Annotated in this window: 104 protein-coding genes, 2 tRNA genes and 7 pseudogenes (2 of these 113 only partly in view); 43 read left to right on the top strand and 70 right to left on the bottom strand. The window is 39.1% G+C overall.

Annotated features, from left to right (window positions below; translation table 11 throughout):
* Positions 1-874, top strand: the 3' end of a protein-coding gene (gene rho / locus PREBIDRAFT_RS07980; RefSeq protein ID WP_004335640.1) for a transcription termination factor Rho. The gene continues 1,100 nt to the left of window position 1, outside the view; only the last 874 of its 1,974 coding nucleotides appear in the window; the start codon falls outside the window, past its left edge; it ends in the stop codon at positions 872-874.
* A 175-nt stretch (positions 875-1,049) separates the two neighbouring features.
* Here rho and ahpF read toward each other — a convergent pair whose 3' ends face one another.
* The 3 genes from ahpF to PREBIDRAFT_RS07965 all read right to left on the bottom strand — a co-directional run bounded on the left by ahpF (position 1,050) and on the right by PREBIDRAFT_RS07965 (position 4,010).
* A complete protein-coding gene (gene ahpF / locus PREBIDRAFT_RS07975; protein WP_004335639.1) occupies positions 1,050-2,612 on the bottom strand; it encodes an alkyl hydroperoxide reductase subunit F in 1,563 nt (520 codons plus the stop codon).
* A 143-nt stretch (positions 2,613-2,755) separates the two neighbouring features.
* Positions 2,756-3,322, bottom strand: a complete 567-nt coding sequence (gene ahpC, locus PREBIDRAFT_RS07970; RefSeq protein WP_004335638.1) for an alkyl hydroperoxide reductase subunit C — start codon at positions 3,320-3,322, stop codon at positions 2,756-2,758.
* Positions 3,323-3,371: 49 nt separating this feature from the next.
* On the bottom strand, positions 3,372-4,010 hold the full coding sequence (locus tag PREBIDRAFT_RS07965) for a superoxide dismutase (RefSeq protein ID WP_316904548.1): 639 nt from the start codon (positions 4,008-4,010) through the stop codon (positions 3,372-3,374).
* Between the two features lie 254 nt (positions 4,011-4,264).
* On the opposite strand from PREBIDRAFT_RS07965, the gene PREBIDRAFT_RS07960 reads away from it, so the two are divergent.
* Positions 4,265-5,191 carry a hydrogen peroxide-inducible genes activator gene (locus PREBIDRAFT_RS07960; protein WP_004335636.1) on the top strand — a complete coding sequence of 309 codons (927 nt, stop codon included), beginning with the start codon at positions 4,265-4,267 and terminating at the stop codon, positions 5,189-5,191.
* Positions 5,192-5,612: 421 nt separating this feature from the next.
* On the opposite strand, the gene PREBIDRAFT_RS07955 is transcribed toward PREBIDRAFT_RS07960, so the two are convergent.
* From PREBIDRAFT_RS07955 to nusB, 5 genes are all read right to left on the bottom strand, one after another.
* Positions 5,613-6,059, bottom strand: a complete 447-nt coding sequence (locus PREBIDRAFT_RS07955) for a DUF5606 family protein (RefSeq protein ID WP_004335635.1) — start codon at positions 6,057-6,059, stop codon at positions 5,613-5,615.
* Between the two features lie 38 nt (positions 6,060-6,097).
* Entirely contained in the window at positions 6,098-6,658 is a 561-nt protein-coding gene (gene coaE / locus PREBIDRAFT_RS07950) for a dephospho-CoA kinase (RefSeq protein ID WP_004335634.1), read from the bottom strand.
* Entirely contained in the window at positions 6,655-7,665 is a 1,011-nt protein-coding gene (locus PREBIDRAFT_RS07945; RefSeq protein WP_004339640.1) for a CdaR family protein, read from the bottom strand. The genes coaE and PREBIDRAFT_RS07945 overlap by 4 nt, the downstream gene beginning before the upstream one ends.
* 44 nt (positions 7,666-7,709) lie before the next feature.
* Complete coding sequence (gene yajC, locus PREBIDRAFT_RS07940) at positions 7,710-8,033, bottom strand: preprotein translocase subunit YajC (protein ID WP_004335630.1); 324 nt, start codon at positions 8,031-8,033, stop codon at positions 7,710-7,712.
* Between the two features lie 63 nt (positions 8,034-8,096).
* Positions 8,097-9,110 (bottom strand): transcription antitermination factor NusB, encoded by a 1,014-nt coding sequence (gene nusB / locus PREBIDRAFT_RS07935; RefSeq protein WP_004335628.1) that lies wholly within the window; start codon positions 9,108-9,110, stop codon positions 8,097-8,099.
* Between the two features lie 257 nt (positions 9,111-9,367).
* Here nusB and PREBIDRAFT_RS07930 point away from each other — a divergent pair, with 257 nt between their 5' ends.
* The 18 genes from PREBIDRAFT_RS07930 (at position 9,368) to PREBIDRAFT_RS07850 (ending at position 27,138) form a co-directional block, all read left to right on the top strand.
* On the top strand, positions 9,368-9,961 hold the full coding sequence (locus PREBIDRAFT_RS07930) for a 50S ribosomal protein L25/general stress protein Ctc (protein ID WP_004335625.1): 594 nt from the start codon (positions 9,368-9,370) through the stop codon (positions 9,959-9,961).
* A 32-nt stretch (positions 9,962-9,993) separates the two neighbouring features.
* Entirely contained in the window at positions 9,994-10,566 is a 573-nt protein-coding gene (gene pth / locus PREBIDRAFT_RS07925) for an aminoacyl-tRNA hydrolase (RefSeq protein ID WP_004335623.1), read from the top strand.
* A gap of 1 nt (position 10,567) precedes the next feature.
* A complete protein-coding gene (locus PREBIDRAFT_RS07920) occupies positions 10,568-10,987 on the top strand; it encodes an RNA-binding S4 domain-containing protein (RefSeq protein ID WP_004335621.1) in 420 nt (139 codons plus the stop codon).
* Positions 10,988-10,990: 3 nt separating this feature from the next.
* Entirely contained in the window at positions 10,991-12,037 is a 1,047-nt protein-coding gene (aroB, locus tag PREBIDRAFT_RS07915; RefSeq protein WP_004339636.1) for a 3-dehydroquinate synthase, read from the top strand.
* 72 nt (positions 12,038-12,109) lie between these two features.
* Positions 12,110-12,316, top strand: a complete 207-nt coding sequence (locus tag PREBIDRAFT_RS11465) for a hypothetical protein (protein WP_155114381.1) — start codon at positions 12,110-12,112, stop codon at positions 12,314-12,316.
* A 491-nt stretch (positions 12,317-12,807) separates the two neighbouring features.
* Positions 12,808-13,086: a citrate lyase acyl carrier protein gene (gene citD / locus PREBIDRAFT_RS07910; protein ID WP_004335614.1), complete on the top strand. Its 279-nt coding sequence runs from the start codon at positions 12,808-12,810 to the stop codon at positions 13,084-13,086.
* 31 nt (positions 13,087-13,117) lie between these two features.
* Positions 13,118-14,008 (top strand): citrate (pro-3S)-lyase subunit beta, encoded by an 891-nt coding sequence (gene citE / locus PREBIDRAFT_RS07905; protein ID WP_004335611.1) that lies wholly within the window; start codon positions 13,118-13,120, stop codon positions 14,006-14,008.
* Positions 14,005-15,546 carry a citrate lyase subunit alpha gene (gene citF / locus PREBIDRAFT_RS07900; protein WP_004335609.1) on the top strand — a complete coding sequence of 514 codons (1,542 nt, stop codon included), beginning with the start codon at positions 14,005-14,007 and terminating at the stop codon, positions 15,544-15,546. Before citE ends, citF begins: the two co-directional genes overlap by 4 nt.
* 18 nt (positions 15,547-15,564) lie before the next feature.
* Positions 15,565-16,083: a citrate lyase holo-[acyl-carrier protein] synthase gene (gene citX / locus PREBIDRAFT_RS07895; RefSeq protein WP_004335607.1), complete on the top strand. Its 519-nt coding sequence runs from the start codon at positions 15,565-15,567 to the stop codon at positions 16,081-16,083.
* Positions 16,067-17,923: a triphosphoribosyl-dephospho-CoA synthase gene (locus PREBIDRAFT_RS07890; RefSeq protein WP_004335605.1), complete on the top strand. Its 1,857-nt coding sequence runs from the start codon at positions 16,067-16,069 to the stop codon at positions 17,921-17,923. Before citX ends, PREBIDRAFT_RS07890 begins: the two co-directional genes overlap by 17 nt.
* A 35-nt stretch (positions 17,924-17,958) precedes the next feature.
* Positions 17,959-20,211: a hydratase gene (locus PREBIDRAFT_RS07885; protein WP_004335603.1), complete on the top strand. Its 2,253-nt coding sequence runs from the start codon at positions 17,959-17,961 to the stop codon at positions 20,209-20,211.
* 36 nt (positions 20,212-20,247) lie between these two features.
* A complete protein-coding gene (locus PREBIDRAFT_RS07880) occupies positions 20,248-21,459 on the top strand; it encodes an NADP-dependent isocitrate dehydrogenase (protein ID WP_004335601.1) in 1,212 nt (403 codons plus the stop codon).
* Between the two features lie 733 nt (positions 21,460-22,192).
* The gene (locus PREBIDRAFT_RS07875; protein ID WP_004339630.1) at positions 22,193-22,534 is read left to right on the top strand and encodes a helix-turn-helix domain-containing protein; all 342 of its coding nucleotides are present in this window, start codon (positions 22,193-22,195) and stop codon (positions 22,532-22,534) included.
* Positions 22,534-22,914 (top strand): hypothetical protein, encoded by a 381-nt coding sequence (locus tag PREBIDRAFT_RS07870; RefSeq protein ID WP_004335599.1) that lies wholly within the window; start codon positions 22,534-22,536, stop codon positions 22,912-22,914. The genes PREBIDRAFT_RS07875 and PREBIDRAFT_RS07870 overlap by 1 nt, the downstream gene beginning before the upstream one ends.
* Positions 22,911-24,971 carry a bifunctional DNA primase/helicase gene (locus tag PREBIDRAFT_RS07865; RefSeq protein ID WP_004335597.1) on the top strand — a complete coding sequence of 687 codons (2,061 nt, stop codon included), beginning with the start codon at positions 22,911-22,913 and terminating at the stop codon, positions 24,969-24,971. The genes PREBIDRAFT_RS07870 and PREBIDRAFT_RS07865 overlap by 4 nt, the downstream gene beginning before the upstream one ends.
* The gene (locus tag PREBIDRAFT_RS07860; RefSeq protein WP_004339626.1) at positions 24,959-25,267 is read left to right on the top strand and encodes a helix-turn-helix domain-containing protein; all 309 of its coding nucleotides are present in this window, start codon (positions 24,959-24,961) and stop codon (positions 25,265-25,267) included. Before PREBIDRAFT_RS07865 ends, PREBIDRAFT_RS07860 begins: the two co-directional genes overlap by 13 nt.
* Positions 25,268-25,363: 96 nt before the next feature.
* The gene (locus PREBIDRAFT_RS07855; protein WP_004335594.1) at positions 25,364-26,074 is read left to right on the top strand and encodes a DUF6577 family protein; all 711 of its coding nucleotides are present in this window, start codon (positions 25,364-25,366) and stop codon (positions 26,072-26,074) included.
* Complete coding sequence (locus PREBIDRAFT_RS07850) at positions 26,071-27,138, top strand: nucleotidyl transferase AbiEii/AbiGii toxin family protein (protein ID WP_004335591.1); 1,068 nt, start codon at positions 26,071-26,073, stop codon at positions 27,136-27,138. Before PREBIDRAFT_RS07855 ends, PREBIDRAFT_RS07850 begins: the two co-directional genes overlap by 4 nt.
* Before the next feature lie 320 nt (positions 27,139-27,458).
* On the opposite strand, the pseudogene PREBIDRAFT_RS11890 reads toward PREBIDRAFT_RS07850, so the two are convergent.
* Positions 27,459-27,632 (bottom strand): annotated as a pseudogene (locus PREBIDRAFT_RS11890) (helix-turn-helix domain-containing protein); the annotation flags it as partial.
* A 610-nt stretch (positions 27,633-28,242) separates the two neighbouring features.
* Between PREBIDRAFT_RS11890 and PREBIDRAFT_RS07845 the strand changes: the two are divergent.
* Positions 28,243-29,334 (top strand): AAA family ATPase, encoded by a 1,092-nt coding sequence (locus PREBIDRAFT_RS07845; protein WP_004335589.1) that lies wholly within the window; start codon positions 28,243-28,245, stop codon positions 29,332-29,334.
* Positions 29,335-29,340: 6 nt separating this feature from the next.
* Complete coding sequence (locus PREBIDRAFT_RS07840; protein WP_004335587.1) at positions 29,341-31,653, top strand: S8 family peptidase; 2,313 nt, start codon at positions 29,341-29,343, stop codon at positions 31,651-31,653.
* A 179-nt stretch (positions 31,654-31,832) separates the two neighbouring features.
* Here the strand turns inward: PREBIDRAFT_RS07840 and PREBIDRAFT_RS07835 are convergent, their stop codons facing one another.
* Complete coding sequence (locus PREBIDRAFT_RS07835) at positions 31,833-32,813, bottom strand: IS982 family transposase (protein WP_036875539.1); 981 nt, start codon at positions 32,811-32,813, stop codon at positions 31,833-31,835.
* A 39-nt stretch (positions 32,814-32,852) separates the two neighbouring features.
* Between PREBIDRAFT_RS07835 and PREBIDRAFT_RS07830 the strand changes: the two genes are divergently transcribed.
* Positions 32,853-33,746 carry an exonuclease domain-containing protein gene (locus PREBIDRAFT_RS07830; RefSeq protein WP_004337239.1) on the top strand — a complete coding sequence of 298 codons (894 nt, stop codon included), beginning with the start codon at positions 32,853-32,855 and terminating at the stop codon, positions 33,744-33,746.
* A gap of 65 nt (positions 33,747-33,811) precedes the next feature.
* Here PREBIDRAFT_RS07830 and PREBIDRAFT_RS07825 read toward each other — a convergent pair.
* From PREBIDRAFT_RS07825 to PREBIDRAFT_RS07800, 6 genes and pseudogenes are all read right to left on the bottom strand, one after another.
* Positions 33,812-35,317 (bottom strand): annotated as a pseudogene (locus tag PREBIDRAFT_RS07825) (TraG family conjugative transposon ATPase); the annotation flags it as partial.
* Positions 35,314-35,649 (bottom strand): DUF4133 domain-containing protein, encoded by a 336-nt coding sequence (locus tag PREBIDRAFT_RS07820; RefSeq protein ID WP_004337243.1) that lies wholly within the window; start codon positions 35,647-35,649, stop codon positions 35,314-35,316. The pseudogene PREBIDRAFT_RS07825 and the gene PREBIDRAFT_RS07820, both read right to left, overlap by 4 nt.
* A 4-nt stretch (positions 35,650-35,653) precedes the next feature.
* Positions 35,654-35,953: a DUF4134 domain-containing protein gene (locus tag PREBIDRAFT_RS07815; protein WP_004337244.1), complete on the bottom strand. Its 300-nt coding sequence runs from the start codon at positions 35,951-35,953 to the stop codon at positions 35,654-35,656.
* 133 nt (positions 35,954-36,086) lie between these two features.
* Positions 36,087-36,857 (bottom strand): hypothetical protein, encoded by a 771-nt coding sequence (locus PREBIDRAFT_RS07810; protein ID WP_004339618.1) that lies wholly within the window; start codon positions 36,855-36,857, stop codon positions 36,087-36,089.
* The gene (locus tag PREBIDRAFT_RS07805; RefSeq protein WP_004337247.1) at positions 36,854-37,381 is read right to left on the bottom strand and encodes a DUF3408 domain-containing protein; all 528 of its coding nucleotides are present in this window, start codon (positions 37,379-37,381) and stop codon (positions 36,854-36,856) included. Before PREBIDRAFT_RS07805 ends, PREBIDRAFT_RS07810 begins: the two co-directional genes overlap by 4 nt.
* Positions 37,368-38,171 carry a division plane positioning ATPase MipZ gene (locus tag PREBIDRAFT_RS07800; protein ID WP_004337248.1) on the bottom strand — a complete coding sequence of 268 codons (804 nt, stop codon included), beginning with the start codon at positions 38,169-38,171 and terminating at the stop codon, positions 37,368-37,370. Before PREBIDRAFT_RS07800 ends, PREBIDRAFT_RS07805 begins: the two co-directional genes overlap by 14 nt.
* Before the next feature lie 590 nt (positions 38,172-38,761).
* Between PREBIDRAFT_RS07800 and PREBIDRAFT_RS07795 the strand changes: the two genes are divergently transcribed.
* The 4 genes and pseudogenes from PREBIDRAFT_RS07795 to PREBIDRAFT_RS07780 form a co-directional block, all read left to right on the top strand.
* Positions 38,762-39,142, top strand: a complete 381-nt coding sequence (locus tag PREBIDRAFT_RS07795) for a plasmid mobilization protein (RefSeq protein ID WP_004337249.1) — start codon at positions 38,762-38,764, stop codon at positions 39,140-39,142.
* Positions 39,139-39,294: pseudogene (locus PREBIDRAFT_RS07790) on the top strand (relaxase); the annotation flags it as partial. The gene PREBIDRAFT_RS07795 and the pseudogene PREBIDRAFT_RS07790, both read left to right, overlap by 4 nt.
* 104 nt (positions 39,295-39,398) lie before the next feature.
* Positions 39,399-40,955, top strand: a complete 1,557-nt coding sequence (locus tag PREBIDRAFT_RS07785; RefSeq protein WP_004339611.1) for an IS1634 family transposase — start codon at positions 39,399-39,401, stop codon at positions 40,953-40,955.
* A 9-nt stretch (positions 40,956-40,964) separates the two neighbouring features.
* Positions 40,965-41,321 (top strand): annotated as a pseudogene (locus tag PREBIDRAFT_RS07780) (glycoside hydrolase family protein); the annotation flags it as partial.
* A 189-nt stretch (positions 41,322-41,510) separates the two neighbouring features.
* On the opposite strand, the gene PREBIDRAFT_RS07775 reads toward PREBIDRAFT_RS07780, so the two are convergent.
* The 15 genes and pseudogenes from PREBIDRAFT_RS07775 to PREBIDRAFT_RS07705 form a co-directional block, all read right to left on the bottom strand.
* The gene (locus PREBIDRAFT_RS07775) at positions 41,511-43,931 is read right to left on the bottom strand and encodes an AAA family ATPase (RefSeq protein WP_004338076.1); all 2,421 of its coding nucleotides are present in this window, start codon (positions 43,929-43,931) and stop codon (positions 41,511-41,513) included.
* A 173-nt stretch (positions 43,932-44,104) separates the two neighbouring features.
* Positions 44,105-44,320, bottom strand: a complete 216-nt coding sequence (locus PREBIDRAFT_RS07770) for a hypothetical protein (protein ID WP_004338075.1) — start codon at positions 44,318-44,320, stop codon at positions 44,105-44,107.
* 11 nt (positions 44,321-44,331) lie between these two features.
* A complete protein-coding gene (locus PREBIDRAFT_RS07765; RefSeq protein ID WP_004338074.1) occupies positions 44,332-44,586 on the bottom strand; it encodes a hypothetical protein in 255 nt (84 codons plus the stop codon).
* 27 nt (positions 44,587-44,613) lie between these two features.
* Positions 44,614-45,888, bottom strand: coding sequence for a PcfJ domain-containing protein (locus PREBIDRAFT_RS07760; protein WP_004339607.1), 1,275 nt, complete (start codon positions 45,886-45,888; stop codon positions 44,614-44,616).
* Positions 45,889-45,892: 4 nt separating this feature from the next.
* Positions 45,893-46,312, bottom strand: coding sequence for a PcfK-like family protein (locus PREBIDRAFT_RS07755; protein WP_004338072.1), 420 nt, complete (start codon positions 46,310-46,312; stop codon positions 45,893-45,895).
* 22 nt (positions 46,313-46,334) lie between these two features.
* A complete protein-coding gene (locus PREBIDRAFT_RS07750; RefSeq protein WP_004338071.1) occupies positions 46,335-46,766 on the bottom strand; it encodes a hypothetical protein in 432 nt (143 codons plus the stop codon).
* A 353-nt stretch (positions 46,767-47,119) separates the two neighbouring features.
* Positions 47,120-47,539, bottom strand: coding sequence for a hypothetical protein (locus PREBIDRAFT_RS07745; RefSeq protein ID WP_004339603.1), 420 nt, complete (start codon positions 47,537-47,539; stop codon positions 47,120-47,122).
* 140 nt (positions 47,540-47,679) lie between these two features.
* Complete coding sequence (locus PREBIDRAFT_RS07740) at positions 47,680-48,144, bottom strand: DUF1896 domain-containing protein (protein ID WP_004338067.1); 465 nt, start codon at positions 48,142-48,144, stop codon at positions 47,680-47,682.
* Positions 48,145-48,182: 38 nt separating this feature from the next.
* Positions 48,183-48,266: pseudogene (locus PREBIDRAFT_RS11885) on the bottom strand (tyrosine-type recombinase/integrase); the annotation flags it as partial.
* A 112-nt stretch (positions 48,267-48,378) separates the two neighbouring features.
* Positions 48,379-50,187, bottom strand: coding sequence for a reverse transcriptase/maturase family protein (locus PREBIDRAFT_RS07735; RefSeq protein WP_004339602.1), 1,809 nt, complete (start codon positions 50,185-50,187; stop codon positions 48,379-48,381).
* A 567-nt stretch (positions 50,188-50,754) separates the two neighbouring features.
* Positions 50,755-50,955, bottom strand: a pseudogene (locus tag PREBIDRAFT_RS07730) (tyrosine-type recombinase/integrase); the annotation flags it as partial.
* A 77-nt stretch (positions 50,956-51,032) separates the two neighbouring features.
* Positions 51,033-52,457 (bottom strand): IS66 family transposase, encoded by a 1,425-nt coding sequence (tnpC, locus tag PREBIDRAFT_RS07725; RefSeq protein ID WP_244864321.1) that lies wholly within the window; start codon positions 52,455-52,457, stop codon positions 51,033-51,035.
* Positions 52,458-52,670: 213 nt separating this feature from the next.
* Positions 52,671-53,015 carry an IS66 family insertion sequence element accessory protein TnpB gene (gene tnpB / locus PREBIDRAFT_RS11165; protein ID WP_004339067.1) on the bottom strand — a complete coding sequence of 115 codons (345 nt, stop codon included), beginning with the start codon at positions 53,013-53,015 and terminating at the stop codon, positions 52,671-52,673.
* A gap of 49 nt (positions 53,016-53,064) precedes the next feature.
* Positions 53,065-54,030 (bottom strand): annotated as a pseudogene (locus PREBIDRAFT_RS07715) (phage integrase SAM-like domain-containing protein); the annotation flags it as partial.
* A gap of 312 nt (positions 54,031-54,342) precedes the next feature.
* A tRNA-Ile gene (locus PREBIDRAFT_RS07705) sits at positions 54,343-54,416 on the bottom strand.
* A 172-nt stretch (positions 54,417-54,588) separates the two neighbouring features.
* On the opposite strand from PREBIDRAFT_RS07705, the gene PREBIDRAFT_RS07700 reads away from it, so the two are divergent.
* The 4 genes from PREBIDRAFT_RS07700 (at position 54,589) to PREBIDRAFT_RS07685 (ending at position 59,815) form a co-directional block, all read left to right on the top strand.
* Positions 54,589-55,212 (top strand): HAD family hydrolase, encoded by a 624-nt coding sequence (locus PREBIDRAFT_RS07700; RefSeq protein WP_004339599.1) that lies wholly within the window; start codon positions 54,589-54,591, stop codon positions 55,210-55,212.
* Positions 55,213-55,225: 13 nt separating this feature from the next.
* Positions 55,226-56,182 carry a bifunctional riboflavin kinase/FAD synthetase gene (locus PREBIDRAFT_RS07695; RefSeq protein ID WP_004338634.1) on the top strand — a complete coding sequence of 319 codons (957 nt, stop codon included), beginning with the start codon at positions 55,226-55,228 and terminating at the stop codon, positions 56,180-56,182.
* Between the two features lie 71 nt (positions 56,183-56,253).
* Positions 56,254-57,087, top strand: coding sequence for a CPBP family intramembrane glutamic endopeptidase (locus tag PREBIDRAFT_RS07690; RefSeq protein ID WP_004338635.1), 834 nt, complete (start codon positions 56,254-56,256; stop codon positions 57,085-57,087).
* 31 nt (positions 57,088-57,118) lie between these two features.
* Positions 57,119-59,815, top strand: coding sequence for a calcium-translocating P-type ATPase, PMCA-type (locus PREBIDRAFT_RS07685; protein WP_004338636.1), 2,697 nt, complete (start codon positions 57,119-57,121; stop codon positions 59,813-59,815).
* 137 nt (positions 59,816-59,952) lie between these two features.
* On the opposite strand, the gene PREBIDRAFT_RS07680 is transcribed toward PREBIDRAFT_RS07685, so the two are convergent.
* From PREBIDRAFT_RS07680 to PREBIDRAFT_RS07540, 29 genes are all read right to left on the bottom strand, one after another.
* Positions 59,953-60,960: an AMP-binding protein gene (locus tag PREBIDRAFT_RS07680; protein WP_004339597.1), complete on the bottom strand. Its 1,008-nt coding sequence runs from the start codon at positions 60,958-60,960 to the stop codon at positions 59,953-59,955.
* Between the two features lie 86 nt (positions 60,961-61,046).
* Positions 61,047-62,087 (bottom strand): o-succinylbenzoate synthase, encoded by a 1,041-nt coding sequence (locus PREBIDRAFT_RS07675; protein ID WP_004338638.1) that lies wholly within the window; start codon positions 62,085-62,087, stop codon positions 61,047-61,049.
* 74 nt (positions 62,088-62,161) lie between these two features.
* The gene (gene menB, locus PREBIDRAFT_RS07670; RefSeq protein WP_004338639.1) at positions 62,162-62,989 is read right to left on the bottom strand and encodes a 1,4-dihydroxy-2-naphthoyl-CoA synthase; all 828 of its coding nucleotides are present in this window, start codon (positions 62,987-62,989) and stop codon (positions 62,162-62,164) included.
* 77 nt (positions 62,990-63,066) lie between these two features.
* On the bottom strand, positions 63,067-64,740 hold the full coding sequence (menD, locus tag PREBIDRAFT_RS07665) for a 2-succinyl-5-enolpyruvyl-6-hydroxy-3-cyclohexene-1-carboxylic-acid synthase (protein WP_004338640.1): 1,674 nt from the start codon (positions 64,738-64,740) through the stop codon (positions 63,067-63,069).
* A gap of 17 nt (positions 64,741-64,757) precedes the next feature.
* Complete coding sequence (locus PREBIDRAFT_RS07660) at positions 64,758-65,810, bottom strand: isochorismate synthase (RefSeq protein WP_004339595.1); 1,053 nt, start codon at positions 65,808-65,810, stop codon at positions 64,758-64,760.
* A 31-nt stretch (positions 65,811-65,841) separates the two neighbouring features.
* The gene (locus tag PREBIDRAFT_RS07655) at positions 65,842-66,258 is read right to left on the bottom strand and encodes a PaaI family thioesterase (protein WP_004338642.1); all 417 of its coding nucleotides are present in this window, start codon (positions 66,256-66,258) and stop codon (positions 65,842-65,844) included.
* Between the two features lie 238 nt (positions 66,259-66,496).
* Positions 66,497-67,609 (bottom strand): nucleotidyltransferase family protein, encoded by a 1,113-nt coding sequence (locus PREBIDRAFT_RS07650; protein ID WP_004338643.1) that lies wholly within the window; start codon positions 67,607-67,609, stop codon positions 66,497-66,499.
* Positions 67,596-68,267, bottom strand: coding sequence for a NeuD/PglB/VioB family sugar acetyltransferase (locus PREBIDRAFT_RS07645; RefSeq protein WP_004338644.1), 672 nt, complete (start codon positions 68,265-68,267; stop codon positions 67,596-67,598). The genes PREBIDRAFT_RS07650 and PREBIDRAFT_RS07645 overlap by 14 nt, the downstream gene beginning before the upstream one ends.
* A complete protein-coding gene (locus PREBIDRAFT_RS07640) occupies positions 68,267-68,875 on the bottom strand; it encodes a sugar transferase (protein WP_004338645.1) in 609 nt (202 codons plus the stop codon). The genes PREBIDRAFT_RS07645 and PREBIDRAFT_RS07640 overlap by 1 nt, the downstream gene beginning before the upstream one ends.
* A gap of 1 nt (position 68,876) precedes the next feature.
* Entirely contained in the window at positions 68,877-70,025 is a 1,149-nt protein-coding gene (locus tag PREBIDRAFT_RS07635) for a glycosyltransferase family 4 protein (RefSeq protein WP_004339593.1), read from the bottom strand.
* 403 nt (positions 70,026-70,428) lie between these two features.
* A complete protein-coding gene (locus PREBIDRAFT_RS07630; protein ID WP_004339591.1) occupies positions 70,429-70,824 on the bottom strand; it encodes a GxxExxY protein in 396 nt (131 codons plus the stop codon).
* A gap of 702 nt (positions 70,825-71,526) precedes the next feature.
* Entirely contained in the window at positions 71,527-72,597 is a 1,071-nt protein-coding gene (locus tag PREBIDRAFT_RS07625) for a glycosyltransferase (RefSeq protein ID WP_004338078.1), read from the bottom strand.
* 1 nt (position 72,598) lies between these two features.
* On the bottom strand, positions 72,599-73,642 hold the full coding sequence (locus PREBIDRAFT_RS07620; RefSeq protein WP_004338079.1) for a glycosyltransferase: 1,044 nt from the start codon (positions 73,640-73,642) through the stop codon (positions 72,599-72,601).
* Between the two features lie 2 nt (positions 73,643-73,644).
* Positions 73,645-74,574, bottom strand: a complete 930-nt coding sequence (locus tag PREBIDRAFT_RS07615) for a glycosyltransferase family 2 protein (RefSeq protein ID WP_004338080.1) — start codon at positions 74,572-74,574, stop codon at positions 73,645-73,647.
* Positions 74,571-75,719, bottom strand: a complete 1,149-nt coding sequence (locus PREBIDRAFT_RS07610) for an EpsG family protein (protein ID WP_004338081.1) — start codon at positions 75,717-75,719, stop codon at positions 74,571-74,573. The genes PREBIDRAFT_RS07615 and PREBIDRAFT_RS07610 overlap by 4 nt, the downstream gene beginning before the upstream one ends.
* An 82-nt stretch (positions 75,720-75,801) precedes the next feature.
* Complete coding sequence (locus tag PREBIDRAFT_RS07605; protein WP_004338082.1) at positions 75,802-76,782, bottom strand: glycosyltransferase family 2 protein; 981 nt, start codon at positions 76,780-76,782, stop codon at positions 75,802-75,804.
* Between the two features lies 1 nt (position 76,783).
* Positions 76,784-77,623 carry a glycosyltransferase family 2 protein gene (locus tag PREBIDRAFT_RS07600; RefSeq protein ID WP_004338083.1) on the bottom strand — a complete coding sequence of 280 codons (840 nt, stop codon included), beginning with the start codon at positions 77,621-77,623 and terminating at the stop codon, positions 76,784-76,786.
* A gap of 16 nt (positions 77,624-77,639) precedes the next feature.
* The gene (locus PREBIDRAFT_RS07595; protein ID WP_004338084.1) at positions 77,640-78,710 is read right to left on the bottom strand and encodes a glycosyltransferase family 4 protein; all 1,071 of its coding nucleotides are present in this window, start codon (positions 78,708-78,710) and stop codon (positions 77,640-77,642) included.
* Positions 78,692-79,654 (bottom strand): glycosyltransferase family 2 protein, encoded by a 963-nt coding sequence (locus PREBIDRAFT_RS07590; protein WP_004338085.1) that lies wholly within the window; start codon positions 79,652-79,654, stop codon positions 78,692-78,694. The genes PREBIDRAFT_RS07595 and PREBIDRAFT_RS07590 overlap by 19 nt, the downstream gene beginning before the upstream one ends.
* Positions 79,633-80,709, bottom strand: coding sequence for an acyltransferase family protein (locus tag PREBIDRAFT_RS07585; RefSeq protein ID WP_004338086.1), 1,077 nt, complete (start codon positions 80,707-80,709; stop codon positions 79,633-79,635). Before PREBIDRAFT_RS07585 ends, PREBIDRAFT_RS07590 begins: the two co-directional genes overlap by 22 nt.
* Complete coding sequence (locus tag PREBIDRAFT_RS07580; RefSeq protein WP_004339587.1) at positions 80,690-81,952, bottom strand: hypothetical protein; 1,263 nt, start codon at positions 81,950-81,952, stop codon at positions 80,690-80,692. Before PREBIDRAFT_RS07580 ends, PREBIDRAFT_RS07585 begins: the two co-directional genes overlap by 20 nt.
* Positions 81,949-83,385, bottom strand: coding sequence for a lipopolysaccharide biosynthesis protein (locus PREBIDRAFT_RS07575; protein WP_004338088.1), 1,437 nt, complete (start codon positions 83,383-83,385; stop codon positions 81,949-81,951). The genes PREBIDRAFT_RS07580 and PREBIDRAFT_RS07575 overlap by 4 nt, the downstream gene beginning before the upstream one ends.
* A 165-nt stretch (positions 83,386-83,550) precedes the next feature.
* On the bottom strand, positions 83,551-84,801 hold the full coding sequence (locus PREBIDRAFT_RS07570; RefSeq protein ID WP_238295908.1) for a polysaccharide pyruvyl transferase family protein: 1,251 nt from the start codon (positions 84,799-84,801) through the stop codon (positions 83,551-83,553).
* 44 nt (positions 84,802-84,845) lie between these two features.
* Positions 84,846-85,277, bottom strand: a complete 432-nt coding sequence (locus PREBIDRAFT_RS07565) for a GNAT family N-acetyltransferase (RefSeq protein WP_004338090.1) — start codon at positions 85,275-85,277, stop codon at positions 84,846-84,848.
* Positions 85,278-85,313: 36 nt separating this feature from the next.
* Positions 85,314-86,519: an ATP-grasp domain-containing protein gene (locus PREBIDRAFT_RS07560; RefSeq protein ID WP_004338091.1), complete on the bottom strand. Its 1,206-nt coding sequence runs from the start codon at positions 86,517-86,519 to the stop codon at positions 85,314-85,316.
* A gap of 6 nt (positions 86,520-86,525) precedes the next feature.
* Positions 86,526-86,945, bottom strand: a complete 420-nt coding sequence (locus PREBIDRAFT_RS07555) for a hypothetical protein (RefSeq protein WP_004338093.1) — start codon at positions 86,943-86,945, stop codon at positions 86,526-86,528.
* Positions 86,932-88,221, bottom strand: a complete 1,290-nt coding sequence (locus tag PREBIDRAFT_RS07550) for an AAA family ATPase (RefSeq protein ID WP_004338096.1) — start codon at positions 88,219-88,221, stop codon at positions 86,932-86,934. Before PREBIDRAFT_RS07550 ends, PREBIDRAFT_RS07555 begins: the two co-directional genes overlap by 14 nt.
* A gap of 19 nt (positions 88,222-88,240) precedes the next feature.
* Positions 88,241-89,350: a DegT/DnrJ/EryC1/StrS family aminotransferase gene (locus PREBIDRAFT_RS07545; RefSeq protein WP_004338097.1), complete on the bottom strand. Its 1,110-nt coding sequence runs from the start codon at positions 89,348-89,350 to the stop codon at positions 88,241-88,243.
* 30 nt (positions 89,351-89,380) lie between these two features.
* Positions 89,381-90,403 (bottom strand): acyltransferase family protein, encoded by a 1,023-nt coding sequence (locus PREBIDRAFT_RS07540; protein ID WP_238295909.1) that lies wholly within the window; start codon positions 90,401-90,403, stop codon positions 89,381-89,383.
* A gap of 259 nt (positions 90,404-90,662) precedes the next feature.
* Here PREBIDRAFT_RS07540 and PREBIDRAFT_RS11460 point away from each other — a divergent pair, with 259 nt between their 5' ends.
* Positions 90,663-90,851: a hypothetical protein gene (locus tag PREBIDRAFT_RS11460; RefSeq protein ID WP_155114406.1), complete on the top strand. Its 189-nt coding sequence runs from the start codon at positions 90,663-90,665 to the stop codon at positions 90,849-90,851.
* Between the two features lie 11 nt (positions 90,852-90,862).
* On the opposite strand, the gene PREBIDRAFT_RS07535 is transcribed toward PREBIDRAFT_RS11460, so the two are convergent.
* The gene (locus PREBIDRAFT_RS07535; protein ID WP_004338101.1) at positions 90,863-91,852 is read right to left on the bottom strand and encodes an acyltransferase family protein; all 990 of its coding nucleotides are present in this window, start codon (positions 91,850-91,852) and stop codon (positions 90,863-90,865) included.
* A gap of 1,357 nt (positions 91,853-93,209) precedes the next feature.
* On the opposite strand from PREBIDRAFT_RS07535, the gene lysS reads away from it, so the two are divergent.
* The 4 genes from lysS (at position 93,210) to PREBIDRAFT_RS07515 (ending at position 98,699) form a co-directional block, all read left to right on the top strand.
* Positions 93,210-94,937, top strand: coding sequence for a lysine--tRNA ligase (lysS, locus tag PREBIDRAFT_RS07530; RefSeq protein WP_004337084.1), 1,728 nt, complete (start codon positions 93,210-93,212; stop codon positions 94,935-94,937).
* 251 nt (positions 94,938-95,188) lie between these two features.
* Entirely contained in the window at positions 95,189-96,259 is a 1,071-nt protein-coding gene (locus PREBIDRAFT_RS07525; RefSeq protein WP_004337085.1) for an NAD(P)H-dependent glycerol-3-phosphate dehydrogenase, read from the top strand.
* Positions 96,260-96,265: 6 nt separating this feature from the next.
* Positions 96,266-97,624, top strand: coding sequence for a glucose-6-phosphate isomerase (locus PREBIDRAFT_RS07520; protein ID WP_004337086.1), 1,359 nt, complete (start codon positions 96,266-96,268; stop codon positions 97,622-97,624).
* A 364-nt stretch (positions 97,625-97,988) separates the two neighbouring features.
* Positions 97,989-98,699: an HAD family hydrolase gene (locus PREBIDRAFT_RS07515; protein ID WP_004337087.1), complete on the top strand. Its 711-nt coding sequence runs from the start codon at positions 97,989-97,991 to the stop codon at positions 98,697-98,699.
* 90 nt (positions 98,700-98,789) lie between these two features.
* Here PREBIDRAFT_RS07515 and PREBIDRAFT_RS07510 read toward each other — a convergent pair whose 3' ends face one another.
* Positions 98,790-100,244 (bottom strand): aminoacyl-histidine dipeptidase, encoded by a 1,455-nt coding sequence (locus PREBIDRAFT_RS07510; RefSeq protein ID WP_004337088.1) that lies wholly within the window; start codon positions 100,242-100,244, stop codon positions 98,790-98,792.
* A 33-nt stretch (positions 100,245-100,277) separates the two neighbouring features.
* Complete coding sequence (locus tag PREBIDRAFT_RS07505; RefSeq protein ID WP_004339583.1) at positions 100,278-101,273, bottom strand: lysylphosphatidylglycerol synthase transmembrane domain-containing protein; 996 nt, start codon at positions 101,271-101,273, stop codon at positions 100,278-100,280.
* 77 nt (positions 101,274-101,350) lie between these two features.
* Here PREBIDRAFT_RS07505 and rsmA point away from each other — a divergent pair, with 77 nt between their 5' ends.
* The 4 genes from rsmA to rsgA all read left to right on the top strand — a co-directional run bounded on the left by rsmA (position 101,351) and on the right by rsgA (position 104,300).
* Entirely contained in the window at positions 101,351-102,154 is an 804-nt protein-coding gene (rsmA, locus tag PREBIDRAFT_RS07500; RefSeq protein ID WP_004337090.1) for a 16S rRNA (adenine(1518)-N(6)/adenine(1519)-N(6))-dimethyltransferase RsmA, read from the top strand.
* 2 nt (positions 102,155-102,156) lie between these two features.
* Positions 102,157-102,633: a GAF domain-containing protein gene (locus PREBIDRAFT_RS07495; protein WP_004337091.1), complete on the top strand. Its 477-nt coding sequence runs from the start codon at positions 102,157-102,159 to the stop codon at positions 102,631-102,633.
* Positions 102,634-102,713: 80 nt separating this feature from the next.
* Entirely contained in the window at positions 102,714-103,274 is a 561-nt protein-coding gene (gene frr / locus PREBIDRAFT_RS07490; RefSeq protein ID WP_004337092.1) for a ribosome recycling factor, read from the top strand.
* 81 nt (positions 103,275-103,355) lie between these two features.
* Complete coding sequence (gene rsgA, locus PREBIDRAFT_RS07485) at positions 103,356-104,300, top strand: ribosome small subunit-dependent GTPase A (RefSeq protein ID WP_004337093.1); 945 nt, start codon at positions 103,356-103,358, stop codon at positions 104,298-104,300.
* Positions 104,301-104,481: 181 nt separating this feature from the next.
* Here rsgA and PREBIDRAFT_RS07480 read toward each other — a convergent pair whose 3' ends face one another.
* Both PREBIDRAFT_RS07480 and PREBIDRAFT_RS07475 read right to left on the bottom strand, forming a co-directional pair.
* Positions 104,482-106,239, bottom strand: coding sequence for a DUF349 domain-containing protein (locus PREBIDRAFT_RS07480; RefSeq protein WP_004337094.1), 1,758 nt, complete (start codon positions 106,237-106,239; stop codon positions 104,482-104,484).
* Between the two features lie 163 nt (positions 106,240-106,402).
* Positions 106,403-107,329, bottom strand: coding sequence for a magnesium transporter CorA family protein (locus PREBIDRAFT_RS07475; RefSeq protein ID WP_004337095.1), 927 nt, complete (start codon positions 107,327-107,329; stop codon positions 106,403-106,405).
* Between the two features lie 266 nt (positions 107,330-107,595).
* Here PREBIDRAFT_RS07475 and PREBIDRAFT_RS07470 point away from each other — a divergent pair, with 266 nt between their 5' ends.
* Positions 107,596-109,329 (top strand): glycoside hydrolase family 25 protein, encoded by a 1,734-nt coding sequence (locus PREBIDRAFT_RS07470; protein WP_004337096.1) that lies wholly within the window; start codon positions 107,596-107,598, stop codon positions 109,327-109,329.
* A gap of 132 nt (positions 109,330-109,461) precedes the next feature.
* Here PREBIDRAFT_RS07470 and mnmA read toward each other — a convergent pair whose 3' ends face one another.
* From mnmA to PREBIDRAFT_RS07445, 5 genes are all read right to left on the bottom strand, one after another.
* Positions 109,462-110,622 carry a tRNA 2-thiouridine(34) synthase MnmA gene (mnmA, locus tag PREBIDRAFT_RS07465; protein WP_004337097.1) on the bottom strand — a complete coding sequence of 387 codons (1,161 nt, stop codon included), beginning with the start codon at positions 110,620-110,622 and terminating at the stop codon, positions 109,462-109,464.
* The gene (locus PREBIDRAFT_RS07460) at positions 110,619-111,551 is read right to left on the bottom strand and encodes a YitT family protein (RefSeq protein WP_004337098.1); all 933 of its coding nucleotides are present in this window, start codon (positions 111,549-111,551) and stop codon (positions 110,619-110,621) included. The genes mnmA and PREBIDRAFT_RS07460 overlap by 4 nt, the downstream gene beginning before the upstream one ends.
* Before the next feature lie 926 nt (positions 111,552-112,477).
* A complete protein-coding gene (locus PREBIDRAFT_RS07455; RefSeq protein ID WP_004339579.1) occupies positions 112,478-112,909 on the bottom strand; it encodes a DoxX family protein in 432 nt (143 codons plus the stop codon).
* A 379-nt stretch (positions 112,910-113,288) separates the two neighbouring features.
* Complete coding sequence (locus PREBIDRAFT_RS07450; RefSeq protein ID WP_004337100.1) at positions 113,289-113,672, bottom strand: rhodanese-like domain-containing protein; 384 nt, start codon at positions 113,670-113,672, stop codon at positions 113,289-113,291.
* A gap of 80 nt (positions 113,673-113,752) precedes the next feature.
* Positions 113,753-113,823: transfer RNA gene (locus tag PREBIDRAFT_RS07445), tRNA-Gln, on the bottom strand.
* A 214-nt stretch (positions 113,824-114,037) separates the two neighbouring features.
* On the opposite strand from PREBIDRAFT_RS07445, the gene rsfS reads away from it, so the two are divergent.
* Both rsfS and ftsH read left to right on the top strand, forming a co-directional pair.
* Positions 114,038-114,397, top strand: coding sequence for a ribosome silencing factor (gene rsfS / locus PREBIDRAFT_RS07440; RefSeq protein ID WP_004337101.1), 360 nt, complete (start codon positions 114,038-114,040; stop codon positions 114,395-114,397).
* 51 nt (positions 114,398-114,448) lie between these two features.
* Positions 114,449-115,343, top strand: partial view of an ATP-dependent zinc metalloprotease FtsH gene (gene ftsH, locus PREBIDRAFT_RS07435; RefSeq protein WP_004337102.1) — the 5' portion only. It continues 1,229 nt past the right edge of the window; only the first 895 of its 2,124 coding nucleotides appear in the window; the start codon lies at positions 114,449-114,451; the stop codon falls past the right edge of the window.

The raw sequence follows: 115,343 nt of genomic DNA, 5'->3' as shown, positions 1-115,343 counted from the left end.
ACGCGATCGTATTCCTTTCGAGCATCTTACACCACTCTTCCCTGAAGAAAAGTTTAATTTGAATGGAAAGCCAAATGTTATGAATATGTCAACACGTATTGTCGACTTATTCTCACCAATTGGTAAGGGACAGCGTGCGCTGATCGTTGCACAGCCTAAGACGGGTAAGACCATTCTTATGAAAGATATTGCTAATGCTATTGCAGCAAATCATCCAGAAGCTTATCTTATGATGTTGCTAATTGATGAGCGTCCAGAGGAAGTTACCGATATGGCTCGCACAGTGAATGCAGAAGTAATAGCTTCTACCTTTGACGAACCAGCCGAACGTCATGTAAAGATTGCGGGATTGGTGCTAGAGAAAGCAAAGCGTATGGTAGAATGTGGTCATGATGTGGTTATCTTCCTTGACTCTATCACTCGTCTTGCACGTGCGTATAACACAGTTGCCCCAGCATCTGGTAAGGTGCTTACTGGTGGTGTTGATGCAAATGCACTTCAGAAGCCAAAGCGTTTCTTCGGTGCAGCCCGTAATATTGAAGGTGGTGGATCATTAACCATTATTGCTACCGCTTTGATTGATACAGGTTCAAAGATGGATGAGGTAATCTTTGAAGAGTTTAAGGGTACAGGTAATATGGAACTTCAGCTTGATCGTAACCTTTCTAATAAGCGTATCTTCCCAGCTGTTAATCTTGTGGCTTCAAGTACTCGTCGCGATGACTTGCTACAAGACAAAACAACACTCGATCGTATGTGGATCCTTCGTAAAAATATTGCCGATATGACAGCACTTGAGGCTATGAACTCGCTTCACGATCTTATGCGCCGCACTAAGGACAATGAAGAATTCCTTTTATCAATGAATGGATAAAGCTATACCGATTTTATTAGCTTTTTATCATATAAACAATGCCAACAAGAAATCAAATCTTGTTGGCATTATTTTTTTTAAACGAGCTATAGCACCATCACTATTAGCATACTAAACTCTTTTTGCTCATATCTCAATATGTATCCTTGCTTATACTAGCAAAAATGGTAGATGTTTATCCTATAATTCCACGTAGGCGATCATCGAAAGCAGATAGGGCTGCTTTTGCTCCTTCCCCCATTGCGATCACAATCTGCTTGTAAGGCACATTGGTAACATCACCAGCAGCATATACTCCATGAATATTTGTTCGACAAAACTCATCTACCTTTATTTCATGGCGTGGGGTAAGCTCTAACTGATCTTTGAAGGGATTGCTGTTAGCAGCAAGACCTATCTGAACGAATACACCATCGAAAGCATATTCTTTTTCTTCTTCTGTGATACGATCCTTTACTTTTAAGGCTGTGAGTTTGCTTCCATCGCCTAATACTTCTGTAGTTTGGGCATTGGTATAAATATCTATGTTTATTATGTTGTGTGCCTTTTCTTGTAAAACATTATCGGCACGGAGTGTGTCGCCAAACTCGAATACTGTAACATGATTACAGATACCAGCGAGGTCGATAGCCGCTTCCATACCAGAATTTCCACCACCAATAACAGCAACATTCTTACCTTTATAAAATGGTCCATCACAGTGTTGACAGAAATGGATACCATGACCAATGTATTTTGCTTCATTCTTAACACCCAAATTACGCCATGCTGCACCCGTAGCAATAACAACTGCTGGTGCTTTAAATACTTCGCCACCTTTTACAACGATTTCTTTTTGGACGTCCTTGAGTTGAACATCGGTAATTTTACGGTGTTCGAACAAGTCGATATCATAAGTATTAAGATGTTTCTTTAAATCAGCAGCTAGTAGAGTTCCACTTGTTTCTGGAACAGAAATTAAGTTTTGAATACTTGTTGTATCATTTACCTGTCCACCAATGCGTTCTGCTATTACAGCTACCTTCAAACCTTTACGAGCAGTGTAAATAGCTGCAGCAGTACCAGCAGGACCACCACCTATAATAAGGGTGTCATATTCTCGTTCTATGGGTTCTACAGAATAATCTTCTTCACTTCCTACTTTATCTTCAAGCTTTTGAAGCAACATACCTAAGTCTCCACGCCCGATGTGGATAGCATCTTCTCCTAGATATACAGCAGGTACGCCTTGAATATTATGTTCGGCTACTTCCTTTTGAAATAATCCACCATCTACCATTTCATGTGAGATATTGGGATTGATAAGCGTCATCAAGTTGAGTGCCTGCACCACATCAGGACAATTTGTACATGTGAGTGATACATAAGTTCTCAAAGTAATTTTACCTTTCAAAGCTTTAATCCGTTGCTGAATAGTTTCATCAGGGAAGTTTTTACCTTGTCCGTCAGCGTTGAGAACAGCAAGGAGTAAAGAGGTAAATTCGTGTCCGTTAGGAATACCACGAAAACTAATACCAGTAGCAATATCGCCTTTGTATAAGGTAAAGTGGAGGTTTGCTCCAGCTTGTTCGGTATACTCAACTGATAATTGATCGGAGGTAGAAGCGAAGTCGTTTAAGAACGTTTTTAACTCTTGTTTTTTCTCATCATTTGTATCTACCGTAGCCTTAAACGTTATCTTCGATTTTAAAGAGGCAAAGATCTCCCTCACTTGTTTTAATATATTCTGGTCTAGCATGATTGTCCTTTCAAAAAATATGATTAGTTTTTGTTCGTCCTATTATGAAGTGATAAGAGCTTTAAGCAATGATTTTTCTTTCGTTTTAAGAAAGCATTGCATAAAGCTCTTTTCATATCTATAAAGTTTTAGTATAGCTTTTATTAGAGCTTACCTACTAAGTCAATACTTGGTGTCAATGTTTCTGCACCCTCGTTCCACTTAGCTGGGCAAACTTCTCCTGGATGAGCAGCAACAAATTGTGCTGCCTTTATTTTACGAACTAGTTCATCTGCATTACGTCCTACACTGTTGTCTTGAACTTCCATCAGCTTGATCAATCCTTCTGGATCTACAACAAATGTTCCACGATAAGCCACTCCCTCATCTTCCTTGAACACACCAAACCCTTTTGCCAATACAGCCAATGGATCGGCAAGCATAGTATATTTAATTTGCTTGATACGGTCAGAAGCATCAAACCATGCCTTGTGTACGAAATGAGTATCACAGCTTACAGAGAACACCTCTACACCCATCTTCTGAAGTTCTTCATACTTCTCTGAAAGATCGACTAGCTCTGTAGGACATACAAAAGTAAAGTCGGCTGGATAGAAGAAAAATACAGCCCATTTTCCTTTTATATCTTCATTAGAAACTGTTTTGAACTCACCATTTTGAAAAGCCTGAACTTTAAATTCAGGAGCTTGTGCGTTGATTACTGATTGCATAATTTTATTCCTTTATTTACTTTTATAAATGTTGTTTACTATATCTCTTTTACTTTAATCTTGCTTCCACAGTATTCCAATTTATAATCTGCCAAATAGCCGAGAGATGATCGGTACGCTTATTTTGATAATCCAAATAGTAAGCATGCTCCCAAACATCTATTCCTAAAATAGGATTTAGCCCTCTACGCAAAGGATTTCCACCATTAGCCTCTTGTGTTATAACAAGCTTACCATCTTTATCTTGAGATAGCCATGCCCAACCTGATCCAAAAATGGTACTAGCAGCCTTTGTAAATTGTAATTTAAAAGCCTCAAAGCTACCAAAGTTTTTATCAATGAGTTTTGCTAATTTGCCAGATGGCATATTATCCATCATAGGAGCTTGAAACTGTGTGAAATAGAGTATGTGGTTAAGCGTTTGCCCTGCGTTATTATACATAACACCTTCAGGTACACTCTTTACAAGCTCTTCTATGCTTTTACCTTCAAAATCTGTACCTTTTATTAATTTGTTAATCGTATTGACATAGCCCTGAAGATGCTTACCATAATGAAAATTAATAGTTTGCTCACTAATAACAGGTTCTAATGCATTTGGGGCGTATGGCAGTTTAGGCATTTCTATAGCCTTACCCATCATATATTGCTTTACCTGTGGAACCTCTGCATTATTCAAAGCACTCATCGGTGCTTGCAAACTCATTGCGAGGAGAATATTAGTTACTAGCATATTATTTATATTTTATATGTTGTTATTTGATGATGCAAAGTTAATAAAAGAGAGATAGCAAAATGAATGATTTTATTTATCAAGCAATAGACATTATCTATTATGTTATCTATCTTATTGATAATTAGAGCATAAAGCAATAAAATATTTTTTATGCGAATGTGTATATTTTATTTCTTAACTTTGCATTTTAGGAAAAAAGTAAGACAATGACACTACAACAACTAGAATATGTAATGGCAGTATATCGCCATAAACACTTTGCAAAGGCTGCCGAATATTGTAAAGTAACCCAACCCACATTGAGTTCGATGATCCAAAAACTGGAAGATGAACTTGGGGTGAAGATCTTTGACCGAAGAAGGCAACCCATTCAGCCCACTCCCATTGGGCAAATCATCATTGAGCGTGCATGGAATGTGCTAGTACGTGTAAAGCGGTTGAAAGAAGTAGTAGAAGAGGAAAAACATTCTTTTGCTGGTACCTTTCATCTTGCCGTATTACCAACGATTGCTCCTTATCTCATTCCTCGCTTCCTCCCTGCGTTAATGAACGATTACCCTAATATGGATATTCGTGTAACAGAACTTAAAACCGATGATATGCGAAGGGCTATTGTACGTGGAGAGGTCGATGCAGGAATATTGGCAAATATTGACGGATTAGGAGATTTTGAAAAGCGACATCTTTATTATGAGAAATTCTATGTATATGTAGCAAAGAATGATGAGCTATTTAACAGAGAAGCTATACGCACTGTTGATTTAAAGGGTGAATATCTTTGGTTGTTAGATGAGGGACATTGCTTCCGCGATCAGTTAGTGAAGTTCTGCTCACTAAAGTCGGCTATACATAGCAAGCGGACTTATAACCTTGGAAGTATCGAAACCTTTATGCGTATAGTAGAGAGTGGAAAGGGTGTTACTTTTATCCCAGAATTAGCCATTCCGCAACTTACAGATAAACAAACTGAACTTGTACGCCCTTTTGCTTATCCTATACCTTCGCGTGAGATTATTATGCTAACGGGCAAAAATTTTATTCGTAATCGCTTGCTCAACTTTCTTGTTACTTCTATTCAAGATGCGTTGCCAAAGGAAATGATCAAGTTAGGAAAAGAGCAAAAAGGGGTATAGCTCCTAAATGTACGTTGAAACAAAAGCCTAGTGGTGAAATATCAATTTTATTGCTGTCATCGAAAAGCGATGCTAAACATATAAGCCTAGATGCTGTAAGTACAACTTAGCTGTATAGCAAATAAATGCCTAATAAAAATAGAAAAGTAAACTATTTTTACTTATATCAATGTAGCAAATGAACAAATGAAAAGACACTGTATATAACTGACTAACAACAACTTAAAGTAGCAAAACAAAAAGGTCATCTTTTACCTCGCAAAAGATGACCTTTTTAACTACAAAAGCTTACCTTTTACCATGTAAAAGATAACCTATTACAAGGCAAAAGCTTAGCTTTTATTTTTGTGTTAAATATTTTCTAAATTCAAATAACTAATGATTGAATTTAAAGAACCTTACATCAAGTCCTAACAAAACATTATTCTTGCTCCTGACGATCTTGGATATGGTCGCCCTCTGTAGGCTGCATCTCCTCTTCAAAATCGGTAACACCTGCTTGAATCAAGATATTATACCACTGTATTAACTTCTTAATATCGCTGTTATGCACACGGTCGCGATCGAAAGTTGGCAATACTTCTGCAAAATAAGCTTGCAACTCCTTGGCAGAAGCCTTACGCCAATTGAGAGAGCTTACCTTACCTTCTTCTTTATCACGCACCTTTGCTAAAACCTCACCCAATGGCACATCCTCACTATCGGTGAACATTGCTATATCTGCAAGGCTTGTTACACGGTCAGTTGCAAACACAGGTTGGCGCTTGTTAGTACCGTCAAGTGCTTCTACAATAAGATTATTATTACCACGGCTTACAAGCTTGTAAAGACCAGGTTTACCAGAGATTGAAAGAATTGTCTGTAACATTTTCTCTTAATTTGTTTTATTATTAACTTATTTATTGTCTATTTTAGCGTTGCAAGCAATGTTGTTACCTGCTCTTCAAGATCACTCACGCCATCATTGATGATATTATAATCACTACGTGCTATCACCTGGCTCTGAGGTAATTGTTTTGCAATCCATGCGTGTGCTTTTTCCTCTGAAAGGTGATCACGCTGCATTATCCTTGCTATTCTAATCTCATCAGGGGCAGTAACACACACTACCTTATCTAACTGTATTCGTTTGTCGAAACCACTATCAAAAAGAATAGCACTCTCTATCCATTCATACCCCGACTGTTCAAAGTCGTATGCCACTGCTGGATGAACAATGTTATTGATGGCATCGGTGTGTTGGGCATCAGCAAGTAGGTATTGAGCTAAAACTCCTTTTTGCAAAACTCCACCTACAAAGATCGCTTTTCCAACGAGTCGGCTTAATTGTTGCTGAAGCTCTAGCGAGGTATGTATAAGGCGTTTAGCATGTGCATCACTATCATACACTGCTATACCATGCTGAGCTAGAAGCCTGCACACATAAGATTTTCCACTACCTATTCCACCCGTTATTGCTACCCTCATCGCTGCTCAATGACATAGTCTACAGCCGTCGTTGCAAGCTGCACATTGTGAATATCGACAGGTCTTGCAGCAATATATATCCGGCATTTGTCCGACTTTCCGCCTATGAGTTTGCTATAATCGGCTACTACCTTAAAACCTGTAGGCAACAACTCCTTTGTCTCGTTGTTTCTTGGCATTGAGCGCAAGCGGAAAGCAGCAACGATAAAGTTGACATTCACCTTACTTGGGAAAGTTCTTAACACCTTATCATCAGGTATATTAATAGCTTCAATAGGCACCGACACCGTTTCTTCTGTAAGCACATCAGGAATAAGCTTCATCTTCACTGTGCTAGGAATACACTTTGCGTGTGCTATCTTACGCAAGTTTACCTCCAGTTCCCTAGTATCGGTAATGTTAGTAATATGTAACTTCTCTGTATATACCCATTGGATACTATCCAATGTAGCCTTATCGGCATACACTGTAACCACTTCTGGATAGAAACGAGCATGGGCAAGATTATAATTCCCATTAGGAGCTATACTACCTAACAACCTTACAGGCACACGCTTATGTTGCCCCAAATTATAAGCAAAACTAAGATTGCTCATCTTTGTGGACACTATTCTTGTACTCTTATTTAGTTGAAACTGGAGTTGACGCTGAATATCAATCGACGAAATAACACCATACCCTTTCTCGTTATTGTACATTCGAAAGCTCACCAGCACTGGTTTAAATTCTTTTGTAAACTTATATGCCACAATGACAAAGCCCTTGTCGCGCACTGTAAAGCGAACTATAGAGTCGGGATCTTCTGTAATAACGACATTTTTAGGAATATCTATTAACTTCACCTTCGCCGTAAGTTCATATTCATACGTTTCATTCAAGGTCATCATCAACCAAAACCCACCACTTAAAGCTAGGAAGAACAAAAAAATCAGAAACTCCTTGCTGAATATTTTCAACAAGAAGTTCCTGATTGTATCTAATGTGAACATCGACCGAATAAATGTCATTACTTTACCACCTTATTATTAATAGGTGAAAATATGTTTTTTAATTATTTCTGAGCTTGTGCTTGAGATGCTTTTACATCAGCAAATACATAGCCCTTATCTACTGTGATCACAACCCCACGAGCAATCTCTATATCAATCTTACCTGTAGTAAGATCAATTCTTTTCACTGTGCCATAGATACCACCACCTGTAACAACAGAGTCGCCTTCCTTCAATGCGTTTTGAAAAGCACGTATTTCCTTTTGCTTCTTCTGTTGTGGACGAATCATAAAGAAATACATAATTACAAAGATGGCAACCATCATTAAAATCATAGGAAAGCCACCACTTTGTGCTTGACCTGCCAATAAAAGTTCTGTATTCATTGCTTATATTATATTATTATCTTAGTTATGAATTAAATTTCTATAAATTTGTTGCTAAAGCTCTTATTCACTCTCTTCAGGTCCTTCTACAGATGGATGAGAGTTACGCTTGTCTGTATGTCCCTTAATAAATCTGCGCTGACGAGGTTCTGGAATTGGCTTTAGCACCTTACCTGTTTCTACTAAATGGCGGGCAATACTGTCAAGCATTCCGTTAATATAACCACCACTACGAGGAGTGCTATATAACTTAGCAAGATTTACATACTCATTAATAGAAACACTAATAGGAATATTAGGGAAGTTGACAATCTCTGCTATAGCAATCTGCATAATAACAACATCCATGTAAGCAAGGCGCGAGAAATCCCAATTATGACTTGCTTCACTCATGTATTGTTGATAGGTCTCTGCATTCATAATTGTAGAACGGAAAAGATCAATAGCAAACTGACGATCTGCTATATCTTTAAACTCTGGTAATAGCTCTTGATCGGCACCATTAGCAGGGTCGAAACGTTTAATGGTTTTTACAACAAAGGTATCCACCACTTCCTTATCATCATTCCAATAAAGACTTTTATCTTCTAATGCAGCATCAAGCAGATCATTATTTTCTATAATAGAGCGATAAAGCTTGCGCCATAACTCACGATCGGCTTCATAAGTATCATCTTCACTTGCTATGTACTCGTTATAGACTTCGCTATTCTCTATACAATCACAAATTCTACGCACCACCTCAATATCATCACCCCAATGATAAGTTTGATTTGCTAAAAAAGCGTTCAACTGCTTATTCTCTTCTAACTGTAAAGCAAACTTGTTGTTTACAAAGCGCTCTGATGGCATTTGTAAGCCTTCACGCTCTGCTCGTTTACGCAAAATTTCGATGCGATGGCGTTCCTCTTCTGTAATCGCAACTATCAATCCCAAAAGAAAATTGTATAGATCATAAGCTTTTGAAAGACTTAATAGCAACTCTTTCTCTGCTGCATCCATATTGCGGTTACCATTCTGATAGTATCCATAGGTCAACTGAACAACCTTAATTCGAATTAATTCTCTGTTAATCATCTCGCGATTTACTTGTGTTTCTTTCAATATTTAATCAATGCAAATGTAGGAAAATTCCCACGCATGTACAAGTAAAAGATGCTATTTTCTATATTTTTCACCAATAAGTTGCTATATTTCCTAAAAAAGCAGTAACTTTGCAATGCTTTTTGCAAATTGAGAACAGAGAGGGCTGCATAATGCACGCCCAATTCTCGACAAGCATCTCAGTGTGTGATGGCGAATTAACATTCATATTAATTTAGAGTAACACAATTATGAAAGAAATTAAGTTGTCAGGTCAGAAGCGTAACGACCTTGGAAAGAAAGCTTCACGTTTAATGCGTAAGGAAGGTTTAGTACCATGTAACCTTTACGGTGAGAAGAAGGAAAACGGTATTCCTGTAGCATTATCATTCGCTTCTCCTATGTCAGAGCTTCGCAAGCTTGTTTACACTCCAAACATCTATGGTGTAGAACTAACAATTGATGGCGAGAAGCACTTGGCTATTATGAAAGATTTACAGTTCCACCCAACAACAGACGCTCTTTTGCACGTAGACTTCTATGAAGTAACCGAAGAAAAAGAAATTATTATGGGCGTTCCTGTTAAGCTTGCTGGTCTTGCACAAGGTGTTCGTGATGGTGGTCGTATGAATATGTCTATCCGCAAGATTAATGTAAAGGCTCCTTTCAACAAGATCCCTGAATTTCTAAGTATAGATGTTACTGCATTACAGCTTGGTAAGGCTATCAAGGTTGGTCAGTTGAGCTTCGAAGGTCTTGAGCTAGTAACTCCTAAGGAAGTAGTAGTTTGCTCTATTAAGGCTACACGTAATTCACGTACTGCTGCCGCAGCTGAGGCTGAATAATTAAGAATTTTATAAATATTAGTTCAACGACATTGGATAAATATTTAATTTGTGGTCTTGGTAACCCTGGTAACGAATACGAGGGTACTAGACATAACACAGGATTTATGGTATTGGACGCTTTAGCTAAAGCGTCCAATATTGTTTTTGAGGATAAGCGTTATGGCTTTGTCGCAGAGTTTACACTAAAGGGTAGAAAGATTATTCTTTTAAAGCCTACTACCTTTATGAACCTTTCGGGCAACGCTGTACGCTATTGGCTCAACAAGGAAAACATTGAACAAAGTAGGTTGCTTGTAATATCAGACGATGTGGCTCTTCCTCTTGGTGCTTTTCGCTTGAAAGGAAATGGATCAAATGGAGGACATAATGGTTTGGGAAACATTCAGCAACTTATTGGTCAAAACTATGCCCGACTACGAATGGGAGTAGGAAACAATTACCCTAGAGGTGGACAAGTGGATTGGGTCTTAGGGCATTATACTGACGAAGACATGAAGGAATTGCAACCTTCTATTGATTTAGCAGGTGAAATTATTAAAAGTTTTGTACTTGCAGGTCTTGACATCACGATGAATCAATATAATAAATTAGGTAAGAAATAACATGAGCGACATAGCACGAATAGATAAATGGCTTTGGGCTGCACGTATATTTAAAACGCGATCCTTAGCTTCTAATGCTTGTAAGAATGGACGTGTCAGTGTGGGTGGCATCAATCGCAAGCCTTCACACAATGTAAAAGTGGGTGATGTGGTAAGCGTTAAGAAATCACCTATTACGTATTCGTTTAAAGTTCTCAAAACCATTGAACAGCGTGTCGGAGCTAAATTCATACCAGAAGTTTACGAAAATGTTACCGAAGCTAAGCAATACGAACTGTTAGAAATGAGCCGTATTAGTGGCTTTGTAGATAGGGCAAGAGGCTCTGGACGTCCTACAAAGAAAGATCGCCGTGCTATGGATGCTTTCATTGATCCAACCGACTTTAATTTTGATGACGATGAAATGTTTGATGAAGAATAAATGATGAAACAACGCATAATAAGCTCCAAAAACTTCCAAACCGATTTGGCTATCGCTATCGCAGAATGTGAACATGATAAGACTTTTATCTTAGTAGATGAGCATACCAAAGAACTATGCTTACCACTTATTAAGAGTTTTCATGGCTTGAAGAAAGCAGATGTCATTACACTCAAAGCATCTGATTTGCATAAAGACCTTAACTCTCTTTCACATGTTTGGACTGCTTTACAAGCGTATGGAGCTACTCGTCATTCGTTGTTGATCAACCTTGGAGGGGGAATGATAACAGATCTTGGAGGCTTTGCTGCTTCCACTTTCAAACGTGGCATCAACTTTATCAATATCCCCACTACCCTACTTGCTATGGTAGATGCTAGTGTAGGCGGAAAGACAGGTATTAACTTTGGAGGTTTAAAAAATGAAATCGGTGTATTCAACGATTCAAGTTTTGTTATATTGAATACACAATGGTTGAAAACTTTAGACACTGAAAACATTCGAAGCGGGTATGCAGAGATGTTGAAGCATGGACTCATTGCCAATGAAACGATGTGGGCTGACCTTATCAACTTTGACCTCGCAAATCCTAATCTTGATCAATTAGATCCAATGTTAGCCAAGAGCGTTGAAATAAAAGAGAATATTGTAGAACAAGATCCTAAAGAAAAAAATATTCGCAAAGCCCTAAACCTTGGGCATACCTTTGGGCATGCTTTCGAAACTTGGGCAATGCACCGCACCCCTATCCTGCATGGATATGCTGTAGCTTATGGGCTCATCTCTGAACTTTTCATTGCAGCCACAAAGAGGGGCTTCCCTACAGATAAACTACGACAAACTGTTCGTTTCATTCGTGAATACTATGGTGTGCTTCCTATTACCTGCGACGATTATCTTGAACTCATTGAATACATGCACCACGATAAAAAGAATCGCAACAATGAAATCAATGTAACGCTTCTTACAGAAATAGGAAATATCCACATTGACCAAATTATTACAGAGGAAGAAGTTAAAGAAGCACTTGATTTTTTTAGAGAAGGGTAAATAGGAAATACCCCGATCTGTTTTAGATATTTTCCTATCAACACTTAGGAAAATCACCTTTTTCATACTGTTTTGTTTCATGTATATTTGCATAAGATAGGTTGCTCACAAAGAGAATACGAAAGAGTATATAATATCAACTATCGCTATCTTCGCAGCGTTGACTCGCGCAAAGCAAGATACAATGAAAGAGAATGGAAACATCGCAATAAAGGATGGAAACGCCATCACGACAACGGACGCCACTTAGGACACTATAAATATCACGGCAGATGGTAAAAGAATATTCGTCCCCCCCCCTTAGTGTTGCACTCAATATATCGTTCCAAATCCCTAGCAAAAACCTATCTTTGCTGGGGATTTTTCTATATAATTTCTTTGAGCATTAAATACTTTGCTCACATATTTAATAAAGTGCTAGCTGCACAGAATCTTTTTTTTAACGAAAATAAACAGTCTGGCGTGTAAAAAAGTGCATATAATTTCTTTGTGTGAAATATTATATTTACTTTTGAAACGCAATTGGCTCACAAGTGCGATCAAAAGGGAATCCATTCGTATTAAGAGCGACAAAGCTGGAAACCTACTATCATCGCAAGTTCTTCAAAACACTCCTTCAACTAGGTGTAGAAAGAAGACGCTTTGAAAATTAATTTAGGATACATGACAGTTAAAAGATAGCCACGCATAATCGGGGTGTTATTACTGTTCTTGTATACCACTATGATAATAATAACTAAGTAAATCTATTAATATAATTGTATCTAACTATGGAATTGGAAAAAGCGTATGCTGGAACGATGGAGTCTGGCGACATCTTCATCCAGATTTCGCCCTCCGAAGCTGAAGGGTTGCAAATCATTCTTGAAAGTTCCGTTGAATATCAGTTTGGCGGACAAATCAAGAAAGTAATCGGAGAAACATTAACTGGGTTAGGCATCGAAAATGCTATTGTGAAAGCTGTTGATAAAGGAGCTTTGGACTGTACCATTCGTGCCCGTGTAACTACCGCTGCAGTTCGTGCTACAGGCAAAGATGTATGGGCATAACCCTTATTACTAACATTTCATTATTAACCCTATGGAAAGATTAAGAAGAACGATGATGTTCATACCAGGCAACAATCCTAGTATGATGCAGGATGCTTATATTTACCACCCCGATTCTATCATGCTCGACCTTGAGGATTCGGTAACAATGGCAGAAAAAGATGCTGCCCGTATGTTGGTACACAATGCGCTAAAAACCATCGACTATGGAAATATAGAACGAGTAGTACGCATCAATCCCCTAAACACTCCTTATGGTAAGAAAGATGTTGAAGCCGTAGTGAAAGGTGGTGTAGATGTAATCCGAATGCCAAAGACCGAAACTGCCGATGAGGTGCGTGAAGTAGAGGCAGAAATAGAACGTGTGGAGAAAGAACTCGGTTGCGTAGGAAGAACTCAGATTATGGCTGCCATTGAGAGTGCCTTAGGTATTGTAAATGCTTACGATATTGCTACTGCATCTAAGAGAATGATGGGCATTGCATTAGGTGCTGAAGATTACAGTGCTAACCTCAAAACACAACGTACCAAAGAAGGAACAGAACTTCAACTAGCTCGCGAAACTATCGTGGTGGCTGCAAGAGCTGCTGGCATTGATGCACTTGACACTGTATTCTCTAATCTGAATGATATGGAAGCATTCCGCAATGAAGTAGAACTCATCAAGCGTATGGGCTTCGATGGAAAATCCATTATCAATCCACGTCAGATTGAGATTATCAATGAGGTTTTCGCACCAAAGGAGAAAGATATTGAGAAAGCTCGTACCATTCTCGCTGCCATTAAAGAGGCTGCCGAGAAAGGAAGTGGTGTAATCGCAGTAAACGGCAAGATGGTTGACCGTCCTGTAGTAATCAGAGCACAGCGTACCATCGATCTTGCCATCGCATCGGGTATCTTAACAAAGGAGGACATACAATGAACAACATACAGGAAAGAGCAGCTATGATAAAAGAGCAGGCTGCTAAATTAAATAAGAAAGTATATAATGATAATACTGCTCTGTCCAAAGCGATAGCCCCCAAAATGGATATGCAGAAGACTTGTAGCAAATTGGTTACATTGGAAGAAGCTATCCGCAAATCGGGGTTGAAAGACGGTATGACAATTTCTTTCCATCATCATTTCCGCGCTGGTGATAAGGTTGTGAATATGGTAGTAGATAAGTTAGCAGAGATGGGATTTAAGGATCTACATTTAGCAGCTTCTAGTCTTCAGGATGTTCATAAACCATTGATAGAACATATCAAGAATGGTGTGATTACAAAAATTTCCACATCAGGTTTGCGCGGCGACCTTGCTACCGAGATTTCTCATGGTTTGATGAAAGAGCCTGTCATCTTCCGTTCACACGGTGGTCGTGGCAGTGCCATCAAGAACGATGAATTGCACATTGATGTAGCTTTCTTGGGCGCATCATCGTCCGATCCTTTGGGCAATGCTTGCGGATATTCTAGCTCAGAGAATGCAAAATCTATCTGCGGTTCTTTAGGTTATGCACTTCCTGACGCTCAGAATGCAGATAAGGTTGTAATCCTGACAGACGACCTCGTAGCATTTCCAAATATCCATAACGCCATTTCAGAAGCTAATGTTGATTTTGTTGTTGTAGTGGATTCAGTTGGCGACTCTTCTAAGATTTCTTCAGGTGCTATTCGTGACACTAAGAATCCACGAGACATCCTCCTTGCACAACAAGCTGCAAAGGTGATTATTAATAGTGGTTATTTTAAGAATGGTTTCTCCATTCAGACTGGTTCAGGCGGTGCCTCATTAGCTGCTGTGAAATACATTCGTGAGTGTATGATTGATCAAGGTATAAAGGCAAGCTTTGCTCTCGGAGGTATTACTGCCCATATGGTGAAGATGCACAATGAAGGACTAATTGATCGTCTCATAGATGTACAGTCGTTCGACAAAGTAGCTGCAGAGTCGTTGAAGAACGATCCAATGCATAAAGGAGTTTCAGCTAACGAATATGCTTCTGCCGATGAAGCAGGTTCTGCAACCCACTATCTTGACATCGTTATCCTCTCTGCCCTTGAAGTGGATATTAATTTCAATGTCAATGTTCTCGTAGGAAGCGATGGTATTATTCGTGGTGCCATAGGTGGACACCCAGATACGGCTGCCGACTCAGCGCTATCTATTATCGTTTGTCCTTTGCTTCGTGGCAGAATACCTTGTGTTGTAGAGAACGTAACAACTCTAATTACTCCTGGATCTACCGTAGATGTTGTTGTTACAGAATATGGCATAGCTGTAAACCCACGCCGTCCTGAAATAGCAGAAAGACTAAAGAAAGCTGGTTTGAACATCGTGGATATTCAAATACTCAAAGAGCAGGCACACAAGATTATCGGTGATGCCGATCCATTGCCATTCGGCGATAAAGTAGTGGGCGTGGTAATGAACCGCGATGGCTCTGTAATGGATGTTATCCGCAATATTGTAGATTAAAAACTACATTAATACATCATGACAACGAGAAGAATTACACTTAACGAACTCCTACAAAGCCGTGAGCAACGATGGGCAAAGCAACTAGAACTTATCAATGCCTATCCCTATACTACATTAGTATGCCTTACGGTTATCATGCCTGGGAATGTTAAGCGTAATTCTCTATCGTTGACAGTTGCTCATGCGGCAGTGGAGGCTATTCAGCAGCACTTTATGGGAAATACGATAGATTTGCAAAAACGCGACCTAGAAACAGGCTACGAGGCTTATCTGCTCACCACGCTCCCAAAAGAAAAAGCTAAACACATCGCCTGCCAAATAGAAGATTCTCACCCCTTAGGGCGTCTATTCGATGTAGATGTAATCAACGAGGAGGGGCATCCAATACCTCGTTTAGCAATTGGCGAAGCACCACGCAAATGCCTGATCTGCGATAATGAGGCTCGTTATTGTATGCGCAATCACACCCACACCCAAGAAGAATTACAGCATAAAATAGCCCAAATGATTGAAGCCTATGTTCGGAGAGTATGAAATTCGAGAGTTACCGCTTTCTCTGGAACCGATTCGCCAAAAGGTAGAATCTTTCCTTGCAGACAATGCGCTACGCTTGGAAGATGTTGATGTGTATGCTGCGGTCTTTGCTAACGGTGGGGAGGAAATCCTTGCTGGCGGAGGCTTATGTGGCAATACTATCAAGTGTGTGGCTGTGGACGAAACTTTGCGTGGTACAGGTATGGGAGCAAAACTTATTTCCCATTTGGTATGTCTAGCATCTACAAAAGGATGTTCCTCGATCAAGGTTTTCACCAAACCTGACAATGTATCAATCTTTTCCAGCCTTGGTTTCCAAACGCTCGCCACCGCACCACAAGCTATATTTATGGAGAATGGTGGACATATAAACGATTATTGCAAAGATTTGAAGAGGCTGTATGATATTATTGAAAAAGAAGCTATTCCAACAGATGGCAATAACACTGATTTGAAAAATGATTGCAAAAGTTCAGTAAGTTCTTGTCATACGAAAAAGCGAGGTATCATCGTGATGAATGCCAATCCCTTTACACGTGGACACCGTTATTTGGTGGAACAGGCAGCCAAAGAGGTAGCACACTTGCTTGTAATGGTGGTGAGAGAAGATAAATCGCTATTTGCGTACGAAGAACGTAAAGCTATGGTAACAGCAGGATGTACAGATCTACAGAATGTTACCGTATGCGATGGCAGTCGATATGTCATTTCGTCTGACACGTTCCCCACCTACTTCCTCAAACGTATTGACGACGCTACTGATACACAGATACAACTCGACTTGAACCTTTTTGCCGACCACATTGCTCCAGCATTGAATATCAGTGTTCGATTTGTGGGAAGTGAGCCCACCGACTCGCTCACAAGACGATATAACCAACTGATGCACAAGATACTTCCTACGAAAGGAATAGAAGTAAGGGAAATAGAGCGTTTGCAAATGGATCATACGACGTATGAACACTCTACCGAAAACACTGATAGTGTTGTGAGTGCAAGCAAACTCAGGAAGAACCTATCAGAAAGAAAGTTCCTTACTGCTGCAGATATCGCTTATCCTACCACCATACCTTATATTATAGCGGAGCTAGCTGAAAAGGCTCTCCACGACGAATTAGAAACAACTCCCAAACCAGGACTTGTTGACTGCAAAGACAATGGCGCACACCACGACATGGACTTCCTTTTGATGGATAAGAGTATCAAAGCACTACGCCCCTATTTTGTATGTCTAGCGCAAAGCGGTTTCCAAACCGACTTACCGTCCTATGACGAAATCAGGCGCATTGGTGTGAAAGCAGAGACAGCGATGTTCCATGCTACGCATGGTGTGAACACCTATAAGGGTGCGCTTTTTGCAATAGGGTTGACTATCGTATCGGCAGCTCATGTCTATTATGAGAAGAAAGTCATTGATATCGAACTCCTTAGGCATAATATTTCCACACTAGCCCGACAGTTTCCTAAAACAAAAGGAACGCACGGAGAGATGGTTGTCTCACACTATCATGTTACAGGTGCAAGAGAACATGCTTGCGAAGCCTTTCCACAACTATTTGCCCAGTGGCTACCGTTCTTTGGGAATTGCGCAACCGATCCTTATCGCTTCCACAAGACCCTCCTTTTTATTATGTATTCGCTCAACGATACCAACGTGTTCTATCGTGGTGGCGAGAAAGCTGTAAAAGAAACTAAAGAGCGGTCAGGTATTTTATTGAAAAACTTTACTTTAGATGGATTAGAGGCGATGAACCGCTGGATGATCCAAGAGAACATCTCACCAGGAGGCAGTGCGGACATGCTATCACTCACCGCTTTCATCCATAGTTTGCAATATTAAGAACTTGAACTAATAATAACTTTTAAATTTCTATTATGATTGAATTAATGAAGCAAGGCGTATATCTCCTCAATGGTAAGGAAATAGTTACCAAGAGCGAGGGTATGCCTTCACCTGAACAAGCAAGAGAAAACACGATTACCTATGGTATTCTGCGTTCACACGACGTAACAGGTAACAAGAGTAACAAAATGCGCATCAAGTTTGATGCCATGATGTCGCACGATATTACCTACGTTGGTATCATCCAAACAGCACGTGCTAGCGGTTTGAAGAAATTCCCACTACCATATGCTATGACCAACTGCCATAACTCACTGTGTGCTGTTGGTGGAACTATCAACGAGGACGACCATATCTTTGGTCTTTCTGCAGCCAAAAAATACGGTGGTATCTATGTTCCCACCAACCTTGCTGTTATCCACCAATATGCTCGCGAGGCGATGGTGAAATGCGGCAATATGATCTTAGGTTCAGACAGTCATACACGCTACGGCTCACTAGGAAATATGGGTGTCGGCGAAGGCGGTGGAGAGTTGGTAAAACAGTTACTTGAAAATACTTGGGATATCAATGCCCCTGAAGTGGTTTTGGTATGGCTTGAGGGCAAACCTCGCAGAGGTATTGGGCCTCATGATGTTGCCATTTCCTTGGTGAAGGCTGTGTTTGAGAGTGGCTTTGTAAAGAACAAGGTATTGGAATTTGCTGGACCTGGCGTTGCCAATCTGCCTATTGACTTCCGTAACGGTATTGATATTATGACCACAGAGACTACTTGTCTAAGTTCGATTTGGATTACTGATGATACCGTAAAGAAGCACTACGAGCAACACAATCGCCCAGAGGCATTCAAGGTGTTAGAACCTGGCAAGGTGGCTTACTACGACTCTATGATCCGCATCGACCTATCTAAGCAAGAGTCTATGATAGCTCTCCCTTATCACCCATCTAACGCATTTTCTATCCACGAACTACAAGCCAACCCTGTTGAGATTCTTCGTCAGGTAGAAGAAGATACCAAGAAGCGTTTCGGCGACAAGGTGGATGTACATCTCGTTGATAAGGTGAAGAATGGAAAGGTAATGGCAGACCAGGGTATTATTGCTGGATGTGCAGGTGGTACTTATGGCAACCTCAGCGAAGCTGCAGCCATTCTAAAGAGCAAGTCTGTGGGTAACGACTACTTCACTATGTCAGCTTATCCTCAGTCGGTGCCAGTATATATGTCGGTTACACGCAACAAGATTGCAGAGGAATTGCTCGAAGCAGGTGTGATTATCAAACCTGCATTTTGCGGTCCTTGCTTCGGTGCAGGCGATGTACCTTCAAATAACGGCTTGAGTATTCGCCACACCACGCGTAACTTCCCTAATCGTGAAGGTTCTAAGCCTGGTCAAGGACAAATTTCACTCGTGGCATTAATGGATGCTCGTTCTATTGCTGCCACCGCTGCTAATGGTGGTGTTATCACAGCCGCTACTGATCTTGAGTACAATGATCAGCACGCAGGATATGATTTCGATGCTAAGATTTACGAGAACCGTGTTTATTACGGATATGGTAAGGCAGATGCCTCACAGGAATTGCGCTATGGACCAAATATCAAGGACTGGCCAAAAATGTATCCTATGCAGGACAATATGCTCTTGGAATTGGCAGCCGTTATTCACGATCCAGTAACAACTACTGACGAGTTAATTCCTTCGGGCGAGACATCAAGTTACCGCTCTAATCCGCTCAAGCTCTCCGAGTTTGCCCTTTCACGCCGAGTTCCTGAATATGTAGGAATCAGTAAGCGTATTCAACAGGAGGATTTGGAACGCCGCAATGGCAAATGCCCACAGCACATTGCCGATGCTTTGGCTAAAGTGAATGCCAAGCCAGAAGATACTTCATTCGGTTCGTGTGTATTTGCTAATCGTCCTGGTGATGGTTCTGCTCGCGAGCAGGCAGCTTCTTGCCAAAAAGTATTGGGTGGCGACGCTAACATCTGCTTCGAGTATGCCACCAAACGTTACCGCAGCAACTGTATCAATTGGGGCATCGTGCCTTTCACTCTTGATGCAGATGCTAAGTTTGAATATACTTCTGGCGATATGGTATTCATTCCTGGCATTCGTGAGGCTATCGTTTCTGGCAAGGAAGAAATCAATGGCAAGGTGATTACTGCCAATGGCATAAAAGACATTCATCTTAACTTCACCAACCTCACTGCCGACGAGCGCTCAATTTTGGTGGAAGGTTGCCTGATGAATTATTACGCTGCCCAAAATAAAACGAGAAATTAATAAATTTATAATATTTTTTAACTAACAAACCTAGATATGGAAAAAATAAAGATGACCACTCCGTTGGTGGAGATGGACGGTGATGAGATGACAAGAATCTTGTGGAAAATGATTAAGGACGAATTGATTCTGCCTTTTGTTGACCTCAAAGCTGAATATTACGACTTGGGACTTGTACATCGCGATGAAACCAATGACCAAGTTACGATCGATTCTGCCGAAGCTACCAAGAAATATGGTGTAGCTGTAAAGTGTGCTACCATCACTCCTAACGCTCAGCGTATGGATGAATACAAACTACACGAAATGTGGAAGAGCCCTAACGGAACTATCCGCTCTATCCTTGACGGTACTGTATTTCGCGCACCTATCACTATTCCTTCTATTCACCCATCGGTGAAGAGCTGGGAGAAGCCTATCACTATTGCACGTCATGCTTATGGCGATGTATATAAAGGTGTAGAACTCCGTGTAAACGAGCCGGGAACAGCTAAGTTGGTATTCGAAGGTGCTAGTGGTAAGAAAGAAGAAGTTGTCATTCAAGAATTCAAGGGAGAAGGCATTATTCAGGGTATGCACAACACAGATAAGTCTATCCGTTCATTCGCACACTCTTGCTTCAAATTTGCACTCGACACCAATCAAGATGTTTGGTTCTCAACAAAGGATACCATTTCTAAGAAATACGATGCTCGTTTCCGTGAAATTTTCCAAGAAGTATTCGAGAAAGACTACGAGGAAGAGTTCAACAAGAAGGGTCTTGAGTATTTCTACACCCTTATCGATGACGCTGTTGCTCGCGTAATCCGCAGCAAGGGTGGTTTCATTTGGGCTTGTAAAAACTACGATGGTGATGTAATGAGTGATATGGTTTCTACAGCATTTGGCTCTCTTGCTATGATGAGCAGTGTACTCGTTAGTCCTGATGGCAACTACGAATATGAAGCAGCACATGGTACCGTTACACGCCACTATTACAATTATTTGAAAGGGCAAGAGACCTCAACCAACCCAATGGCAACTATCTTCGCTTGGTCTGGTGCATTGCGCAAACGTGGCGAGCTAGACAACCTACCTGAGTTGATAAACTTCGGCAATCAGTTGGAAGGCGCATGCTTTGATACTTTAAACGAAGGCATTGTAACCAAAGACCTTGTGAACCTGATGGAAGGAGTAACACCAACACAAGTAAACTCGGCTGGGTTTATCGGTGCAATTCGTGAAAGATTAGCTAAACGTCTAGGCTAGATTTTAGATCCGTAGCAGTTCGGCATTCGTCGCTTGCTTATTCTTCATATTAGCAAGCACGAGTGCCGATTTTTTTATATTGTTTTCTGGGCTTATATGACAAAATTCTTTATTTTTAGATTAAGTAAACTATACGGATATCCCCACTAAATTTCTACTGACCCTTGAAAAGGTCACCTGAAGGTCTCCTGTGAGCAAACAAAAAGGAGCTACATTTCCGTAACTCCTTGATATTCAATGTGGACCAGCCTGAACTAATCCACAATATGTCCTTATCGCTGTTAGCTAAATATTTACCTTTTTGTACTGACAGTCTCTGTAGCAGAAATGTAGCAGCAAACTGACTGGTTTATGACCGCTATTTTGACTATCTGTTGAAAGCACGTTCACTCCCATTCTCGGAGTACAAAGTTAGATCTTTTTGTTTATATCTCCAAATCTTTGTGCCATAAATATTTAGAGATTTTACTGCTACATTTTCCAGTGCAAGATGCAAGCCCTTATATATAAAGGGACTTGCACCTTGCACTGGAGTTTTACAAAACAATAATAATTATACAAAGATATAAGAGTGATAAAATGTTTTAGATTTAGTTCGTTATATTTATTGGTACACTGTGTATTCCGCTACTAACAAACAAACTTGCACCGTCTGCAAGACGGATTGCATAGTGTGCAAACATTTGCATGTGGCGGGTTGCTCTTGTAACGGTGCTTTAGTAACTTTATAAGTATGAAAAAGTTATTGGAAATGCTGAAGTCAGCAAGAGTGAAAAATGGTTATTCGCAGGAGTATTTGTCTGTTATTCTGAAAGTTAGTTCGAGTCGGATCTCGCGCTGGGAAAGAGGAAAGACAGCAATGACTCTTGAACAAATTCTGATGTACGCTTCAAAGGTGGGCATCCAGTCTACCAAAATATTTGAGTTTCTTGCACGTAATGGGCAGCCTGGTCCTTTACCTATAGCAGAAATTCATCTGGAGGTTTTTACTGAGGAAGCATTCAGAAGACTTTCACAGTTAGTCAGTGAACTTGAAATAGAACATGTAACAATTAAAACCAAACGATTACGCTGATGGAAATAATAGCAGTAGAAAGCCAAGCCTATCAAGAACTGATAGACAAGCTCAATCGTATTGAGCAGTATGTTGAGCGCACCTCCCGTCTTATCCAAGACATTGACGACGAGCTGGAGATGACAACCAAAGACCTTATCGGGACTCTGAATATTTCAGAGTCCACCCTTTACCGCTGGCGCAAGAAGCAGTTGGTACGGTATCGCTACACGGAGGGTGGCGATGTACGCTACTTCTTCAAGTCTATCGTGATAGCCACGAAGTGTAACCGGCTCCGCGTATCAGGTATGAGAAACGACGAGATTCTTGGTCGGCTCAACCGTTTCAAGGACAATCTCATCATGAGTTCATGTATTAATCCTAAAAACCGACAACTATGATAGAAAAGGAACAGATTCTTTTACTTACACAAGGAGGTTTGAATGTGTTTTCACATTTCCTTGGCTTTGAGGTAAACCTTCATCGCAACTTCCGAAGCCCTTTCTATGACGATAGGCGGGCTTCTTGCCATATCTACTACGACAGGAAAACTTCTTCTTACAAATTCTATGATCATGGAGATACCACCTATTCAGGGGATTGCTTCTGGTTTGTGGCAACCCTCCGTAATTTGAACCTGAAAACAAGTTTTCCCGAAGTATTGGAAACGATAGTACAAGAACTTGGATTGTATTCTTTATGTGATGGTGAAAAGCATAGCAGCCATATCACGTCAGCATATAAAAAAACTATTGTTCCCACTCCTAAGGCTGATATGAACAAGTGTACGGAAGAACGTCCATATAGTTTTGAGATACAGCCATTTGACGATGGTCTACTGAACTATTGGGCACATTATGGCATCCATGAGGATACACTCCGTCGCTTTCGTGTACGGAGTCTTAAACGCTATGAAAGTGTATCTACCGAAGATAAGAAGTTTGAACTTTATGGCTCACCTACGGAACCTATATTTGCTTATATCGGAAACGGGTATGTAAAGATATACCGACCTCACAGTCCAAAAATCCGCTTTCTTTATGGTGGACGGATGCCTGCTACTTATTGCTTCGGAATGGAGCAGATTCCTGCCAAAGGAGATATGCTTTTCATTACAGGTGGAGAAAAGGATGTACTCTCATTGTATGCACACGGCTTCAATGCGATTTGCTTCAACAGTGAAACGGCACAGATACCGACAAGTATCATTGAAAGCCTTCAGCTTCGTTTTAGGCATATAATACTATTATATGATGCGGATGAAACAGGTGTACGGGAGGCACATAAACAGTCTGAACATCTGGTGGAATACAAGGTCTTGAACCTTTCACTTCCGCTAAGTGGTACGAAGTCTGAAAAAGACATTTCTGATTTCTTTGCCTTAGGCAACGGGGCAAAGGAACTGAAAGATCTGCTTGCCAAGATGTTCTCGGATCTATATAGCCAAACCATGATGATGTTACGTTCCTGTGAGATTGATTATGAGAATCCACCGGACATTTCCAAATCAGTAGTAGCAGTAAACGGTGTGCCACTCGGCACACAGGATAACCTGTTCTGCATTACTGGAGGTGAGGGGACAGGCAAGAGCAACTATGTGGGTGCCATCCTTGCCGGAGCGTTGGGAGAAAAACGATTGCCGATAGAGAAGACCTTGGGATTAGAGATTACCCCCAATCCCAAAGGCTTGGCGGTCCTACACTATGACACGGAACAGTCCGAGGCACAGTTGCACAAGAACTTGGGTAAGACACTGCGTAGGGCTTCTTTGACGGCAGTACCGGAGTTTTGCCATTCTCTGTACCTTGCCTCTCTGTCTCGTAAGGACAGACTGAACCTTATCCGTGAGAGTATGGACTTGTTCCATCACAGGCATGAAGGCATCCACCTTGTGGTGATTGACGGAATAGCCGACTTAATACGTTCTGCCAACGATGAAACGGAAAGTATTGCCATTGTGGACGAGCTTTATCGCTTGGCGGGGATTTATAATACCTGTATCATATGCGTGCTACACTTCGTACCGAATGGTATTAAACTCCGTGGGCATATCGGCTCAGAATTGCAGCGCAAAGCAGCGGGAATTCTTTCCATAGAAAAAGATGATAATCCCGAATACTCGGTCGTAAAAGCATTGAAAGTCCGTGATGGAAGTCCGTTGGACGTACCGATGATGCTTTTCGGCTGGGATAAGGCTGAGGACATGCACGTCTATCGTGGCGAGAAATCTAAAGAGGACAAGGAAAAGCGCAAGACTGATGAACTCATTGCCGTTGTCAAAGAAGCCTTCCGAAATTCTTTCAAGCTCACTTACCAAGAACTTTGTGAGGTTCTGATGCGCGAAATGGAAATCAAGGACAGAACTGCAAAGAAATACATTGCCTATATGAAAGAACAACGTATCTTGGCACAAGATACCAATGGTAACTATCAAAAAGGAGAACTATGCCGTACATAGATTATAAAACCGAAGACACTTGGCAAAAACGCCTGTTCGACAAGCTGATAAGCGTCGAGGATAAACTCGACCGCCTGCTTGTCCTGCAGGATCAATCTGTTGATACAACTGTCCATCCTCCCTTGAAACCCGAATACTTGGATATCATAGATGTATCCAAGATTCTCAAAGTGGAGCAAAAGACCATCTATAATTGGGTGTGGGCAGGGAAAATTCCCTATCTCAAAGCCAATGGCAGGTTACTTTTTCTTCGGGAAGAGATAGATGAAATGTTGCGTAAACGAGATGGTTGGTAACGAAAGACGGTATAATAACAAGTTAGATTTTGGCAATATATTTGTTTTATTGCCAAAATCTAACTATCTTTGCACCGGACCATTAATGCTAGCAGGATGAACGTCAGTAATATAATTGTAGATTTTGCAAACGCCAACAAGGAATTCAAGACGAATGACTTGTCTGAGTATCTTTCCGGGAAGATTGAACTTTCCAAGAAGATGTTGTCTTGGCATTTACGCAAGTTGTTGGACGAAAAAAAAATATTCAGAATAAGCAAAGGAGTATATACAACAACCCCCAAAAACATTTTCCATCCTGTTCCTAATGCTCACTCCATTCGGTTGTATAAGAAATTAAAAGCGGTATATCCCTTATTGGACTTTTGTGTCTATAACGGCGAAATACTGTCTGACTTACAGCATCACCTGTCGTATAACAACAATATCTATATAGAAACGGAGCGTGATGCCACTGAAACCATTTTCCACTTTGTACAGGATATGCACGAACGCAGTTTCCTTTCGCCAAAGGAGGATATTATGTCCGATTATATCCGGTTGGACAAAAGATCCTTTATTGTGAAGCCTCTTGTTTCAGAATCGCCCATACAGGAAGTAAACGGCATAAATGTACCAAAAATTGAGAAACTCTTAGTTGATATCCAATGTGACAGGGATTTCTTCTACCTGCAAGGGCAAGAGTCCTTGTACATGATGCAGAATGCCTTTACCAACTATAATGTGAATATAGGAATGTTACTGCGTTATGCCTCACGGCGCAATATTAAACCGCAAATAGAAAAATACATCAAAGATTTTGTATGATCAAGAAGGAATGTATGACTGCAGAATGGATAAAGGCCATATCTGTTCGTAACAAATATAAAGACCTGAATTTGATAGAGAAAGTTATTAGGGCAATGTCGCTCTTGGAGATGCTGAAATTGTCCGGTTGCCCTTTCTGTTTCAAGGGCGGTTCGGCTCTGATGCTTATTTTGGGAGAATCAGCCCATCGACTATCCATAGACATTGACATTATCTGTCCACCAGGTACGGATATTGAACCCTATCTGAAAGATATAGAAAAGTTCGGTTTTATATCCAAAACCCTTGAAGAACGGCAGCAGAGAGACACGAATATTCCCAAGAGCCACTCGAGATTCTTTTATCACATAGCTTATAAGAACGATGATAAACCTGCATATATACTGCTTGATGTCCTGTACGAGGATTTACAATATCACGCTACTGAAGAAGTCGAGATTAAAGGTCCTTTTATAGAATTGGATGATAAGCCGTTGAAGGTAACCGTGCCATCCGCTGATGATATTCTCGGTGATAAACTTACAGCATTTGCCCCCAATACCTCTGGCATTCCTTATATCAAGGGAGACAGGGATTGCTCACTGGAAATCATCAAGCAGCTGTATGATGTAGGCAGGCTGTTTGAACATTCCGGTAACTTTCAGCACACTAAGGATACTTTCACCCAAATAGGGAAAATAGAATTGCAATATCGGGGCTTACCCGCTGAACTGTCACTCATTTATGAGGATATTAGGGAGACCGCCTTGTGTCTGGCTACCAGAGGGCAAATGGGTAAAGGTGATTTCAAAATGCTACAAAGTGGCATTAAGAAAATAGACGGCTACATCTATAAGGGGAAATATCGCATAGAAGAAGCTATCGTAGATTCGGCTCGTGCGGCTTATCTTGCTACCTCAATAGAAAAATCAAGCACGAGAATTGAGAAATACGATGGAAATCTAAACACCATACTTGCCATGGAATTGTCTCCTTCCGTCAATAATAAACTCAACAAATTGAAGAAAGTACTACCTGAAGCTTTCTTCTATTGGGTCAAGACGAGCGAACTATTACAAAAATAATCAGTTAGATTTTGGCAAATAATTACAAATTATTACTATCGGTAAACCTTTTCGACATACAAAAGTTAAGGGCTAAAATTCTCACTCAGACTTCAGCCCTTTTTGTTACTTTTGTTTTCGATGCAAACTTCAATAACATGGGCTACACATTTTAGCGGACAGCCGGTCTATAATCAGATAATAAAATTACTTGATAAACAAAAAATCAAGAAAATTAGCCTTGAAACACCTCGAAGTGGAATTTATGTTAAACGTTGACGGAAGTACTCACCTTATCATAATACTCTTTTTACCTTTCTCCTTTTCTGTCTGAAAGGGTGTCAGTTAGATTTGATAAAGTCTTTGGGCAGGATTCTGAACTGGGCATAGAAGCATTTGGAAAAGTAGCCGGAATTGTTAAAACCTACTTTGTAGCACACTTCGTTGATTTTGCAGTCGTCGGCCTTTAGTAACTGGGCAGCATATTTCAGCCGTTCGATGCGGATATAGGTATTTCATTATTTTTATGGAGTCCCCATGGAAAACGAATATGTTTTTTATTAGCTTGTATCTTTGCCGTTCACTAAAAGATCTTAATGCTTAATTCTCTTAAAAGATTGTAAGTCCCTGAGGCGACTCTTCTGCTGTTAATAGTACTTGTAATGGTATTCGCTCTAATAGAGATCTTGATGGAATTCGTGATATTTCGTAGTTTGTTCCATAGCTTATAGAGCAAAGCTATTCCAAGTAGTTACTGAATAGGCATCCTTAGTCATTAGTTTGGGCCAATGATACCGACGATGAAGATAAATAGATATCAGTAAACAATAAAATCTATCCCTTGAAGAGGTATTCTTTTTACTTAAACTAAATCCTCTAACAATTTTAACGGATTTCTTCATCGTGGTTAGCATTGAGTTGTCAGATAGCAGATTCTTTACAAAATATATAGTTAAAATCTGTTTTTAGTTTACTCAGATGTTACACATTAATTGATTTCGTGTACAATTATGATAATTTTTCTCACACATTATGTTAAATATGTGTTAATAAAAAAAACATCTGCTTTATTGAGATATATTTGATTAATTTTGCAGCAAAATAATAATATATCCAATAATCCATATGTCATCAGAGATATTAAGAATAATAGAAGGAGGATTGAATAACGATAGGAGAAAGATTATAAATTACTCCAATCGTCTAGCTACCCGTTTGGAAGCTGAAGGCAATGTTCGATTGGCTCGTTGCATAAAAGAACAACTTCAGAGCTCGACAGTTAAAAATATTGCAACTGTAGATGCTATGCGTATGCTACCTTTGGATTCTGATAGTAAGTTACAAATAGTTGAAGTAATACCGGAAGACTCAACGCGCACAAATATTATCCTTTCTGATAGTGTTGAGAAACAACTAAATGAATTCATAGAATTAGTAAAGCACAGTGATGAATTAGAACAGGCTGGAGTAAACATGCCAAAGTCTATGCTTCTTTATGGGGGGCCTGGATGTGGTAAGACATCCATAGCTCATTATGCCAGCGAAAAAACGAATATGCCTTTGGTTGTAGCAAGATTGGATGGAATTGTCTCATCACTGCTTGGCAGCACAGCAAAGAATCTAAGAAAAATATTCAGTTACGCTAACAGTATGCCATGTATTTTGTTTTTGGACGAATTTGATGCAATAGCCAAGGCTCGTAATGATAATCATGAGTTGGGAGAACTAAAGCGTGTCATTAATAGTTTGCTTCAAAATATAGATTCTATGCCTACTTCATGCATTCTCATTGCAGCTACTAATCACCCCGAATTGTTGGACAATGCTGTTTGGCGGCGCTTCACAACAAAAATTGAGGTCGGTATGCCTGATGATGATGCAAGAAAAAAAATAATTCTCAACTTAACGTCTGGATTCAATTGTCCTTTTGTTGATGATGCTCAAAAGATGAAAAGGATATGTAACCTGACAAAAGAAATGTCCCCATCTGACATTTCTACTATGTTCAACAAACTGAAGGTAAAGGGAATTGTCAAAGGGAGCGAAACTATCGACTATGAGAATGTTTTGGTTGCGATCTTTGAGTATAATGGAAAAGATGAAACACAAGATATATTTATCAAATTCCTTAGCACGAATGGAGTTAGTCAAGCCAAGATAGCACAACTGCTGAATATCAGTATAAGAACGGTCAGAAATGTATTATCTAAAAAATAGCGAATTATGGCAAAAGAATTTCCTATACAGAACGTGTCTTTCAGAGGTGAAATCGACCGCTTTTTGACAGAAGGTGGGGGATCTGAAGATTTACCAAAATGGGTTGATGACACTACTCTTTCTGCCAATGCAGAAAGAGTTTATAGGCAATTAAAATCATTCTCAGAGTTGTTTTCTGATACGAACAGAACGATGCCTGTACTCACAGAAGTAACACTGAACAAAAAAGCTACCGCTAAATCACATCGTCCTGCAGTGCGAAAAATGATGGATGTGAACTCAAAACGAAATATTCTTGGAGTAACATCTGTTGGAAAGCTTTTGGTAAAGATCGATACTGAAGTAGATCTGCACAAGATGGAAAGAGGGTTCAGAATTGCAGATATAGCCAATTTGTCCAAAAATAAAAAAGTAGGATTGTCTGCAATAGAAAGCATCTCTCGATACAAGGCTGTTATTGATGAGAACATCGTAACAGATGACCGTCTCAAACTGCAGATGGTTGATTATCTGAACAATGAGTATAATCATCGTTCTCGTATCGCTTTGAGTACAAAATGCAGGGAATTTGGTGTTGAGTTGGAGGAATTGAATTATGCGAGTGGTTTACGCTTGTTTTGTTTGACACACGTATCTGAAGAAGCACTAAAGACAATAGTATCAATGGATAGTGTCTTGGCTGTCAGGAAAATGCCAACAATAGAATTTGAAGCTGCGCCAAACGAAGACAACTCTAACATTGAGATTATTTTACCGCAGGATGGTGTGAACTATCCTATAGTGGGCTTGTTGGATTCTGGTGTAGACTATAATGATTACCTACGTCCTTGGATAATTACCGGAGAAGAAAATATTGCAAATTTGGTAGATGGAGACATAAACAGAAGTCATGGAACGGCTGTAGCAAGTGTCATCAACTATGGCGATTTTCTGGAAAATAAAGATTTGACCAAATGTGGACCCTGCAAAATCAAGAGTTGTATAGTTAATACAGATAGAACGCAAATATATGAAAACGAATTAGTGGCTAACATACAAAATGCGATTACCAAATACCCAGAGATTAAGATTTGGAATCTCTCGCAAGGTACCACAAGAATAATAGAAAATGACAGATATTCCGATTTGGGTATCGCATTAGACAGTTTGCAGAAGAATAACAAAATTTTGATTTGTAAGTCTGCTGGTAATGTCAATCCACATGAGGAAAATCAAAGAATAACAGCTGGGGCCGACTCTTTGTTAAGTCTTGTTGTTGGATCTATTGCCCACAAAAAGACAACTAATTATGATGCTGACGAAAACGACAGGAGTCCTTTTTCTCGTATTGGTCCTGGTGTTGAAAACGTTGTAAAGCCAGATTTAGTTCACTATGGCGGCAATATAGACACTCACCTTTCTCTATTTTCTGAATGGGGAAGACAATTTTGCCTTTGGAGCGGAACAAGCTTCTCTACTCCACGAGTAACAGCCTTAGCTGCTAATCTTAATCAAGAGATTGGAGGAGAATGTAATCCTTTGCTTTTGAGAGCATTACTTGTCCACAACTCTGATTACCCTGCAGGTTTGTCCAAAACAGCTGAAGAATTCCGCAAAGAAATGGGGTTCGGATTACCATCTGCCATTACGAATATGCTTAATAATGACGCTAATGAGTGTACAATGGTTTTTCATCAAACTTTGCAGAAAGGAATAAATATTGTTTCTCTAGATTTTCCATATCCACAGAGTTTGGTTGAAAACGGCTATTATATCGGTGAAATAACCTTAACAATGGCTGTAAATCCCATATTAAATGCTAGTCAAGGTTGTGAATATTGCCAAAGTCAAGTAGATGTTCTTTTGGAAACTTATGATCATGTAGAGCGCGTTCATTTGGACGAGGGAACCATAATGCGTAATGAAATAAGAATGTCTAAAGATGCCAAGAACGTACTCAATGCATCACTTTATAGTACAAAAGCTTTCAAAAATGAGTTTGCAGAAGAACGTATGCTCATAGAACAAGGTGATAAATACCAACCTATCAAAAAGTATTCTGTTGATTTGTCTAAGATGACTAACGCCAACAAGGAAAAGGCATTGAAAGGAGATAGAAAATGGGCTTTGAAACTCAATGGCTTATACCGTGATGCAGCAGAACAAGCACTGGAGAGAGACGGAGAAGATCTTTCACAAGATATTATAGTCGTTGTGACAATAAAAGACCCAAGAAAGAGAGGCTCTGTATATGCCGAATGCCTTAGTCTGCTTGGACAAAGAGGATATATTCACAACGATATTAAGGTAAATAATGATATTCAAGTTGATAATAATTAGCAAATAGATATAATTTGTTGACTAAATATGATTTCCACGGGTCGTCTCTTTTGGGCTTACTTAGACGAATAAATTTCCGAAGACTTGTTTATTGGGGGCGGATGTAGAGCTGTGTTGGTAATTTAAGCCAATACGCATAAATATAATAGAAATTACTACATATAAACCCGTTGGCGGAATTAATTTAGTGCATACTTAATTCTGCCAATGGGCCTATTGTTAATGAAGTTTACGTATTGCAGAATGGTGAGTGCACTAATTTTGCCAATGATTCTGGTAAACAAACCATTCGTTATTTTCGCATAGTTCCTGATGACCAAGAATTGGTCTGTAAGTTGCGAGAATAGCGTTTCAATTCTCTTTCTCGCCTTTGCCAACGGTACGAATGTCGGTTTCCAGTCCTTTTGGTTGTGCCGATATGGACACTCCAGTTTTATGTGTGCAGTCTCGAACAGGTCAAGCTGTACGTCAGCTCCAATATACCCCTTGTCGCCATAGATGCTACAGTCGTGATAAGTGTGTTTTACATCTTTCATATAACGGAGGTCAGCCATACTTGCCTTTGACAGATCGTAGGAATGGATAACTCCGCTTAAGCCACAGAGAGCGTGTAACTTATAGCCAAAATAGTATGTATTCTGCGAAGCACAGAATCCAAAGTCGGGAGCTTGCGAGAAATCGCCAGTACGTCCCATCTTGCAACGTTTCCCTCTTGCTACCCTACAGACCTCTATTGGCCTGGAGTCAACAAAGAACTGTTCCTCTCCGCCATCCATTTCCATAGCTATCCTCTTGCGAAGTTCCTCACACAAGCCAGCTGTTTTCTTTCTACGGTCATTGAATTGTCTCCTTGATATGAGATTGGGAATGCTGTCCTTGTACTCTTGCAATTTATAGTCGAACAACCACTTCTCACTATCAATGCTCTCTGCCTCTGCCGTCATGGACAATGCTACCACTTCCAAGTCCGAAAACTTAGGAACAGAACCACGACGTAGAACGTTACCCGATTCATTGACGAGATTTTCAGAGAATTGCTTGCATATCTCAAGTATTTTGACGAATTTTGTATAAAGGTTGTACATACGATGGTTTAAACTTAACGTTTTGAATACTACTAAGTTACTAAAAATCAATGATATGTGCAACTTTTTATTTATGTTTATTAACTTAAATTAATTCCGCCAACGGGTTTGTATATGGAATTTGTTACTATAGATTTTGAGAAATTAAACAATGAACAAACTAGTGTTTGCGAGGTGGGTATGGTAAAGTATATAGACCAAAAGGAAGTTGATACTTTTTATACTACCATTTATCCCTCTACAGGAATAAGAGTCCAGAAAGGTTTCTGTGAAGGAATTCTTAAACGTATAACGTTTGAAAAATTGGAAAACTCCCCAAAGTTTCCTAAAGTCTATGAAGAGATGAAAGACTTTATAGGAGATGCAATAATTGTATGCCACAGCAAGGGTGCAGATTTAAATTACATCTATAATTGTGAGAAAGAGTTTGGACTGACAGGCCTCTACCACAACGGATATATTGATACTGAAGAAGTAGGTAAAAGCATAAAGAAAGTTGGGAGTTTACCTGATTTATATAAAGCACTTTTTCATAAACAACTGGAGGAACATCATGAAGCATTACATGATGCTTTAGCGTGCGGAAAGATTCTTTTGTCTTTGTCGTCACAATGTGATATTAAGAAGTACATTCATAAAGAAGAATACTTACCGTATGATGTGCGGAAAGCTAAGGAATTGAAAGGACGTATGACAAATACAGTCTCATCTGATGGACTTTTAATAACAGACATTCACAATATAACATCGAAGGAGTTCTTTGCAAGCAAGAGATATGCACGTTCTGGAATGTCTGAGGAAGAAAAAGATGAATTGGACAAGAAACTAACACCTCTTAATGCACAAATGCTGAAAAGCTTTAGTAGAAATACGAAACTTGACATATTGATTATTGCGGATAAATTAGGACCATCTAAAAAGGAGACTGCGATAAAAATGCAGAAGGAAGGTAAATCTTTAACTGTTTTGTTGTTTGACGAAGTGATGAAATTTCTGCAAGACCAATAAATGTTATATTAAATACTCAACCCCTATCTTTCTTGGATTGGGGTTGATAGTTATTTTGATTGATGCTCATCGGTATAGGTGAAATAGACACCGTCCTCGCCCTTGGTCTTGCGGTGGATAAGCTCGCACAAGCCCTGATAGCTGTTACCCGTATCGACCAAGAGCACGTGCGCACCTTGTTCGTAATACTGTCTTACCATGTGGTTGGTGAAGAAAGACTTGCCACTACCCGAAGGACCCAAGATAAATTTGTTACGGTTGGTGATGACTCCCTTTTTCATAGGCAAATCCGATATGTCTAAGTGGACGGGCTTTCCCGAAAGGCGGTCTGCCATCTTGATACCGAAGGGAGAGAGCGAGTCCTTAGAGTTCGTCTCTGCCGTGAAGAAACAGAGGGCAGGCTCAATGAAAGTATAGAATGACTCTTCTGCAGGAAAGTCTGCTGCATTGCCGGGAATGCCTGCCCAGTAGAGCGTTGCCGCATCAATGGTATTGTGGCGTGGGTGGCATTCCATAAGAGCAAGTGCAGAACCCACGTCATTCTTAATCTGGCGAAGTTCCTCCTTGTCGCTGCTCCAAGCCAGTACGTTGAAGTGGGCACGGATGGAGGTCAGTCCCTGCGAGTGGGCGATGTTGAGATACTCCTGTATCCATTCCTCGTTGATTTGGTTGCTACGGCTGTAGCGTGCCAGCGAGTGCATGTTCCTTGCCTGCTTCTCAAAGCGTTCCAGATTGGCGTCGCTATCCTCAATGAAGAGATACTGGTTATAGATATGGTTGCAGGGTAGCATCAGCCCTACGGGAGAGGCAAAGGAAAGGCGGCAGTCGCTTCGGTCGGTTGATAATCGCTCGTATCGGCTGTCCGTGCTTACCGTTGTAGGCAGGTCGTCCGTATCGGAGAGTGTATGCAGACAAAGCATATTATCGCCCACACGCACAAGGTCTGCGCCCAAGCGGATGTCCTCCAAAGAAGCGTGTCCTTCTTCAGATAGAGAGAAATACATGTCGAGTAGTCCACCCTTTTCATTTGTGCCAACCAACTCGTCTTCAATCATGCGGATAATCCTTAGCTGCTCGGTATCATTGATGATACGCTCGAACTGATCGACGGCTTCCATGAACTTTATCACTTCGTCCTTGTTGGTGATTTCCTTGGGCAGCAGATGTCCACGGCAGAGCGAAGAAAAATTGCTCTGCTGCGCCATACGCTGCTTGTTGGTCTTGGTAAGGAAGAGATAGACCGAGTGGTGGAGATACGGACGTTCGTTGAAGTGCCTTTCGGAGGAACGGGCAAGGAAGCTCAGTCCACCATTGGAAAGTTTTCCTTGGTAGTCCTCCTTAATGAACCAATCCTGCTTGTGTACGATGCTGTAATTGGGCAGCACTTTTATAGCCTTGTGCCAGGCAGAGTGCATTGCCTCGTATTCTGTAGAAGTGACGGTAAAAAGTTCGGGCAGTTCCACACGGAAAGCCACCGTGATGTCAGCATCCTTGCTCACCATGCAGCCCTGCTCGATGGAGAGCAGCAGAAACTTCGATTCCAAGGTGGTTATCTTGCTTTTATTTCTCATTGCTTCACTTTCTTTGGTTGAAGGTTACGGATAAGGTGGCAGACCGTACGGCGGTTCACAAGGTAGCGTGGGTGCATACGCACTGCTCCTTTCTTCATCAGCCCATATTGCCCGTACTTTCTATTCATGGTGAACGTTTGCCATACCACAAAGCTGGCACCCACTACACCTATGACAAGACAGGCTACTTGGCTGACTCCGCAGAGATAGAGCACGACAACGAGAATGAAGACTGCCAGCAGCCCTCCTGCAAAGAGGAAGAGGTACTGTGCCTTCAAGCCCTTGAACTCTACCGTCCGGCCTACACCTTTGTTGATTTCAAATGCTGCCATCGCCTTACAGGAAGAAACTTCTCAAGATAGTGGCAGCCACGATGAGGAAGATGCACGCACCAAACCAAGAGGCTGCGGTCTTGCTCGTATCGGGGTCACCACTTGAGAACTTGTTATATACTTTTATTCCTCCTATCAGACCTACCACAGCACCGATGGCATAAATGAGTTTTGTGCCAGGGTCAAAGTAGGAGGTTACCATTTTCGTGGCTTCGTTGATACCCGCCATGCCGTTGCCCTGTGCGTATGCTCCTATGGTGGCAGTCATCAGTAGGAGCATCATCAGTGTAATTTTTTTGATCATTTGTATGTTATAATTTTAAGTGTGATAAAATTGCTTGTTCTTAAAAGGAAGGGGAAAGAGAGGCACATTTTCATGTGGAAACCTTGTAGCTGTTAATGAGCCGTTTTCTTTTCCCGCTTCCATCGTTGATTGTTTACAGATAATATGAAAGAGGCTTGTCGTCGTCATTATCGGATGAAGTGTCAGAAGCGCTTGAATCTGCCGGTATTGAGTTTTGAGAAAACAACATTGCTTGTTGCTCGCTTTGTTCTTCCGCTTTACGGATTTTCTCCAATAGCGAAGTTTGCTCACCCTGCATCTTGGCGATGTTCTCCTTGTACTTATCCAATAAATCTGAGTCTTGAAGCTGCCGAATGGTCTCTTTGACTTCTTTCTCATCAGCCTCCTCACAGTTCTTTGCCCATTTTTGCAGGCGGACTAAGTCACGTGCGAGGACGGACTGCCCTGACATCTCAGTTTCGTCCGATGTGGACTCAATGGGCAGAATTAATTCCTCACGGGCGACCTCATTCTCATCAACTCGCTCCATCTCGAAATCAACGTCCATCTCGTTGTCCTCTTCCTTCATTTCCTCTTTCTTTTCGAAGTTCTGAGGTGCAAAATTATTACTATTCTGCTCTGAATTTTCAGATGAAGAAGCAGAGGGAACTTGTGGGATAATAGGGGAAAAGGAACGGCTTTTGCCAATCAGTACAAACTCGGCTTGATCTTCTGTTCCTTCTCCTTTTTGTCCGTCTTTTTCCTTCGTCGCTTCATTCTCTTTAGTCTGCTCATTGCTCTTTTTATTTTTCTTGATAAGGATGCCATACGGAGATACATACCGCATATAGAAGTACAGGATACCCAGCATTATCCAAATGATGATGAGTATCAGTATAAAACAGAAAAGTATTGTTTCCATCATAGTGTTATTGTTGTCTTGCGTCTTTGTTTTGCTGCCGCACTGTTGAGCAATTCCAAATGTTCACGCAGGTGTTCCCTAAGAATGTTGTCTATATATGCGGCTATGGAAACACGCTCCCCCAAGTCCTGCAACACGTTGCGCAGGTTCTGCAGCGTTTCCAGATTAATGGAGAAGGCTGTCCGCATTTGGGAGCGGACGGGATGAAAGTACAGGGAACGGTAGTCCTCTATGGAAAGGGAGGACACGCGGGGCTTTTCCATTCTCAGCTTCCTTTCCCGTTTCTGTTCCGTGTTCCCCGTTTCCTCTCTTTCTGTTTCATCTACCGGTTTTTCTTTTGCTGTTTTCGTTTCTTTCGTCTCTTCTAAATTATTATCTTCCTCCCCTGATGTTGCAGGGGAGGACTCAGTATCCTCGGAAAGGTCGAAGGAGTTTGGTATCGTGACAGGTTTCACCACGACATTGTCCTCTGCCATTTTCTTCAACTTGTTTTCCAGCTGTTGCTTTCTTTCCTCAATCGTTGCCATTTTCTGTTTTCGTTTTTAGGTTGAGACGTTGAATTATCTCATTGACGAGTTCGTCCAGCCCTGTACCCATTCGTAATCCCCTTGCAGGAGGCTGATAGGTAGAGCGGAACACTCCGCGCAGTCCGTATGTGGAAAGTTCGTGGGAGAAGCGGTGCATGGCATATACATAGCCAGGCAGGAGCGTGAGTTCGTATTCATGGATGAGCTTTGTATATTCATCGATGATGATGTTCCTTACTCTTCTGTCCACCTTGTTCCAGAACAGGGTAATGTCCTTTATCCGGGAGTCGGACATCGAAACTCCAATCTCCGTGATAGTCTTGGCGTATGCCAGACATGAAACCAGCGACTGAATATCGGCTTCAATCGGAGAAAGGATATAGTCCATCTGAAGGGACAGTTCCATCAGTTCGGTTGTTCTAGCATGTCCCGGGAAATCAAATATAACCAACTGGTACTTCTCGTTGCTGATACCGTCGATTTTACTTCGTGCAGTCCTGACGGCTTCCTTGGGTGCAGACTTGTAAATTCTGTATGCTTTTTTGCCGAGATGATGAAAGTACTCCTGCATGGATTTGGAAAGCTCTTCGCTCTCCTGAACGATACTTTTCTCACGTTCCCTCAGTTTGTAGAAAGAGTCTTGCGACAGGTCGCAGTCCATCACGAAGAGGTTGATGCCTTGCTCGTAGTACAATATGCTGCTTACGATTTCGGCAAGAGTACTTTTTCCCACTCCTCCCTTTTGGGAAGAGAAGCCCAGAAAAAGGGGGCGTTGTTCTTTGTTCTCCATAATGATAATTTCTTAGTTCATATTATTTGTCTATTTGATGTTTGGATATTCTCTCATTATTAAGAGTCATCAGCAGACAGTTTGCTCTGACTGTGTATGGTTCGGGCGATAGTCCAAAAGGACGATTTCAAGTTCTTACAATTTGTTGTATTGACAATAGTTTGTCATGACAATAAATTGTTATGAATATGTATTGTTCCTTCTTGTCATCTTTGGTGCAAGCAGGCGGTAATATGATATATCTTTTGCTTGTGTTATCATACTATTGTTCGCTCGTTCTGATTGCAAAATAAATGATATTTCTGCTGATTTTATTACAGCGATGAAGTGCAGGGAAATACGAGGAAAAAGAGTGAATATCGCTGATAATGAGATATTTGAAAATCTGCCGTAACTTTGCAGGCGAGAATAATACATGGAGGTAACGTCCCGAAGCAGACACCCCACAAGGGTGGATACTTCAATCGTATCAACTCTTGATATTGGCAAGGTGTGTCTTTGTCCGACAAACTCCGTTTCTGCCGACAAAGACCCTTGCCCCAAAGGGGAGAGAATTACTCCAAAGTCGTAATTAGATCAGGATAAAAACAATGAACGAAAAGATAGAACGATGGGACAGATGGGATACCCGTCTTCCCAACCCGAAAGACCAGCAAAGGGCAATTGATTTGTTTCAACGTTCGGGTGCAGAAACAAAGTCAGATTTCGTGCGTGGTCGTATTCTTGGAGAGAGTTTCAAGGTGATAACGGTGGATAAATCCGCAGTGGAATATTACCGAAAGCTCTCAGAACTGACAGCGCAAATCCATAAGATTGGTGTCCTCTATAACCAGACCGTACGCGCCATCAACAGCTATCACAGCGTAAAAACCGCACAGATTATGCTTGAAAAATTAGAAAATTTGTCGGCTCAAATTATCACCTTACAGGAGCAGGCTATCAGTCTGACTATAGACTACCGCAAAAAATGATAGCGAAGATTTCTGCAACGGAAAACCTCGGAGGAGCACTAGGCTACAACTTCAAAAAGGTGGAGAAAGGGGAAGCAAGCATTCTTCTTGCCCAAGGCTTGTATCAAAACAAAGAGGGAACATATACGATGGAGGACGTGCTTGCTGATATCCTGACTTCGTCACTCAAAAAATACGTATTTTACAACTAATTGATAAACAAAGTTTTGTATCTTTGCGTCACCTGTTTTTGGGTGACGCAAAAGGTTTTTTAACTATGTTTGTCAGAAAGAAAAGACATCGTTCTGGCAATATTGGAGTTATTGTTGTCGAGAAAATTGGAGGTAAAATGAAGGAACTTTCCACAATTGGAGTAGCATATAATGAAGACGAGGTCGAAAATCTTGTGAATGAAGCAAAAGAATGGATTACCAGAGAGAATTTACGCCGACATCCCCAGCTTGATCTATTCAGCGAGGAACGTGAGGCCTGCGACTGCGAGCGTGAAGAGGTTCGCCGTGTTCTGTCCAATGTCAGCAATATCCTTCTCAACGGATGCGACTTGATATTGGACCGCACTTTTGACAGGATTGGCTTCAACCGTATTGACGACGAAGTGTTCCGCAAGCTCGTGAAAGCCCGCCTGGCATATCCGACGAGCAAGGCTGCCACGGTTGAATACCTGAAAAACCATTTTGACGAAGATGTGGATCTCTCAAAAATCTATCGCTATCTTGACAAGCTTAGCGACCATCAGCACGAAATTGTACAGGATATAAGTGTGCACCATACCGCTAAACTGTTTGGTGGCAATATCGGCGTGTTATTCTATGATGTCACCACACTTTACTTTGAAGCAGATTATGAGGATGAATTACGAAAGACAGGTTTCTCGAAAGAGGGACGTCACAGTAATCCTCAAATCATACTTGGACTGCTTGTCAGCCTTGGTGGCTATCCGCTTGCCTATTGCATCCATGAAGGCAACAAATATGAGGGTCATACGATGCTGCCGACGATAAATGAGTTTGTAAGCAAATACGGATTGGAAAACTTCGTTGTGGTGGCAGATTCCGGTCTGATGAACAATGCCAACATAGCGGAACTTGAATCGCATGGCTACAAGTATATAATAGGTGCGAAGATAAAGAATGAAAGTCAGGAGGTCAAGAACTGGATACTGGAACAGTCCAAGCGCGACTGCCAGATGGTTGAATATGACAAAGGAGGCGGACGGCGTCTCTTGGTCGGCTATACTGATGATCGTGCAAAGAAAGATGCCTATAACCGCGAAAAAGGTATACGCAGGTTAGAAAAAGCTTACAAGCATGGTGTGCTCACTAAAGGCAACATCAACAAAAGAGGCTACAATAAGTTTTTATCCATAGATGGTGAAGTGAAAGTCGCTATCAACTATGACCGTGTTGCCGACGACTCCAAATGGGACGGCCTAAAAGGATATATCACCAATACGGATATGCCGATACAGAATGTATACACGGCATATCACAACCTTTGGCATGTAGAAAGGGCTTTCCGTATAGCAAAATCAAAGATAGAGATACGTCCCATGTTCCATTTTACACGCAAACGAATCGAGGCCCATATATGTATCTGTTTCGTGGCTTTGAAAGTATACAAGGAATTGGAGCGTATGCTGAAGGCCTCAGAGATTAAGATGAGCGTAGACAAGGTGCTTGCATTGGCAAAGACAATCACAACGATACAAATCAAGCTACCTCTGAACAAGGAGGTTTATACACAAACAATGCTGATGACAAGGCATCAGAAAATAGCTAAACTATTTGATGAGGATTTTTGGGTGACGCAATGACGAAGTCAGGAGAATTATCCGTATATTGGATATGGGCATCAGCTGCAAGCAGGAGAGTGTTTCACTGCGGATATGACGGAACGGCAGGCGGACTCCCTGCTCCGTGCTGACCTTTGGAAATGCTTTGAACACTTCAAAGGATATGGTAAGGATGCGCTGCTACTAACCTTGCTTGCCTACAATGTGGGCGTGGGGCGATTGCTTGGTTATGGCAAGCACCCCAAAAGCCGATTGCTGAAAAAGATAGAGGCTGGAGATAGGAACTTTTATCGGGAGTATGTCTCCTTTTGCAGGTATAAGGGGAAGGTGCTGTATGGATTAGTGAAACGGAGACAGGTAGAGTTTGCCTTGTTTTATGTAATTTGACAACTATTATAAAGTCTTTTACCAATGTAGTAGTATTATAAAAACTGATAGGTTTTTGGGAGCTTGCAAGAGAGGTATGATACAGGCACACACCTCTTCTTCTAAGTGGGTAATCGAATATCCAATAGATACATCGTTACCTTTGTATTTCATTTTTTTTCTTTAGTAGAGTTTTTTGCCATACCTATTTTATAATCCTACCATAGTTTCTAATCCAGATGAAATCCAATTATCTTCCTCTGTCTTCCAACCTAATATTTTTGTTACACACTTTTCATTCAGATAAGCCTCTATATGGGGTTTATTTACATACAATAGGAATCGCAGTACACTCTTGGCTGTTTGTTGTTTTTCCTCCTTAGTGAATAGAGATTCAAAATTGTTTAAAGTATATGTATGCTCCTCTTCATGACTCTCACCATTCAATGCAAGTCGGCACATAAAATTCTCATAATATACTCGTTTATCCTCTGGTATATTATTAAGTATTCCATCCATCCGTAGCATGGACTCAAAGGATTTATTATAACAGAAACTTGAAAAAGCCTCTAACATTCTTCGAATAAAATTACCAATGCTCATTTCCTGAATTTCATCTAAATCTTCTGGGTGCATGTTATTTGCATACTCAAAAACATGCGTTATTAACTTTTTATATTCGTTTCTCCCTTTTTGATCTTCTATACATTTATTTTTTAACTCAAGAAACGCCATCTTTCCTCGTTCATCATTCAGATCTCTTCTAATTTTAACTAAGTCAAATACAGATTGCAAATCGTGAGACATAACAAGTAGCCTACTATTTGCATTGCCTTTTGTTATGTTACAAAATTGATATCTCAATAATGACATTACGCCCAACCTGTTTCCATAGTCAAAACTTGATATAGGATCGTCTATTACTATTAAGTATTCCGATGCATATTTATCTTCATCTTTCTTTCCACTAAAGAGCATGGCAAAGAAATAACAAAGTCCCAATACATTTCGTTCGCCTACGCTAATTTTCTTGGGTTTTACCTTTTTCCCATTAGCCATGAGTTTATAACAACCCTCTCCTGCGACAAGTTGTATTTTTCGATTACTATAAAATACATACTGCAGTTCTTTGTTAATATATTCTAATGCTATGTCAGTCCGTTCTCTCTTCATTTTCAGCTCCTTGACATCTGCATCTATTTTATCCTTTTCCTCTTTCAGTTCCTGAGATTTCTTTAGAATCTGATTTTTGTTAGTTAAGGCTTTTTGGTATTGGTTTAATGTTAATGAGAACCGTTTCTTTGCCATAAGGTTATTTTCATGCCGAACTTTTACTAATAACTTATTCCGCTTGTTAACAGTGCCGTTAAATATTTCTACACATTTCCTTATTTGCTCTATCGCTGTTTCCCAAATAACACGAGCTTTAATATAATCATTGATTATCTCCTCCGTAAATGGTTTCTCTAATGGTTTATAAATATCTCGTCTCCGTTGTTCTATAATCTTCCAAATGATAGATAGCATTTTGTTTAATTTTTCCTTGGCTGTGATAGCATTATGGAGTTCTTTTGTATTCAAGTCGCCAGGGAATTTCGGAAAATCCATTTCTATTGCTGCAAAAAGGCTTTGTTCCGAAATTATCCTTGAAGTAAACTCTTTTGCTTCTTCCATTAGAATATGTGACAATACTTCTGATATAGAAGCTCTATCCTCTGTTGTAATTTCTCTTAAACAGAGTGGACAAAAACTCCAACCTTCTTCTAATATATGTTGGGTATGATTTAGTTCAAAATGTTGTTGTTCTTGGCTAATTTTTTTTAAAAGCTCCATCAAGCGATGCTCTCTTTCCGTCAATTCTGGTGAGTCTAAGGGTTTCTTGAGTAACACTGTTAGGTCATCCAAATTGTTAGGCAGCTTTAGTTCTCCTACATCCCAAATGATTGGTTGGGAATTCTCTGATTGCAAATATAAGTTTTTATCAGCCATTACTTGCTCTCGCAGTTCTGAATATGACTCTTTTGGTTCATCTATTTTTATCAATTTATCTATCAAATCTTCTGTAACACGACTTTTAACAGAATTACCTTTCAATTCACGGTCTATATCAGCCCATCCTCCTTCCTCACGCAGCCCATTCCGTATCTGTTCCCAATAATATAATGGTGATACGTTATCTTCTTTATTTTCATATTTCCTTAGTAGTTCTTCTTGTTGGTTAAGTTCTTCAACCTTTTTACTAAGTTTTTCATTATTCGCATTGATTTGTTCATCTAACTCAACTTGCTCTCCTAACATAATGATAGCATTGAGACCATCATCTTTAACCTTTATGTTATTCTGTAAAAAATCTTCGTCAAATACGAAAACATTAGGTTTATATTCATCTGTTATAGAAACATCACTACTCACGGTATAGTTTGTCTCCTTACCTTGTGCTATATTCTCTTCACGTTTAATTCGTTCTTCTTCAGTTTCACACAACTGTTTCAGACAGCGAGCTATTGTACTTTTACCGCTACCATTTCGACCATAGAGGATGCTTAATGAATCTTCATTGAAGAGCCGCAACTCGGTTTCTTCATCAAAATATCCTCCTTTTATATTTATTTTCTTAAAATTCTCAAACATAAAGTGATTTTTTGCAAATATACTTTTTTTTATTTAATTTCAATATAATAAATTGTATTTTGCGACTTTCTTTTGCTTCTTTACTTTGGTCGCCTGCTCGTTCAAAGACAAAGAAAAGAAGCCACACAATTTTTCGGTTTGCGTGGCTCTTGTTCTTATTCAAGATGCTATTTCTACACTTTCGTTATTCTATCTATTCTTTTATTGGGGTGCCTGTCAAATGCCCAGTTTATCTCATCATCGGGCAAAATGCTGTGAATACTTCCACCCATTACCAATCCGCAATTTTGCAGGACTTTCTGCCGTGCTTCCTCCTTGCTCTTTGCTACAACATCGAATACACCGTCAAAAACATATTCCGTATAGACTAAAAATCTTTGTTTCTTCATAAATTCTAATCTTAAAATTCAACCTTTAATAATCTGTATTCCTTTGGCTCTCCATTGGATAATTTACGGTGTTTGAGCCAAAAATGATGTGCACCATAACCGTATGCAAAGAACTTGTCAAGTTCCGTTTCTTCGGCTATTTTGCCTATTGCCGTCCTTAACTCTTCCTCGTTGCCGGATAGGGTTATCGCATTGATAACCCGAACAAGAATGGGAGGTATCTTATCCGACCAATTAAAAATGACGTTCTCTATCTCTGTTTTCATATCTCTGATAATTTAATGATTTATACTTTATGCCGTTGCCTTCATTCGTTGGCTGATTAGCCTGCGGTTGGCATTGACAAGGTTCACTATCTGTTCGTGATACTCCGTATTCTTGTTGCACACTCCACGACTTTGCACCACCTCAAATGATTTCAGTGATACCTCTATTGTTTCTATCCGCTTGCCCTCAATGGTAGCCGATAGGATTAGTGAGTCCTCTTTAAGATAATATTCGTTGGAAAATACGCAATGGTGCATGGTCGCTCCCTCTTCCAAATGCTCACGCACGCTCTCCAATACGTGGACTTGGATTGTGCCGTCGGTGAAATGGATACCGAAGAATTTGGATTTGAGCTCCTTGAAACGTTTTTCGTCTTCCATTGCCTTCTGCTGTTTTTGGGCTATCTCTTCCCTTTCCCTTTGTCTATTGAGTTCCTCCTGTCTGCGGTCGTGTTCGGCTTTGAGGTTGGTGGGACAAAGAAACTTCGGGCTGTGTATGTCCTTGTTCAATCTGCGGAGCATATCCACATAGTCGCACCAAAGGGAAATATCCGTTATATCGTAGCCGTTACGGACTGCAATCTTATAGGACTGCCAATACTCGTCAAACGCTCTTCTTTTGCCAAGGAAATAGCGTAGGTGGTCTGTACGTCCCGACTTTATCAATGTTTCGGCACGGCTGTCAGAAAGCAAGGCAGGAATGAGTGTTGTCGGGGGTATATTGTGAAAGTCATCCTTGAAACCATTTCTGCGAAGTGTGTCTGATACCTTGAACTTCGGATATATCTGCGAATAGGCTGCGTATCGGTAGGCTTCGTTGTCGTTGCGGATTGCCATAGGTGCACAATAGGAGAATGTATCAACGTATCTTCCCAATACTCTCTGAACGGCAACAATCGTCTTTCGTCCTTGTGCGTTCCACCAATACTGACCGATTTCAAGCACATAGTGTCCAGCCTTGCAGCCTTTCTCCATTTCAGCCACGAGGAGGAACATCCGCAACACTTGGTATTCTCCGCAAGCGGTAAGTGTTGTGAAATAGTGCTTCTGCTGCAATTTCCTTTGGAATGTTTCCTTGACCTGCAACTTTGCCCTGCAATGAGGGCAAGTGCAAGTTTCTCTATGTTTGTTCATTACCCAACTATGCCCACAATCCATACAAGTGGTGCGACCTTTTGGCAAACGGTAGGCGAAGTGGTCTATGCACTCACGGAATGCCCACTTGGTTTGTATCTTGGTTATCGGGCAAAGATACTTGCTTTGTTCCAAAACTGCTTTTTCAAATTTGTTTCTCGGTTTCATAGGCTTAAAAATCAAATAGTGATGGTTGTACATGGGTTGCTACATTCTCGGTCTTTTTAACTCGTGCCTTACGACTCTGTAACTTGGCAAGTTCCTCACGCTGATATTGCTTAATGGCTTCCTGCCTTGCTTCGGCTTTTTCTTCCTCCGTTAGTTCCACAACGTGATTAACGGCAACTTGGCAAGAAACAGCCTTGCCGACCTCTATATCGTCCTCATCGTAGTAGTGAACAGCCATAGAGAAAATTTCATCATCATCAAAGCCGTTGCAACCGCTTTTCTGCACTTCATTAAGAATGTAGGTGATGCACTCCTCGATATTCTTGTTAGGTTTCATCAAGTTGGGGGCAAACAAGGGGTCTGTCATAGCACGCTGATTGAGATACTCGGCTATTGTCCGTGTGAAATGTTCTGTTCCTTTCATTGTCGTATATGTTTTGATGTTGTTAATACTTGGGAATTTCCACTATCTGATTGATACGTCCATATAGGTAGGCTCTTAGGCTTGTTCTGTCGGGTGCGTAATACTCTGTCCATTGTCCGTACTGATTGACAAGATATTTCTTCAGTACATCAAAGAAGTCAAAGCGATAGCCTTGCAGGGGAACGGCTGTGCGGAAATAGGTATTAGAGTTCACCGCTTCACATAGCCAATTCTTTTCTTCACGGCTCATACACTCGCCACGATTGAGTTTCATACGTAGGAGATATACTTTGCTGTTACAAAGGTTCTCCAAAGGGGGAACGTCCCATTGTACAAACTTAATTGCCAACACTTGCTCACTTTTTTCAGCCACAGGGTTAATGCGGTAATGAGAGGAGGAGCTATATCCTTTGCTGTTCATCGAAGATGTTGTATTTACCTTTTGCTTATCCATAGCGACATTTTTTTTTTGCGTCCAAAGATCGGAGTATGCTGATTCCTTTTTGTAGCAAAATCAAGGTAGCGGGGCGGGCTTGCACAAGGTTTTGTCGGAAAATACTACCCGTAGGTGTGGAGATTTTCCAGACAAACCAAGCGGCACAGACCTTTTGAAAGCCACAAGCCCCGTACTACCTTTGCGGATAAAAAGGGAACAGCATCCGCTTCTCCTTGTCATCGCATATCGTGGAGCATTGAAAAAGAAGCAAAAGTGCAACGCTCGTAGTGGAATATAGAAAAGGTGGCTATCTCAAAATGCGAGATAACCATCTGATGAAATAAAACGAAGGTTTTACAGAGCCGTGCTTCTCAAAGCACGCAGAACAGGATGACACAGACAATCGCCAGCCAGAAGAGAATGCTCAGCAGCGTAAATGCCACTTTCAGAATTACCCTGACTATAAAGCGTAGTATCAGAAAACCTGCAATAACTGACACGACAGTTACGACTTGTGGCGTTACTATCTTTGAGATCAGCCAAATGGCACCGATAACGATGGAAAGCAGGATTGCGAGTTCGATAAAGCGTGTCCAAGAGAAATGGCGGACTTGCTTGGGAGAAGTCGGCTGCTGCTTGTTCTTATCGGTTTTGTTCGATGCGTCTGCCTTGATGAAGGCAGGTGTGTGAACGATTTCGTTAAGCCGTGAGGACAATGGAAGCTCGCTTCTATTGTCTCGGCGAGAAATCGCACTTTTAAGAACGTCTTGATTCATGATGATTGTATTCATATCGGAGCTTTTTATAGTTTCAAGAGCAGTTACAAGATGCGCAGACTACACAAAGACAAGTGTTTGAAAAAACTCTTGGCGTGTGGAGTGGAGCGTTTATCTTGGCTCTTGACACTACAAAAGCTCCAGATGGTGCTACATCAAGTCATGTTCTCACCGCCTATCGTTGGCAGACCATTGACCTCGATGAGCAGAACTATTGTTCCTGTCAGTTCGGTGTAGAGTTTCTCATACTCTGGAGTTGCGCCAAAGTCGTCTGTCAGTTCATACTTATCGAAAACGCTTTGCACAGCCTTATTCTTCAGAAGCATTGGTGTTAGTCTTTCGGGGAGTGGAGAAGGAAGTTCTTTCTCGAACTCATTCTCTAAGACAGACACAAGTGTGTCGTACTTGGAAAAGTGAAGTCCTCGATACAAGACTTCACTTGCCATGGTCTCTGCTTCAAGATGTGAGAAACTTTGCGCCACTGCATCACAGTAGGTGGTAAGGGCTTCATCGGCTCTTGCCGTTATGAATTGGTTATCACTCAGCATTTCGGGGAAATGCTCACCGAGATAGTTCTCCAACTTCAGGCGGAAGTAAGATAGTTCTTTCTTGGTTTCCATAAATCTCTTATTTTAGAATTATACATTTTATTATATTATCAAATGCCCATTGCCTTATTGAACTTGCCGAGTTTGTCAGCAAGCTGTTCCATGTCATGCTCCACTTTCTTATTGGTTATGCGTAGGCTCGGCAGTCGGCGCCGTTCCACCTTTCGGTGGTAGGTTTCCGACAGCCTGCCTCCGAACCGTACTTACACGTCTCCATGTATACGGCTCTCCGCCCATAACGGCATTTCAGCTATTCTTCGCATGAATCATATTATGACATTCAACGCAAACAATTAAAGACTTTCTATGCATTTTGAGCATTTTTCGTTCCCATTCGGTTTTACCTCTCAAAGCCGAGAGTTTTCTGACATGGTGTGAGACAACATTTCCTTCTTTTCCGCATAACTCACACTTATTTGCAGTCAGTCTTTCGATTAGACTCATGGTTGGAGTGTTGAACAAGTAGGGTAAGTTGTCACATTTTTGAGTTCCCAAGTCGGTAATACGCTTGAAGCCCTCATTGTAGAATACTCTTGGTTTGCGTTCGCCTTTCTTGTCCGTGTACCACACCACAAATTTATCGTCTTCACGATACTTGTTTGCTATGGTTCTAACGGAGCTGTTAAGTTTTTGCGCAAATGTCTTTAGCATACTGAACTTCATGATACATCCAAAAGAACGCCCAAGAGCCGATGCATTGTTTGCAATGGAGTAGTAGTTGTAGAATCCTCTGATTTCTGTGTTGAAACGTGCTACTATATCTTGTGGCTCATTGTCTATCAGGTATGTTCTACCTTTAGACATCCACACCTCTTTGCCATTTCGTGTTTTCACATTCATGGCTTCAAGACTCAGTAACTTCTTCTTTATCACTTCTCGTGATACGTGTAGTATCACATTACCATTACGATGTCTACGAGTTTCTCGTCTTGCATTTTTCTGCGTCGTGTAATCTTTACGGACTGATATTTCATAGCCGAGAAATTTTGCACAATCTTGTGCGTTGGTTATCAAGGTCTTTTCTTGCGACATCTCCAACTTTAGCTTCTCTTGCATAAATTGTGTAACATCAGCCTTGATTTTCTCGCACTCTACTTTATTTCCAATGACCCCTATAAGGAAATCATCAGCGTAGCGTACATATTTCAATCTACGGAAATTCTCATCCATATCGTTACCGCTCGGCATGGTCAGTATTTGCTGTTGCTTACTACGAAGTTCCTCTCGCATTGCTTCCAATATATCAACATCCGTCACTTCCTTGATTCTCTTCTTTAGATAATAAACACGGTTGTTCAGTTTGCCAATGTCCTTGTTGCGATGTCTAACTTTGCCCTTATGGAAATCTTGTGCATACTTCTCCATATACTTGTCGAACTTGTCCAGATAGATATTAGCCAGTATTGGGCTGATAATTCCACCTTGAGGCGTGCCCGAATAAGTTTTATTGAAATGCCATTCTTCCAAATATCCAGCGTTGAGAAATTTACGTATTAACCGAAGAAAACGCTCGTCAGATATGCGTTCTCTTAGAATTTCTATCATCACGTCATGGTTGATGTTGTCAAAGAAACTTTTTATGTCTCCCTCTATGAACCACTTTGTCCCGTTGAAATTATTCTGTAGACTTTTCAGTGCCGTGTGGCAGCTTTTGTGTGGTCTGAAACCATGTGAGGTCCATTCAAAATATCCTTCATATATGGCTTCCAGTACCATTCTCACTACCTCTTGCACTAATTTATCTGCAAACGTAGGGATACCGAGCGGACGTAACTTTCCGCTCTTCTTCGGTATATAAACCCTCCTTGCTGGTTTAGGGCTATAGACTTCGCTTTTGAGGCTGTCTATTAATGCGTGTACCTTGTCAATGCTCATGCCGTCCTCCGTTTGTCTATCAGTACCAGGTGTCATATTGCCTGGTTTTGCATGGATGCGCTGATATGCTACTAAGAACATCTGCTCATTGAACAGGATACGATAGAGTCTTTCGTATTTGTAACTTGACTCGTTGCTGTGTTCAGCTAAAATGTTTAATACGTGCTCGGGATTTCTCATACGTCTCTCACGTTTTCCGTTGTTTGTACTAAAGTTATGGACTGTTCCCCTTCGCCATGTACAAGCCGTTAACTTGCTCAGACTACTACGGGAACTCCGTTGCCATATCAGATATTCAGAGACCAACTCTCATAGCCTTTGAGGCGTTCTGACTTAGGCAATCCCCAGTTAGTTTCACTTGATAACTATTAGCGTGACATATTGTCGGATGCGACTTTCGTTCTTGTCCGCTTATCGCGGCTGTGTCATAGTCGGTTCTCAATGCTCTGCACTAACGCACACAATAGGCAGAGTACTATGAAATAGCGTATATAAAAGCCTTCCGCTATTGCAAGATGTGGTACCACCGAACTATCGTTCAACCAATCAAGGCTTCATCCTCATATATGTCGTTTCGTCTTGCCCTTCAGTAGCTACTCGGCTATTAGTAGACTTAGGGCTTTAATCAGCATGCTACACTCCCCGTTAGGTTTCCCATTCGGATAAGCTGATTGACGATAGGATTATATTGAACCCAATCCTAACTTCCTGCTAAAGAAGTATTTATCAAGCGACCATTCTGGGCGCACGGGCATAAATCTGTGTTATTCTGATGTTCGTATGTCCGAGCATCTTAGACACAGACTCCATTGGAACCCCTTTGGATATAGACATAGTGGCGAAAGTATGTCTTGCCATGTGGAAGGTGAGATTCTTCTTGATTCCACAAAGGTCGGCAATTTCTTTCAAATATGAATTGATACGTTGATTGCTCATCATTGGAAATACCGTAAGCATCCAATATTAGCCGACTTTCACACCAACAAATAACCCTTATACGTCTGGCAGCATATAAGGGTTATTTGTTATTTGAAGTTTGAAGGTAGCATTTTCGTGAGTTCCTCCTCCGTCATATCGGGCAGGGGCTTTGAAAGGATTTCCTTCATCCATTTGTATGGCTCTATGTCTGCTTCCCTGCAACATGCCATGAAGGTATAGAAGATGGCGTTGTTCTCCGCTCCCTCATTGTTACCACAGAACAGGTAGTTCTTTCTTCCAAGCGTGATGGGCCTAATGGCCTGTTCCATAAGGTTGTTGTCTATGTTGAAGCGTCCGTCCTGCACATACCTACCTATGCGTATCCATACGGCGAAGGCATAACGCAGCGCCTTCTCCATAGCTTCGCCTGGGGTGTACTGTTTGTGTACATCCAACATATAGGTCTCCAAATACTTAAGAATGGGGTAAGCTTTAGCCTTTCGTTCTGTCTCCACTTCCTCGGGTGGTGCTTTCTTGTGTTTGAGGTTTTCCTCCAACTCATAAAGCGTGGCTATCGTTTCGATGATATGGGCGGCGTTCTTATCGTCAGTCGCCAGATGTTCGAACTTACGTCTCACATGTGCCATACATCCTAACAGCACGATGCCCTGAACGTTCTCAAACCTGCTGTAGACCTCATACCCATCAGACTGTATGGCACCCTGGTAGCCCTTGAAGAGTTCATTTGCCACAGCGCCCGACCGCGCCCCGTCCTTCCAATGGAAGAACACACCCTGGGAGTGCATGGCGTCACGCACGCCCCACAGGTATCCCTTGCGCGTCTTTCCCTTGCGGTCGGCAACCTGCACGCTGGTCTCGTCAACCTGAAGGTAAGAACTTTGCAGGATCTGTCTTACTTGAAGTTTGTAAAGTGGATAAAGTGCATCGGCGGCATTGTGAACCCAGCTGTTGACGGTTGAGGTGGGGATGTTCACGCCCAGTTCCTTCCATCTTTCACATTGCCTATACTCGGGCTGGTGATAGGCGAACTTGGCGGTGATGATTTCGGCGAGCAGGGAAGCGTCGGCAAAACAATCCACTGCTTGCTTTTTCAAGGGGGCGTTCAGGATGTCGACCTTCGCATCCGTTGGCCGGGCTTCCTTTAGGCGGCAGATGACACGATCTTCTACCCTGACATAAAAGGATGAGGGACGCAGACACAGATGCTCACTTCTGTCATGTCCGATGATAGCCATGCGCTCAGCATCATAATCCTCTGGGTATATCTCCGTCACCTGTCGCTCTATGTTCTCGGGAACATAGGAGGCGTAGGCCGTACCCTTTCTGGAAGGGCGGCTCACACGGCGTGATGACCTGCGTTGTCCGGACTGCTGTTTTATCTCCTTGATGATGGGAAGGGCTTCTACCCGAGCCAGAGAACCCTCTTTGGCCCACTGCTCGTCAAAAAGCGTACCCGTCCAGTCGCTTGCACTCTCAGGCAGGCGTTTCTCGCTGCGCCTGCCAAATACCATGCGCTCAAGTTCAAGAATACGACGGGACTTTTGTTCCAGCTCAGCATCCTTAACCTTAAGCTCAGCATCCCTTTGCTCAAGAAGTTTAACAACAGCTTCCCGAGTGAGAGAATGGTAGTCAGATGTCATTGTGCAATAAGGCATATCCATTACATTATCAGTTCTTTATACAATGTAAAGGTGCGAAAAATATCTGACACTGGCAAGAAAATACTAAGATTTGTTGTATCTTTTTCTTCGGTAGCAATTAGGATTTATACCTTCAATATAGAGTACCAGTTCGTCCCAGCGAAGTTCATAAAATCCAGTTCTCGCCCGTATGATTTTAGGACTCAGGCAACCCTGTACCATCTGTTTATGATAGACGACAAAACCACAGCGTTCCCAGTGCAGCAATTTGATTCGGTTACGGGATCGATTGTAGAAAACGTAGACAACACCATCAGAAGGATTGAAGTCATTGCTACGTACCAATTGGGACAGGCGAAGAATACCCTGACGCATATCCACAGGAGTGCAACAAACCCGAAAAACATTTGTTTCGTTGAGTACAAACATAAGTTTTTCGGGCAAAGGTAGTAAAGCAAGAATGCTACACAAAGGCGGCTAATATTGGATGCTTACGAAATACCTTTCCACCTTTTCTGTTAATGTCATAATACTTTCTTATGATGGCAAGGGGAATATCCAGCAGCATGACATTTTCATCTACGCTTGTCTTATACCTCTTGGTGATAAGCCACTGTCTGTCTTCGACAGTAACAATCTTATCGTAGGTAAGATTATATACGTCAATGTAGGCTAATCCTGTAAAGCAGGAAAAAATAAAAATATTCTTTACTAACTCCAGCCGTTCTATGTCAAAGTGCTTCTTCATAATACGGAGTACCTCTTCTTCTGTGAGGTAGCCACGATCTACCAATTCATAGCGCAGCTTGTGATTCGCAAATGGATCATGCATGATAAGTCCTCTGTTCCTCGCATAGTTCACGACCGTTTTCAGGTTTCTCAATTTCTTGGTGGTTGTGTTATGTACACCACCTACAACGGATGTAAGGTATAATTCGAAGTCCTGAACAACGGCACTTGTCAGTTCTGTCAGTCCAATATCCTTACGATGATACTTTGCTTGTAGGAAGCTTTGAAAGTTCTGCCTCACCACCTTGTACTTATAAAACGTCCCCTTTGTCAGTGTCTTACCAACTTGTTGCGTAATGGCGTCAATATATTTATCAAAGATAGGGAGAAAAGTTGTAAATTCCTTATCTGTTCCAAGAAACACTGACCTGATAAGATCTAAGGACAAGCTTTCAGAGGTTTCATATTTCCTATAGATCTGCATCAAAGTTGTTGTCATTGCATCTATTGATGCATTGACGGAGAGAGCATCTGCCGTTCTACCAATCATTCTGCTGGTTTTGTTGCTCCATTTAGATTTGTCCACGAAAATTTTAGTGGATCCAAGATTAGCCATTTCGCCTCCGAGATAAATTCGGAGCATTACAGGCGATTTTCCTTCTTTGTTCTCGTAGTTGGAACGTAGGTAGTAGGACACCTTGAAAGTCGTTTTCATAACGCATCATTTTTAGTGTAGCTTTCTTGGCTACAAAGTTCGACATAAATTGTTGAAAACGAGATATTTGTATGCCGTCAATTTGGTAGTCATTTTCCATTCACTGCTACATTTTTTTGCGAGCCTGCTTTTGTGTAGCAGTTTCTGTAGCAGAAAATGACCGAATGATGACTATCAAAAGGTATGGTTTGGCAGTCAAACGAATATGGATAAAAAACAAAAAATCGCTGTAAAACCTTGATTTTACAGCGATTATCCTTGTTTTGAAGGCTAAAATGACGTGTTGTTTGACATCCTCTTGAAACCTCTTTGTGGACCAGCCTGGGCTTGAACCAGGGACCTCCAGATTATGAGTCTGTTGCTCTAACCAACTGAGCTACAAGTCCGAGAATTCATTGAAATTCGGATGCAAAGATAATAAATAAAAAGGAAATAGCGTATAGGTAAAGCCTATTTTTTTTACGTTTTAACACTATTTGAGGTGCAGAAGCCCTAGGTTAGGGTGCTTTTATGTATCTTTGCACGAGGATATTCCTAATACTTTATAAGGCAAAAACAATGCAAAAACAAATTAAGAATATTATTTTCGACCTTGGTGCAGTACTTGTCAATCTCGATATAGAATGTTGTGTCCGTGCCTTTGAGCATATTGGAGCAGAGAATGTGGCTTCAATGATAAAGAATCACCACCTTACTGACCTAATACTAGATACTGAACTCGGAAATATCGATCAACAAACGTTTTGCAATCGTGTACGCCTCCTTGTCGAAAAGAATCTTTCTGACAAAGATATTATTGGGGCTTGGAATGCTTTGCTGACTGGAATACCCAACAAAAAGAAACAGCGGTTGCTCGATTTGCGCAAACAATATAATATCTTCCTTCTTTCCAACACTAATTATATGCACTGGCAAAAATGTGCGAACGACTTCTTTCCTTATAAAGGATTTGGCGTGAAAGACTATTTCAATGCCATTTTTCTCTCTTATGAGATGCACCTTTACAAACCTAATCCCGATATTTTTAAAGAAGTTTTGCTACAAGCTAACATTGTTGCTAACGAGACATTATTTGTTGACGACAGAGTTGAAAATTGCCTAGCGGCAAGCAAACTCGGCATTCATACTTACCAAAATGAACATCCTGATGATTGGTTGACAGTGGAAGCGTTATCAATATAAAACAGTAAGCATAGTGAATAAGCTATATTTAAATAAAAGAGAACAAAAGCACCTTACCGCTTTGGTTGCCACAATCGGTTTCTTCGATGGTGTGCATCGTGGTCATCAGTTCTTAATTGAGAATGTAAAACGGATTGCAAAACAAGCAGGTATGCAATCGGCTGTGATCACTTTCGATTTGCATCCACGCCAAGTGTTGCATCCCGATCAGTCGCCGTCCCTACTTTCATCGCTCGATCAAAAGCTCGCACACATCGAAGCGACAGGTATAGACAATTGCATTGTACTTCATTTCGACAAAGCTTTATCACAGCTTTCGGCAAAAGAGTTTATGCAAACTATTCTGAAAGAACAACTTAATGTGCAAAAACTCGTCATAGGCTATGACAATAAGTTTGGACATAACCGTACGGAAGGCTTTGAAGATTATCAACGTTATGGGAAAAAGCTTGGCATAGAAGTTGTAGAAAACATGGCGTTAGACACCGCAGACGAGCATATAAGTTCATCAGTGGTGCGCAAACATATCAAAAATGGTGAAATTAAAGCAGCTAATCACGACCTAGGCTATATATATACGCTAGAGGGAAAGATCGTTACAGGTTTCCAAAATGGGCATAAGCTAGGTTACCCCACAGCAAATATGGATCCTAAGACATGCCTTCAACTCCTACCTGCCGATGGTGTTTATGCAGTGAAAGTGAAAACAGATCTGTCAGAAACGTGGCTCGATGGTATGCTCTACATTGGTGTTCGCCCTACATATAACGGTAATGCGCTTTGCATCGAAACTAATATATTCAACTTTGACAAGGAGCTTTATGGACATAATATCAAACTAGCACTCATCGACCGAGTACGAGACGATAAGAAATTTGAGTCCTTAGAAGCACTTTCCCTACAATTGGGCGAAGATAAATTGAAGTGCGAAGAAATATTAAAAGATGAGTCTTCAAAAAATCATTCATAAACCATCGGAATTTCATTCATAAATAATTTGAAATTCATTCATAAAAAAATAGAGATTTATTAATTCGTAAAATGAAAGATAAACAACTCGTATCCAACCTCCTTTACGCTATCCTTTTTGCAGGTCTTTTTATGCTTTTGCAAATAGGTTTCACCACACTTGGTGCGGTGGCATATTCCTTTGCCGCACATATTGACTTTGCTGCCGTCATGGCATCGCTTCAGACTGGCGAAAATAGTATCTTGCTCAGCGTAACAACTGCTCTTAGCAGTATTGCCACGATTATCCTTTTTCTAAAAAGAGATTGGGCAAACGTATCTAATACATATCTTAAAACGCATCCTTGGGGAGTAGTAATATGGGCAGCATTACTAGCCCTCGGCTCTATCCTACCCTTTGAATACATTTACGAACGCATCAACATTTCGATGCCCGAACATTATCAAGAGCTGTTTCAAAACATTATGAAAGAGCCATGGGGATATATTGTTATTGGTATTTTAGCACCTATCACAGAAGAACTAGTTTTTCGAGGAGCTATCTTACGTGCATTATTAAAAGGCTTTGGAACCTATAAACACTGGGTGGCTATCTTCGTTTCTGCCCTCATCTTCGGGCTTATCCACATGAACCTTGCGCAAGGGGTTCATGCCTTCTTCCTTGGTTTAGTACTCGGATGGATGTATTATCGCACGGATAGTATTATTCCTGGCATTGCGCTCCACTGGGTTAACAATACCGTGGCTTATCTGATGTTCCACCTTATGCCACAAATGTCAGATGGCAAACTCATCGACTTTTTCCACGGTAGCGACAGGCTGATGTATGGCGGACTATTTTTCTCGCTCTGCATCTTTATCCCTTCGCTCTTCCAACTTGCTCTACGCATGAAGAAAGCAAAATAAAAAATACAACAATAGCAATACAAAAACATCAATGAAAACAAAAAAAAGATATGCCGGACTTAGTGATCAAGAAGTACTTCAAAGCCGAGCGAAACATGGAGCCAACCTCCTTTCTCCGCCTGCAAAAGATCCGCTTTGGAAACGATTTATAGCTAAGTTTGAAGACCCGCTCATCATTATTCTTCTCGTTGCTGGTGTTTTATCCATAGGTATTTCCTTTTATGAATACTTCGGACTAAACGAAGATATGCGTGTTTTCTTCGAACCAGTGGGCATTTTCTTGGCTATTCTCCTTGCCACAGGTATGGCTTTCTTCTTTGAGGAGAAAGCAAATAAGGCTTTCTCTATATTAAATAAGGTGGACGACGACGAACCAGTAGAGGTTATCCGTAATGGTAATACCACCAAAGTGCCTAAGAAAGACATTGTGGTGGGCGATATTGTTATACTTAATACAGGTGCTGAAATCTCTGCCGATGGCAAGCTCCTTGAGGCTATCGCACTAAATGTGGACGAATCAACCCTTACTGGCGAACCAATTTGCCATAAGAGTATCCACACTGACGACTTCGATCCAGATGCTACTTTCCCTACCAATTATGTACTAAGAGGTACAAAGGTAATGGAAGGACACGGCATCTTCCAAGTGGAACGTGTGGGCGATGCTACCGAAAATGGTAAGGTTTTCGTAGCGGCACAGATTGATAACCATGTGAAAACTCCCCTCACGGAACAGCTCGACCGATTAGGTCATCTTATAACCGTAGCTAGTTATGTTATTGCCGCTCTAATCCTTATTGGACGAATGGCAATGTACTTTCTAAACTTTGATTTCACTTGGATATCATTCATTCAATACTTCCTCGCCACTATAATGATCTGCGTTACACTTATTGTTGTAGCTGTACCTGAAGGCTTGCCAATGGCTGTTACCTTGAGTTTGGCTTACTCTATGCGCCGAATGCTCAAAACCAATAATCTTGTACGCAAGATGCACGCATGTGAAACAATGGGGGCTACTACTGTTATTTGCACAGATAAGACAGGTACACTGACACAAAATCAGATGCAAGTACACCAGATGCACGTATGTGGCGATAGTGCAGAAAAACTCGGTATCATAATGGAAGGCATTGCTGTAAATACTACTGCAGAGCTAGATCTTACAGATGCTCAACATCCTCAAGCCCTTGGCAACCCTACAGAAGGCGCACTTCTATTGTGGTTGAAAGCTCAAAATAAGGATTATCGCACTTTGAGAAAGGATGCTGAAGTAATAGACGAAGTACCTTTCTCTACCGAACACAAATATATGGCTACACTCGTGAAGTCGAGCTTTATGTCTGGGAAATATGTACTTTATGTGAAAGGTGCAACAGATATTATCCGCAATAAATGCAAAGATGTAATGGGCAACGAGTCGTGGGATACTATTCGCGATCAACTACTTACATGGCAAAACCAAGCTATGCGCACCCTTGGTTTTGCTAACTATATCATCAACGATAACAACCCTATTCTTCAAGAGAAGCACCCTATAGAAAAACTCATAGGTAGCTTTGATGGAAAAGAAAATGGGCTCACCTTTCTTGCCATTGTAGCCATTGCCGATCCTGTTCGCCATGAGGTACCTGCCGCTATTAAGGAGTGTCTCAACGCAGGCATTGATGTTAAGATCGTTACAGGAGATACTCCGGGAACAGCAAAGGAAATAGGACGACAAGTGGGATTATGGACAGATAATGCTAATGCAGACAAGCACATTATCACAGGTACTGAGTTTGAACAGCTCACTGACACAGAGCTACTAGCATGCGTAGAAAACTTGAAAATCATTGCGCGTGCCCGCCCAATGGATAAAAAAAGATTAGTAGAAGCCCTTCAAACACGCAATCAGGTAGTAGCCGTTACGGGCGATGGCACCAACGATGCACCAGCATTAAAGGCTGCACACGTAGGGCTTTCAATGGGCGACGGTACGAGTGTGGCAAAAGAAGCATCCGACATTACAATTATCGACAACTCGTTTAAATCAATTGGCCGAGCAGTAATGTGGGGACGCTCATTGTATCAGAACATTCAACGCTTTATCCTATTCCAAATGACAGTGAACGTAGCTGCATGTCTTATCGTATTGGCAGGTGCATTTATGGGTACACAAAGTCCGCTAACGGTAACACAAATGCTATGGGTAAACCTCATTATGGATACCTTTGCTGCTATGGCTCTAGCTTCATTACCACCCTCAGAACAAGTAATGAAAGATGCTCCACGCAAGCGCACAGCCTTTATCATTGATAAGTCTATGAAGCAGAGCATTCTCTTTATGGGAGGTACCTTCTTCGTGTCCCTACTCGCTTTCTTGTTTATCTTGGAAAACTATTCTGTATCACATATCCTCGATTTAATCCATTTCAACGACCATACAGATAAGGGAATGACGGCTTACGAACTTAGCGCTTTCTTCACTGTTTTTGTTATGCTCCAATTTTGGAATATGTTTAATGCACGTGCTTTCCATACAGGGCGAAGTGCTTTCCACTTAAAAGATTGTAAAGGCTTCCTATTTATAGCAGCCTTTATCCTCATAGGACAAATAGCCATTGTGCAACTTGGCGGTGAAATGTTCAATGTTACTCCGCTCAGCTTTATCGATTGGGTACTCATCATTCTTAGTACCTCCTTCGTTTTATGGTTTGGTGAAGCACTTAGGTTGATTAAGAAGTAAAACAAAAAAAACGGACAAGATGATCTATGTAAAACCGATAGATGATCTTGTCCGTTTAAAAAGATGACCTTTTGCTCTGTAATAGGTCATCTTTTACCACGTAAAAGGTAAGCTTTTAGAGAGCAAAAGCTTACCTTTTATTTTTCTATATTTGAAGCAATCGTAAAAGCCTGAGCACGAGCAGGTTTCCCCGTAGCTGTCATAGGTATAGAAGCCACTTGCTTAATGAGTTTGGGTTGCCAATATTTTGGTAATATTTGTTTACATATAGTTTCTACTTCTGTTATATTTTCATTCTCTGTTAGCAGTACAACCACCTCTCCAAACTTCGTATCATTGCGCTTAGTGATAATATAAGGCTTTGTAAGCATTGGTTTGAGAAGTGCCTCCACCTCTTCTATTTGTATTTTTACTCCTCCCGAGTTAATCACATTATCTTTGCGCCCAAGCACACGGAAAATAGTTTTTCCTGCTACATTCTTACTAATTTCCACTCTATCGTTCGTTGTTAGCATCGCCTGACATACTAAAGGAGCATTGATCACAAGACATCCATCATCTGTTGTAGCTATTTCGACACTTTCGAAAGGTTCATACCAACTGCTAGCATCCTTTCCACTAAGGCGACGTAACGCCACATGCGATAACGTTTCTGTCATACCGTATGTACTCCACACAGCATTTGGAAAAGCTTTTAAAGTATCTGCCATTTCATCATCTACCGCTCCCCCACCAATAATTAAATGTTTAATAGCAAGCAAACGTTCACGCTCTTTGGGAACTTCCAACGAATTTGCAACTTGCAAAGGAACCATTGCTGCAAAAGTTATCTCATCGTCATCGTTTGCACTTCTCAACGCTTCGTCGGATAGTGGATGCCCAGAAGGCTTCACATTGATAATTTTCATACCACGTTCTATACCTCGCACCACCATCATCTTACCAGCAATAAAGTCGAGTGGCATACACAGAAGAGCCTTATCTCCTTGCTTTAAACCCAAAAAATCGCAAGTTATCTTTGCAGAGTTGAGCATACGTTGCTTCTCTATAAGCAGTGGTTTAGGCTTTCCTGTTGATCCACTAGTATGAACAAGAACCGTAGGTTTGCTATTATTCCATTCGGCAAGAAATTCTTCTAAAGTCATTGGTTTTATTTTTTTAGACATTGATAAGCAATTATCAATTAGATAACACATTAGGCGGGCAACTCTCAATTCTCAATTCTCAACTCTCAATTCTCAATTAGATAAAGTTTTTCCCCTCTTATCTCCAATGGCATTGGGATATTATCCGTAAATAATTGCCCTGTGCCTAGACCTTGTGGTAGGATAATGTTAGATCCATAAATATCCGCAGCCAACTGTGCAATAGCATTTAAGCCTACATTGCTCTCTAGGGCAGAAGTAATCCATGAGCCAATGTTGCGCTCATTGGCTAGCTTAATCCATTCACGTGTACCCATCATTCCTCCATGTAAGCTAGGTTTAAGAATGATATATTGTGGCTTAATGATATCTAATAAATGTTGTTTCTCATTGAGATTATTTACCCCTATGAGTTCTTCATCTAGCGCAATGGGCAATGGTGTGTTTTGGCAAAGTGTAGCCATCTGCCGCCATTGATGTTGCCTGATAGGCTGCTCTATCGAATGAATATCATATTTAGCCAAAGCCTCTAATCTTTCCATTGCCTCTGCTGATGTAAAACCACCATTAGCATCTACACGGAGTTCTATCTGATCTTTGGTAAATGCTTCACGGATATGCTTGATAAGCTCCAACTCTTTGGCAAAATCAATAGCACCAATCTTTAGTTTTACACAATGAAATCCAGCCTTGAGCTTCTCCTCAAGCCGCTCGAACATCTCATCAAAAGTACCCATCCATACAAGACCGTTAATGGGAATACCTTCTTTCCCTTTCCCAAAAGGAGTATCAAAGAAATCCAAACTACCTCCTCTTTCATATTGCTTCAGTGCTGTTTCTAGTCCGAAAAGCATGGAAGGATAAGGTCGCATAGCCTCATAATCTATCTTTCCTGTCCGTTCTACTTCATTACAGAACTGACGTAATAATCGTTCATAATCTGCATCTGGCATAGCATCACACGACAGATCAGGCAATGTAGCACATTCGCCAACACCTTTCACACTAGGAGCAGCCGTATCAAACACCGTAACATAGTAACTCTTCCTCGTTCTATACACACCTCTCGAAGTTCCAGCAGGCTGCTTAAAGTGTAAAAGCTTTGATGTAATATTAATTTTACACATAACTTTCCTATTAAAGACAATTTATAAGACAAAGTAACAGAGTAACATAAAAGAAACGACAGCCACACTGTCTCTTATGGGAACTGTGGATATTTATCAAAGTCGGGCTTACGCTTTTCAAGGAAGGCTTGTCCCCCTTCGTGAGCTTCTTCCATAGTATAATAAAGCATTGTAGCATCGCCAGCAAGTTCTTGGATACCAGCCTGACCGTCTAGTTCGGCATTCAAGCCAGCCTTTATCATACGAAGAGCCAATGGAGAATGTTCCATCATACGCTCTGCCCATGCCACACACTCATCTTCTAGCTGATCGAAAGCCACTACTTTATTCACCAATCCCATCCGTTCTGCCTCAACAGCATTGTATTGTCGACACATAAACCATATCTCGCGTGCTTTCTTCTGTCCTACGATACGCGCCAAATAGGAAGCTCCAAAACCTGCATCAAACGAACCTACACGTGGCCCCGTCTGTCCGAAAATAGCATTATCGGAAGCTATAGACAAGTCGCACATTACATGCAGCACATGCCCCCCACCTATAGCATAACCATTCACCATAGCAATGACAGGCTTTGTCAAGCGGCGTATCTGCATTTGCACATCAAGGACATTCAAGCGAGGCACACCATCATTGCCAACATAGCCACCTTGTCCCTTTACGTGCATATCACCCCCCGAGCAGAAAGCCTTATAGCCAGCACCTGTCAGAATAACCACACGGATATCCAATGCTTCACGACAATAATTAAAAGCTTGCGACATTTCCCACACTGTGCGTGGAGTAAACGCATTACGATAGCGAGGACGATTAATCGTTATCTTCGCTATATGATTAAATTCCTCGAAGAGAATATCCTCAAAGTTGAACCCTGCAATGGATTTCCAATTTCTTTGTACCATGTTTTTTTTTGGAGTTAAAGGAGCTATAGGAGATAGTGTCAAATGTTCCATCTCTATAACTCAAATTATTATTTTATTTATTTTTCTTCTTTCAACTGTCGGTAATATTCATTCATTACACGAGCATCTTCGTCGGCATTGGTGAATACTTCTAATAGTAACGGACCTTCATGCGCTTTCACAAACAGTTCCATTTGCTGGGATAAATCTTCCCTACTATGCGCACTTTGGTATTTCAATCCGTATGATTGACAGATTCCTTCTGCCGATGTTTGATGACCTGCAGCGATATACTGATTACAATAAGGCGAACTGCTAGGGCCTAGCATCTGATGGAAGATACCACCACTACCATTGTTTAGCAACAACACCTTTAAATTTTTCTTAGGATAAGTGTTCCAAAGCGCATTGTTGTCATAGAAGAAACTAAGGTCGCCTACCACACAATACACTTGTTCATTGTCAGAAGCTTCAAGCGAATAACCCACTGCCACCGATAAACTTCCCTCAATACCATTCACACCACGATTTACATGGATATATTCCTTAGAGTAGATATTACCTAAGCGCACAGATGAGCTATTGGCATAAAACAACGCACGCTTGCCCCTCTGTCTGCTTAAATAGGTATGAAAGGTCTTAGCTGCAAGCATTTGGGAATAATCAGGACAGAAGTTTTCTGCATGTTGAGATGCTTTCTTCCTAAGTTCTGCCCACTTTTGGTAATAATCGTTTGTCGTACGCTGTTTGCAATGAGCCGCAAGTAGCTGAACAAACATAGCAGGGTAAGCCTGAATAACCCAAGAAAGGTTCATAAACACATCTCGCACCTCGCCATGCTCGTCTATGAGTACGGAGTTAGCAGTCTTTGCCTTACGTAAGTATTGCTTTAGACGCTTGCTAACAATTGTACCACCAAAATAAAGAATAAAGTCGGGCAGATAATCCTCATCGCCAGCTATCATCGCCAGCATTTCATCGAGTTGTAGAGCTGTTGAACCGTATGCTGTTGAAAGTTTTTCTTGCAATACCACATAATTTTGCTCTATCTTCGCTATATCTTTAGATAAAGTTTGAGCAACGCCAGCATCCAACTGTCCAATAACAATTACGGGTTTAGTGGCTTTATCAAGTTTTGTAATCAAATCTTTTAACTCACTTTCATTACTCATTGCCGAGCCAAAGGAGATATAACGCTCATCAGGAAGTTGTGCTACAGTATATTCATAAAGCGGTTCTGTAAGCGGAATATTGATATGAACAGGACCGCCACCGTATGCCTTTACCTTATTCAAAGCCTCATTGATCACACGATTGCAATACCATCGTTCTTCTTCCGTATGCGGCTCGATAATATTCACACTTTTTCTCACGTGTGGTTCCAGCGCATTTACCTGTTGCAGCGTTTGCCCATCGCTCTGCCCTATCCATTGTTGCGGACGGTCGGCCGACACTACTATCAACGGAATATTGCGATAATAAGCCTCAGCTACGGCAGGAGCCGCATTGAGCAATGCCGATCCTGATGTTACGCATAACACTACGGGAGCATCGGTAGCCTCAGCTATACCAATCGCCACAAATCCAGCCGATCGCTCATCGGTAACGGAATAACACTTCATTTCGTTACACTCCACAAGATTATGCACCATGGGCGAGTTACGCGAACCAGGACAAAGTACAGCACACTGCACGTCGTGGGCTATCAGCAATGAGGTGAGGATATTTACATTTTCCTTATTACTATACATCGTTTATTTCTTCCTTTCTACAGCAAAAGCTTACGCATCGTTTGCAATTTTGCTTCTGTCTCCTTCCATTCACTTTCCACACAGCTTTCTGCTAGCAGCCCTCCTCCAGCATATAGTCTACAGCTATCTTTCATAATCTGCATACAACGAAGCGAGACATAAAGATGCGTTTCTCCTCCCATATTGAGCGATCCCACAAAACCACTGTAATAACTTCTATCCATACCTTCGTTTGCGATGATAAACTCCTTTGCCTTTTCTTTCGGAATACCACATACTGCTGGCGTAGGATGAAGATCGGCTAACAAGTCGCCAATGCGCTGCTCATTGCGAGGAATAAAAGAAATATCCGTACGCAAATGAGCGAGATTAGCAGCAACAGCAGTATAGGGATCGCTCACATTTATCGTATCGGCATATTTCGCCAAACAATTCAAGATATATGTAGACACATACTCATGCTCTTGTTTATTCTTTTCCGACCACTCCTGCTCTGCCTCTGTCTTATGCATCGTACCAGCCAAAGCCATCGTTTGCCAAAGTTCGCCTTGTTGTTTTTCTAATAATATTTCAGGCGTAGCCATCAACCAAGTACCACTCTGTGGTGAACTCACAAGAGCGATGTGTTGACAAGGATACAATTGGCATGCCGTAAGAAACAACTGTTCAAGGTCAAACTCGCATACTTCCACTTTAACGAAGCGTGCTAAAACAAGCTTCTGAAAAAGTTTCTCCTTTAAGGCTGTGTGAAAGGTATTAAAAGTATAAAGATAATGATCGGCTATGTTTGAAACTTCCGATAGTTTCAAATCATTCAAAGAAGCAGAAAGTTCTAGCCCACATCTAGTTACTTCTGCCTTTTCCATTAACAAGATAGGATGTTCTTTACTCGCTATAAAGGGGGCAAAGAGAAACCCTTGCTTACCGTTCAAAGCTTTGAGATCATATATTTCTGTGGGATTGCTTTCCTGATAATAAAACGTACAATGATCGGCAAGGGGCAATCGGCTAACGGCAAACATTCCCTTCGATGCGCAATGGGTTAAAAATAATTCGTGAAATGAAGGCATTATCGTTTACATTTAAGCATCAAAATAATCCTTATTCCTTATTATTAGGAACAAGATAATTGGTTACCTGAATAGTAGAAATCAGCTCGTCATTCTGATTTTTCACATCCACATGCCAAACATGCAAAGTACTACCCTTATGAAGAAGTTTACCGTATGCCGTAACCACATCACCCACAAAAGCAGCCTTTACATGGCTACCATTCACATTGATACCCATAGCAATATAGCCTGGACATGCCGCCATAGAACCTACACCAGCCAAATTTTCAGCCAATGATAATGAAGCTCCACCCGCTAATACTCCAAAGGGTTGTTTATTCTTCTCACATACAAGCATCTTTGCTTGCAACGTATCAGGCTCAGGGGTGCAGATAAACTCCATTCCAAGCGAACGTGTCAGTCCATCATCACCCCTCATATTATTCCAGAAATTTGAAATATCCATAGTTTTTTCTATAAAAATTGAAATATTATGCCTAATTTCATAAACTCCATCAGCTAGAAATTAATCATAACAGATATACAAAGTTACTAATAAAATCCAACTTTAACAAATAAAAAAAGTCATGTTTCCATGCTCAGAAGCAAAACTTCGTTGCATGGAAACATGACTTTCTTCTATCCTTCACAGCGTTAGCCTTATAATGCGTTGTTACTGTGTCTAAAAGTTTGGTAAGACTTGCCTAAGATCTTGCACGATACCGAAGCCACGCCTTATAAACCATATGCCACCACCTTGAGATGGGTCTTCCCCATACTGTTTCTGAAGGAAAATCAATCGCAAAATGTAAATTGCGATATAACTCTAAAAGATATTGAGCATAGACTGATTTTCCTCTGAATTTAAAGCGCGTATCATAAAATCCAAAGTTTCCTGCTAATACTATTTCTTTTTCTAGCATTTTACCTATACGCGCATTAGGCTGCATCAATAAATATTTATCCTCCAACCCTAAGCTCTCCTTCATGATATACATCACTCCTGTGGCAAATTTAAACATATTTACCCGCTTTATCACCTCAACGATCTGTCTCTTCTCTTCCTCGGTAAAGCCTTGTTTCAGTAGATAGAAATAATCTACCATTTGCCTAAGCCCTATACCTTCAAAGAAAAAATGATGCATTAAATGAGACAATTGAAAAACACTGTCAAAGTCTTTTGTAAAACAATTGATGCTTCCCAAATTATCAGGGAGTGCTTTTTTATTCTGAAATTGTAGACTTTTCTTTGAGTCAAAAAAAGTCCTTAATCTCCATTCATAAAATAAGTTTCCCATAAAGGAGGGAAAGAAGTGAAGCTCTACAGGAGTTCTAAGAAATTCTATTTCTATATGATGATAGCCCAACTCTGCTTTGGGGTTAAGTTGTCGTGCTAATTTAATGACATCTACGGTATCTGCATCTGTCCAAACATCTATATCTCCTGGCTGTCGCACCCATGGGTCAGGATACATCAGAGCGTTAGCCTGCCCCTTCATAATGCAGGTATTGATACCATATTTTTCTTTAAAGTCGAGCGACAATTTATTAGCATCCTGATATACTTGCCTATTTAGTTTTACGATCTCATTATAATAAGCATAAAATTTCATAATAACTGCCACACTAGGCTTATAGGCACTATCCTTCAATCGCTCTATACCTTTGAAAAGAATACCTAATATTGCTTGCTCCTTACCAAACTGATATAAACCTTCCCAATCCATTTCTTTAATAAAAGAAGGAATATCTTGCTCATCTTTGAGACAATATTTTATAAATTCAAAATAGAATAAAGTTTGTTTAGTAACTTCCACTTGTCTCTACCTCCTTTGTATGTTTCTTTGCAGGAACTCCCGTATAAAAAGCATCTGCTTCTGTATCACTCAAGAGAATACTTCCTGCACCTATTCTCACATTATCAGCTACTTTCAAATATTGCGCCACAGCAGCATTTAGTCCTATAAAAACACCATTGCCCATAACCACTCCACCTGAAATTCTTACGCCAGGCATAATAGCATTGTAACTACCTATCCGAACATCATGTCTTAACGATATATCACCATTCAAAATATTGTAATTACCTATCGTTACATTACACGAGATAGTACAATGAGGGCAAATAATGTTACCTTCTCCTATAACATAGTTATTTATATCCCAAAACTCTACCGTAGGGTCAATGATATTCGGATATGATATTTTAGGATTAACAAGATTATCTCTTATCTTTTTATACACTTTGGGGTTCCCAATAGCAATGACAACATTCAATGGAGAATTATATTCATTCAGTTCCTTTATACCGCCTAAGACAACGCCCTCATCAGTTTGAGTTCCTGCGGGTATCCCATCGTCATAGAAGCCTATGAAATCCCATTGTGGAACATTTCGCACCTCGTTTATTCTTCGAATAATACAAGCTACTTCACGTCCCATTCCTCCAGCACCAAAAATAGCAATCTTCCTCATTAATTATTTCCGTTGAACGGCTCCATCGTTACACTCCCCTCATGCGAAATACCTTCTCTGAAGAAAACCGACTTTAGTGTTAACCATATAACTTTAATATCTGTAAACAGAGACACATGATCAACATACCACACATCATATTCAAATTTTTGCTTCCAACTGATAGCATTCCTGCCATGACACTGTGCCCAACCAGATATTCCTGGGCGCACCTCATGTCTACGTGCTTGTTCTGAGGAATACAAAGAAAGATATTGCACCAAAAGCGGACGTGGTCCTATCAATGACATATCGCCTTTCAACACGTTAAAAAACTGTGGCAACTCGTCTATCGATGTTGAGCGAACAAACTTTCCTACCCTAGTCAGCCTATCCTCATCGGGCAATAGATTTCCCACCGCATCGCGCTCGTCGGTCATTGTTTTATACTTTATCACCTTAAATATCTTTCCTCCTTTTCCTGGGCGCTCTTGAAAGAAAAAGGCACCAGCTCCCTTATTGGCAAAGTGTAACCAAATAGTTACTACTAGTAATATCGGACTAATACAAACAAGCGCAAACAATGCTATACAAAAATCTATTAGTCGTTTAAAGAAATGCTTATACATCTTATTTTTTATGCAACAAATTTTTGTATTCCGCTAATAGAGCCTCCCACACTTGTTGTTGTTCATATCTATCTTGTATCATCTTTCTAGCACAACTAGCCATTTGCTGAATAGCAACTTTATCTGTAAGGAAATATTGCATTGCGTTCAATAAGGCTTCCTGATTTCTCGAAGGTATAATAATTCCGTTCGTACGATCTTCTATAATTTCATTACACCCATTGATGTCAGTAACTATTGATGGCAACCCCATCGCCCCTGCCTGCATCACCACATTAGGGAAACCTTCTCTATAACTTGGAAAGACGAGAGCATCGGAGGCAGCAAGATAGGGACGAACATCTTTCTGCCAACCTACAAACTTTACATCTTCAGATGTTCGTAAGAAAGCTTCTTTACCCTCCGTAAGCGAATCAACCTCCGACTCGAACGAACCAACAAGAATTAGTTTACATTTTCCTGCTAACAGCTTCATACATTCAGCCAATTCGTTCATACCTTTGTCTTTTACTATACGTCCTACAAATATAAAGGTAAAATCCTCTGGCAAAAGTTTTAAAGCTTTTCTTATATCTTCCCGACTAGTTCCTACAGCTTCTTTCGAAAAATAAGTAGTGTCAATACCATTGATATTTCCATTTAGTATTACTTTCAGCGGCTTATTCGTAATATGATCTTCTTGTAAAGCCTTCAGCACTCCCTGTCCTTCAGGGATTACCTTTGTAGCAAACCTACAAGTAAGTTTTTCCATACCCATTAGCAACGCTTTAAACATTCCAGATGCGCCTTGATAGCGTAAGCCTGTAACCGTATAAACTCTGTTTGGTATACGAGCAGCCCAACTAGCTACCATCGAGAGTAAACTCCCCTTAGGTGTATTGGCATGCACGATCTCTGGTTTTTCTTTCCTGAACAACCTATAAAGCATCCACAAGCACTTAACATCCGCCACAAGAGAAATCTCCCTATGCATCGGTATTTCCACAACTCGAATCCCTTCTCGTTCAGCCACTTTCTGCAGCAATCCTGTATTATTCGATACTCCCACAACTTCAAACTCACTGCTCAAAAACTTCATTTGTCCTTTGATTAGCGTATCCAGACTAACGTCTGATGTCGTCACACGGAGCAACTTGGGTTTTCTATTCATCTATTTTATTTTTTCGACAATGACAAACACAATTCTATTTATCAGCAAATATGTCGTGAAAAGCCGATACTGAATGATTGCAACGACATACACGACAAGGCACGACTCAAAAGAAACTTTCGTGAAAAGTCGATGCTGAATAATTGCAACGACATACACAACTAAACACAACCTAAAAGAAACTTTCGTGGAAAGTCGTGAAAAGTCGATGCTGAATAATTGCAACGACATACACAACTAAACACAACCTAAAAGAAACTATCGTGGAAAGTCGTGGAAAGTCGATGCAAAAATAATAGCAACGACATACACAACTGAACACAACCAAAAAGCAACTGTCGTGGAAAGTCGTGGAAAGTCGATGCAGAAATAATAGCAACGACATACACGACAAGGCACGACCTTACTTGGCATTACTGTGCAATGCCGATGGTCCTAACCGACGCTCGAACCTTCTATCTCCACCAAAGTTTAGGATATAACCAACATCCTTCCCTGTACATATAAGGTAGTTGATAAGTTGTGCTGTATGTTCTTTATTAATCATTGATGTCGCTTTAAGCTCTAATATGATGCAATCTTCAACAACGATGTCAGCGATAAAAGAGCCTACATTCAGTTGTCCTTTATACATAACAGTAATAGGTTTCTGCTCTTCCACTTGTAATCCAAGAGTCTGTAACTCATACACAAGTGCTTTCTCGTAAACTTTCTCTGCATAACCCACTGATAGATTTCGGCAGACCTCATAGAAAGCATCTACAATTAACTTAGATATTTCAGGATAAAGCATGCTCATAATGCACAAATATTAAATGCTAATACTATACTTCGGCAACAACATACACAACTGAACACAACCTAAAGCAATTGTCGTGGGAAGTCGTGGAAAGTCGATGCAAAAATAATAGCAACGACATACACAAATGAACACGACTTAAAAGCAATTGTCGTGGGAAGTCGTGGAAAGTCGATGCAAAAATAATAGCAACGACATACACGACAAGGCACGACTCAAAAGAAACTGTCGTGGAAAATCGTGGAAAACCGATGCAGAATGATTGCAACAACATACACAACTGAACACGACTTAAAAGCAATTGTCGTGAAAAGTCGTGAAAAGTAGATGCTGAATAATTGCAACGACATACACAACTGAACACGACTTAAAAGCAATTGTCGTGGAAAGTCGTGAAAAGCCGATGCTGAATGATTGCAACGACATACACAACTGAACACGACTTAAAAGCAATTGTCGTGGAAAGTCGTGGAAAGTAGATGCTGAATAATTGCAACGACATACACGACTGAACACAACCTAAAAGAAACTGTCATGAAAAGTCGTGGAAAGTAGATGCTGAATAATTGCAACGACATACACGACTGAACACGACTTAAAAGCAATTGTCGTGAAAAGTCGTGGAAAGTCGATGCTGAAATAATAGCAACGACATACACAACAGAACACGACTTAAAAGCAATTGTCGTGGAAAGTAGATGTTTATATTAACGAACGATAAATGTCGATGTACCCTTCTACCATCTTATTCACATCAAACTCTAGCGCACGTTTATAACATCTATCAGCCACTGTATGATAATAGTCTTTATCAGTATGCAATCTATCTATGATCTTAGCCAGGGCTATAGCATCTTTATGAGGGAAAAGTATTCCGTAATTCTGTGTCACTTCACGCAGTCCATCCACATCTGAAGCGATAAATGGTTTGCCAACACTCATTCCTTCAATATTGGATAACGATAAACCCTCTCTGTGGGAAGACATAATCACCACATCAGCTGCATGCAAAATATTAGAGACATCTTTACGAATACCAAGTAGTTTTACACGGTCTTTGACACCTTCTGTCTCTATCAACGTCTCCAACTCCTTTCGCCGAACACCATCGCCTACCAACCATAGTTCATATCCATCTGTCAGGTTAGTCATAGCTTTTATCACCGTGTCTTGATCCTTTTCATATCTAAACCCTGCCACCATTGCTATAACAAACTTACCACAATGAGGATATAGTTCCGATGCAGGTTCAGCACTATGAAAATCCTCCACGTTAACACCATTGTTTATCACTGCGACATCATCCATTCTCCTCCCAAGATAGGTCTCCATTGCCTGCTTAGCCTGATCAGCAATACATACTATCGTGTCATAGCGTCCATACAACCAATTATCAAACCATTTAAGATGTCCTTTTTCACGTCTACGATTTGACGAACTATGTTCTGTAGTTATCAACTTAGCCTTACTGCCTAAACCTGCTATCGCTGCAAAAAATTGTGGGGCTGTATTATGTGTATGAACGATATCATAACGGTGCATAATCCTCCACAACTTCAATATATAAATAGGGTTATATGTCTTACCACCAATAGAGAAAGAAAACACTCTACAACCAGACCTATCTAATTGCCGCTTAAAATCCGTATCCTCTCCACTAAAGAGTGCCACATCCACATCATAACCGAGTGTACGTAGCCCAAGAATTAATTCCATAACCACCTTTTCCGCACCACCAATGTGCATAGAGGTGATAACCTGTAAGATCTTCATCTTATCTTTTTGCTTTATCTATCAACCGTTTCACCACAACTTCTGGTGCTAACCATTGTTCATAATATGCCCTAGCTCCCTCTTCTAGTTGCTTACGATAAGTCTCATCAGTGTTTATCTTCACCACTGCATCATAAATTTCATCAACAGAATGAACAAAATGAATATGCTTACCATGCTCCATTGGTGCTGGCATTTCCCTTAACAACGGAGTAGAGATAATAGCCTTACCCATACATAGATATTCAGCCAGTTTCCATCCATGACAGCCGCAGACACTAGGTGTATTAAACACCACTACGCTTTCTTTTGTCTTCGTTATGTAATCATCCATCGAAAGACGCTTATCATAGATAAAATCCTTATATTCCTCTTTATACTTAGGATAATCAGGCATTTCTTTCAATACTGCTTCACCTCCGACATAAAAAAGTCCACCTTCTATCTCAAGTCCTGCTCGCTGACAAGCTTTCAGAAATTCGCCACGATATTTATTCGTGTCTGTTGCAGCAAACTCATTATACCAAAGTGTGGAAGCATGGAAGATATAATTTTTACGCACAATGATAGAGTTCTCGTAATCACTAATCGGACGACGACGAATATTTGTATATAAATAATCCTTTAGACAAGTTTTAAAAGGAATATTTGTATATTTTGCTCCTTTCAAATAAAGTCTAACACACTTTAGTACAGTAGCTAATTGAGAACCTAATGTAATTCCACACTCTGGACCAATAGGTATCAATTTATCATACTGCCTAACTTGTTCCTCTGTCGGATTTACCATTCCATATACATCGCACCATTCATAACGGTCTTTGAAAACCTTCGCTACGTCTTCCGTATCTACAAAAACTTTCTTTGTAACATTGCCTTCCTTTATAATAAAGCCAAAACCACTATTATAGTCAGGGGTATCCTTATAGGATAAGCCCACAAAAGGCATAACATTATATTCTATACTACCGCCAATTTGTTGCAAGCCTAGCAAATACCAAGAAGCATAATTGTATTTTAATCGCGGATCTACTGTAATGTGCATAATTATCTCCTTACATTTTTAAGATCACGGTTATGCATTAACCACCCTATAGGCATAAATATATTCCAAAGTATAGACAGTTTAGGAATTTCCGCATCTTTTTTTTTCAAGCATTGCCGAAATCGCCAATAATTAATTGCAGAACGAATTTTCCACTTTAGCGGAATATCATACGTTGTCATCTCTTGATAAGTCATCATAGAAGCTATAGGGCTATTCATTCTTGCCTTTGTTATTCCAGCAGTTATCCCCCCCTCTTGATATTCTGCTAAATAAATAACTTTGTCAAAATAACGCATCTTATATTTTGCACCAATTCTATTCCATATAAGCACTTCTGGACAAAACTTCTCGCCTCGTATTTCAGGAAAAGGAAATTCGCGTAGAACATCCGTCTTAAATATTTCCTTCATATCACCTTGAATACCAATACCAAAACGAATACCCATATTCGTTCCATCAATATACTTAACTATTTCACCGCTAGACAATTTAATTTTTTCCTTAATCAATTTTCTAGGGAAGCCTGACCCTATGACTACCTCACTCTCCAAATATCCATCTAAACCACAAACACCTGCATACTGCTCCTTATTATATATATTGTGCCAAACATCAATAACATCTTGCAAGGCAAAAGGAGGAAGAATATCATCAGAGTCTACTATAAAAAATAATTCTCCTTTAGCCTCTTTCACTCCAAAATTAATAGCAGAATGTTTACCCCCATTCGCTTTTTTAAAATACCTAATGACAAACTTATTACTACCGTCTGTCATTATTTGCTTCATAAGTTCTCCCGTATTATCGGTACTGCCATCATCAACAACTAACCACTCAAAATCTTTAAAACTTTGATTACATAAACTATCATACAATCGTTTAAGAAGATTTCCACGATTATAAGTAGGTGTAAAAACCGTTATCATCATCTGAAGAATTTATCAATAGTGTACCTTTCATCATATTCGTACTTCTCATAAGTACTGCCATCTCCTGCTGGCTGACCATTCGTAAGAAAGGTTTTATAGGGTACGTTGAAGGCGCGCCAAGCTAAGGTAATACGAAAAAAGAGTCCAAAAAATAGTAATATCATCGCAGGCTTTAACCACTTAGCAACATCTTTTCTATTACACAAATAGGTTGTCATATAGATAATTCCTGGCATAAAATACCACCCCAAGCGTCCTCCTTGCCCAAATCTCATAAATAGTAAGAGAAGAGCACAGAATACATAAGACATATTCAAAAACACAAGCGTTTGTTTCTCTTTGTTTATCTTTCCATAATTCATAAAGAAAATTGAAATAAAAGCAACAACTTCTATAACATATTCTATTCTAAACCCTTGATCTTGATCCATATAATTTTGCGCTTTCCCTGATGCTGTAACACCACTAGATAGTAAAGCATTAGGAAGAGGGGTCAAACCTACTATCAAGCAAAGTAACAAGACTGTTATTACAAAATTTTTACTATATTTTTTTTGAGGTATAAAATACATCGGAAAGAAAATAAGAGCTGACCCATGAAAGCTATAAGCTAACAACCAAAAGCAAAAGAAAGGTAAGAATTTTCTTTTAACGATATACTTTACCGATAAAAATGTAAAACCGACTCCGATAACCTGCCTCAGATAAGTCATAGAAAAGTAATAAAGTAACCCTAAGAATACTATACACGCTAACGGGTAGTCATCTAGGTATTCCTTAAATGCTAGAAAGAAAAGTACATAAATGGCAATTGTTGTTATAAGAATAAAAATATACCGATTTTGAGTTATATATGAGAGCAATATCTGCCAAAAAAAATAACCATATTCTTTACCTCCCACAAGGTATATAATCTTATTAATATTAGGAGAACTCGTATGTTGAAATTCATCAGCAATTGTATCAAACACCTCTCCATATATATATCTATCGTATCCGCCTATCATATCTCCAAGTCCCACAAATAAAGCTACATACAAGAAGAAAAAGCTAAGAACTACTGAAGATTTTCTAAGAAAAGAATTCTTTCTTGATAGTATGTAATAAATAAAGGCTACTATAAAAACTAATATATATATCAACATAAAAATATTTTATCAAAATCAAACTTTTTCTATAGTAGAAAAGAATATTATTCTTCTAGTCTACGTGTCTATTTTCTGTATATTACAAACGTTTTGCTCCATGTAATCGACACAAACATAGATAAATCCATTCTATGTTTGCTCCACAGAGGAAGATATTTGATTTTCTGTTAAAACTAAACCGTGTTGGGTATAACTGCATCCTTTTAAGCTGCTCTAACGCTATTTTAATCTTTTCTATAGGATACCTTGTCTGAAACATAGAAAAGAGAAAACCTGCTACATTAAGATTTAAAAGTTCTATGATTCGCTTTTTTAATTCTACATCAGAAATACTTCTAATAATCTCTTGTATTTCTTTTTGTGCTAAAAGAGTATCATTAACATTTCGTTCAACACTTTCAATACTCCTATTATGCAGTGTAGAGAGTGTGTTCCCCTGAAAGTAATCATAACCATATATAGATGTTAATAACATCTTTTCACAAGGCAAAATAGCATATAAATTAAAAAGATTATCTTCTTGGTTCACAAGATTTGGGTTCATTTTCACCCCATGTTCAAAAAGAAACATACGATTAAAAACCTTATTCCATAGATATCCACAAAAAGGTTGCTTTAGTAAGTATTCTTTCCCAGAGATCATCTTCTCTTTTGGGGTAGCAAATTCTAAAGAACCATAATTATCTAAGTCCCCAAACCTTTTAAAACCCATAGCTATTATCTCTAAAGAAGGTTTTTTCTCTATTACTTCTATCACCTTTTCAACCGCACCTTCTGGCAACATATCATCTGCATCTACGAACCAAACAAAATCCCCTTTCGCACGATCTAACAAAAAATTACGCTCTGCTCCAGCCCCCATATTTTTATTATTAAAAACATATATGAAATCATATTGTTGAGCATAGGCAATACATACTTCTGCACTTCTATCAGGGCTACCATCAATACCTAAAAGAATCTCTATATTAGCATACTTCTGAGACAGTATAGAATCTATACATCTAGCAATGTATTTTTCTACTTTATATACGGGAATTAAAAAAGATAACTTTACCATTTTACTTAAAAATGCTTAATATCGATTGTATCTCTTTATCCTGTCGTTTTCTCCAATAACGAAGTATAAACCTAAAGTAATAATATAATTTGGCAAGTTTTAAAGGAGTATTAGCCATATATTTACTTAATACATAGAAATGACTTTCATATTTTATTTTCAGTTTTTCCAACGTATCTTCCATACTTTTTCCCTCTAAATGAATTATCTGTGGAGTATTGATAATATGTCGAACTATATGTTGTTTATGCATCCGATATTGTAGCTCTCCTTCTTCACCATACAAAAATATATTTTCATCAAAGCCACCTACCTTATCAATTACAAACCGAGGAATAAACATATCAGCGCCACATAAACATTCTACATCGTGTTCTTTATAATCAACAGCAATATATTTTTTTAAACATAACTTTCTTCTAAGAAACTCCGTTATTGTAAATGCTGGAAAATAATGAAAAGAAGGAGAATATCTCCCATCTTTATCCTGTAGATAACAACCTAATACCATATTAGGATGCAACATAGCATATTCGTAAAACAAAGATATTGCATTATTGAGAATAATTGTGTCAGAATTCAATAAAAACACATATTCTCCATGAGATGCTCTTATGCCTATGTTATTTGCTCTTCCAAAGCCTAAGTTTTGATCATTATAAATATATGTAATGCTATCATCTTTTATGAAATGCTCCTTCGAACCATCAGTAGAAGAATTATCCACAACTACAATTTCATAAGATACTCCAGAAGTTTGCTGTCTTATACTGTCAATACAATCTTGAGTAAGATCCTTTGTATTATAATTTACTATAATTATAGAAACATTTATGTTCATATTAGTTATTTATTACCTACTCGACTATTTTTTTAAACTTGTTATACGATTTTTCAATATCGAACTGCTGAATATGATCATACCCATTCTTTGCCAATCTTATTCGCAGTTCATCATCGGTAATCAATTTAATAATATTATTCGCCAAAGCCTTTGCATCTTTAATATCGCACAAGAGGGCATTTTCTCCATCAATAGCCATTTCTTTATAACCATCATTATTCGTACAGACTATTGCACAACCGCATTGCATAGCTTCACCTATAGTCAGTCCCCAGCCTTCTTTTAGACTAGTACCTACAAAGATTGCTGCTTCATTATAAATTCTATTATGAGTTTCTTTGTCTGGCTTTTGATAGTATTCATACCACTCTGGTAAATCAGAAGGTCTTTCAGGTGTTCCAAATAGAGTAACGTGCAAACTTGGGAACTTTTCCTTTACTATATCTAAAGCCGCAAAACCATAAGACAATCCCTTACGATAATCATAATGATATAACATTACAATCTTTGTACTTATTCTTGTTGCGATATCATTCTTCAGAAAAAAGTACTTAAAGTCGAATCCGTTAGGAACTAAGTAACTAGTAAGTCCTTCTTTTCTCACGATCGCCTGAAGCCAATTAGAAACAACTATCAATATTAGATCCAAATGGTAGCTCGTCAAGACTTCAGTTTGAGACATATTCCAATCTTCAAAACCCTGTATCAAATAAAGTTTATTATTCTTATCTCTTGAATAGTTACTCACATACGGAGCTGTCTCAACAGCAGTAGCAACATACACATCAGTCTTAGGAACATTTTGAAATTTCAACGTTGTAACATAATGTTCTTTTATACGAGAATCAAGATCGAACCAATTTTTACCTGAATAATGCTTAGAAATTTTAGCTAGCATAAACCTTGCCAAGCGTATAAATGCGCTTTTTAGTCCACGATCTTTTCCAAGCATCATGGCATAAACTAGGTGTACTTCATATCCATCTTTAGCTAGCCGATTAGCATATTCATATACAATTTTAAATCCTCCTACAGGTAGCAACGAGGGCTGATGAAAAATGAAAGTTATGCTCTTCTTATCCATTTGTATAACTTAAATAATGCTTGTGCTAATCCATAATATCCAGACAATGCCAAACACACTGCACTTTGCAGTGGACGCTTATCTTTAGGAAATCTATAATTAGCTATATATTGATGATTTATCTCTCGAAATAATTCTATAAACAATTCTTTTGAGTAATAATTACCAAAGAACACATCATCTTTAACTTTAGCTTTCTTCAAAAACAATAAATCTTCATACATCGATAGATCTTCTTTCAGAATATGCTCTAACGACTTGATAACTTGTATTCGAGACATTAACTTTTTTATAGACATACCTTTGACCAAACTTGTACCATTTGAGTATTGATCGTAATGATAAAAAGCCATAGGAAGATAAACCACTTTAATGCCTGTCTGAATTACTGATACATTAAAGAGAAGATCTTCGCAGTAAGATACCATTGTATCAAATTTTATCCCCACATTGTTGTAACAAGCTCGTTTCACGAGCTTGTTACAACAACTACCATGTAGTTGTTGTAACAAGGCTCGTATCAACTCGCTTTTTTTCAAATAATCACAATTTTGTAAAATTCTTTTTGTTTTATTTTGGTATTCTTCAAAGTAATCACAGATTACCATGTCTGCTTTGGTATCTTCAGCCTTACTCCACAGCTCCTTCAACATTGCAGCATCTACCCAGTCATCAGCATCTACATGAATCGTATATTCGCCTTGTGCTTGTTCTATACCTAACTGTCTTGCTGCAGCAACACCACTGTTCTTTTGATGAAAAACTTTTACCTTACATTCTTTTTGAGCATAGTCATCACAAATCTTACTTGAAGCATCTAAAGAGCCATCATCTATGAGAAGAATTTCATAATCGCTAAAATCCTGTGCCAACAAACTATCTACACATCTATGTAAATATTTCTCAGCATTATATATCGGAACTATAATGGATACCTTAACCATGTAATCTTTTGAACTTCTTGATCTATAACATTACATACGTTATCCTCAAACTTTGAAATAATGATTTTTCGCAGTTGCTCTATAAAGATAGAAATGAGGTAAATAAAAATTGGAAGTATACATACTATTCCAAATATCGGTATATGATATTCATACTTCAATGTCAAAGCAATGCTACCTATACAAGGCATTACTATCTTATTGAAATGAATAATATAAACAGCAAATGAATTCTTCGCTAATTTATTTACAAACGAACTATAAAATATACAGCTATTAAAAGCTAAGAAAAATAAAATAGATGCTACAACTATAAAAATTGTATTCAGATTTTGGAAAGCAGTAAAAGGAAATCCAAGCAAAGTTCCGTACAAAGTTTCTATCCCATCCATCAACAACATCACTGCTATAAAACTAAAAAAGAAGAATTGGAAGCTTCTTTTTTTAGTATAATATATTTTGATATATCTACCTGTTAGGTATAGTATAGAGAAGTTAACAATACCCCCCCCGAAATCGCCCTGTAACTGCCTTAAATTCAGCGCATAGCAAAATGTTGCCCAAATATAAAAAACGCAGTATAGGCCTACTAATAATGCCCTAAGCTGTATCTTATTTAAACGCTTTACCAAAGCATTTAAGAATGGAGCAACCAAACATAAAACCATATATGTTGATACAAACCAAAACTCACTTGACAGAGTCGGAAAAAGATAACTTATACTCCCTATAATTCCATGGTGTGTAAAAAGTAGAATTAAAAAAAATGGTATAGAATAACAAAGAACAAGACTTTCTATTCGTAATAGTTTTCCAAAATTAAGTTTAATTCCAAAATATCCAGATATCAGTACAAAAACATTTACAGCTATTACAAAAATTCCGTAAAGAATATGCTGCACAATATAATCAAAACCGCCGAAAGGTAGCAAATGATCATAGTCCATTTTAAATCCAAATTTTATGATATGCCCACCAATTATAAATAGCATACAAATAATTCTTAATAATTCGATATTAGAATTTCGTTGTATGTTATTTTCTACCTTTTCCATTATTCTTAAAGATATTTGAATACAAATTACGAATACGTTCTAAAACAGAAGTTATTAATAGATAACTCCTATTACCTAGATACTCTCTTATAGCCACCCAAAGCACCTCATTTCTAAACGAATACTTTATTTTTCTAACATCATAATATTCACGCTTATCAGACATTTTTTGAACAAATGCCCAATGTTCCGTAAAATCAGGCTCAAAGAATATAGTTTTATCTTCTTTGTGAAATTTCTTATCTATAAGCACTTCGTTTAAAAAATGTTCTAATTCAATAGCAGGTTCATTTTCTCCTCTAAAAAGAGAATGTACACATGTCTTCTGGAAAATTCCTATTCCTTTATAGTCATTTCCATCAATTGCTATTGTTGGAATGCCACAATTATCAGATATCATACATGATCCTGCAGAGGCTAAACACACGTCCATTTGTTTAACTAGACCTATAGGGATTGGGTAAATTAAACCTGTAAGATAAAATTTAAGATTTGGTATATTAGATAGCTTTTTTATCACATTTTTCTCAGAATCTTTGTCTTGTGCTCCCCCAACATAAATAAAATTAAAGTACTTCTCTTTATGTTGGAGAATAAATTCGATCACAGCTTTCAACATAGGCTGAACATACTCCTTGTTAGTTCTACCTATTGTTCCTATAGTATAATCTGCTTGTCCAACCTTGAGTTTTTCATCAAAATCTATATCTGCAAGCGTATTATTACAATAAGCTTTTAAAAAATAGCCCTCTATATTTGGGATATATGGCTCAAACATCTGAGGAACAGTTTCTGAAGTTATACCAACTAATTCCTTTCTATCATATTTGTATTTAAAAAACCTATATTGATATTCATTAAGACAATGATGCTCTAATAACATATAAGCTAAATGTTTTGCCTTAATATGAGCAGCTAACAATTCAGCCCATTCTGCCCCAGTTACCTCATGGGATTCTATAATACATTCCCCTTCATTATAATCAGGGATCCATGACAACATCTTATGTATAACCTTTCTAAGTATTATTTTAGGAAATACACTTGGAGGAAGTTTAAATAAAATACTATAATTCTTTAAAAAAGGACGTAACTCTTCTACAAAGATACGAGAGCCCTTATTCTCATGAATAACAATAGGAGTATATCCCTGCTCGCGCGCAGATATGATTTTATTTCTAGTATACATTTCCTCGCCTCCTATACTTTTTATAGATGGCTGGAATATAATATAATATTTCATTTTTTTCGAATCAATTCTAATCCATATTTTAACTCTTCAGAATGAGAAACAAAAGCTATTGTAAAATACACCATAAAAGCCGAAAGAATTCCAAAGACTAGTTTTAATATATTCGTTTCAAAACATAAAGTTACACTATAAGAGATACCACACATTACAAGACTGTTTATTAAAATTGGTGCTAGATCCTTCATTTGTATTCCAAAACCCACATGTATTAACTTACCTGTATAATGCGTATTAATAAGCAGCGCAATCATAGAACTTACAACCATTCCTATGCTCATTGCAATAAGATTGATATTTAGTGTAATCAATAAAATAACTACTCCTACAACTTTTTTTATTATTTCTAAACGCAAAAATAGATCTGTTCTACCTTTTACCTGCAATAAGTCCAGATTAATAGCATGGACAGGATACCACATCATAGCGAAACATAGAATTTTCAAATAGATGACACATCCACTCCATTTAGCTGTCAACAGAATGTTTACAAGAGGAGAAGATATTGCTACCAATAACATCATCAATGGGAAAATAATAAAAGCTCCCATACGTAGCAGACGGCGATAATTAATACTTAATCGTTCATCCTCATTTTGAATACTACTCAAAACAGGAAAAGTAACACGTTGGAATACATTTGATATATTAGAGGAAGGCATAGCTGCTAGAGACTGTGCTCGTGAAAATAGACCAAGATTTGCCGCAGAATAAAACTTTCCAATAATCAGAGGATATAAATTCTCATAAATAGTAGAAAGCAAGCCAGATGCAAGAAGTTTTGAGCCAAAGGAAAAAAGATGCTTAAAAGACTCTACCGAAAAAGTTCTTTTAGGGATCCACCTTACCCACATAAAAAGGAAGATCATACGACATAACCCTGCCGAGATATTTAAGGCGACTAAAGCCCAAACTCCATAACCATAAAAAGCAAACACTATACCTACAATACCTGATATAATGGTACTCAACATAGAAATCTTCGCTTGCGCCTTAAAATCTATTTTAATCATTAGATGTGCTTGTTGCACAACACATAAAGAGCTAAATATCACAGTCAGACCCAGAACTTTTGTCAACGGGGCTAAAATAGGCATATTATAGAATACAGCTATTAATGGAGAAATCAGCCATAAAACAAGATATGCAATTACTCCTACTGCTATATTAAAATAAAAAGCTGTAGAAAAATCCTTATCAGTCCTATCTTGTTTTTGTATGAGAGCATTAGAAAATCCACTATCAATAAATGCACTCGTAACAGAAATAAAAATGGTTAACATTGCTATTAAACCATAATCTTTAGGCATTAACAAACGCGCTAAAAATAAAGAAAACAGAAATGATATTCCTTGAGTAGAGAATCGCTCAACACTGCTCCACAGTAATCCGTTTTTTGTTTTTGCTCTTAATGACTTCTCACTCATACTAGTTAACACATAAATTAAGTATCAAGCCTTTCACCAAATAATTATTTCGGAACACCTTCACTATTTTAATCTAAACCATATTCAATTACGAAGTATTCGAACTTTCGCAAAAAGATCATATATAATAATTGTAGAAAAATATATAATCTAACTCAAAATAGTCTATAAGTTTTTAAGCAACAAAAAACTTTCACGCGCCATATCTCCAATTCTAGGAATCAGTGATTGTAATTTAAGACTTAATTCTTCACGATTTTGCCAACATTTACTACTTACAGATATTAAGTTTAAAGGATTATGTGGATCACAAATATAATTTTGCACTTGACATAACTCAGCAAAACCCTTTAGTTTGTGTGCTTTAGGCTCGTGTCCATAATCAATAATTACTGTTGGCACACACATTGACAAACCTGCAACTGCAGCATGTACTCTTCCTGAGATTAACATATCAAAGTGAGATATGAGCCGTTTAATGATGTGTGGAGGATAAATACTTGTTAACAAATGTACCGAGGAAGCAACTTCTGTCTGTTGTAATAAATCATACAACTGCTTTACCATTGTATAATCTCTACCATGGATCATTTTAAAATGTGGAGGCAATTCAAATCCATTTGAATGAGAGAACAAACATACATCAACATTATGTTCTTTAATCAACGAAGTTATTAAGGTTATATATGATGAATATTCTTCACACTTCCAATCTGTACGGTTGAAAGGACCTTGAAGCATGTTCCATCCACATAATGTGAAACCAATTACAGGTTTCTTCTTGTTTTCTAATATTGTACCTTCTAAATATGGAGCAATCTCTTGTTCTGTTGCAGGCTGAAAAATAAAAGCAGGACATGATAAATCATAAACCCTATCTAATTTGAATTGATAGGTTTCAAGCACTTTTCTACTAACAGGCTCTCGGTTTGTTACTATATCAAACGCCTCGAATGTTTCCTTTGCTAATCCCAGTAATTTCATATCATTAAAAGGACCAGGAGACCCTGCTAACATTGCAGTTTTCTTACCTAGAATTTGAGCAACTCTGTCTTTCAATAAGCCTACTAAAAAACGATTATTACCTGCAATATCAGTGTTGACTCCCCACATATCTCCAGAAAAGTCTATTACCAAATCTGATTTCATAACTTCTTCAATATAAGGAGTTGTCTCTGGCATTGTCCCCGTTTCTTTGTAAATCTGTGCTAGAGCATATTCTTTATAAGCATTTGGGACATCATCGTCTGTAAAACCGTAGTAATATTCCATTGGTACACATGAGATATCGATTAATGCACAGAAATCGTCTGTCATCTGAAATGTTGTTCGAATTTCAGCATCAGGAAAAATTTTGTGCAATTCCTTAAAAAATGGTTCAATAACATAATAATTACCTATATTACCAAATTCCATTCTTCCCCAATGCAAAGAGCATTGTCCTATTACAAATATATGCCTCATATACTATATTTCATTAAATATTTATTATTTCTATTTTCCTCTATAACGAATCCGTATTTTCGATAAAAAAATAAAGCCTCATTATTTTTGATGACCTCAAGTCGAATAAAGCTATATCCTTTAAAGAACTTTAATTGATCCAATAAAGCACGAGCTATACCCCTTTTACGATAATCTCTATCAACAGAGATAAATGGTATATAAATTTGAGAAAGTTCCTCATTTAAATATGCAAACATAAGCCCTATTAATATATTATCTAACCAAACTTCAAACCTTTTTGCCTTAGAACAAATTTTATCTAAATACATATCTAAATCTTTTACCTCCTCTATAAATGGCGGATTAAAATCATTAGACACTTTACAAATATATTTCTTTACTTGTAGAAGCGAAGCCTCGTCAACTGTATACCTCAAAGTTATCATTTTGCTTATATTAAAATATAATTTAAATAGCAAGTTTTAGCAAGTCTCTATTGATAACCATTGTGGAATACTAAGAAGCATTTCACTCTGACCTTGCTCAGAAGAAGCATTCATTACTAAAGTTCCTATCGAATCATTTGCACCTCTAAAAGTAGACACTTTATCTCCTTTTTTTACCCACAAATCTTTCTCTATTATGGAAGAGGTAAGATCATCCCTTATTTTAAGTTCCTTGAATAAGCCATCTTTTTCAGAATGAAGAATAATTTCTACCCAGTTTCCTATATAAGGTTTCTGTGATATTAAGGGAATTTCATCGCCAACTGCTGCACAAGTACATGCCATAATAAGATCCACACCAGTAGCATAACGTATCATCTCGCTTAAACGATTTCCACCACCTCTAGGTGTTACCTCCATAATATATGGCTTATCATTCTGTCCTATACGAGTTTCTATATTATAAACAGAGGTTTCCATCTGAAGCAAAGTAAGAAGTCGTTGTATTTCCGATGTAAAGTATTGTTCCTGCTCTTGTGTGAAAGTTGATGGCCATGAGAAAGCTGCAGGTATATATGGGTTTTCCGCATCCTCATCAAAATACTGTGAATTGAAACTGATAAATTTTAGTTTACCTTTCTGACAAAAAGCATCACAATCAGAGGAGCATCCCTTCTTTTCAATAAACTCCTCAATGATTATATTACCCTTAATAGATTGTTCAAAAGCATTATCTACTGCTACAGATAATTGTTCGACATTATCAACACGCATTACCCCCTTGCTTCCTGCACTGTCGGTAGGCTTAACTATGATTGGATAATCGAATTTCGCAGCATCAGCCAAAGCATCTTCTTTGGCTGAATATCCTTTTGACTTAGGAACATTAAATCCATTGTCACGAAGAAAAGCACGAAACTTATCCTTATTCTGTAGAATCACTACACTTTCGTATGGTCCAAAAGATGGTAAGTGTAATTGATTCTGAACATAGGAAGCTGATACTACTCCCGGATCCACACCAAAAGACATGATCCCATCTATCTTCTTTTCTTTAGCAACAGCCAAAACAGCTTCTTTGTCAACAATGCTGACATTGACATACTCATCAGAATATTTATGGGCAATATTATCAGGTAAATTATCGCAGGTAATGACATAATACCCTTTTTCATGAGCAGCCTTTATAACTGGTAGGAGATAGCGAATACCTCCCAAAAGCATCAACTTTTTCTGTTTCATATCTCGTTAAATCGTTACTTCACAAAAACGCTCCTTTACAACTAATTCTGCGTAATATTTTTTCTTTAAAGAAGCCTTATATTTTTGTACTTTCGTAGAGAGTGCAGGAGCCTGATTGGTTGGAATGATATATGCTTTAACTTTAGAAATATCATCATGAAGTTGTTCAATTGATTTTTCAATCTGCACTAATGCATGCCCAACATCCTTCCCGTTCAACTCGACAAAATATTCAGCACCTAACTGGGTATCTACTTTCAGTAGGTTATCACACTTATCTCCCACCTTAATAGCACATCCATCAACCTGAATTTTCAAGCAAGCTTGTTTACTAGGATTATGAAAAATAATCTTTTTCTTATTCTCTTCAAATTTTATATTCGAAGCATTTGTTCTTGTAATACAAGCCGTATCAATTGCCTTCATAATCTAAAAGTAGCTCAAAATCGCTGCTAATACTATCTGATACTGCATCTAAAGACTCCGCAGAAATTAGTCGAAGCTCATCATCCTTGATACTGATAAGTTTTCCATTTGCAAACGCCCATGCGTTAATATCATCGTAGGACATATAAGATGTAGTAGAAAGTATTTCCGAAAGCCTTGCCTTAGCATTGCCATCCTCATCAATAACATGTTGCGCTTGTATCAAATTGTTAATTGATGTCATAATATAGGGACTGTGGGTAGTTACAACCAATGTATTATCCCGCCCATTATCAAGCATCGTAACTATATGCTTGATCAGCTCATATTGTGTTGAAGGAAAAAGATTTTCTTCAGGCTCTTCAATTATAAGAAAAGAAGAATGTGGCTTGCTAATGCGCTGCACCAAACTTGCTATTTCCTTCAATCCATTAACAGTCTCAGAATTACCCTTCGCGTCCAAGAATACTTGAAGGAGCTTATCTAAACTATTTTTGATTTCTTCTTGCTCTAAAATAGCATTGATATTCTTATCATCTGTAGTGTCTTCACCCCCTCTTATATGCTTAAGCAAAGCTTTTTGCAAAGAGCTATAATTATCAAAGGACATATCAGGATCGTTATGAAAAATCCAATCTGTACTATAAGCTACAAATACCAGTAACGGAACCAAAGCCTGCAGTCCACTAGAAGTTTGATTAAGAGAAATTTCTTTACCTGAAGCCAACGTTATAACATCCCCTTTTTCTGTGTCAAATGAATATGCACATCCTAAATCTAGCAATGATAATCTATTGTTACCATTAAATTTATAGCGTACACGAAGCCAATCGAAGATAAAGTCTCGTATATAATTGTGTTCCAAAGAGAGTGTTGAAATATTCGGTATATTTATAATATTTCTCTCTGCAGGAACATAGGTTATTTTACTCATATCAGTATCCTTCAATCTTCCATTCACTTCTATTTTAAAGTTACTTAAAGAATGATACGTAAATGAGATGAGTTCGCTTTTATATTCTATAAAGGACGTTTCTACCAAGAAACTAGCAAATTTATGATAAATTAAGAGATGCTGTAGGAGAAAGGATTTATCAATATGAGCGTAACCCTGGTTTACTAATATATTTTTCTCCAACCAAGCACAGAAGCTGATAATCTTAGCAAGCGTACTCTTACCTATACTTTGAGGTCCAATAAAGATATTTACTTTATTGATCGTAATTTCAACGTCGGTAATAGGACCAATATTCTGTACTTTTAACCTTGCTTTCATAGCCTTTTTAGCTCATTATCTACTTAACAATAATTCGAAGCACCCTTTGCACATCCTCTTCACTCAACAGATGATGCATCGGCAAACAAATAACCTCCTTTGCCATTTTCGTAGCAACAGGTAAATTAGCAGGTGCAGCACTTGGCAATCCTCTATAAGTGCTAAAGGTACTAATTAGTGGATAGAAATAACGTCGTCCCAAAACGTTGTTTTCACGCATACGGAAATAGAGTTCATCACGCGTCTCACCATACTTCTTTGCATCTACAAAGATAGGGAAATAGCTATAATTGTGTCGAACACCTGGCATATCTTCCCAAAAAGAAATGCCTTCTATATTGCGTAAAGCTGCTCGATATTGTTCTGCAACTTTATGACGCGCCTCAATAGCAGCATCAACATGCTTTAAATTTATCAAGCCAATAGCCGCACGAATTTCATCCATCTTACTATTGATACCAGGCCCCACAACTTCAGTTTCATTTGCAAAACCAAAGTTTTTAAGGTAATCAATGCGCTGCTTCATCTTGGCATCATGCATAACGAGCGCACCACCTTCTACCGTGTTGTAAGTTTTAGTAGCGTGGAAACTTAATGTACTCAAATCACCTGCATTCAACACACTCTTACCATTCACCTTTACACCAAAGGCATGGGCCGCATCATAGATAACTTTAAGTCCATACTTGTCGGCTATTCCTTGTATAGCATCGGTATCACATGGTTTACCATAAACAGGCACAGGCATGATAGCTGTTGTCCGTGGCGTAATAGCAGCCTCTATTTTATTAGGATCCATACAACCTGTTCTTGGGTCAATATCAACAAAAACAGGCTTACATCCGTTCCACCAAATGGCATGCGTTGTTGCTACAAAGCTATAAGGTGTGGTAATTACTTCGCCTGTAATGCGTAAAGCCTGCAATGCTGTAATCAAAGGCAAGGTTCCATTCGTAAAAAGGGAGATATAGGGTACGTCAAGATATTCGGCTAAAGCTTTTTCTAGCTCTTGATGATAATGCCCATTATTTGTTATCCACTTACGTTGCCAAATATCTTCAAGATAGGGTTGCAACTCATTTAAATCGGGCAGTAATGGTGATGTTACTGTTATCTGTTTATTATCCATTATTATCAACTTATAATATATAAAGTAAGACTAATATTTATCTATCCACCGCATAAATGGTTTTTCGACATATCTTCTACGAAGTACATCTATCAAACTACAAAGAATATAGATTACAATAGGAATAGGGATGCTATAAGCTATGACATATAATAAATCTTTATGTATTAGCCTTGGCATTGCCAAGAGGTCTTTCCACAGCCAATGACGCATTGTATCACTTGCTGCATGAATAAGTAATACTGCGAATGTTCCTGCTGAGAAAAAATTGATAATCTTATTTGTAAACGACTTCATATTCTTAGCAGTAAGAAAAGAAAAAACACCTACTCCTAAAGCCAACAACTTATTAGAATCTGATACAAAATAATAACACCAAAGCCCCCAATTGGAATTTCCAAATTTTGCTCCTAACTCAATTAAAATCACAACACTAGCTATGCTTAATACTGCAAAAAGGATTAAACCGGCAATAGCTACCTTACGGCTATCTGTGTATTTATTGGGATACAACCGAAAGTAAGCTGCTATAAAATATAAAACTGCATACCAAAAAGGCTCATTCATAGTAGAACTGTGAAAGAATGTTGCCGTAAAAGTACAAACGAACAAAATACCGAGCAGAAACCGCTGAAACATTTTTTGATCTAAAGTACCTATCAACTTATTATATAATGGAACAAAAGCATAGAAAACCATAAAGCTTGCCACGAAGTTACTATTGATCGATTGAAATAAAAAGACCATAGGCTTCACAACATCCACCAATGTAAAGGCTTCATAACCTGTACTCCAAAAGATTAGCTGAATAATATAGGAATAAAATAAAATTTCAAAGAGCAATTTAACATATCGTTTCCATGTTAATGTCTGCTTACAAAGAAAATAACCAGAAATAAGTATAAAACTATTAATTGCTGTTTTACCCCACATTCCCCATACTTCAAAGAAATATTGCTGTGCTGTTGGATGTAAGTAATCATAAGTACTAGTTAATCCTGAGTTTACTACTGAATGATGAGCTATAACCGAAAGCATTGCAAATATTCTCAACAACTCTAAGTTGCTACATCTTTGCCTTCGGGGAGGGTAAGTGTTATATTCTTACTCATTTATCTTATAATTTTAAACATTAATTCATAAATTCAACTAATCTATCGCGGAAGAACACATCAACTCCTCCTTACCATACACAACGACATTGTAAGTAAGAAGAAAGCCTACCTTGTGTGCAGAACACGACTTTACACGACAAGATATGCATACAAGCAAACGCATGTCGTGGAAAGTCGTGGAAGGTCGTGAAAAGTAGATGCAACAAAAACTGTGTTATGCAACGACTAAGCACGACTTTACACGACAAGATATGCATACAGGCAAACGTATGTCGTGGAAGGTCGTGGAAGGTAGATGCAACAAAAACTGTGTTATGCAACGACTAAGCACGACTTTACACGACAAGATATGCATACAGGCAAACGCATGTCGTGGAAAGTCGTGAAAAGTAATACACTATGCATTTTTATGAAAAATATCTTTTAATCTACAACTATGTATATTGCCATAAACTATTATATTTAAAATATGACTCAACCTTATTATTTTTCCAATAGCTATACTTATGTATGCAACTAAAAGTGCGAGCAACAACAGCATCACAAGCTCTAACAAATAATTACCAGTTCTAAGTCCCCAAAGACCAAGAGAATTTATATCAATTATAGGTAATAAAAAGTAATGATATATATAAATATCCAGCGTATTCTGTCCTATAAAAGATACTTGCTTAACAAATTTATTTTCTTCTGCAAAGAATTTTTTAAATATAAATACACAAGCTAAAATAGCCGTAAATGGTAAAATCTGAGCAAAACGAACCAACGTCTGATTATGATACAATACAAATAATGGTATAAAACTAACCAAAGCAAGGGATAAAATTGCATTACCAAACACAAAGTGCTTTACTTTTTCAGAATGAGCTAATAAAAAGCCAAATGCAAAATACAGCCATAGTCCATTCATCATATCTAAGCTGAATAAGCCTTTAACATCTAAGGGAGAAAATACAGCTAGCCCTTTTAAAAAACAGAAAACCCCAACAATGTATAACCCTAAAAGAAAAGTACGATTAATAAAAAATTTAGTTGGCTGAATAAGTAGGTAGTAGACTACTAACATATACAAATACCAATAACCTCCCTTAAAACTATCGTAGCACATATCTTTTACACTATGATGATGTATAAATATAGTAAGAATTACTCCTATAGTCATCATTGGTAATAATAGGGCAAAACACTTATGTAGCAATTTAAAACTAGTAGGAATTCTCTTTAGCACAAATCCAGACAAAAACAAGAATAGGGGCATATGAAAAGAAGCTATGACTTCATAAATCATATTATCCCCCCCCCCACACATAGCTGAAAGATGTCCGATTACTACAAGGATTATTGCAAAAGCCTTTAGAGCGTCTATATATACTATACGTTTTACCATTATTTTTTATTACATTTACTTTGTTTTTCGTCAACAACTATGGCAAAATAAGTAGAAATAAATCTATTGCGGAAGAACACATCAACTCCTCCTTACTATGCACGACGACATTGTAAGTAAGAAGAAAGCCAACCTTGTGTGTCCGCTTTAGAATATGGGATTATAGGACATAGCTCACCTAAGCTGTATCTTATATGGCTAATCAAGCTAAACTCCTATTAATCAATATTCGCAGATATTTCTAGTTGCACATCGCTATTATAATTTTACAAAGGTAAAAGAAAATAGTTAATCTTCAAAGTAAACGCAGCGTTTTATTAGGAATAGTTATAACTAACAAGCAGAATATTTAACTTGTAGAAGCGAAAGAACAAAGAAAGAGAAATTATTTATAAACAAAATAGTAAATATTAATTACCTAAATTAACACTTTTGGGGACACCAAAATAGAAGTAAAGAAGGTGATAAAATAGAGCAAAAATAGACACTTTCTAGGTTTTCGATAAAGATTTACGATGAAAACGATAACCTTTTACTCTGTTATAGATAAGCTTTTAATGGGTAAAACATTATCTTTTGCACTGAGAAAGGTTACCTTTTAAAGGTTTTGGGCTATTAAAACGAAGATAATTTTATTTACAAAACAACAAACAATTGATAATCAATCATTTACAAATACATTCGTTTTTGGCATATTTGAACATAAATATGGTTTGCTGGAAAATATGAGAAAAATAACAGTTGTTTTGTTTGGTTATTTCAGATAGGACAATGACATAAAAAGTTTTAGACAAGACGGACAAGATTAACATGATGTATTAACAATGCAACGACAGAACACGACTTTACACGACAAGATATGTATGCAGGCAAACGTATGTCGTGAAAAGTAGATGCAACAAAAACTGTGTTATGCAACAACTAAGCACGACTTTACACGACAAGATATGCATGCAGGCAAACTTATGTCGTGAAAAGTCGTGAAAAGCAGATGCAACAAAAAACTGTGTTATGCAACAACTAAGCACGACTTTACACGACAAGATATGCATGCAGGCAAACTTATGTCGTGAAAAGTCGTGAAAAGCAGATGCAACAAAAAAACGGTGTTATGCAACGACAGAACACGACTTTGCACGACAAGAAACGTATGCAGGTAGACTTATGTCGTGAAAAGTAGATGCAATATAAGACAGAGTAGATGTAACAAAAAAGCACGACCGAACACGACATTATACTTAAAGCTGCTGCTTTTTACCTTATTATATTTGATTTAGGCTGTTATCTAGTATTTTTTTTGTAATTTTGCATCTATTAGAAATAGATTAAACGAATATATTCGATAAGATAGAAAACTATGAATGTTTTAGAATTGTCAGAGCAAGAAATTGGTCGTCGCCAAAGCTTGCAAGAATTGCGCGAAATGGGTATCAATCCTTATCCTGCCGCAGAGTTTCCAACAAATGCTTACTCTACCGACATTAAAGAGCAGTTCAAAGAAGACGAACAACGCGAGGTTGTAATAGCTGGTCGAATGATGGGTCGCCGCGTTATGGGTAAGGCTTCGTTCGCAGAGCTACAGGATAGCAAGGGCAGAATACAGGTATATATTACTCGTGATGATATTTGCCCAGGAGAAGACAAGGATCTCTATAATAAATTCTTCAAGAAATTATTGGATATTGGTGATTTCATCGGTATCAAAGGTTTTGTGTTCAGAACACAAATGGGCGAGATCTCTGTTCACGCAAAAGAAATAACCTTATTATCAAAGAGTTTGAAACCATTGCCTGTTGTGAAGCAAAAGGACGGTGAGACTTTCGACAGCTTTGACGATCCAGAGCAGCGTTATCGCCAACGTTATGTAGACTTGGTGGTAAACGATGGCGTAAAAGATACCTTCCTAAAGCGTGCCACAGTGTTGCGCACCATGCGCAACTTCTTCGATGAAGCAGGCTATACTGAGGTGGAGACACCTACCCTGCAAACCATCGCTGGCGGTGCTAGCGCACGCCCTTTCATTACCCACTTTAATGCGCTCAACAACGATATGTATATGCGTATCGCTACAGAGTTGTATTTGAAGCGTTTGATCGTGGGTGGCTTCGAGGGTGTTTACGAAATAGGTAAAAACTTCCGCAACGAGGGTATGGATCGCTTCCACAACCCAGAGTTTACTTGTATGGAGCTTTATGTTCAATACAAAGACTATAATTGGATGATGAGTTTCACCGAACAGCTATTAGAGAAGATCTGTGTGGCTGTGAATGGTAAGCCAGAGGTGCAGATGGGCGATAAGGTTATTAGCTTTAAGGCTCCTTTCCGCCGTTTGCCTATTCTCGATGCTATCAAGGAAAAGACAGGCTTCGACCTTTATGGTAAGAGCGAAGACGAAATTCGCAACATTGCTGTAAACGAATTGAAGCTGGAAGAGATAGACGAGAGCTTTGGTAAAGGCAAGTTGATCGATGAAATATTTGGTGAGTTCTGCGAAGGCACTTATATTCAACCTACCTTTATCACCGACTACCCTGTAGAGATGTCGCCACTTACCAAGATGCACCGTTCTAAGCCAGGCTTGACCGAACGTTTTGAATTGATGGTGAATGGTAAGGAGTTGGCAAATGCTTACTCTGAATTGAACGACCCTATTGATCAGGAAGAGCGTTTCATCGAGCAAATGAAATTGGCCGACAAGGGCGATGACGAGGCAATGATCATTGATCAAGACTTCCTACGCGCATTGCAGTATGGTATGCCGCCAACATCGGGTATCGGTATTGGTATCGACCGCCTAGTGATGTTAATGACTGGTAAGGAATATATTCAGGAAGTGCTACTTTTCCCACAGATGAAGCCAGAGCCAAAGATCCCACAAAACAGTGTAAAGGAATGGGCTGAAATAGGCGTAGAAGAAAACTGGGTGTATGTGCTTCGCAAGGCTGGCTTCAATCTTATCACTGACATCAAGGACGAAAAAGCACAGGGCTTGCAACAGAAGTTGGGTGAAATCAACAAGAAGTACAAGCTGGGCTATGAAAAGCCTAGCCAAGAAGAGATACAGCGCTGGATAGATAAAGCTTAACCCAAACATCTCTAGCCCCCTCCCACCTCCCCCAATAGGGGAGGCTTCCCGATCGGATAAAGCGTGGAAAGAAACTTTGAAAAGGCAACTGCTACCCATAACGGAGCATCTGAAAGATGCAATATCAGTAGCCGTAGGTTAAATGAACGAAGTGAATGCAACATACGGATAGAATGGCAACATAATCGCTATCTGAAAGATAGCATATAAGGGGAAATTGATAGCGAAAACGCTTATAAACAAAAAAGTATATGAATATCTTTTCGAGGTTAGTACATAAATCGAGAAAATGGCTTCGTCTGCCATTCCTCCCTAATGGAGGGCTGGGCAGAGGATTAGGTTCTGTTGCTATCATAGGTAGCGGTAGTTGGGCTACTGCTATAGCGAAAGTGGTGGTGGAACATACCCACTATATTGGTTGGTACTTGCGCAGTGAGGAGAAAATAAAAGCCTTTGAGCAGCATGGGCATAATCCAAGCTACTTAACAAGTACCCACTTTGATGTAGACGAGATAGATTTCTCGGCTGACATTAATAAAATAGCGAAAGCATTTGATACCCTTATTTTTGTTACGCCCTCACCCTATTTGAAGGATTTACTTGATCAGATCACAGTAGACCTAAAGGGGAAAACGATCATTACTGCTATCAAGGGACTTGTTCCAGGCGAAAACCTCACTTGCTCGGAGTACTTTCATCAGCATTTCGGGCTTTCGTATGAACAATTGGCATTGATAGGTGGCCCTTCTCATTCGGAGGAGGTGGCTATGGAGCGTTTAACCTACCTCACTGTGGGGTGTGCTAACGAACAAAAAGCCGAAGAGATATGTAAGATTTTACGCTCTGACTATATCAAGGCTAAAACATCTAGCGATGTGTTAGGTATAGAATATGCAGCCGTACTGAAAAATGTATATGCCATAGTTGCAGGTATTTGCGCAGGTTTGAAGTATGGTGATAATTTCCAAGCCGTACTCATCTCTAACGCAATGCAAGAAATGGAGCGTTTCTTAACCACTATCAATCCGCTTAGCAGAACCATATCCGACAGCGTGTATATGGGCGATCAATTGGTAACAGGATACAGTAGCTTCTCGCGCAATCGCACTTTCGGTACGATGATAGGGAAAGGCTATAGCATTAAGTCGGCACAGGTGGAGATGCAAATGATAGCCGAAGGTTATTATGGCACAAAGTGTATGTACGAAATCAATAAAGAAGTGCAAGCAGAGATGCCAATGCTGAACGCCATGTACAATATATTATATAATGGTGCTGATGCAAAACAAGAAATAAAATTATTAACAGACTCATTTAGATAAACACAAATGGAAAGTATTAAATTAGACATTACAAAGGCTACCCAGTTTCTTAATCCGGGCGTAGTGGAGGCATACGCCCCACAAGTAGCAGCAGCTCAGGTAGCTCTTGAAAATGGTACATGTTCGGGTAACGACTTTTTAGGATGGCTACACTTGCCATCAAGCATTACAACAGATTTTCTTGCAGAAATAGAAAGCGTTGCTAACACCTTGCGTGAGAAGTGCGAAGTAGTGGTAGTAGCAGGTATTGGTGGTTCTTACCTTGGTGCGCGTGCCGTAATAGAAGGGTTAGGCAACAGCTTTGCATGGTTGATAGAAGATAAGAAGAACCCAACTATCCTTTTCGCTGGTAATAACATTGGTGAGGACTACTTGTCAGAGCTGACCACATATTTAAAGAATAAGAAGTTTGGAGTTATCAATATTTCTAAGTCGGGTACTACTACCGAAACTGCACTTGCTTTCCGTTTGTTGAAGAAACAATGCGAAGACCAGTTTGGTAAAGACTTTGCAAAGAATGTTATCGTTGCTGTTACTGACGAGAAGAAGGGTGCAGCACGTGTTACTGCTACACAAGAAGGTTATAAATCGTTTATCATTCCAGACAACATAGGTGGTCGTTTTTCTGTATTGACACCCGTTGGTCTTTTGCCAATTGCTGTTGCAGGTTTCGACATTAAGTCCTTAGTAGAAGGTGCTAAGGTTATGGAAGAAGAGACAAGTATCGACGTGCCTTTTGCTAACAATATTGCTGCTCGTTATGCTGCTGTTCGCCAAGCTTTGTATGCACAGGCTGGTAAGAAAATAGAGATTATTGCTAACTTCCAACCAAAGCTACACTACTTTGCTGAATGGTGGAAGCAACTTTATGGTGAGAGCGAGGGTAAGGACAATAAGGGTATCTTCCCTGCTGCATGCGACTTTACAACTGATTTGCACTCAATGGGTCAGTGGATACAAGAGGGTGAGCGCTCGATCTTCGAGACTGTCGTCTCTGTAGAGCAGTCTAACGCTACACTACTTTTCCCTCATGATGATGAAAACCTTGATGGTTTGAACTTCCTTGAAGGTAAGCGCGTTGACGAAGTGAACAAGATGGCAGAGCTAGGCACTCGTTTGGCTCATGTCGACGGTGGTGTACCTAATATCCATATTAGTGTTCCTACTTTAAACGAATACTATCTCGGTCAGCTCATTTATTTCTTTGAAAAAGCTTGCGGTATCAGTGGTTTGATAATGGAGGTAAATCCTTTCAATCAACCTGGTGTAGAGGCTTACAAAAAGAATATGTTTGCATTGCTAAACAAGCCTGGTTATGAGGCTGAAAGCAAGGCTATACAAGAGCGACTGACAAACGACAAGTAAGACTATGATAGGAGACATGTTCTTTTGACATGTCTCCTTGTTTTTCAGACAGAATCAACAAGATAGGCAAGGTCTTATCGTTATATTTCAGATGAATATGAGGAGAGCATTCAGATTGACAAGATGGTATCAATGATGGTCTGCTTCTCAACTTCGGCTCAGGCAGTTTAGAGTTTAAGCGAAAAATTTAGGGCCTATAAGAAAACCAACAATTGTAGGTTTCAGGCAGAAAGCTACAGATAGACTAGAGGTTTGTTATAAAATAAATAAATGTCTTGACAAGGTTCATTGCACTATTGTAAAAGAAAATTACGAAGATCATATCAAAAAATCATATTAATCATGTCAAGAGAAAAATAAAATTATGTCTCAGAAAATAAATATTCCTAGTCAGTTCTGTCCGCGTGTTGTATTGTTTGATATGGATGGCGTACTTTACAACTCTATGCCGAACCATGCAACGGCATGGCAGGAGGCTATGGCAGCGTTTAATATTCCTTTCACTGCAGCCGATGCCTATGCTACAGAAGGTGCACGTGGGGTGGATACCATTCGTAAATATGCGAAAGAACTTTTGGGTAAAGAGTTCACCGAAGCTGAAGCACAAAAAATTTATGATGTGAAAGCACACTACTTTCACGAAATGGGTGAAGCACCGATCTTTGAAGGTGTAAAAGAGTTGATGGGGAAAATTCGTAAGAATGGATTACAAATAGGTATTGTTACAGGTAGTGCTCAACTACCATTGATAGAGCGTTTGAAAGCCGACTTTGGTGAATTTATTACCAATAATAACATCACTACTGCCTACGATGTAAAAAGAGGAAAGCCCAACCCAGATCCTTATTTAATGGGTTTGCAGAAAGCAGGCAACTTATCACCCCACGAAGGTATTGTGATAGAGAATGCACCGCTCGGAGTTCGTGCAGGTGTTACTGCTGGTTGCTTTACAATAGCGATTAATAGCGGTCCGCTTGAAGATAAAATACTACTACAAGAAGGTGCCAATATGCTCTACCCTACTATTCAAGAGCTGGCAGACAATTGGGATATTCTCATAAGAGGGAGAGAATAACTCATAGAGCGAGCATAGCTGCTTTTGAAAAAAGGCGTAACATCATACGAAGAGTACCGATGCTACGCCTTTTTATATACGGCCTGTCTTTTACTTAACAGGAACTTCCTCTAAAGCCTTAACAAGCAACTTCCAGAAAGGTTCTGTTGAAGCTATTTCTGCTCTCTCTGTGGATGTGTGAGGACTGCGGATTGTAGGACCGAAACTTACAACATCCATACCTGGATACTTACCTAAGATAATAGAGCATTCTAAGCCAGCATGATCTACCTGAACAATAGCCTCTTCGCCATTCTGCTCCTTGTAAATGCGCTTCATCATATTGAGGATTTCGCTATTAGGATTTGGATCCCAACCACCGTAACTACCACTCAAGACAGACTTCATACCAGCCATATCAAAAGCAGCAACAACACGATTGACAACTACTTCCTTCATATCCTCACGGCTAGAACGAGCCAACACCTTAATATTAGCACTTGCAGGGGTAATCTCAATAATAGCAAGGTTAGAAGATGTTTCCACAACATTAGGATAAGCAGGAATGAAACGGATAACACCATCGTGGCAAGCAGTGATAGCATTGATCAAGTTATCCTGAATTTCAACAGGAACAAGGGCTGTAGGAGCTTCAGCTGGTTCACAGAAGAACTCAACACCCTTTTCGATCAACTTGAACTCATCGGCAACCAATTCTCGTTGTTTAGCCACCATTTCTTCGAGTGCCTTAACGTTAGCCTTTGGCAAAGCAAGTACTACTTCTGCCTTGAAAGGGATAGCATTACGCATATTACCACCATTCCAAGAAGCCAAGCGAGCACCCAATTCAGCAATTGCCTTACGCACTAAGCGTACCATTTCTTTGTTAGCATTAGCGCGACCCTCATTGATTTCCAAACCAGAGTGTCCACCTTTCAAGCCTTTTAAAGTAACCTTAACAGCTGTTTCTTGATTGTTTTCTACTTCCTTATATTCTAAAGAAGTGTCAATATCAATACCACCTGCTGAACCAATAACAAACTTGCCCCATGTTTCAGAGTCAAGGTTCATCAAGATATCGCCATGAAGAATGTCTGTAGGAAGGTCGTTAGCACCGAACATACCTGTTTCCTCATCGTTAGTAAGGACAGCCTCTAATGGACCATGCTTTAAATCGTTAGACTCCATTACAGCCATAATAGCTGCTACACCAAGACCATTGTCAGCACCAAGGGTAGTATCTGTGCCATAAACCCAACCATCAATGATGCGAGTTTGGATAGGATCGGTTTCAAAATTATGGTTGCTGCTAGGAGCTTTCTGTGGTACCATATCAATGTGAGACTGCATAACCACAGTTTTTCTATTCTCATAACCAGGAGTGGCTGGCTTACGGAAGATAACATTGTTAGCAGAATCTACAAAAGCCTCAATACCGATACGCTTACCAAAGTCGATCAAGTATTGGCGAACTTTCTCTGTATGACCTGATGGACGAGGTATTTTAGTCAACTCATCGAAGTTTCTCCATAGCCCTTCTGGCTTTAAATTTCTAATTTCACTCATATTCTAAAAATTTTAAAGGTTAGTGTTTCCTGACTAATTTACACTACGCTTCTTTGTAAAGCTAAGTGCAACCCAAGCATATATACCTAGCAAAATTACTAAGAATGTTTGGATTGTATGCACAATTAATACAAAATAGAGCGCACGGGCATCGCTTACTCCATAAAGTATCAACATTGTTTTAACGGCAAAATGCCAAGATCCTGCACCATTGGGCGTAGGAACGATAACAGCAATTGAGCCAACTACAAAGCTAACAAGGGCGCAAGTGAGTCCAAGACTAGCTGTTTCATCAAAACAAAAAAATGTAAGATAATAATGTAGGAAATAGCTTATCCAAATAGCAAAGCTAAAAAAGATAAACAGAGGAATATTCTTAACATCTTTCAAAGATAAGACACCTTGCCAAATACCTGAAAGTGTGTTGCCTATTCGCTTATTAATAGCAAGTTTTTTAAAGATAAAATACACCAAGATAAGAGCAGCTACACCACAAATCACTGTAACCATCCAACCCATCGGAGTAAACATTCCGAAAACATCATCAATACGCGTACCCGTCTTTGAGAAAAAGTTAGCAAAGACGCTAATTTGCAATATAAAAGCAAGCGCAGTAACGATTAATATTATTAATGTATCAACAGCTCGCTCGGTTACTACTGTTCCTAAGGCTTTGGGGAAATCTATCCTATCATATCTTCGTAACACGCCACAACGAGCAAATTCGCCTACACGGGGAACGATCAAACTAAGAGCATAGGAAAGAAAAATGGAATTAAGACAAACAGAAGTGCGAGGATGTTCGTTAACTGGTGCTAAAACTTGTTTCCATCTCCAGCCACGAAAGGCTTGTGCCAATACTCCAAAAGGAAGAGAAAGGATCATCCATGTCCAATTCATTTCATGAAGTAACACGTGCTGAATATTAGAAAAATCGAAATCACGATACATCCAATAAAGAATAGCCCCGCCCAAAAGGAGGGGTAACACTATCTTCACTGTGTTATTCGCAATTTTTCTTAGTTCCATAGTAAGAGCAAAGATAGACAAAAAGCACATAAAAACAAAAGAAAATGAGTATCTTTGTAGCGTAATAAAGAAAATTTATGAAATTAGTAAAACCAAAGAAGAACCTCGGTCAGCACTTTTTGACTGATCTCAGCATTGCCAAACGCATTGCCGATACGGTGGATGCGTACCCAGAGATACCTATCTTAGAGATTGGTCCGGGTATGGGAGTACTCACCCAATACCTTGTGGAGAAACCTAGGGAGGTAAAGGCTGTTGAGATCGACTCGGAGAGTGTGGCTTTTCTCTATGAGCGTTTTCCAAAGTTGCACGAGAATATCATTGGAAAAGACTTCCTAAAAATGGACTTAAATGAAATCTTCGATGGGAAACAGTTTGTCTTGACGGGCAATTATCCATACGATATTTCTTCACAAATTTTCTTTAAGATGCTCGATTATAAGGAACTTATTCCTTGTTGCACGGGTATGATACAACGCGAAGTTGCGCTCCGCATGGCAGCAACACCAGGTAACAAGGCATACGGTATTCTGTCAGTATTGATACAAGCGTGGTATGATGTGGAATATCTCTTTACGGTGGACGAGCATGTTTTCAATCCTCCTCCAAAAGTAAAGAGTGCAGTAGTCCGCATGATGCGTAATAATGTTACCGACTTAGGATGCGATGAAATTTTATTTAAACGCCTAATAAAGACTGTTTTCAATCAAAGAAGAAAGATGTTGCGTGTGAGTTTGAAGCAGATGATGAATAATGAAAAAGTGTCAGAAGGCTTCTTCGAACAAGAGATGATGACTAAACGCCCAGAGCAATTGAGTATTGAACAGTTTGTAGAACTTACAAACATTGTGGGCGAAGAACTAGCAAAAGAACAAGCATAAAAATGGACTTAACAGAAAAATATGAAGCCTTACTACCACAATTTAAGGGCTTAATAAGCGACGAAACAAATATAGTAGGTATACTCGCCAATGTATCAGCCCTGCTGCAAAGTACATTTGCAGATCGTTTTTTTTGGACAGGTTTTTATCTAAAGCAAAACGATACAACACTTACCCTTGGACCTTTTCAAGGTACAGTGGCATGCTACTCCATACCGTTTGGAAAGGGAGTTTGTGGGACAACATGGAAAGAAGGCAAAACCCTCATTGTAGACGATGTAGAAAAGTTTCCTGGACATATTGCTTGCAGCTCCTTGTCAAGAAGCGAAATTGTAGTTCCATTATACGATTCTAAACACAATTTCTATGGTGTGCTTGATATTGACAGTACGGAAGTTGGCACATTCAATGAGGTCGATAAGAAGTATTTAGAACAAATGATGGAGATTTTGATGATAGAAATAGAATACTTGTTATGAAAAAATAAGCGGTTTTCTTGTAATATTCTGAATTAATATCTATTTTTGTAGAAAAGAAAAAATATTATTACGAACACAATATGATAGACGTAAAAGAGACTTTAAGTGAAGCGAAAGATCGCATGGAGATGGCAGCAATGTACCTTGATGAGGAATTGCAACGCATTCGTGCAGGTCGTGCTAACGTTGCCATCCTTGACGGTGTGCGCGTAAGTTCATACGGACAAATGGTAGCTCTAAACCAAGTTGCCACTGTAATGGTACCAGATGCTCGCACCATTGCTATTAAGCCATGGGACAAAAAAGCAATAAAAGACATTGAGAAAGCCATTATGGATTCGGATGTTGGTATCACCCCAGAGAACAACGGTGAGATGATTCGTTTAAACTTACCTCAACCTACTGAAGAACGCCGTAAGGAGTTAGTGAAGCAATGTAATAAAATTGGTGAAAAGACAAAGATCCAAATTCGTAATATTCGTGCAGACATTAAGGAAATCTTAAAGAAAGCTATTAAGGATGGTTTATCTGAAGACCTTGAAAAAGATGCTGAAACCGAGTTGCAGAAAATACATGATAAGTATATTAAGCGTGTAGAAGAATTGCTTGCAGCTAAGGAAAAAGAAGTAATGACGGTATAAAAATGAGAATAAAAACCCCTTTAAGTATTATCTTTCAGAGAGAATACTCAAAGGGGATTATTGTATAATAACATCAAGTGAATGCGCGGATTAGTAATTAAAAACACAGGGAGTTGGTATAGTGTAAAAACAGAAGACGGTAAGATCGTAGAGAGCAAAATAAAGGGCAATTTCCGATTAAAGGGTATTCGCTCTACTAATCCTGTTGCCGTAGGCGATCACGTACAAATCATTACCAACCAAGAAGGTACAGCATTTATTTCAGAAATAGAAGATAGACGAAATTATATCATTAGAAAATCGTCTAATCTCTCTAAGCAAAGCCATATCCTCGCTGCCAATATTGACCAAGCATTTCTTGTTGTTACTACAAATTATCCTGAAACATCTACTACTTTTATTGATCGCTTTTTAGCGGGGGCCGAAGCTTATCAAGTTCCCGTAACACTCGTTTTCAACAAGATTGACCTATTAAACGAAGATGAACTGCACTATCAAAAAGCTGTTATCAACCTCTATGAAAGCATTGGCTATCAATGTGTAGAGGTGCAGGCAAATGCTAAAAAAGACAAAACTTCTAGCGCTGATACTTTAAAGCCATTATTAAAAGATAAAATAACATTATTGAGTGGGAATAGTGGCGTAGGAAAATCTACACTTATTAATTCACTATTGCCACACGTTAATCTACGCACTGCCGATATTTCAGATGCTCATAACACAGGTATGCACACCACTACTTTTAGCGAAATGTTAGAGTTGCCTAGTGGAGGATATATTATAGATACCCCGGGTATCAAAGGTTTTGGCACTTTTGATATTGAAAAAGAAGAGCTAACTAGCTACTTCCGTGAGATTTTTAAATTCTCTAAGGAATGTCGATTTTCCAACTGTACGCATACCCACGAACCAGGTTGCGCTGTTCGAAAAGCATTAGAAGATCATTATATAGCAGAAAGTCGTTATAACAGTTATCTTTCGATGTTAGAAGATAAGGACGAGGAGAAGTATAGAGCAGCATTTTAAAAGTTCTCTTACAGCTCGCTCCTAACTTCCTTCCTAGTAGAGAGAAGGAACAAAATCTTCCCTAGAAACGATTAAGAGCGTTAAGTTTCTTAAATTACCTAAGACCCTTAACACCCTTAATGCTTATACTCTTCCTATACAGGAGGTATATACTTCCACCCTCTGTATAGGAAAAAAGAATTTATTTTTCAGCATCAATCGCTTTAATCTTCTGCTTTATTTCTTCTACATCAGCTTTAAGGCGCTCTACACGACGATTCATTTCGTCAATCAAGCTATTGCCTTTCTTTGAGCTGATATTTAAAAAGCCGAGATTATTTTCATAAGTATTGATTTCTTGCTTCAACTGCTCATAACGACGCATTAGCTTACTACGCTCATTACCTAAGGCATTAGCACCACGTTCGGCTACCTTTTTGATATTGTTCTTGAAGTTATCAACACGCTTGTGCGCCTCACTAATGTGTAATGCGCTATAAAGTTTATCTAATATTTCGTGATATTCTGTATATACCTTATCCTTTTCACGATAAGGCACATGCCCCACATTGTTATATTCTTCAGTAAGCTTCTTTACTTGCTCTTGTGTGGCTTCAGCAATGTTTTCACAAAGTTTTTTTAACTCTTCAATGATACTACGCTTCTGTTTCAAGTTGTCTTGCTCTGCAGAATGCACACCTTGGTGTGCAGCATTACGAGCTTCGAAGAACTGATTACAAGCACCAAGGAAAGCTGCCCAAAGCTCATCACCAACTTTTCGAGGAACCATACCTATGGTTTTCCACTCTTTTTGCAATGCTACCAACTTGTCAGTAGTAGCCTTCCAATCAGTAGATGCCGCTAATGCCTTAGCCTGCTCAACAAGTGATTGCTTTTTCTCAAGATTTTCAGCATACTGTGCCTTTAGTTCTTTAAAGTACTCTGCCTTACGTGTAAAGAAGTCATCACAACCAGAACGGAAACGTTCAAAGATCTTTACATTCATCTTTTGCGGTGCAAAGCCTATCGTTTTCCACTCTGCTTGAAGTTCAACAATTTGCTTAGTATGCCCTTCCCAATCAGAAGATTTCTTATTTTCTTGTTTAATAATTTCTTCTAACTTTTCGCATAAAGCTGTTTTCTTTGCTAGATTATCCTCTTCTTTAGCACGAATATCTTCAAAATGCTGCTGATGACGTTTATTTATTGTAGTACTAGCCGCCTTGAAACGTGCCCAAATTTGCTCACGGAGTTCCTTCTCTACAGGACCCGTTTCACGATATTCTTGGTGTAATTCTTGCAACTGATGAAAAGCACTTACTACATCATCTTCCTCTGCAAGTTTTTCTGCAGCCTCGCAAAGTTGCGTTTTCTTTTCCAAGTTCTTCTTGAAATCATATTCACGTGCTTCACGATTAAGATTTAACAAGTCATAGAACTGTTCCACATAAAGTTGATAACTACGCCATAACTCTGTTACTTTTTCTGCAGGAACAAGTTTTATCTCCTTCCATTCTTGCTGCAATTTCTTAAATTCAGGGAAATTATTATTTACCTCATCAGGAGTAGTTATCATTGCTTTAATGCGTTCAATGATAGTTTCCTTTGCCTTGAGGTTAGCTTGTTTTTCTTCCTCTTGTTTAAGAAAAGCCTGCTGACGCTTTTCCTTAACAAGTATCATTTCAGCTTTAAAAGCCTCCTCATCCTCATCAGGAAGATAAGAATATTTCTCAGGATCACCCCCTCTGTCTAAGAAAGCCTTTTGTTGTTCTTCACGCTCAGCAAAAAGAATTTTATAAAATGCAGCCTTTAGATGATCCACCTCTGTCTTCTTTGGCGCTTCATCACTAGCAACAATTTCTTTCAAACGCTCTAGTACTTCCTTCTTAGAGTCGTACACTTTTGTCGCATTACTTACTTCTTCTACACCTAGTTCTAGGGTTTTCTCTTGAGAGTCCATCACTTAACTTTTTTAGTTTATGATTCGGTTTTCCAAAAAATATAGGGGTAAGTTGACCTTAAACATTAAAGACTAACGATTTACCCCTTTCATTACAATATGCAAACTTACTTAAAAAGTTTGAATACACCTAATTTTATGATTGCTTTTATTACAACTTTGCCTATAATAAGCGTTTATGTCGCAATATCCACCATGAAGCACCCGATACTACAAATGATAACAACAATGCTATAGGAAAGCCCCAAACACTTTTTTCCATACCATTTACAAGATTCATTCCAAACAGCGATGAGATTAAGGTTGGCAACATCATAATAATAGAAACTGATGTTAAAGTACGCATCACGGTATTCATATTATTATTAATAATGCTAGAATATGTTTCCATCGTCGACTCTAAAATATCAGAATATATACTCGTTGTTTCTCGCGCTTGGCTCATCTCTATGTTTACGTCTTCTATCAAGTCGGCATCTAATTCGTCTACCTGCAACTTAAACTTTAGCTTTGCTAGCAAGTTTTCATTACCACGAATAGAGGTTACAAAATAAGTTAGGGAGTCTTGCAAACGGCTTAATCCTATCAAACTTTCATTGTTTACCCCCTTATCAAGGTTGCGTTTTGCCTTTTCTATCAAGGCATTTATCTGCTTCAATCGCTTTAGATACCAAACTGCTGATGATAGGAAAAGACGGAAGATAAGATCTACATAGTCGGTAAAACCCTCACCACGCTTCTGCTGATAAGAAACAAAATCAATCATCATATTTGTCTCAAAGTTACAAACCGTGATTGTAACATCTTTCTTATGAATAATACCCAATGGAACTGTTGTGTATGGGGTACGAGAACGTACTTCCTTTACATAAGGGATACGGAGAATAATGAGCATCCAACCGTCATCATACTCATAACGTGCACGCTCATCGGTATCACTGATGTCTGAAAGGAAGTAATCAGGGATATTAAATCTATCTATTAAGTCTTGTTGATCTTCTTCTGTTGGACATGTTACCTGTATCCAACAATTTGGTTGCCATTCTTTAATGGCATTCAAATTGCCATTAATATTCCAATATGTTTTCATTTATTCTAATCCTCAAACATTAAAACTCTGCTGAGGATTAGCTTATTAAGCTACAATCCTCACGCTAAATAACACTATTAAAGTTTTCCGCGTAATAATCGTCCATATAATTATACAATTGGTTTGCTGCTGCAAAAGTAGCAATAAAAAATGGTTAAGGCAAACAAACGAATAAGTTTTTACTGTAAACATGTTTTAAGGACTATCGACAATAAATAATAAAAGAGATTATGTACCTTTGTAAAAGATAAAGCAAATATCGTACAATGCTACAAAAAAAACATAAATGGATAGGAATAATCCTATTGGGCTGCTTACTAGCAGTACCTACCATTGGGTTCATATTTTATTACTGTATTCCTTTTAACCAAGAGCAATTAAAAAACTATGAAGTTAAAATCCTGCAACGTTCCTATTATCAAATTGATGTGAACGGAAAGCCTTACCTTTACTTCTCTGATTATCAACATAATACGTTTTTATATGGAACAACTAACAAAGAAGCAATTCATTATTGGGAAACAGAGCTAAAAGGCTATTGGACAAATCAAATTCCTATTCTGCCTTCTAGTTTTGGAAACATAGTTGCTTCTTGGCGGCATCGCCCTTCACCCATTGTCGCTTTACGAGGAGAAAAACTTAGAAAATTACTTTTCCTTTTTTATATTCAGACAGACAATGATATTGCAGCGTTACAAACTCAAAATAACGAACTTACTTATTATTTAAGAATACATAATGTACAAGACTATGGATACAACCGCATAGCCGAATATCACGATATTATTTTGCATAAGATGGATAGTATTAAGGCTATTCAAGAAGCTTTGAGTGATATTCCCAAGAATGCTCATCTATCATTAAAGCAGATGAACAGCTACCAGATTGCCTCCAAAGACAATAAAGAACCTATTTATCTATACCGCAAAGAAATTGTCAATAAAGAAGATGCTATCCGCCTTAGAACCACAAGTGGTAGCACCCCTGCAAAACTGTTTACACGTGTTAGCATATCAGGGGCTTACACCTTATTGCATGCCTTGGGTGAGTATCGGCGACCACTCCATACTGCTATACCTCTTGGTGCTATTCCCATTGCTGATGGATATTACATTGGTGAACAAAAGAAAGGGTTCCCACATGGGTACGGAAAATACTATGGTAACAACGGAACTTTCTATGATGGACATTGGGAAAATGGCAAACGCAATGGTTTCGGTTTTTCAATAGCACCCTATAAATATCTCTTTGCAGGCTACTGGGAAAATGACATTTGCAAAGGAGAGCGGTTAACCTACACTGACGAACGCATCTATGGCATTGACTTATCACGACACCAGCATGAGCATAACCAACAAATATACCCTATCCATTGGGATCGGTTGCGTATCACTCATTTAGGAACACTGAGCGATAAAACAATCAAAGGGAAAGTAGACTACCCTATCTCATTTATTTATATTAAATCAACCGAAGGTACAACAGTATTCAATCCCTACTATAACAATGATTATAAGGCAGCACGCCTTCATGGCTTCCGTGTAGGAACTTACCATTTCTTCTCCACTACTTCTAGTGGCATTGCTCAAGCCAATTATTTTCTCCAAAAGAGTGCCTACCTAAAAGGAGATATGCCTTTGGTTTTAGATGTGGAACCTAGCGATACGCAAATAGCAAAAATGGGTGGTGCAGAAGCAATGTTTAAGCAAATAAGGGGGTTCTTAAATAGAGTTTATGAAAAGACCCATCGCCGACCCATTCTTTATATCAGTCAAATGTTTGCCAATATTTATATGCCTTTAGCTGAAGACTTAGGCGACAATTATCTCGTATGGATAGCACGCTATGGGCAATACAAACCTAATATCAAATTAGTGTATTGGCAATTAAGTCCAGACGGAAAGGTAAATGGTGTGCATGGCGATGTGGATATAAACGTTTTTAATGGATATAGAAATCAATATGAGGAGTTTCTCAAAAGACACGCTTTATCGAGTTGAGAGTTGAGAATTGAGAGTTGAGAGTTGAGAGTTACCCGTCCTAGTATTCCTAGGTTTTCTAGGTCTCCTAGCGCATTACTAGTACTCCTAGAAAAGCTCTCAATGATCAACTTGATAAAATTCTCAATTGAATTAAACAGTTATTTCCCCACTTCCAAAACATCGCTCATGCTCCTCGTCATAAATAACGCAGAACTGACCCGGTGCTACTCCATGTATCTTCTTTTGGGCATGTATAAGAGCTTCACTACCTTCCACCAAGTGGCCTTCTTCTGATAAAACCTCTAAATAACCTTGATGATATTCAGGGGTATGGCGTATCTTAAAGGTTATAGGGATCAATGTATGCTTAAAACTAGAGCAACAACCATTTTGTAAAATAATGCCGTTGCTATCTTCAAGCTCACTTGGCGACACTGTTAACCAATGGAGATCACATACCTTAAACTTGCGCTTATAGGCTGTTTCTGGGTCATAACCATGACTTACATAGAGAATATTTTTCTCCACATCCTTTTTTATCACAAACCACGGACCACCGCCTAAGCCCAAGCCCTTACGCTGCCCAATGGTATGAAACCACAACCCTTTATGCTCGCCTATTTTCTTTCCTGTTTCTAACTCAATAATTTCACCTGCATTTTCACCTAAATATCGGCGCACATACTCGTTATAATCAATGTTTCCGAGGAAGCAGATACCTTGCGAGTCCTTACGCTTTGCATTTATCAGATGCTCACGCTCTGCTATCTCCCGCACCTCATTCTTTTCATAATGACCAATGGGGAATATGGCTTTCTGTAACTGCCAATCGTAGATTTGTGCTAAAAAATCGGTTTGATCCTTTACGGGATCAGGACTAGTACACAACCATTTCTTACCGTCTATCCACTTTGTTTGTGCATAATGTCCCGTTGCTATTAAGTCATACTCATACCCCTTTTTCTCATAAAAAGCACCAAACTTAATCAATCGGTTACACATCACATCGGGATTTGGCGTAAAGCCAGCCTTCACCTTATCCATAGTATATTTGGTTACTTGTCCCCAATACTCCTTATGGCAGTCGATAACTTCTAGCTTACACTCAAATCGACGACATACAGCAGTAGCCATCTCCAAGTCTTCTTCCGAACTACAATCCCATGCTTCGGCTTCCTCTGGACCTATCTTTATATAATAGCAATCGGGATGAAGTCCCAAACGGGCAAATTCCCATACCACTACCGAGCTATCTACACCACCCGACAGCAATACTGCTATCTTTTTATCCTTTATTTCTTCTATCTTCATTCGTCTATATCCTTCACGATTTCAAAATCAGAAACAGGCTGTTGTTTCTTACGCTTCTTGATCTTCATTGTGGCAAAGCCCATACCATAAACAGCATTAACAGCACCTTGCGAAACAAAGGCTTTATCATCTATTTCGTCAATAACCTGATAAACCGAGCGCGCTTGCGAACGACTAGCCACAACAAACAACATTCCAACATTCTCACCAGTGTAAAAACCTTTTGCCTCAATGACTGTACACCCACGCACTACCTCATTACCAATTGCTTCGCCTATCTCTTGCCAATGTGAGGAAACGATAAAAAATTGTACCGAACCACGACGACCATTGATAACATAGTCTATTGTATAACTCATCACAAATAGCACTATATAGCCATAAATAACATTTTCCCAATTATGTAAAATAAGGTAGCTTCCAGTGATAATTATCAAGTCGCAACTTAAGATAACACGCCCCAATGATATATCACGATATTTTCGCACCATAGCAGCTATCACATCCGACCCTCCAGAACTAGCATTATAAAGCAAAGCGATACCTACTCCCACACCTAGAAAAACACCTCCGATAATGCAAGCTAAAAAAGGTTGATCTAAAAAAAGTTGTGTATTGCCTAATACTGCTTGGATGAAGGAAGTAAAAATAGTAAAAACGATAACGGCAAAGATCGTTCGCACACTAAATCGCCAACCTAAAATATAAAGTGATGCAAGCAAAAGGCAGGCATTCATTGCAAAATAAACATACTGTACAGGAATATTAAATCCCCAAAACATCAAAGCCGATATACCAGCAATACCACCAATAGGAATTTTATGTGGAAGCAAAAACGCACACCACCCAAAGCTACCCAAAAGCATAGCTATTGCTATCATTACATAATCAGCTAATTCTCCAATGATTCCATTTTTCTTTTTAGCCATTTCTTTCTATCTTAAAAACAATTATTCAATACTAAAACTATATTACTATTTCTATAGTACAAAGTTAGGCATTTATTTATAGAAAGATACATTCTTTTGGACTTTAAGTTTATCATTTACTTTATATTCCTTATCTTTATTCTACTGATATTAATCACTGTATACTTAGAAATAAAATCTCTTTTCTAGAATGCTTACAAAAGGGGTTTTATTTCTTTTAGTTATTATTATTTTAAATTAAATTACAAATACTTCTCAAGAATTACTTCGCCGCCTGATTAAACTAACCAAAGCTATAACATTTGGAATATAAATAAAAAGAAAAAGAAATCCTAAGAATAAAATATTTAAGAGAGAGTATTGTCTTGCATCATATACCAATACTCCAAATAGCACTGTCAAAATTAGAAAGAAACTAGCAAAACAAACACACTCAAACAAAGTAGCTGTGCCTTTGGTGTTTAACCAAGATCTTCGCGTCAATACTATTGATTTTATTATTTTAGATATAATCATTTTCCCATACATTTTTTATAATTATCTGTTGCACTATATTCACAATTTACATATTGGTAAATAGATACAGCTACACCTATTGCTGTAACTGGAGTAGGAACTACCCAAACAAGAAGCTCCAGTACTTATTAAATAGTCTATAAGGCAAGAAAAGATAAAACAAGAGATGATTAACAAACATACCGCCTTTTTAGAAAAAAACGAATAGACTTAAAAGACTTCATAAAAACCTCCTTTTTAAAGAGTTAATAATAAAGATTGTTTAAAAGCAAAAAATAGACTTTCTGACTATTTTGGACAAAAATACACATAAAAAACAAAATACTCAAACATTTCGATGTTTTTTTTACAACTATGCGGTTTATATTTTTACTTGCCTCTATTTATAATATAAAAATATATGGTTAAAATTATCCTATATTTTTCACCTTATTACCTATGAACCTATCGACAGAATAACGACCAGCACCAGCGATCCATGACAAGATGAATACAACGAGATAGAGGAAAGCATACTCTTCTTCGCCAAAAACATCACCTCCATGAGCTGCAAGAATAGCTACTATCATCGCTATAGACATGGGGATAAGTACCAAACGAGGCAGAAATCCTACAACAAACCCAAGACTACATACCAACTCACCAAAGATAGCCATAGCTAAAGAAGTCTCACTGCCAATGCCAAAAGGATCGGGGAAGGTTGCTGCCATACCATTGAAATTGATCAACTTTTCAAAACCATGATGTGCTAATAGCAAACCAAATATAACACGTGTAAGCAACATTAATGTTAACAACTTTGTTTGTTCATTCGCATTGGGAAATAAAAATCCTAAAATCATAATCTTTTACCTTAAATTGTGAATAATAAGACAAAGACAAACAAACAATTCGGATACGATGCAATTTTTAGCAATTATTACTTAGCAACCTAGCAAACAAAGGGCAAAATACCACGAGTATGGTAGAAGCAACGCTACAAGAAATGAGCTTCTAAATATCTAAATATCAGCTATTTAATAGTAATAGATAAGCTTTTATACAGCAAACTATGACCTTTTAAAACGAAAAATAAATTATTTTTACTTCCTTTTTAATTTGTTTTTACGTCAAAAATAAATTAAAAATGTCCGCAAAAGATAAGCTTTTACAACAAAAAAGGTAAGCTATAGCCTTATAATAGCTTACCTTTCTACAGTTTGAAAACTACTTTTATCGCCTTTACTTCACCACAGGTTTCTTTTCTTCTATCCACGCAAGAATACCACCTTGAAGATTAGTAACCTTATACCCCTTAGCTGCCAAAGCGGCAGAAGCTATGGCAGAACGATGTCCAGAACGACAATATACGGCTAGCATCTTATGTTTATTGAGCAAGGAGTCGGCGTTATGGGCAAACTGTGGATCTTGTACATTGACAAGAATAGCATTTTCCACATGTCCAGCAGCATATTCTGCGGGTGTGCGAACGTCCACAATCTGCACAGAAACGGCATGGATTAGTTGCTCAAAAGCTGCTACATTTACGTTTTTATAGCTAGTTTGTGCCGAAGCACTTGTCCCTAACCCTATCATACCCAATAAAATAGCGCATATTTTTTTCATATCAGTTGTACTTTAAATCGTTAATATTACTTCCTAAAAACCAAAAAGAGCCGAATGTATCATTCGGCTCTTTTTAGATGTTGGGATACCCGGATTCGAACCAGGAATGACAGGACCAGAATCTGTAGTGTTACCATTACACCATATCCCAATAATCAAACAACTCGGTTTTGATTTGCGCTTGCAAAGTTATAGCTTTTTTCGTAAATCACAAAACTTTAGGGAAAAAATATATAAAAATTATACTTAACAGTCAGTGTAATCGCCCATTGAAAGAAGAATATAGCAAAATAAAATAAATTTATTTTGTGCTTCATGTTAATTGCTGTAACTTTGCGACTCAATATACATTATATATATAATAAATGGAAGAAACGAAAAAACTAGTCGAGTTAATTACAAAGGGTATTCAAGATAAAAAAGGTCATGGCATAGTTATTGCAGACTTGTCAGAAATAGACGGTGCTATATGCCGCAATTTTGTTATCTGTCAAGGTAACTCTCCTGCACAAGTAGAAGCTATTGCAGAGTCGATAGGCGACTATGTTAGAGAAACTATTGGTGAAAAGCCAGTAAGCTGTGTGGGCTTAGGAAATAATCAGTGGGTAGCACTCGATTTTGTAGATGTGCTAGTACACATTTTCCTTCCTGAGACACGCACTTTCTACGACCTAGAACACCTTTGGGCTGATGCCAAGCTAACTCACTTAGAAGACATCGAATAAAAAAAACTTTGCTAGGAGGTGTTTACCTCTATCTCGAAAAGAAATAAAGAAATGAGCAATCAAAACCCCAACAACAAGCAAAACAAGCCCAAGATGCCAAAGTTTAATATGACTTGGATCTACGTGCTTGCAATTCTCGTTTTATCTTTAGTGGCACTGACTGGAGGAGGAAATGGACTCTTCTCTTCAAGCATAAGCATTGAGAAAGATTATACCACCTTTCAACAGTATGTGCAAAAGGGCTATGCTACCCGTGTAGTGGTAAATAAGACACAGAACGAGCTAAAGATGTATGTGGCACCCAACCATATACGCGATATTTTCCAACAAGGACCTCAACAAACTGGCAACACACCTTATGTTACCGTGCAGTTTGGTTCTGTCGACAATCTTGAAACTTTCCTAGCTCAGGCTGTTAAGCAACACAAGATTGGTAGTTTTAGTTATGACAATCAGTCTGACAATGGCATCTTCAGTATCTTTAGTGGCTTAATCCCATGGCTTTTAATCTTTGGTGTTTGGTGGCTCTTGATGCGCAAGATGGGTGGTGGCGCTGCTGGTGGTGGTGGCGTGTTCAGTGTAGGCAAGTCGAAAGCTAAGCTATACGAGAAAGGTAACGAAATGGGCATCACCTTTAAGGACGTAGCGGGTCAAGAAGGTGCTAAGCAAGAAGTAGAAGAAATAGTGGAGTTCTTAAGGAACCCTGGAAAATATACCGAGTTAGGAGGTAAAATCCCTGCTGGTGCTTTGCTTATAGGACCTCCGGGTACTGGCAAAACACTGCTTGCAAAGGCAGTAGCAGGCGAAGCTGGCGTACCATTCTTCTCGATGAGCGGATCCGACTTTGTGGAGATGTTTGTAGGTGTGGGAGCGAGCCGTGTGCGCGATGTATTCCACCAAGCTAAGGAAAAGGCTCCGTGTATCATTTTTATAGATGAGATTGACG

Source organism: Prevotella bivia DSM 20514, assembly GCF_000262545.1.
GTDB classification, from domain to species: Bacteria; Bacteroidota; Bacteroidia; order Bacteroidales; family Bacteroidaceae; genus Prevotella; species Prevotella bivia.
Note: the sequence above shows the minus strand (reverse complement) of the source record. Positions and strands in the feature narration are given on the sequence as shown.

Bases quoted from the DNA above. Each gene is read 5' to 3' on its own strand.
- PREBIDRAFT_RS11460 (WP_155114406.1), top strand. From the start codon at position 90,663: ATGCAACAAAAACTGTGTTATGCAACGACTAAGCACGACTTTACACGA.
- PREBIDRAFT_RS07645 (WP_004338644.1), bottom strand. From the start codon at position 68,267: ATGAGGAAGATTGCTATTTTTGGTGCTGGAGGAATGGGACGTGAAGTA.
- PREBIDRAFT_RS07960 (WP_004335636.1), top strand. From the start codon at position 4,265: ATGACACTACAACAACTAGAATATGTAATGGCAGTATATCGCCATAAA.
- PREBIDRAFT_RS07625 (WP_004338078.1), bottom strand. From the start codon at position 72,597: ATGAAGATCTTACAGGTTATCACCTCTATGCACATTGGTGGTGCGGAA.
- PREBIDRAFT_RS07550 (WP_004338096.1), bottom strand. From the start codon at position 88,221: ATGAAAGCAAGGTTAAAAGTACAGAATATTGGTCCTATTACCGACGTT.
- PREBIDRAFT_RS07675 (WP_004338638.1), bottom strand. From the start codon at position 62,087: ATGTGTAAAATTAATATTACATCAAAGCTTTTACACTTTAAGCAGCCT.
- PREBIDRAFT_RS07455 (WP_004339579.1), bottom strand. From the start codon at position 112,909: ATGATTTTAGGATTTTTATTTCCCAATGCGAATGAACAAACAAAGTTG.
- PREBIDRAFT_RS07605 (WP_004338082.1), bottom strand. From the start codon at position 76,782: ATGGTAAAGTTATCTTTTTTAATTCCCGTATATAAAGTAGAAAAATAC.
- PREBIDRAFT_RS07840 (WP_004335587.1), top strand. From the start codon at position 29,341: ATGGCAAAAGAATTTCCTATACAGAACGTGTCTTTCAGAGGTGAAATC.
- PREBIDRAFT_RS07630 (WP_004339591.1), bottom strand. From the start codon at position 70,824: ATGAGCATGCTTTATCCTGAAATATCTAAGTTAATTGTAGATGCTTTC.
- tnpC (WP_244864321.1), bottom strand. From the start codon at position 52,457: ATGGTATTTGGCAGGCGCAGCGAGAAACGCCTGCCTGAGAGTGCAAGC.
- menD (WP_004338640.1), bottom strand. From the start codon at position 64,740: ATGTATAGTAATAAGGAAAATGTAAATATCCTCACCTCATTGCTGATA.
- PREBIDRAFT_RS07555 (WP_004338093.1), bottom strand. From the start codon at position 86,945: ATGAAGGCAATTGATACGGCTTGTATTACAAGAACAAATGCTTCGAAT.
- PREBIDRAFT_RS07700 (WP_004339599.1), top strand. From the start codon at position 54,589: ATGCAAAAACAAATTAAGAATATTATTTTCGACCTTGGTGCAGTACTT.
- PREBIDRAFT_RS07875 (WP_004339630.1), top strand. From the start codon at position 22,193: ATGAAAAAGTTATTGGAAATGCTGAAGTCAGCAAGAGTGAAAAATGGT.
- PREBIDRAFT_RS07475 (WP_004337095.1), bottom strand. From the start codon at position 107,329: ATGAAAACATATTGGAATATTAATGGCAATTTGAATGCCATTAAAGAA.
- PREBIDRAFT_RS07885 (WP_004335603.1), top strand. From the start codon at position 17,959: ATGATTGAATTAATGAAGCAAGGCGTATATCTCCTCAATGGTAAGGAA.
- PREBIDRAFT_RS07570 (WP_238295908.1), bottom strand. From the start codon at position 84,801: ATGGAATTTGGTAATATAGGTAATTATTATGTTATTGAACCATTTTTT.
- aroB (WP_004339636.1), top strand. From the start codon at position 10,991: ATGAAACAACGCATAATAAGCTCCAAAAACTTCCAAACCGATTTGGCT.
- tnpB (WP_004339067.1), bottom strand. From the start codon at position 53,015: ATGTTTGTACTCAACGAAACAAATGTTTTTCGGGTTTGTTGCACTCCT.
- PREBIDRAFT_RS07590 (WP_004338085.1), bottom strand. From the start codon at position 79,654: ATGGTTAAGGTATCCATTATAGTTCCGATATATAATGCTGAGAAATAT.
- lysS (WP_004337084.1), top strand. From the start codon at position 93,210: ATGAATGTTTTAGAATTGTCAGAGCAAGAAATTGGTCGTCGCCAAAGC.
- PREBIDRAFT_RS07460 (WP_004337098.1), bottom strand. From the start codon at position 111,551: ATGGCTAAAAAGAAAAATGGAATCATTGGAGAATTAGCTGATTATGTA.
- PREBIDRAFT_RS07505 (WP_004339583.1), bottom strand. From the start codon at position 101,273: ATGGAACTAAGAAAAATTGCGAATAACACAGTGAAGATAGTGTTACCC.
- citE (WP_004335611.1), top strand. From the start codon at position 13,118: ATGGAAAGATTAAGAAGAACGATGATGTTCATACCAGGCAACAATCCT.
- PREBIDRAFT_RS07920 (WP_004335621.1), top strand. From the start codon at position 10,568: ATGAGCGACATAGCACGAATAGATAAATGGCTTTGGGCTGCACGTATA.
- PREBIDRAFT_RS07740 (WP_004338067.1), bottom strand. From the start codon at position 48,144: ATGGAAACCAAGAAAGAACTATCTTACTTCCGCCTGAAGTTGGAGAAC.
- PREBIDRAFT_RS07560 (WP_004338091.1), bottom strand. From the start codon at position 86,519: ATGAAACAGAAAAAGTTGATGCTTTTGGGAGGTATTCGCTATCTCCTA.
- PREBIDRAFT_RS07595 (WP_004338084.1), bottom strand. From the start codon at position 78,710: ATGGATAAGAAGAGCATAACTTTCATTTTTCATCAGCCCTCGTTGCTA.
- nusB (WP_004335628.1), bottom strand. From the start codon at position 9,110: ATGATTAACAGAGAATTAATTCGAATTAAGGTTGTTCAGTTGACCTAT.
- PREBIDRAFT_RS07850 (WP_004335591.1), top strand. From the start codon at position 26,071: ATGATCAAGAAGGAATGTATGACTGCAGAATGGATAAAGGCCATATCT.
- PREBIDRAFT_RS07955 (WP_004335635.1), bottom strand. From the start codon at position 6,059: ATGTTACAGACAATTCTTTCAATCTCTGGTAAACCTGGTCTTTACAAG.
- rsfS (WP_004337101.1), top strand. From the start codon at position 114,038: ATGGAAGAAACGAAAAAACTAGTCGAGTTAATTACAAAGGGTATTCAA.
- PREBIDRAFT_RS07785 (WP_004339611.1), top strand. From the start codon at position 39,399: ATGTTTGTCAGAAAGAAAAGACATCGTTCTGGCAATATTGGAGTTATT.
- PREBIDRAFT_RS07545 (WP_004338097.1), bottom strand. From the start codon at position 89,350: ATGGATAATAAACAGATAACAGTAACATCACCATTACTGCCCGATTTA.
- PREBIDRAFT_RS07690 (WP_004338635.1), top strand. From the start codon at position 56,254: ATGAAAGATAAACAACTCGTATCCAACCTCCTTTACGCTATCCTTTTT.
- PREBIDRAFT_RS07795 (WP_004337249.1), top strand. From the start codon at position 38,762: ATGAACGAAAAGATAGAACGATGGGACAGATGGGATACCCGTCTTCCC.
- PREBIDRAFT_RS07750 (WP_004338071.1), bottom strand. From the start codon at position 46,766: ATGGATAAGCAAAAGGTAAATACAACATCTTCGATGAACAGCAAAGGA.
- PREBIDRAFT_RS07450 (WP_004337100.1), bottom strand. From the start codon at position 113,672: ATGAAAAAAATATGCGCTATTTTATTGGGTATGATAGGGTTAGGGACA.
- PREBIDRAFT_RS07760 (WP_004339607.1), bottom strand. From the start codon at position 45,888: ATGAAACCGAGAAACAAATTTGAAAAAGCAGTTTTGGAACAAAGCAAG.
- PREBIDRAFT_RS07820 (WP_004337243.1), bottom strand. From the start codon at position 35,649: ATGGCAGCATTTGAAATCAACAAAGGTGTAGGCCGGACGGTAGAGTTC.
- PREBIDRAFT_RS07515 (WP_004337087.1), top strand. From the start codon at position 97,989: ATGTCTCAGAAAATAAATATTCCTAGTCAGTTCTGTCCGCGTGTTGTA.
- PREBIDRAFT_RS07660 (WP_004339595.1), bottom strand. From the start codon at position 65,810: ATGCCTTCATTTCACGAATTATTTTTAACCCATTGCGCATCGAAGGGA.
- PREBIDRAFT_RS07610 (WP_004338081.1), bottom strand. From the start codon at position 75,719: ATGTTGATATATATATTAGTTTTTATAGTAGCCTTTATTTATTACATA.
- rsmA (WP_004337090.1), top strand. From the start codon at position 101,351: ATGAAATTAGTAAAACCAAAGAAGAACCTCGGTCAGCACTTTTTGACT.
- PREBIDRAFT_RS07775 (WP_004338076.1), bottom strand. From the start codon at position 43,931: ATGTTTGAGAATTTTAAGAAAATAAATATAAAAGGAGGATATTTTGAT.
- PREBIDRAFT_RS07510 (WP_004337088.1), bottom strand. From the start codon at position 100,244: ATGAGTGAAATTAGAAATTTAAAGCCAGAAGGGCTATGGAGAAACTTC.
- PREBIDRAFT_RS07765 (WP_004338074.1), bottom strand. From the start codon at position 44,586: ATGAAAACAGAGATAGAGAACGTCATTTTTAATTGGTCGGATAAGATA.
- menB (WP_004338639.1), bottom strand. From the start codon at position 62,989: ATGGTACAAAGAAATTGGAAATCCATTGCAGGGTTCAACTTTGAGGAT.
- citF (WP_004335609.1), top strand. From the start codon at position 14,005: ATGAACAACATACAGGAAAGAGCAGCTATGATAAAAGAGCAGGCTGCT.
- PREBIDRAFT_RS07680 (WP_004339597.1), bottom strand. From the start codon at position 60,960: ATGACTTTAGAAGAATTTCTTGCCGAATGGAATAATAGCAAACCTACG.
- PREBIDRAFT_RS07855 (WP_004335594.1), top strand. From the start codon at position 25,364: ATGAACGTCAGTAATATAATTGTAGATTTTGCAAACGCCAACAAGGAA.
- ahpC (WP_004335638.1), bottom strand. From the start codon at position 3,322: ATGCAATCAGTAATCAACGCACAAGCTCCTGAATTTAAAGTTCAGGCT.
- frr (WP_004337092.1), top strand. From the start codon at position 102,714: ATGATAGACGTAAAAGAGACTTTAAGTGAAGCGAAAGATCGCATGGAG.
- PREBIDRAFT_RS07640 (WP_004338645.1), bottom strand. From the start codon at position 68,875: ATGTATAAGCATTTCTTTAAACGACTAATAGATTTTTGTATAGCATTG.
- PREBIDRAFT_RS07890 (WP_004335605.1), top strand. From the start codon at position 16,067: ATGTTCGGAGAGTATGAAATTCGAGAGTTACCGCTTTCTCTGGAACCG.
- PREBIDRAFT_RS07620 (WP_004338079.1), bottom strand. From the start codon at position 73,642: ATGCACATTACAGTAGATCCGCGATTAAAATACAATTATGCTTCTTGG.
- PREBIDRAFT_RS07525 (WP_004337085.1), top strand. From the start codon at position 95,189: ATGAATATCTTTTCGAGGTTAGTACATAAATCGAGAAAATGGCTTCGT.
- PREBIDRAFT_RS07600 (WP_004338083.1), bottom strand. From the start codon at position 77,623: ATGAACATAAATGTTTCTATAATTATAGTAAATTATAATACAAAGGAT.
- PREBIDRAFT_RS07815 (WP_004337244.1), bottom strand. From the start codon at position 35,953: ATGATCAAAAAAATTACACTGATGATGCTCCTACTGATGACTGCCACC.
- PREBIDRAFT_RS07755 (WP_004338072.1), bottom strand. From the start codon at position 46,312: ATGAAAGGAACAGAACATTTCACACGGACAATAGCCGAGTATCTCAAT.
- PREBIDRAFT_RS07535 (WP_004338101.1), bottom strand. From the start codon at position 91,852: ATGGTAAAACGTATAGTATATATAGACGCTCTAAAGGCTTTTGCAATA.
- PREBIDRAFT_RS07655 (WP_004338642.1), bottom strand. From the start codon at position 66,258: ATGGATATTTCAAATTTCTGGAATAATATGAGGGGTGATGATGGACTG.
- mnmA (WP_004337097.1), bottom strand. From the start codon at position 110,622: ATGAAGATAGAAGAAATAAAGGATAAAAAGATAGCAGTATTGCTGTCG.
- PREBIDRAFT_RS07745 (WP_004339603.1), bottom strand. From the start codon at position 47,539: ATGAATACAATCATCATGAATCAAGACGTTCTTAAAAGTGCGATTTCT.
- ahpF (WP_004335639.1), bottom strand. From the start codon at position 2,612: ATGCTAGACCAGAATATATTAAAACAAGTGAGGGAGATCTTTGCCTCT.
- PREBIDRAFT_RS07735 (WP_004339602.1), bottom strand. From the start codon at position 50,187: ATGAGAAATCCCGAGCACGTATTAAACATTTTAGCTGAACACAGCAAC.
- PREBIDRAFT_RS07800 (WP_004337248.1), bottom strand. From the start codon at position 38,171: ATGGAGAACAAAGAACAACGCCCCCTTTTTCTGGGCTTCTCTTCCCAA.
- PREBIDRAFT_RS07805 (WP_004337247.1), bottom strand. From the start codon at position 37,381: ATGGCAACGATTGAGGAAAGAAAGCAACAGCTGGAAAACAAGTTGAAG.
- PREBIDRAFT_RS07495 (WP_004337091.1), top strand. From the start codon at position 102,157: ATGGACTTAACAGAAAAATATGAAGCCTTACTACCACAATTTAAGGGC.
- rsgA (WP_004337093.1), top strand. From the start codon at position 103,356: ATGCGCGGATTAGTAATTAAAAACACAGGGAGTTGGTATAGTGTAAAA.
- yajC (WP_004335630.1), bottom strand. From the start codon at position 8,033: ATGAATACAGAACTTTTATTGGCAGGTCAAGCACAAAGTGGTGGCTTT.
- PREBIDRAFT_RS07520 (WP_004337086.1), top strand. From the start codon at position 96,266: ATGGAAAGTATTAAATTAGACATTACAAAGGCTACCCAGTTTCTTAAT.
- coaE (WP_004335634.1), bottom strand. From the start codon at position 6,658: ATGAGGGTAGCAATAACGGGTGGAATAGGTAGTGGAAAATCTTATGTG.
- PREBIDRAFT_RS07860 (WP_004339626.1), top strand. From the start codon at position 24,959: ATGCCGTACATAGATTATAAAACCGAAGACACTTGGCAAAAACGCCTG.
- PREBIDRAFT_RS07880 (WP_004335601.1), top strand. From the start codon at position 20,248: ATGGAAAAAATAAAGATGACCACTCCGTTGGTGGAGATGGACGGTGAT.
- PREBIDRAFT_RS07575 (WP_004338088.1), bottom strand. From the start codon at position 83,385: ATGAGTGAGAAGTCATTAAGAGCAAAAACAAAAAACGGATTACTGTGG.
- PREBIDRAFT_RS07810 (WP_004339618.1), bottom strand. From the start codon at position 36,857: ATGATGGAAACAATACTTTTCTGTTTTATACTGATACTCATCATCATT.
- PREBIDRAFT_RS07870 (WP_004335599.1), top strand. From the start codon at position 22,534: ATGGAAATAATAGCAGTAGAAAGCCAAGCCTATCAAGAACTGATAGAC.
- PREBIDRAFT_RS07965 (WP_316904548.1), bottom strand. From the start codon at position 4,010: ATGAGTGCTTTGAATAATGCAGAGGTTCCACAGGTAAAGCAATATATG.
- PREBIDRAFT_RS07865 (WP_004335597.1), top strand. From the start codon at position 22,911: ATGATAGAAAAGGAACAGATTCTTTTACTTACACAAGGAGGTTTGAAT.
- PREBIDRAFT_RS07585 (WP_004338086.1), bottom strand. From the start codon at position 80,709: ATGGAAAAGGTAGAAAATAACATACAACGAAATTCTAATATCGAATTA.
- PREBIDRAFT_RS07845 (WP_004335589.1), top strand. From the start codon at position 28,243: ATGTCATCAGAGATATTAAGAATAATAGAAGGAGGATTGAATAACGAT.
- PREBIDRAFT_RS07930 (WP_004335625.1), top strand. From the start codon at position 9,368: ATGAAAGAAATTAAGTTGTCAGGTCAGAAGCGTAACGACCTTGGAAAG.
- PREBIDRAFT_RS07945 (WP_004339640.1), bottom strand. From the start codon at position 7,665: ATGACATTTATTCGGTCGATGTTCACATTAGATACAATCAGGAACTTC.
- PREBIDRAFT_RS07480 (WP_004337094.1), bottom strand. From the start codon at position 106,239: ATGGACTCTCAAGAGAAAACCCTAGAACTAGGTGTAGAAGAAGTAAGT.
- citD (WP_004335614.1), top strand. From the start codon at position 12,808: ATGGAATTGGAAAAAGCGTATGCTGGAACGATGGAGTCTGGCGACATC.
- PREBIDRAFT_RS07685 (WP_004338636.1), top strand. From the start codon at position 57,119: ATGAAAACAAAAAAAAGATATGCCGGACTTAGTGATCAAGAAGTACTT.
- PREBIDRAFT_RS07770 (WP_004338075.1), bottom strand. From the start codon at position 44,320: ATGAAGAAACAAAGATTTTTAGTCTATACGGAATATGTTTTTGACGGT.
- PREBIDRAFT_RS07580 (WP_004339587.1), bottom strand. From the start codon at position 81,952: ATGAAATATTATATTATATTCCAGCCATCTATAAAAAGTATAGGAGGC.
- citX (WP_004335607.1), top strand. From the start codon at position 15,565: ATGACAACGAGAAGAATTACACTTAACGAACTCCTACAAAGCCGTGAG.
- PREBIDRAFT_RS07635 (WP_004339593.1), bottom strand. From the start codon at position 70,025: ATGAATAGAAAACCCAAGTTGCTCCGTGTGACGACATCAGACGTTAGT.
- PREBIDRAFT_RS07470 (WP_004337096.1), top strand. From the start codon at position 107,596: ATGCTACAAAAAAAACATAAATGGATAGGAATAATCCTATTGGGCTGC.
- PREBIDRAFT_RS07830 (WP_004337239.1), top strand. From the start codon at position 32,853: ATGGAATTTGTTACTATAGATTTTGAGAAATTAAACAATGAACAAACT.
- PREBIDRAFT_RS07615 (WP_004338080.1), bottom strand. From the start codon at position 74,574: ATGATGATAACGGTTTTTACACCTACTTATAATCGTGGAAATCTTCTT.
- PREBIDRAFT_RS07565 (WP_004338090.1), bottom strand. From the start codon at position 85,277: ATGATAACTTTGAGGTATACAGTTGACGAGGCTTCGCTTCTACAAGTA.